This window comes from Liquorilactobacillus uvarum DSM 19971 (assembly GCF_001434935.1).
GTDB lineage: Bacteria > Bacillota > Bacilli > Lactobacillales > Lactobacillaceae > Liquorilactobacillus > Liquorilactobacillus uvarum.
In genome coordinates this window covers 57,672-162,476 of record NZ_AZEG01000003.1, presented here as the reverse complement: position 1 = coordinate 162,476, position 104,805 = coordinate 57,672, and the positions used below count along the sequence as shown (strand labels likewise).

At 36.8% G+C, this 104,805-nt stretch carries 101 protein-coding genes and 1 tRNA gene; 14 read left to right on the top strand and 88 right to left on the bottom strand.

The window, feature by feature from the left end; genetic code table 11:
- The 6 genes from FD20_RS13760 to FD20_RS02670 all read right to left on the bottom strand — a co-directional run.
- Positions 1 to 2,144, bottom strand: a 2,144-nt coding sequence (locus tag FD20_RS13760; RefSeq protein ID WP_235807695.1) for a pyruvate carboxylase, incomplete at its 3' end; no start/stop codon positions are given.
- A gap of 78 nt (positions 2,145 to 2,222) precedes the next feature.
- Positions 2,223 to 3,398: an FtsW/RodA/SpoVE family cell cycle protein gene (locus FD20_RS02690; protein ID WP_164478839.1), complete on the bottom strand. Its 1,176-nt coding sequence runs from the start codon at positions 3,396 to 3,398 to the stop codon at positions 2,223 to 2,225.
- Positions 3,399 to 3,407: 9 nt separating this feature from the next.
- Positions 3,408 to 3,773: a DUF1507 family protein gene (locus tag FD20_RS02685; RefSeq protein ID WP_235807694.1), complete on the bottom strand. Its 366-nt coding sequence runs from the start codon at positions 3,771 to 3,773 to the stop codon at positions 3,408 to 3,410.
- Positions 3,774 to 3,992: 219 nt separating this feature from the next.
- A complete protein-coding gene (gene typA, locus FD20_RS02680) occupies positions 3,993 to 5,843 on the bottom strand; it encodes a translational GTPase TypA (protein WP_057736044.1) in 1,851 nt (616 codons plus the stop codon).
- Positions 5,844 to 5,999: 156 nt separating this feature from the next.
- Positions 6,000 to 6,785 (bottom strand): inositol monophosphatase family protein, encoded by a 786-nt coding sequence (locus FD20_RS02675; RefSeq protein ID WP_057736043.1) that lies wholly within the window; start codon positions 6,783 to 6,785, stop codon positions 6,000 to 6,002.
- A gap of 11 nt (positions 6,786 to 6,796) precedes the next feature.
- Positions 6,797 to 7,084, bottom strand: coding sequence for a UPF0223 family protein (locus FD20_RS02670; protein ID WP_057736042.1), 288 nt, complete (start codon positions 7,082 to 7,084; stop codon positions 6,797 to 6,799).
- Positions 7,085 to 7,262: 178 nt separating this feature from the next.
- Between FD20_RS02670 and def the strand changes: the two genes are divergently transcribed.
- Positions 7,263 to 7,817: a peptide deformylase gene (gene def, locus FD20_RS02665; protein WP_057736061.1), complete on the top strand. Its 555-nt coding sequence runs from the start codon at positions 7,263 to 7,265 to the stop codon at positions 7,815 to 7,817.
- 116 nt (positions 7,818 to 7,933) lie between these two features.
- Here def and FD20_RS02660 read toward each other — a convergent pair whose 3' ends face one another.
- Positions 7,934 to 8,413: a hypothetical protein gene (locus tag FD20_RS02660; RefSeq protein ID WP_057736041.1), complete on the bottom strand. Its 480-nt coding sequence runs from the start codon at positions 8,411 to 8,413 to the stop codon at positions 7,934 to 7,936.
- 255 nt (positions 8,414 to 8,668) lie between these two features.
- Between FD20_RS02660 and FD20_RS02655 the strand changes: the two genes are divergently transcribed.
- The 3 genes from FD20_RS02655 (at position 8,669) to FD20_RS02645 (ending at position 12,127) form a co-directional block, all read left to right on the top strand.
- Complete coding sequence (locus FD20_RS02655) at positions 8,669 to 8,887, top strand: DNA-directed RNA polymerase subunit epsilon (protein WP_057736040.1); 219 nt, start codon at positions 8,669 to 8,671, stop codon at positions 8,885 to 8,887.
- Positions 8,884 to 10,560, top strand: coding sequence for a ribonuclease J1 (gene rnjA / locus FD20_RS02650; protein WP_057736039.1), 1,677 nt, complete (start codon positions 8,884 to 8,886; stop codon positions 10,558 to 10,560). The genes FD20_RS02655 and rnjA overlap by 4 nt, the downstream gene beginning before the upstream one ends.
- Positions 10,561 to 11,119: 559 nt before the next feature.
- The gene (locus tag FD20_RS02645) at positions 11,120 to 12,127 is read left to right on the top strand and encodes a diacylglycerol kinase family protein (protein ID WP_057736038.1); all 1,008 of its coding nucleotides are present in this window, start codon (positions 11,120 to 11,122) and stop codon (positions 12,125 to 12,127) included.
- A gap of 344 nt (positions 12,128 to 12,471) precedes the next feature.
- On the opposite strand, the gene recD2 is transcribed toward FD20_RS02645, so the two are convergent.
- The 29 genes from recD2 to asnB all read right to left on the bottom strand — a co-directional run bounded on the left by recD2 (position 12,472) and on the right by asnB (position 43,671).
- Complete coding sequence (recD2, locus tag FD20_RS02640) at positions 12,472 to 14,955, bottom strand: SF1B family DNA helicase RecD2 (RefSeq protein ID WP_057736037.1); 2,484 nt, start codon at positions 14,953 to 14,955, stop codon at positions 12,472 to 12,474.
- Positions 14,955 to 15,626, bottom strand: a complete 672-nt coding sequence (locus FD20_RS02635; protein WP_057736036.1) for a tetratricopeptide repeat protein — start codon at positions 15,624 to 15,626, stop codon at positions 14,955 to 14,957. Before FD20_RS02635 ends, recD2 begins: the two co-directional genes overlap by 1 nt.
- Before the next feature lie 17 nt (positions 15,627 to 15,643).
- Positions 15,644 to 16,303 carry a histidine phosphatase family protein gene (locus FD20_RS02630; RefSeq protein ID WP_057736035.1) on the bottom strand — a complete coding sequence of 220 codons (660 nt, stop codon included), beginning with the start codon at positions 16,301 to 16,303 and terminating at the stop codon, positions 15,644 to 15,646.
- 169 nt (positions 16,304 to 16,472) lie between these two features.
- Positions 16,473 to 17,594, bottom strand: coding sequence for a tRNA 2-thiouridine(34) synthase MnmA (mnmA, locus tag FD20_RS02625; protein ID WP_057736034.1), 1,122 nt, complete (start codon positions 17,592 to 17,594; stop codon positions 16,473 to 16,475).
- A gap of 95 nt (positions 17,595 to 17,689) precedes the next feature.
- Complete coding sequence (locus tag FD20_RS02620; protein ID WP_057736033.1) at positions 17,690 to 18,061, bottom strand: DUF1831 domain-containing protein; 372 nt, start codon at positions 18,059 to 18,061, stop codon at positions 17,690 to 17,692.
- The gene (locus FD20_RS02615; protein WP_057736032.1) at positions 18,048 to 19,220 is read right to left on the bottom strand and encodes a cysteine desulfurase family protein; all 1,173 of its coding nucleotides are present in this window, start codon (positions 19,218 to 19,220) and stop codon (positions 18,048 to 18,050) included. The genes FD20_RS02620 and FD20_RS02615 overlap by 14 nt, the downstream gene beginning before the upstream one ends.
- Before the next feature lie 14 nt (positions 19,221 to 19,234).
- The gene (locus tag FD20_RS02610; protein WP_057736031.1) at positions 19,235 to 19,921 is read right to left on the bottom strand and encodes a 5'-methylthioadenosine/adenosylhomocysteine nucleosidase; all 687 of its coding nucleotides are present in this window, start codon (positions 19,919 to 19,921) and stop codon (positions 19,235 to 19,237) included.
- Positions 19,922 to 19,933: 12 nt separating this feature from the next.
- Positions 19,934 to 20,224 (bottom strand): hypothetical protein, encoded by a 291-nt coding sequence (locus FD20_RS02605; RefSeq protein ID WP_057736030.1) that lies wholly within the window; start codon positions 20,222 to 20,224, stop codon positions 19,934 to 19,936.
- Between the two features lie 4 nt (positions 20,225 to 20,228).
- Complete coding sequence (locus tag FD20_RS02600; protein WP_057736029.1) at positions 20,229 to 20,777, bottom strand: NUDIX hydrolase; 549 nt, start codon at positions 20,775 to 20,777, stop codon at positions 20,229 to 20,231.
- Entirely contained in the window at positions 20,777 to 21,766 is a 990-nt protein-coding gene (gene dapF, locus FD20_RS02595; RefSeq protein WP_057736028.1) for a diaminopimelate epimerase, read from the bottom strand. Before dapF ends, FD20_RS02600 begins: the two co-directional genes overlap by 1 nt.
- Before the next feature lie 216 nt (positions 21,767 to 21,982).
- Positions 21,983 to 24,781 (bottom strand): isoleucine--tRNA ligase, encoded by a 2,799-nt coding sequence (gene ileS, locus FD20_RS02590; RefSeq protein ID WP_057736027.1) that lies wholly within the window; start codon positions 24,779 to 24,781, stop codon positions 21,983 to 21,985.
- A 260-nt stretch (positions 24,782 to 25,041) separates the two neighbouring features.
- Positions 25,042 to 25,761, bottom strand: coding sequence for a DivIVA domain-containing protein (locus FD20_RS02585; RefSeq protein WP_057736026.1), 720 nt, complete (start codon positions 25,759 to 25,761; stop codon positions 25,042 to 25,044).
- 24 nt (positions 25,762 to 25,785) lie between these two features.
- A complete protein-coding gene (locus tag FD20_RS02580) occupies positions 25,786 to 26,571 on the bottom strand; it encodes a YlmH family RNA-binding protein (protein ID WP_057736025.1) in 786 nt (261 codons plus the stop codon).
- A gap of 12 nt (positions 26,572 to 26,583) precedes the next feature.
- Positions 26,584 to 26,862, bottom strand: a complete 279-nt coding sequence (locus tag FD20_RS02575; RefSeq protein ID WP_057736024.1) for a YggT family protein — start codon at positions 26,860 to 26,862, stop codon at positions 26,584 to 26,586.
- Positions 26,863 to 26,882: 20 nt separating this feature from the next.
- Positions 26,883 to 27,308: a cell division protein SepF gene (locus FD20_RS02570; protein ID WP_057736023.1), complete on the bottom strand. Its 426-nt coding sequence runs from the start codon at positions 27,306 to 27,308 to the stop codon at positions 26,883 to 26,885.
- 34 nt (positions 27,309 to 27,342) lie between these two features.
- A complete protein-coding gene (gene ftsZ, locus FD20_RS02565) occupies positions 27,343 to 28,599 on the bottom strand; it encodes a cell division protein FtsZ (RefSeq protein WP_057736022.1) in 1,257 nt (418 codons plus the stop codon).
- 24 nt (positions 28,600 to 28,623) lie between these two features.
- Entirely contained in the window at positions 28,624 to 29,946 is a 1,323-nt protein-coding gene (gene ftsA, locus FD20_RS02560) for a cell division protein FtsA (RefSeq protein ID WP_057736021.1), read from the bottom strand.
- A 150-nt stretch (positions 29,947 to 30,096) separates the two neighbouring features.
- Positions 30,097 to 30,945 (bottom strand): cell division protein FtsQ/DivIB, encoded by an 849-nt coding sequence (locus tag FD20_RS02555; protein WP_157060825.1) that lies wholly within the window; start codon positions 30,943 to 30,945, stop codon positions 30,097 to 30,099.
- 33 nt (positions 30,946 to 30,978) lie between these two features.
- The gene (gene murG, locus FD20_RS02550; protein WP_057736019.1) at positions 30,979 to 32,079 is read right to left on the bottom strand and encodes an undecaprenyldiphospho-muramoylpentapeptide beta-N-acetylglucosaminyltransferase; all 1,101 of its coding nucleotides are present in this window, start codon (positions 32,077 to 32,079) and stop codon (positions 30,979 to 30,981) included.
- Positions 32,076 to 33,452 (bottom strand): UDP-N-acetylmuramoyl-L-alanine--D-glutamate ligase, encoded by a 1,377-nt coding sequence (murD, locus tag FD20_RS02545; protein ID WP_057736018.1) that lies wholly within the window; start codon positions 33,450 to 33,452, stop codon positions 32,076 to 32,078. Before murD ends, murG begins: the two co-directional genes overlap by 4 nt.
- A 44-nt stretch (positions 33,453 to 33,496) precedes the next feature.
- Positions 33,497 to 34,459, bottom strand: coding sequence for a phospho-N-acetylmuramoyl-pentapeptide-transferase (gene mraY / locus FD20_RS02540; protein ID WP_057736017.1), 963 nt, complete (start codon positions 34,457 to 34,459; stop codon positions 33,497 to 33,499).
- Positions 34,460 to 34,462: 3 nt separating this feature from the next.
- Positions 34,463 to 35,947 carry a UDP-N-acetylmuramoyl-L-alanyl-D-glutamate--2,6-diaminopimelate ligase gene (locus tag FD20_RS02535; RefSeq protein ID WP_057736016.1) on the bottom strand — a complete coding sequence of 495 codons (1,485 nt, stop codon included), beginning with the start codon at positions 35,945 to 35,947 and terminating at the stop codon, positions 34,463 to 34,465.
- Positions 35,948 to 35,964: 17 nt separating this feature from the next.
- Positions 35,965 to 38,115 carry a penicillin-binding transpeptidase domain-containing protein gene (locus FD20_RS02530; protein ID WP_057736015.1) on the bottom strand — a complete coding sequence of 717 codons (2,151 nt, stop codon included), beginning with the start codon at positions 38,113 to 38,115 and terminating at the stop codon, positions 35,965 to 35,967.
- Entirely contained in the window at positions 38,112 to 38,477 is a 366-nt protein-coding gene (gene ftsL, locus FD20_RS02525; RefSeq protein WP_057736014.1) for a cell division protein FtsL, read from the bottom strand. The genes FD20_RS02530 and ftsL overlap by 4 nt, the downstream gene beginning before the upstream one ends.
- A gap of 18 nt (positions 38,478 to 38,495) precedes the next feature.
- Positions 38,496 to 39,449, bottom strand: coding sequence for a 16S rRNA (cytosine(1402)-N(4))-methyltransferase RsmH (gene rsmH / locus FD20_RS02520; RefSeq protein WP_057736013.1), 954 nt, complete (start codon positions 39,447 to 39,449; stop codon positions 38,496 to 38,498).
- Positions 39,450 to 39,459: 10 nt separating this feature from the next.
- Positions 39,460 to 39,891 carry a division/cell wall cluster transcriptional repressor MraZ gene (gene mraZ, locus FD20_RS02515; protein WP_057736012.1) on the bottom strand — a complete coding sequence of 144 codons (432 nt, stop codon included), beginning with the start codon at positions 39,889 to 39,891 and terminating at the stop codon, positions 39,460 to 39,462.
- Positions 39,892 to 40,176: 285 nt separating this feature from the next.
- Positions 40,177 to 40,548: a DUF3397 family protein gene (locus FD20_RS02510; protein ID WP_057736011.1), complete on the bottom strand. Its 372-nt coding sequence runs from the start codon at positions 40,546 to 40,548 to the stop codon at positions 40,177 to 40,179.
- 1 nt (position 40,549) lies between these two features.
- Positions 40,550 to 41,752: an aspartate kinase gene (dapG, locus tag FD20_RS02505; RefSeq protein ID WP_057736010.1), complete on the bottom strand. Its 1,203-nt coding sequence runs from the start codon at positions 41,750 to 41,752 to the stop codon at positions 40,550 to 40,552.
- Between the two features lie 32 nt (positions 41,753 to 41,784).
- Positions 41,785 to 43,671, bottom strand: coding sequence for an asparagine synthase (glutamine-hydrolyzing) (asnB, locus tag FD20_RS02500; RefSeq protein WP_057736009.1), 1,887 nt, complete (start codon positions 43,669 to 43,671; stop codon positions 41,785 to 41,787).
- 185 nt (positions 43,672 to 43,856) lie between these two features.
- On the opposite strand from asnB, the gene FD20_RS12940 reads away from it, so the two are divergent.
- Positions 43,857 to 43,994 (top strand): DUF4044 domain-containing protein, encoded by a 138-nt coding sequence (locus FD20_RS12940; protein WP_420864732.1) that lies wholly within the window; start codon positions 43,857 to 43,859, stop codon positions 43,992 to 43,994.
- A gap of 547 nt (positions 43,995 to 44,541) precedes the next feature.
- Here FD20_RS12940 and FD20_RS02495 read toward each other — a convergent pair.
- On the bottom strand, positions 44,542 to 44,751 hold the full coding sequence (locus FD20_RS02495) for a hypothetical protein (RefSeq protein WP_057736008.1): 210 nt from the start codon (positions 44,749 to 44,751) through the stop codon (positions 44,542 to 44,544).
- A 261-nt stretch (positions 44,752 to 45,012) separates the two neighbouring features.
- On the opposite strand from FD20_RS02495, the gene FD20_RS02490 reads away from it, so the two are divergent.
- The 3 genes from FD20_RS02490 (at position 45,013) to FD20_RS02480 (ending at position 46,502) form a co-directional block, all read left to right on the top strand.
- Positions 45,013 to 45,330 carry a helix-turn-helix domain-containing protein gene (locus FD20_RS02490; RefSeq protein ID WP_057736007.1) on the top strand — a complete coding sequence of 106 codons (318 nt, stop codon included), beginning with the start codon at positions 45,013 to 45,015 and terminating at the stop codon, positions 45,328 to 45,330.
- Positions 45,331 to 45,370: 40 nt separating this feature from the next.
- A complete protein-coding gene (locus FD20_RS02485) occupies positions 45,371 to 45,808 on the top strand; it encodes an ImmA/IrrE family metallo-endopeptidase (protein WP_057736006.1) in 438 nt (145 codons plus the stop codon).
- A 385-nt stretch (positions 45,809 to 46,193) separates the two neighbouring features.
- Positions 46,194 to 46,502: a hypothetical protein gene (locus FD20_RS02480; protein ID WP_057736005.1), complete on the top strand. Its 309-nt coding sequence runs from the start codon at positions 46,194 to 46,196 to the stop codon at positions 46,500 to 46,502.
- A gap of 125 nt (positions 46,503 to 46,627) precedes the next feature.
- Here FD20_RS02480 and FD20_RS02475 read toward each other — a convergent pair.
- The 18 genes from FD20_RS02475 to FD20_RS02395 form a co-directional block, all read right to left on the bottom strand.
- A tRNA-Asn gene (locus tag FD20_RS02475) sits at positions 46,628 to 46,699 on the bottom strand.
- A 98-nt stretch (positions 46,700 to 46,797) separates the two neighbouring features.
- Positions 46,798 to 47,100 carry a hypothetical protein gene (locus FD20_RS02470; RefSeq protein ID WP_057736004.1) on the bottom strand — a complete coding sequence of 101 codons (303 nt, stop codon included), beginning with the start codon at positions 47,098 to 47,100 and terminating at the stop codon, positions 46,798 to 46,800.
- A gap of 407 nt (positions 47,101 to 47,507) precedes the next feature.
- On the bottom strand, positions 47,508 to 47,858 hold the full coding sequence (rplS, locus tag FD20_RS02465; RefSeq protein ID WP_057736003.1) for a 50S ribosomal protein L19: 351 nt from the start codon (positions 47,856 to 47,858) through the stop codon (positions 47,508 to 47,510).
- Positions 47,815 to 47,961, bottom strand: coding sequence for a hypothetical protein (locus FD20_RS13515; protein ID WP_162255609.1), 147 nt, complete (start codon positions 47,959 to 47,961; stop codon positions 47,815 to 47,817). Before FD20_RS13515 ends, rplS begins: the two co-directional genes overlap by 44 nt.
- A gap of 6 nt (positions 47,962 to 47,967) precedes the next feature.
- Positions 47,968 to 48,696 (bottom strand): tRNA (guanosine(37)-N1)-methyltransferase TrmD, encoded by a 729-nt coding sequence (gene trmD, locus FD20_RS02460; RefSeq protein ID WP_057736002.1) that lies wholly within the window; start codon positions 48,694 to 48,696, stop codon positions 47,968 to 47,970.
- On the bottom strand, positions 48,696 to 49,211 hold the full coding sequence (gene rimM / locus FD20_RS02455) for a ribosome maturation factor RimM (protein WP_057736001.1): 516 nt from the start codon (positions 49,209 to 49,211) through the stop codon (positions 48,696 to 48,698). Before rimM ends, trmD begins: the two co-directional genes overlap by 1 nt.
- Positions 49,212 to 49,278: 67 nt before the next feature.
- A complete protein-coding gene (locus FD20_RS02450) occupies positions 49,279 to 49,527 on the bottom strand; it encodes a KH domain-containing protein (protein ID WP_057736000.1) in 249 nt (82 codons plus the stop codon).
- A gap of 11 nt (positions 49,528 to 49,538) precedes the next feature.
- On the bottom strand, positions 49,539 to 49,814 hold the full coding sequence (rpsP, locus tag FD20_RS02445; protein ID WP_057735999.1) for a 30S ribosomal protein S16: 276 nt from the start codon (positions 49,812 to 49,814) through the stop codon (positions 49,539 to 49,541).
- A 119-nt stretch (positions 49,815 to 49,933) separates the two neighbouring features.
- Positions 49,934 to 51,367: a signal recognition particle protein gene (gene ffh, locus FD20_RS02440; protein ID WP_057735998.1), complete on the bottom strand. Its 1,434-nt coding sequence runs from the start codon at positions 51,365 to 51,367 to the stop codon at positions 49,934 to 49,936.
- Between the two features lie 16 nt (positions 51,368 to 51,383).
- The gene (locus tag FD20_RS02435) at positions 51,384 to 51,722 is read right to left on the bottom strand and encodes a putative DNA-binding protein (protein ID WP_057735997.1); all 339 of its coding nucleotides are present in this window, start codon (positions 51,720 to 51,722) and stop codon (positions 51,384 to 51,386) included.
- 23 nt (positions 51,723 to 51,745) lie between these two features.
- Entirely contained in the window at positions 51,746 to 52,753 is a 1,008-nt protein-coding gene (gene ftsY / locus FD20_RS02430) for a signal recognition particle-docking protein FtsY (RefSeq protein ID WP_057735996.1), read from the bottom strand.
- Between the two features lie 53 nt (positions 52,754 to 52,806).
- Positions 52,807 to 56,352, bottom strand: a complete 3,546-nt coding sequence (gene smc, locus FD20_RS02425) for a chromosome segregation protein SMC (protein ID WP_057735995.1) — start codon at positions 56,350 to 56,352, stop codon at positions 52,807 to 52,809.
- A 33-nt stretch (positions 56,353 to 56,385) separates the two neighbouring features.
- Entirely contained in the window at positions 56,386 to 57,081 is a 696-nt protein-coding gene (gene rnc, locus FD20_RS02420) for a ribonuclease III (protein WP_057735994.1), read from the bottom strand.
- A 224-nt stretch (positions 57,082 to 57,305) separates the two neighbouring features.
- Positions 57,306 to 57,548: an acyl carrier protein gene (gene acpP, locus FD20_RS02415; protein ID WP_057735993.1), complete on the bottom strand. Its 243-nt coding sequence runs from the start codon at positions 57,546 to 57,548 to the stop codon at positions 57,306 to 57,308.
- A 33-nt stretch (positions 57,549 to 57,581) separates the two neighbouring features.
- Entirely contained in the window at positions 57,582 to 58,613 is a 1,032-nt protein-coding gene (gene plsX, locus FD20_RS02410; protein WP_338040483.1) for a phosphate acyltransferase PlsX, read from the bottom strand.
- 10 nt (positions 58,614 to 58,623) lie between these two features.
- On the bottom strand, positions 58,624 to 60,663 hold the full coding sequence (recG, locus tag FD20_RS02405) for an ATP-dependent DNA helicase RecG (RefSeq protein WP_057735992.1): 2,040 nt from the start codon (positions 60,661 to 60,663) through the stop codon (positions 58,624 to 58,626).
- A 97-nt stretch (positions 60,664 to 60,760) separates the two neighbouring features.
- Entirely contained in the window at positions 60,761 to 62,452 is a 1,692-nt protein-coding gene (locus FD20_RS02400) for a DAK2 domain-containing protein (RefSeq protein WP_057735991.1), read from the bottom strand.
- Positions 62,453 to 62,496: 44 nt separating this feature from the next.
- Positions 62,497 to 62,859 (bottom strand): Asp23/Gls24 family envelope stress response protein, encoded by a 363-nt coding sequence (locus tag FD20_RS02395; RefSeq protein ID WP_057735990.1) that lies wholly within the window; start codon positions 62,857 to 62,859, stop codon positions 62,497 to 62,499.
- Between the two features lie 244 nt (positions 62,860 to 63,103).
- Between FD20_RS02395 and rpmB the strand changes: the two genes are divergently transcribed.
- Positions 63,104 to 63,289, top strand: coding sequence for a 50S ribosomal protein L28 (gene rpmB, locus FD20_RS02390; RefSeq protein WP_057735989.1), 186 nt, complete (start codon positions 63,104 to 63,106; stop codon positions 63,287 to 63,289).
- Positions 63,290 to 63,661: 372 nt separating this feature from the next.
- Here rpmB and FD20_RS02385 read toward each other — a convergent pair whose 3' ends face one another.
- The 11 genes from FD20_RS02385 to gmk form a co-directional block, all read right to left on the bottom strand.
- The gene (locus tag FD20_RS02385) at positions 63,662 to 64,318 is read right to left on the bottom strand and encodes a thiamine diphosphokinase (RefSeq protein WP_057735988.1); all 657 of its coding nucleotides are present in this window, start codon (positions 64,316 to 64,318) and stop codon (positions 63,662 to 63,664) included.
- A complete protein-coding gene (rpe, locus tag FD20_RS02380; RefSeq protein WP_057735987.1) occupies positions 64,311 to 64,967 on the bottom strand; it encodes a ribulose-phosphate 3-epimerase in 657 nt (218 codons plus the stop codon). The genes FD20_RS02385 and rpe overlap by 8 nt, the downstream gene beginning before the upstream one ends.
- Before the next feature lie 11 nt (positions 64,968 to 64,978).
- Entirely contained in the window at positions 64,979 to 65,854 is an 876-nt protein-coding gene (gene rsgA / locus FD20_RS02375; protein WP_057735986.1) for a ribosome small subunit-dependent GTPase A, read from the bottom strand.
- 90 nt (positions 65,855 to 65,944) lie between these two features.
- Entirely contained in the window at positions 65,945 to 67,942 is a 1,998-nt protein-coding gene (gene pknB / locus FD20_RS02370; RefSeq protein WP_057735985.1) for a Stk1 family PASTA domain-containing Ser/Thr kinase, read from the bottom strand.
- Entirely contained in the window at positions 67,939 to 68,691 is a 753-nt protein-coding gene (locus FD20_RS02365; protein WP_057735984.1) for a Stp1/IreP family PP2C-type Ser/Thr phosphatase, read from the bottom strand. Before FD20_RS02365 ends, pknB begins: the two co-directional genes overlap by 4 nt.
- A gap of 17 nt (positions 68,692 to 68,708) precedes the next feature.
- A complete protein-coding gene (gene rsmB, locus FD20_RS02360; RefSeq protein WP_057735983.1) occupies positions 68,709 to 70,052 on the bottom strand; it encodes a 16S rRNA (cytosine(967)-C(5))-methyltransferase RsmB in 1,344 nt (447 codons plus the stop codon).
- Positions 70,042 to 70,998, bottom strand: a complete 957-nt coding sequence (fmt, locus tag FD20_RS02355; protein ID WP_057735982.1) for a methionyl-tRNA formyltransferase — start codon at positions 70,996 to 70,998, stop codon at positions 70,042 to 70,044. Before fmt ends, rsmB begins: the two co-directional genes overlap by 11 nt.
- Positions 70,999 to 71,020: 22 nt before the next feature.
- Complete coding sequence (priA, locus tag FD20_RS02350; protein WP_083489013.1) at positions 71,021 to 73,438, bottom strand: primosomal protein N'; 2,418 nt, start codon at positions 73,436 to 73,438, stop codon at positions 71,021 to 71,023.
- A 16-nt stretch (positions 73,439 to 73,454) separates the two neighbouring features.
- Complete coding sequence (coaBC, locus tag FD20_RS02345) at positions 73,455 to 74,642, bottom strand: bifunctional phosphopantothenoylcysteine decarboxylase/phosphopantothenate--cysteine ligase CoaBC (RefSeq protein ID WP_057735980.1); 1,188 nt, start codon at positions 74,640 to 74,642, stop codon at positions 73,455 to 73,457.
- A gap of 270 nt (positions 74,643 to 74,912) precedes the next feature.
- Positions 74,913 to 75,125 (bottom strand): DNA-directed RNA polymerase subunit omega, encoded by a 213-nt coding sequence (gene rpoZ / locus FD20_RS02340; protein WP_057735979.1) that lies wholly within the window; start codon positions 75,123 to 75,125, stop codon positions 74,913 to 74,915.
- On the bottom strand, positions 75,122 to 75,742 hold the full coding sequence (gmk, locus tag FD20_RS02335) for a guanylate kinase (protein ID WP_057735978.1): 621 nt from the start codon (positions 75,740 to 75,742) through the stop codon (positions 75,122 to 75,124). Before gmk ends, rpoZ begins: the two co-directional genes overlap by 4 nt.
- Before the next feature lie 182 nt (positions 75,743 to 75,924).
- Here gmk and FD20_RS02330 point away from each other — a divergent pair, with 182 nt between their 5' ends.
- Positions 75,925 to 76,242, top strand: a complete 318-nt coding sequence (locus FD20_RS02330) for a hypothetical protein (protein ID WP_057735977.1) — start codon at positions 75,925 to 75,927, stop codon at positions 76,240 to 76,242.
- Between the two features lie 120 nt (positions 76,243 to 76,362).
- Here the strand turns inward: FD20_RS02330 and glnA are convergent, their stop codons facing one another.
- The 4 genes from glnA to miaA form a co-directional block, all read right to left on the bottom strand.
- Positions 76,363 to 77,706: a type I glutamate--ammonia ligase gene (gene glnA / locus FD20_RS02325; protein ID WP_057735976.1), complete on the bottom strand. Its 1,344-nt coding sequence runs from the start codon at positions 77,704 to 77,706 to the stop codon at positions 76,363 to 76,365.
- A gap of 23 nt (positions 77,707 to 77,729) precedes the next feature.
- Positions 77,730 to 78,119 carry a MerR family transcriptional regulator gene (locus FD20_RS02320; protein WP_057735975.1) on the bottom strand — a complete coding sequence of 130 codons (390 nt, stop codon included), beginning with the start codon at positions 78,117 to 78,119 and terminating at the stop codon, positions 77,730 to 77,732.
- Positions 78,120 to 78,194: 75 nt separating this feature from the next.
- Positions 78,195 to 79,472, bottom strand: coding sequence for a methionine gamma-lyase family protein (locus tag FD20_RS02315; RefSeq protein WP_057735974.1), 1,278 nt, complete (start codon positions 79,470 to 79,472; stop codon positions 78,195 to 78,197).
- A 6-nt stretch (positions 79,473 to 79,478) separates the two neighbouring features.
- Positions 79,479 to 80,408, bottom strand: a complete 930-nt coding sequence (gene miaA / locus FD20_RS02310; protein ID WP_057735973.1) for a tRNA (adenosine(37)-N6)-dimethylallyltransferase MiaA — start codon at positions 80,406 to 80,408, stop codon at positions 79,479 to 79,481.
- Between the two features lie 124 nt (positions 80,409 to 80,532).
- Here miaA and FD20_RS12935 point away from each other — a divergent pair, with 124 nt between their 5' ends.
- Complete coding sequence (locus tag FD20_RS12935; RefSeq protein ID WP_083489012.1) at positions 80,533 to 80,709, top strand: DUF3042 family protein; 177 nt, start codon at positions 80,533 to 80,535, stop codon at positions 80,707 to 80,709.
- Positions 80,710 to 80,788: 79 nt separating this feature from the next.
- Here FD20_RS12935 and FD20_RS02305 read toward each other — a convergent pair whose 3' ends face one another.
- The 7 genes from FD20_RS02305 to FD20_RS02275 form a co-directional block, all read right to left on the bottom strand.
- Positions 80,789 to 81,199: a rhodanese-like domain-containing protein gene (locus FD20_RS02305; RefSeq protein WP_057735972.1), complete on the bottom strand. Its 411-nt coding sequence runs from the start codon at positions 81,197 to 81,199 to the stop codon at positions 80,789 to 80,791.
- 61 nt (positions 81,200 to 81,260) lie between these two features.
- Complete coding sequence (locus FD20_RS02300) at positions 81,261 to 82,220, bottom strand: ROK family glucokinase (RefSeq protein WP_057735971.1); 960 nt, start codon at positions 82,218 to 82,220, stop codon at positions 81,261 to 81,263.
- Between the two features lie 20 nt (positions 82,221 to 82,240).
- Positions 82,241 to 82,453 (bottom strand): YqgQ family protein, encoded by a 213-nt coding sequence (locus FD20_RS02295; RefSeq protein ID WP_057735970.1) that lies wholly within the window; start codon positions 82,451 to 82,453, stop codon positions 82,241 to 82,243.
- A 33-nt stretch (positions 82,454 to 82,486) separates the two neighbouring features.
- Positions 82,487 to 83,146 carry a rhomboid family intramembrane serine protease gene (locus FD20_RS02290; RefSeq protein WP_057735969.1) on the bottom strand — a complete coding sequence of 220 codons (660 nt, stop codon included), beginning with the start codon at positions 83,144 to 83,146 and terminating at the stop codon, positions 82,487 to 82,489.
- A gap of 6 nt (positions 83,147 to 83,152) precedes the next feature.
- Positions 83,153 to 83,707, bottom strand: coding sequence for a 5-formyltetrahydrofolate cyclo-ligase (locus tag FD20_RS02285; protein ID WP_057735968.1), 555 nt, complete (start codon positions 83,705 to 83,707; stop codon positions 83,153 to 83,155).
- Between the two features lie 52 nt (positions 83,708 to 83,759).
- Entirely contained in the window at positions 83,760 to 83,909 is a 150-nt protein-coding gene (gene rpmG / locus FD20_RS02280; RefSeq protein WP_057735967.1) for a 50S ribosomal protein L33, read from the bottom strand.
- 142 nt (positions 83,910 to 84,051) lie between these two features.
- Positions 84,052 to 86,115 carry a peptidoglycan D,D-transpeptidase FtsI family protein gene (locus FD20_RS02275; protein WP_057735966.1) on the bottom strand — a complete coding sequence of 688 codons (2,064 nt, stop codon included), beginning with the start codon at positions 86,113 to 86,115 and terminating at the stop codon, positions 84,052 to 84,054.
- Positions 86,116 to 86,371: 256 nt separating this feature from the next.
- Here FD20_RS02275 and FD20_RS02270 point away from each other — a divergent pair, with 256 nt between their 5' ends.
- Complete coding sequence (locus tag FD20_RS02270) at positions 86,372 to 89,032, top strand: YfhO family protein (RefSeq protein WP_057735965.1); 2,661 nt, start codon at positions 86,372 to 86,374, stop codon at positions 89,030 to 89,032.
- Here FD20_RS02270 and FD20_RS02265 read toward each other — a convergent pair whose 3' ends face one another.
- The 6 genes from FD20_RS02265 to rnz all read right to left on the bottom strand — a co-directional run bounded on the left by FD20_RS02265 (position 89,033) and on the right by rnz (position 94,842).
- Positions 89,033 to 89,698 (bottom strand): potassium channel family protein, encoded by a 666-nt coding sequence (locus FD20_RS02265; protein WP_057735964.1) that lies wholly within the window; start codon positions 89,696 to 89,698, stop codon positions 89,033 to 89,035.
- 138 nt (positions 89,699 to 89,836) lie between these two features.
- Positions 89,837 to 90,355, bottom strand: coding sequence for an adenine phosphoribosyltransferase (locus tag FD20_RS02260; protein ID WP_057735963.1), 519 nt, complete (start codon positions 90,353 to 90,355; stop codon positions 89,837 to 89,839).
- 13 nt (positions 90,356 to 90,368) lie between these two features.
- Positions 90,369 to 92,681 (bottom strand): single-stranded-DNA-specific exonuclease RecJ, encoded by a 2,313-nt coding sequence (gene recJ, locus FD20_RS02255; RefSeq protein WP_057735962.1) that lies wholly within the window; start codon positions 92,679 to 92,681, stop codon positions 90,369 to 90,371.
- 26 nt (positions 92,682 to 92,707) lie between these two features.
- The gene (locus tag FD20_RS02250; protein ID WP_057735961.1) at positions 92,708 to 93,055 is read right to left on the bottom strand and encodes a lipopolysaccharide assembly protein LapA domain-containing protein; all 348 of its coding nucleotides are present in this window, start codon (positions 93,053 to 93,055) and stop codon (positions 92,708 to 92,710) included.
- 25 nt (positions 93,056 to 93,080) lie between these two features.
- Positions 93,081 to 93,890 carry an SDR family NAD(P)-dependent oxidoreductase gene (locus tag FD20_RS02245; RefSeq protein WP_057735960.1) on the bottom strand — a complete coding sequence of 270 codons (810 nt, stop codon included), beginning with the start codon at positions 93,888 to 93,890 and terminating at the stop codon, positions 93,081 to 93,083.
- Between the two features lie 13 nt (positions 93,891 to 93,903).
- Complete coding sequence (gene rnz / locus FD20_RS02240) at positions 93,904 to 94,842, bottom strand: ribonuclease Z (RefSeq protein WP_057736059.1); 939 nt, start codon at positions 94,840 to 94,842, stop codon at positions 93,904 to 93,906.
- A gap of 237 nt (positions 94,843 to 95,079) precedes the next feature.
- Here rnz and FD20_RS02235 point away from each other — a divergent pair, with 237 nt between their 5' ends.
- A complete protein-coding gene (locus FD20_RS02235; RefSeq protein WP_057735959.1) occupies positions 95,080 to 95,364 on the top strand; it encodes a hypothetical protein in 285 nt (94 codons plus the stop codon).
- A gap of 529 nt (positions 95,365 to 95,893) precedes the next feature.
- Here FD20_RS02235 and FD20_RS02230 read toward each other — a convergent pair.
- Together FD20_RS02230 and obgE are read right to left on the bottom strand one after the other, a co-directional pair.
- Positions 95,894 to 97,804: an acyltransferase family protein gene (locus FD20_RS02230; RefSeq protein WP_057735958.1), complete on the bottom strand. Its 1,911-nt coding sequence runs from the start codon at positions 97,802 to 97,804 to the stop codon at positions 95,894 to 95,896.
- Between the two features lie 49 nt (positions 97,805 to 97,853).
- Positions 97,854 to 99,164, bottom strand: a complete 1,311-nt coding sequence (gene obgE, locus FD20_RS02225; RefSeq protein WP_057735957.1) for a GTPase ObgE — start codon at positions 99,162 to 99,164, stop codon at positions 97,854 to 97,856.
- A 348-nt stretch (positions 99,165 to 99,512) separates the two neighbouring features.
- On the opposite strand from obgE, the gene FD20_RS02220 reads away from it, so the two are divergent.
- On the top strand, positions 99,513 to 100,424 hold the full coding sequence (locus tag FD20_RS02220) for a cation diffusion facilitator family transporter (RefSeq protein WP_057735956.1): 912 nt from the start codon (positions 99,513 to 99,515) through the stop codon (positions 100,422 to 100,424).
- A 9-nt stretch (positions 100,425 to 100,433) separates the two neighbouring features.
- On the opposite strand, the gene uvrC is transcribed toward FD20_RS02220, so the two are convergent.
- The 3 genes from uvrC to FD20_RS02205 all read right to left on the bottom strand — a co-directional run bounded on the left by uvrC (position 100,434) and on the right by FD20_RS02205 (position 104,582).
- Positions 100,434 to 102,212 carry an excinuclease ABC subunit UvrC gene (uvrC, locus tag FD20_RS02215; protein WP_057735955.1) on the bottom strand — a complete coding sequence of 593 codons (1,779 nt, stop codon included), beginning with the start codon at positions 102,210 to 102,212 and terminating at the stop codon, positions 100,434 to 100,436.
- A gap of 179 nt (positions 102,213 to 102,391) precedes the next feature.
- Complete coding sequence (locus tag FD20_RS02210; protein WP_057735954.1) at positions 102,392 to 103,129, bottom strand: amino acid ABC transporter ATP-binding protein; 738 nt, start codon at positions 103,127 to 103,129, stop codon at positions 102,392 to 102,394.
- The gene (locus FD20_RS02205; RefSeq protein WP_057735953.1) at positions 103,122 to 104,582 is read right to left on the bottom strand and encodes an ABC transporter substrate-binding protein/permease; all 1,461 of its coding nucleotides are present in this window, start codon (positions 104,580 to 104,582) and stop codon (positions 103,122 to 103,124) included. Before FD20_RS02205 ends, FD20_RS02210 begins: the two co-directional genes overlap by 8 nt.
- Positions 104,583 to 104,805 lie beyond the last annotated feature (223 nt).

Below are 104,805 nucleotides of genomic sequence, written 5' to 3'. Positions count from 1 at the left end.
TTAGGCTTCAACAACCCTGCCATGTCTTTAATTCCAATAATTTGCGCCCCCGCCGCAACAAGGTCTTTGGCTAATTGTTTGTAATACCCTAAATCATATTTGTGTTCATCTGGATTTAAGACATCACCTGTGTAACACATCGTTCCTTCTGCTATCTTTCCAGTATCACGCACAAACTGAATGCTCTTTTCCATCTGTGTTACCCAATTTAAGCTATCAAAAATACGAAAAACATCCACACCATCTGTGGCACTTTGATTAATAAAGCGCTGCAAAACATTGTCCGGATAGTTCTTATATCCAACAGCGTTCGATCCCCTAAACAGCATTTGCAAAAGAGTATGCGGCATCTTTTTACGAATTAACTTTAATCTCTCCCATGGATCCTCATCTAAAAATCGATAAGCCACGTCAAAGGTCGCACCGCCCCATACCTCAGCTGAAAAAATATGTGGCATTGCTTTGTCATAGACATTCACCACTGGAATCATATCTTTTGTTCTCATTCTTGTGGCAAACAGGCTTTGATGCGCATCACGCATTGTAGTGTCTGTGAGAAGGACTCTATCTTGCTTTTTGAGCCAATCAATCATTGCATCCGCACCCGAACGGTCCAAAACCTTTTTAGCATTTTCTACATTCGGCTGAAAAGTAAAATCACTTCCGACACTAATTTTAGGTGCAAAAACTTTTTTGTGTTTTTCCGTACCTGGAAAACCATTGACTGTGACATTACCAATATATTTCAGTAATTGGTTGATTGTATTCTTTTTACGCTTAAAATTAAATAACTCAGGTGTACTGTCAATAAAAGTTGTGCTTGCCTTGCCTGCTAAAAACACAGGGTGATTAATAACATTACGCATAAATGAAATATTTGTCTTGACTCCACGAATTCTAAATTCATCCAAGACACGATCCATTTTTAAAACAGCATTAATAAAACTCCGTGCTTGCACACAAGCCTTTACTAGCAATGAATCAAAATACGGGGTTATAATAGCTCCAGCATAAGCATTTCCACCATCTAAACGCACTCCAAAGCCACCTGGTGAACGGTATGTTTCAATCTTACCTGTATCCGGCATGAAGTTATTTTCTGGATCCTCTGTCGTTACACGACACTGAATCGCAAAACCATGATGTTTCAGATCAGCTTGATGCGGAAGCTTCAAATCTTTATAGAGATCTTTTCCTGCAGCGATAAGAATCTGAGATTGAACAATGTCAACATCAGTAATCATTTCTGAAATGGTATGCTCAACTTGTACGCGGGGATTAACTTCGATGAAATAAAAATCTTCGTCCGTGACTAAAAATTCAACTGTCCCTGCATTTTGGTAAGATACACTTTTCATCAATCGAACAGCAGCTTCACAAATCTCATGTCTTCTTTCAGTACTGAGTGAAATGCTTGGAGCAACTTCAATAACTTTCTGATGTCTCCTCTGAACAGAACAATCACGCTCAAACAAATGAACAATGTTTCCATGCTTATCTGCTAAAACTTGTACTTCAATATGCTTAGGTTTCTTCAAATACTTTTCTACATAGAGTTCATCATCACCAAACGATTGTTTAGCCTCACTCCGTGCACGATTGTAACTTTCCTCGATCTCGCTTTCATTCTCTATGATCCGCATACCGCGGCCTCCGCCACCAAGTGCAGCCTTGACCATAATTGGATATCCGTGTTTTGCAGCAAAAGTTTTAACTTCTTCCAACGAATTTGCAGGACCATTACTGCCTGGAATAATATGTAAACCTGCTTTTTTTGCAGCCACCTTAGCTTTAACTTTATCTCCAAAGATCTCAAGTTGCTTGACAGTTGGGCCTATAAAATTAATTCCAGCGTTGAAACACTTTTGTGCGAAAATTTCATTTTCTGCTAAAAAACCGTATCCAGGATGAATTGCATCAGCACCGGTCAATTTTGCAATTCGAATAATATCGTCCATATCAAGATAAGCCTCAATTGGCTTTTTGCCTGCTCCCACTTGATAAGCCTCATCTGCCTTAAAACGATGAACCGAAAATTCATCTTCTTTAGCAAAAATAGCAACTGTTTTCAATTTTAATTCCTGACACGCACGAATGATTCGAATAGCAATTTCTCCACGATTAGCAATCAATATCTTTTCCATTGAACTCCCACTTTCTGTGAAAATCTTGAATGACAACCTAACAAAAAACTAAACAACCAATTATGGTAGTATGTTTCTTTAACTGTTAATCCTATCTTTCAATCCTCGACGTTGGTTGATTGAAATGTTCATAACAACACCTAAAGCTAACGATAGTACAATCATACTTGACCCACCATATGATACGAACGGCAAAGTCACACCAGTTATAGGGAGCAAACCATTAACTGCTCCAATATTGAATAAGGCTTCAACACCAACAAATGTTCCTATACCATAGCAAACCAAGGTGTCATATGTGTTGTTAGAACGCACACCTATCAAATATATTCGCAAGACAAGCCAAGTAAGCAACAAAAGAACAAACGTAACGCCTATAACACCAAGTTCTTCACTAATAACCGCTAAAATAAAATCGGTATGTGCTTCAGGCAGATAGCCCCTTTTCTGAATACTATTACCTAAACCTAGACCAAACAAACCGCCATTACTGATAGCATAATATGAGTTTATCAATTGTTGTCCGCTTGTACTTGCAACTTTGAAAGGATTATAAAAAGCCACCAGTCTGTTGTACATGTATGCATAGTCTGTACCCTTTAAAGGATTCCAAAGGCGCATCAATTGAACACCTGCTCCTACTGCCAAAAGCAGCGCTGCTAATTGAAACAATGTTTTACGATAATTTATTCCTCGAGCAAGTACCATAACAATTACAATCATTGCATTAATTGAAAAACCGCCTAAATCAGGCTCGATGAAAACTAAAAGTAACAATGTAATTATTAAAAACCACGGTTTCCAGTTTTTCTCTCTACTCAAATCAGCAACAGCTCTGTTTTCTCTTCTGGTTAATAACTGAGCCACAAAGAAAACCAAGTACAACTTGCAAAGTTCTGCAGGTTGCAAACTAAAAACTTTCAAATCAATCCAGCCATTCGCACCATTAATCGGATCTGTCATAAACTTAGCATATAATAACAATAACGCTATCACTATAAAACCATATATAATAAATTTCCGACTCATAAGTTTCTTAAAACGATACATATAAGCCATTGTAAAACAAAACAAACCTAAAAAAACATAAAGAAGCTGTTTAATCATATAAGTATTAGTTGCACTGCTTGTATAGGATAAACTGATTGAACTTGCCGAGTAAACCATTACGACTCCTATTCCGCATAAAATAATATATGGTATGAACAGGTAAAAGTCGAAATAATGTAATTTATTTCGTAATTTTTTCATAATGATTTTCCACTACTTGTCCTCTCCTGCTGTAACATAGATATCCGACAAAATATGTTCAAGATTTTTAATTATTTCCTGTCCTTCTTTTCCAGATATCAACCCACAGCTCTGAGCCAAATGAACCTCCTTTGAGAAACCGTACAGCTGAGTGTCGGCTACCTCCTCAAACGCAGGACATTGTGACAAGCATAATAAATTTCGTTGTTTATCCAGTAAAGCTTGAATTTTTTCAGCATCCTTAGCCAAAGCGTTCAAAACTTCTTCTCTGGAAACAGATTCGCGCATAATTTCTGCTCCTTTCTTAACTAGAGCAATTATATCATACAAATATTTCAGTTCCAGTGTCTCTAAAACCAACAACACATATCGTTTCAAAAGAGAATTTTCCTTCAGCATCTCTTGCTAATATTATGTCTCTAAAATTCGCATTTTTCAACAAAAAAATACTTTTATGGGCTTTTTTTAGTCATTTCACGAACATATCGTCGATTTTTCTTTAAAAAACAAGTTTTTTATAACCATCAAAAAAGGACAAGAAATTAAGACACATCATATGTCTTATTTCTTGCCCTTATTAATAATCATCAGTAATAATTATTTATTTTTATTGGCAGCGGTCTTTTTCTGTTTAGCTGCTTTTTCGCGCGCATTTGTTTCCAGAATTCGTTTGCGTAGGCGAATATTTTTTGGAGTGATTTCCAACAATTCGTCTTCATTCAAGAATTCCAATGATTCTTCCAAAGTATAATGTGTTGGCTTCTTTATTGTTGCCGTCTGATCTTTGTTCGATGAACGGACATTAGTCATATTTTTACCCTTAGTAACATTGACTGAAATGTCACGTTCACGTGAACTTTCACCAACAACCATTCCTTCATAAACCTCAGTTGCGGGATCTACAAAAATTGTTCCGCGATCTTCGACACCCATAATTGCATATGTCGTTGCTTTGCCGCGATTGATCGAAACCAATGCACCATTACGACGACCGGGTTCCCAATTATGAATAACCGGTTTGTATTCTGCGAATGTGTGGTTAAAAATCCCGTAACCTCTAGTCATTGAAAGAAATTGTGAATCGTATCCAATCAGTCCCCTAGTAGGTGCTGAGAAAGTCAAACGAGTCTGACCATTCGAGCCAGTTTCCATGTTAACCATTTCGCCTTTGCGTTGTGAAAGAGAATCAATTACACTACCAGAATATTCATCAGGAGTATCAATAATCACGTTCTCAAATGGTTCACACATCTTACCTTCAACTTCTCGGTAAATAACCTGTGGACGCGAAACTGCAAGTTCAAAACCTTCACGACGTAAAGTCTCGATAAGGATTGACAAATGAAGTTCTCCACGACCAGATACGACCCAAGCATCTGGAGATTCAGTATCTTCAACACGCAAGGAAACATCTGTGTGTAATTGGACCTTCAAACGATCTTCCAGCTTACGTGCAGTTACGTTGTCGCCTTCTTGGCCAACAAATGGTGAATCATTCGTTCTAAAAGTCATTTGCAGTGTAGGCGGATCAATTCGCAAGACAGGCAAAGCTTCAGGATGGTCGGACGGGCAAACCGTTTCACCGACAAAAATATCTTCCATACCTGAAATTGCAATCAAGTCTCCAGCTTTAGCTTCATCGATCTCCAGCCTCTTCAAACCAAAGAATCCGAATAACTTAGTAACACGGAAGTTCTTCTTTGTTCCGTCAAGCTTCATAACTGTAACTTGATCTCCCACTTTAATTTTTCCACGGAAAACACGACCAATACCTATACGTCCAACAAACTCATTGTAATCAAGCATTGAAACTTGAAATTGAAGTGGTTCGTCAGAATTATCAATAGGTGCTGGTATTGTCTTCAAAATGGCATTAAAGATCGGATCCATTGTATGTTCCTGTGTACTGATGTCTGATTCTAGAGATGACGTCCCATTTACAGCTGAAGCATAAATAACTGGGAATTCAAGCTGAGACTCTTCTGCACCTAATTCAATAAAGAGATCCAGCACTTCGTCCACTACTTCTTCAGGGCGTGCACCAGGACGGTCAATTTTATTGATAATAACAATTGGTGTTAAATGTTGTTCTAAGGCTTTCTTCAGAACAAAACGAGTCTGTGGCATAGTTCCTTCAAAAGCATCAACAATTAACAACACACCATCAACCATTTTCATGATACGTTCAACTTCGCCACCGAAGTCAGCATGGCCTGGTGTATCTAAAATATTAATCTGCTTGCCCTTGTACTCAACTGCAGTATTTTTAGAAAGGATCGTGATTCCACGTTCCTTTTCAATTGCATTTGAATCAAGTGCGCGGTCATCAATCTCTGTATGTTCGTCTAAAGTATCCGATTGCTTGAGTAATTCATTAACTAATGTTGTTTTGCCATGATCAACATGGGCAATAATAGCAACATTACGGATATCGTCACGTGTTTTCAAATTTATTTTCTTCCTTTCGCGATATGAATCTATCCACAAGAAAAATGCTGTTCAAGATACAATAAAGACTCCACATTTCAGTTACTGAAAACCCGCAAAAACGGTTTTCATTACTCGGCATAAAAAAACTGTGACTCATTCGTCACAGCTCAAGACCTAGTAAGTCGACTGCACGATTCTAGTTATGTCTTTTTGAGCATTTTTCGTTGCAACTAATACATCACTAGATGATAACATATCGATAGGTCTTCCGTCAATCGTTTTCACAACCAAGTCTAAGGTTTCTGCCAAGACTTTTCCTGCTGCATAATCCCACGGACGCAAATACGAAATATACGCGACACATTGTCCATTCAGAACATGAATAAATTGAATGCCAGAACACCCATATATTCTTGTTCCACAACTTTCTAACGCAGCCTTTTGTAAATTATGGTAGTTATCAATCAACAATGGGGCCCCTACTCCGAAAAGCCCCTTGTTCAGCTTCTTATCACTAGGTGGTTCTATCTTATCCTGATTACAATAAACACCAATCTCGGGCCCGCCCCAATACAGCTTATCTTGCATTACATCATAAATATAGCCTCGCATAGCAGTACCTTTTCGATAAATAGCAATCATACTAGCAAAATGATTCTTTTGCTTAACAAAATTCATGGTCCCATCTATCGGATCAATAACCCACAATAACCCTTCATTTTTAGGTTCCCTGACTTCGTGCGCACTTTCTTCGCCTATTATTTCTGACCCAGGATAATACTTTTTTATTTTGTCTTTGTAAAATTCCTCAACTTCCCGATCAATATTAGTTACTAGATCATTTGGTCCTGACTTTGTTTTAACATCTAAATCATCATTAAAACTCGCAATTACTTTAACGCGTACTTCTTTCATCCATTTTTTAACGTTGTCATCTATTGTTCGCAATGATTCCAACATCCACATCTCCTTTATTGAATTTTAAGATGCAAATAATCCTTTTCTGTTTTTCGGGCAAATTGTACTGCCTGATAGATACTGAGCCCTGACAGTTGATAGAACTCTCTATCCAGCTGCTTTTGTGTCATTTTCATCGGTGCTACTTTGACAAAATCAGCATATTTATTAAAAAAAATCTTTCTTTCAATTTTTGTAGTGTTAAGTTTTTCAACTGCATAATAAAATTCAGTTGCCTTGACAATATCCTCTGTTGACCATTCATCTTTCAATGGATAACTGATATTTTGAGGTAATTTCATAGATGTTCATCTCCTATAACGACTTGCAGCAAAAAGTAATAATCATCCTTGCAGCAAAATAACTCTTTAACCGTATTATACATAAATAAGTACTGTCAGCATCAAAATAATTTTAAAAATATTCACTAATAGTCTATAATTAGGGGGATTTAGATTATAAATAATGGAGGAACTAGTTTTGATTACTATGGATAATATAATTCGTGAAGGCAACCCTACTTTACGAGCACGTGCAAAAGCAGTCAGTTTTCCAATGAGTGCTGGTCAAAAACAACTTGCACATGAAATGATGGAATTTTTAGAAAATAGTCAGAATTCTGAATTAGCTGAAAAATATAAACTCAGAGCAGGTGTTGGGCTGGCTGCTCCTCAAGTAGATGTTTCAATCAGAATGACCGCAGTCTTGGTCCCTGATGAAAATGATAAACCGCTCTTCAAGCACATTTTAGTTAATCCAACTATTTTAAGCGAGTCTGTTAAGATGGCTGCTCTCTCTGAAGGAGAGGGATGTCTCTCAGTTGACCGTGATATCCCTGGCTATGTTCCGCGGCACGATCGTATCACTTTGCGCTGGTACGATTTAGATGGCAACAAACATGTCGATAAACTAAGAGATTATCCAGCTATTGTGTGTCAACATGAAATTGACCATTTAAATGGAGTTCTTTTCTTCGATCACATCAATAAGAAAAATCCATTCAATGTGGATGAGAACACTGTTATCCTCGGATAAGCAGATAAAAGAAAGATGTATTGCACCTAAAGGCCAGCATAACCATCTTGAATCTATTACAATTAGGTTGTGGCAAAAAATTTATTTTGCTACAGCCTTTTTGATCTTTTTAAAAATTATTTTTCAAGCTTGTCAATATCCCTTAAATAATCTAAAGTCTGTTTATTAGAAATATACGCTACTTCTATGTGGAGCGATGGTGCCAAAAACCACAGATCTGAAATCAAAAAAGTTGGATTATTTTCAAAATGAGAAATTTCATTATCTTCTGCATATTTTGAAAGACGATGGTTCAGTTCTTTTTTAAACTGTTTCAATTCTTTTTTTGACACTTTTTGAACGGGTAAGATATATTCAAAAACCATGACACCCTTACCCCAAATGTTTGCCAACAATTTTGAATTTTCAATGTGACCTTCATACTCTATAAGCCATTCTATCTGTAAATGTGAAAGACATGCAGCTATAGCTTTATCTGCTACTTTCTTGTTTTCAGACTGTAAGATTTTTAACGCTTTTCGTCGCAATATTCGTTTGCTTAAAAAAAAGAACAGCAATATTACTACCAATATGAATATCCAAATAAAGAAATGCATTAAACCACTCCTTTTCACTGTACCAATTATAACATGCTTCATTCTTCTAACAGCATTTGATAAGCAAATGCATCTCAATCCCAACACCTTTATATACTTATCGTAATATCTATGCTAAAATAGTAACAATTATTGTGAAGACAATCCACGTTCGGAAAATTTACTTTCGTTTTTTACTTTACGCTATCGTTTGCTGTAGGCAGGCATAGTCGTAGAAGCTTATTTTAATTTTAATATATTAAGGAGTTTTTATTAATGATTTTTAAAGTATTTTATCAACCTTCCAAAAAAATTAACCCACGTCGTGAGAACACTCAATCACTTTATGTAGAAGCACAATCACAAGTTGATGCTCGCATTATGGTTGAGGAAGAGACTGCTTACAACATTGAACATATTGAGGGACTAGACCCCAAAGCTCTTGAGTATGAACAATCAAGTCCCGATTATAAATTGACGGAGTTTAATAAATGAGAAAGCTCAGCGTCAAAAATAATGAAACAGCTGTTTTCGCGGTTGGTGGTCTAGGAGAAATTGGAAAGAATACTTATGGGGTCCAATTTCAAGATGAAATAATTGTTGTTGATGCGGGGATTAAGTTTCCAGAGGATGATCTTTTAGGCATTGACTATGTTATTCCTGATTATCAATATTTAGTCGCCAATCAACAAAAAATTAAAGCTTTGGTTATCACTCACGGTCACGAAGATCATATTGGTGGTATTCCATACTTGTTGAAAAAAATTAATGTCCCGATTTATGCAGGTCCTCTTGCTCTTGCTTTAATTAAGAGCAAACTTGAAGAACATGGATTGTTAAGAACAACAGAACTGCACGAAATAAATGAGGACTCTGTCTTGAAGTTTCGCAAAACAAGCGTCTCATTTTTTAGGACTACTCATTCAATTCCAGACACCTTGGGTGTTGCTGTTAAAACCCCAAGTGGCACAATCGTTGCAACAGGAGATTATAAATTTGACTTAACTCCAGTTACTAATCAGCCACCTAACCTACAGCGTATGGCTAAATTAGGCAGTGATGGTGTTTTATGTCTACTATCTGACAGTACAAATGCTGAAATTCCTAACTTCACAAAATCCGAACGTTGGGTTGGAAAATCAATTAAGCGCATTTTCGAAAAAGTCGAAGGACGTATTATATTTGCAACTTTCGCTTCAAATATCTCACGTATCCAACAAGCTGCCGAGGTTGCTGTCGCAAAAGGAAGAAAAATTGCTGTATTTGGTCGAAGCATGGAAGCAGCGATTGTGAATGGTCGTGAATTAGGTTATCTTGACATTCCTGATGATGCTCTTGTCGATTCCAGACAGATTAATAGTTTACCTGCAAATAAAATCATGATTCTTTGTACCGGCTCACAAGGTGAACCGATGGCAGCCTTAAGTCGAATAGCGAACGGCACCCATCGTCAAGTGGCGATTCAACCTGGCGATACTGTAGTTTTCTCAAGTTCCCCTATTCCTGGTAACACAATTAGTGTTAACCACGTTATCAATGAACTTGAAGAAGCCGGTGCCGAAGTTATTCATGGTAAAGTTAACAATATCCACGCTTCCGGACATGGTGGACAGGAAGAACAGAAGTTGATGTTGCGCTTAATCAAGCCTAAATTCTTTGTACCTGTTCATGGTGAGTATCGTATGTTGAAAATTCATACTGAATTAGCAGAACGTTGTGATGTTCCTAAATCAAATTCTTTCATCATGGGCAACGGTGATGTCTTAGCTCTTACTAAAGACTCTGCACGTATGGCTGGTCATTTTAATGCCGGTGATGTTTACGTCGACGGTTCCGGTGTCGGTGATATTGGAAATGTTGTTCTGCGGGATCGCCGTGTATTATCTGAAGAAGGTTTGGTTATTGTTGTTGCTACCATCGATTTAAAGAAACATGAAATTTTAGCTGGTCCAGATTTGCTTTCACGCGGTTTTATTTATATGCGTGAATCTGGCGAACTAATCGATCGTGGACGGCGACGTTTATTTAGAGTTATGCGTCGCACTTTAAGCAAGCAAAATGTTAGTGAAGTTATGTTAAAAGATGCTATTATAGATGATCTTCGACGTTTTTTGTACGATCAGACAGAACGGCATCCAATGATTATTCCAATGCTTGTAATGATTTAAAAATTAATTTAAAGGAAAAACCTGACATAATATGCTTAGTCAGGTTTTTTTATATCAATCTGTAGCAATTCAAATTATTCAAACTTTTTCCCAGAATCGTTTTGAAAAACTTTAATTTATAATATTAAAAATAAGCATGGTACCCAGTCGGTAAAATTTGGATGTTAACGTGAAATCAAAAAATAGCATGTTTGTCCGCTATGAGTAATACGAGTTTAAACAAATAATTTTAACTTATCAAACACTATTATATGAGACAATAAAGGAACTACATCGAACTTTAACTTTTCGTCCAGCTTTACTCTGCTGTTTTTGCAAAAATTAACAATACACTTTACAATTAGTTCTGAAGTACATCAAAAATGTACCAACTTATTAAAAAGAGCTAAGTAAAAAATATTTTTTTAATTTTAATCTTATTATCTTTCAATGGAATAACTAATACATTTTTTTAATTATCAAAAAAATACTAAATTTTTATTTTGCCCTGTTCAAGGTCTTGTAAATCAGTTGAATTATTATATAATGAGCGGGGATTGTTAGAACGGAGGCAATTAGTGTGAGAAAATTTTTTATTATTGTAGACAAATATACTGATGGCAAAAAAGCAGTGAATATTTGGAATAAACTCCAGAATTACTTGGATGATCAAAAAGTTAACTATGAAGTTTCAAGCACACAGCCGGATCTTGCTACCAACATTGCTGAAAAATTTGTGAGGACACATTCATTGCAAGATTTAGACAGCTTTGTCATTCTGGCAGTCGGTGGACACAATTTAATGCTTGACACTATCAAGGGTGTTAGAAATGCTGGTAAAAGAGAAGTACCAGTAGCTTTTATTACAACTAAGAAAAAAGATCCCTTTCTGCAAAAAATTGGGATCTCACCAAATCCCATATCTGCTTTAAAACAGATTTTGAATGCAGTTCAACCGACTTATTTCAACCTCGGACAAGTTGATGAGACAACACATGATTCACGCAGACTATTTACTGATAAGTTAGACATAGGTTTCACTGCCTACGTTTCAAACTCGATGATGAACTCTCACATTCATCAAATCTTTTCAAAATTTCATCTCAATTACCTGCTTAGAATCTGGCATTCTCTTACATCCTATATCAATCAAGAAACATTCGATGTTACAATGCGTGTCGACAAAAAATATAATTTTTACAAACATACTTTTAATGTAACTATCAAAAATAACCCAGTTATTTCTAAACAAGGAACATATCATTTAAAAAATCTTGAAATTAATGCTAACAATTTAAATATTGAACTTGTAAATAATATAAATTTTTTGTTTTATCTTGTGTTTTTGATCGCCAGAAAATTTAATTTTCATCACAAACTCCCCTTTGTCCATCGTTTCGAAAGTGATCAGATCCATTTGGTTATAAAATCGCTTGAATTTGGCCAAATTGATGGACATCAAATGAATAACAAATTTTATGATGTTTTTTTTAAATCTTTTAGTTATCCTTTCTGGTATGATATTGATAGTATCCCTTTGTCTGACTTGCCTAAAAAAGATAACGACAAAACTTCCAAGCTAAACTAAAAAAGCATCTTAACAATCATTAGAATTTGAAAACATCAGCTGCTAATGTTCCTCAAGTTCAAAAACCAACTATGATCAAATTCACGGTCAAGCACAAAAAAACTCGAAAAACGCTAATTAATATAATATCAAGCTAAAAAACAAGGAACTGGATTAAATTTTAAAATTTGATCCAGTTCCTTTATTAATTTTGTATAACCATGCTCCATAAGTCAAAACTCTCTGTCTAATTCAGATCACTCATAGCAAAAGAATTCCATGTCTGTAGTTTCATATTAGACCTAAATTTTGTCACCTCATGCTACATCTCTCTTGTTTTAATTCTGCCATTGTTTAACGTATTATTATTGTTGCAAAGTATACGGTGTTTCCCCATTCAGCCCAATCAATGGATCAATTTTGTTAGTTTTTATCAGTTCCATAGTAAGTACTGCATTCTCAACATCTTGCTTCTGGTAATTAGCAGATACGACACCTGCTTTTTCTGTTGTCTCTTCATCAATTGAATCTTTCTTCTGATTGATTTTTTCTTTTCTTAGTTTTTTATCTTCTTTTTTATTCAGAACACTGCCAAGCCGTTCCGCTATCATAGTATTACGATTAATTGAAACCTTCTCGATACAAGCCTTATAAGCACTTTGTTCACCCAAAAGAATCAGCAGATTTTGAGCTCGTGTAACTGCAGTATAGAGGAGATTACGTTTTAGCATTCTTGAATATTGACGAACCATAGGCAAAATAACCAGCTTAAACTCACTCCCCTGCGCCTTATGAATAGACATACAATATGCAAGTTTTAGTTTGTTCCAGTCTTTGCTGGTATACGATATTTCATTACCATCAAATGAAATAATCAATTTTTCCTTTTTGTCTTTGCTTTCTTTGGAAGTTTCTATTCCAACTATTTCACCGATATCGCCATTGAAAACATTATTTTCAGGACTATTAACAAGATGCAAAACCTTATCACCTATCCTAAAACACTGTTGTTTGAAACTAACTTCTTTCCCGCCTGCTTTTTTAGGATTGAGTACATCCTGCAATAATGTATTCAAATTATCTATCCCAGCTGATCCGCGATAGATAGGAGCAAGTACTTGGATATCACGCTTGGAAAAACCACGTTGCTGTGCTTTGGAAACAACTTGCTTGATGACTCCTGATATCTGTGAAACATGACAACCAATAAATGAGCGATCACTTTGATTAACGCTAAAATCCTCAGGCAGGTTTCCCTCTTTGATACTATGTGCCAGTGGAATAATCGAAGATTGGTTTTCTTGACGATAAATCATTTTTAATTCTTTGCTAGGTATTAGTTTACTTTCAAGAAGATCAGCAAAAACTTGACCAGGCCCTACTGAAGGTAACTGATCTTTATCTCCAACTAATATCAACTGCATATGATTAGGTATTGATTCCAATAACAAATCAAAAAGGTTGACATCGACCATTGACATTTCATCAACAATTAATAACTTACCATCTAATTGCTGCGGTTCACCCATATCATCATCATTTCCATTTAAACCTAGCAAACGATGGATTGTGCATGCTGGTAGTCCAGTCGATTCATTCATTTTTTTTGCAGCACGACCAGTCGGTGCTGCAAGCAAAACAGGAAATTCATCGCTTTTGTATTCATTTATGTCTAAAGAAACATCATTCAATAAAGCAAACGTCGCTACTATACCATTTATAATAGTAGTTTTGCCGGTCCCTGGCCCCCCAGTTAGTAAAAAAAGGCGTGCATTCAAAGCTTTCTGAATTGCACTAATTTGATCTTCTCCATAAGAAATCCCAAGTTGCTCCTCAACTTTTGTCATCAAATTTTTAAAAGTTTTTTCACTAACTTTTTCCTTAACTTTCAAATTCAGCAGGCGCTTAACATTTTCTGCAATTCTCCACTCAGCTTCAAAATAAGAGCGTAAATAGATTTTGTTTTCTTCGCCTACAATTTTGCCGTCATTTGCCATCTGCAGTAATTGATCAGCAAGCAATTCCGGATTTAAAGAAACATGTCGACTACTCATCAGCAAACCTAGTGTCTGCTGCAAAAGGGGTTCTGCTGTCGTATATGTATCTCCTCTTTCATGACATAAATCATGCATGCTTTGCAAAATTGCGGCTTGGATACGTCCAGATGAATCGGCTGCAAAGCCAAGCTTTTCGGCAATTGCATCAGCCTTTTTAAACCCGATACCATTAATTTCAAGAGCTAAACGATAAGGATTTTCATGAATAACTTCAACCGTTTTTTCACGATATCTATTAAATATCGCAGTGGACATTCTGCTCCCAAAACCATAACTGTTCAATTCAATAATAATCTGCTGTGTTCCATTATCAGAACGGAGAGTCTCTATTAATGCTTTTTTTTGAGCACTCTTTAAGTTTAAACCTGCCAAATTTCGCTCATCTTCAAGTATTTTTTGAATCGTGTCCGTACCCAAATGCTCGACAATTTTAGTAGCCGTTTTCAAGCCTATTCCATGAAAACTATTTCCTGATAAATATGCTATAATACCGGCACGAGTTGTTGGCGTTTCATTCTGATAATTAAAAGCTTGAAATTGCTGACCATATTTGGGATGTTTAACAAGTTGCCCCTCAAAGCGATAGTTATTGCCTTCAATTAAATCAGCAAAATTCCCTGTAATAACAATATCATCGTTTTTCCATTCGAAGTTAGCCTCACTTACTTTAACTTGAATAACCTTATAAAAAGTTTCACTGCTCTCAAAAAAGATCGCCTCAACCTTGCCGATAATGTCCTCATTTTTTTTATTTTCGGCACTAAATAAATCAAGACTCCCGTTTGCAGTCATTATTTGCCTCCTTGAACACCCTTTTTTCTGGTTGCAACAAACTTTTCAACGTCGACCAGCCTTGATTTCATTTTTTTGAAATACTCAGGATTGTTTTTTTTCACCTTTTCAAAAAAGGCCTCACTTTTTTCCCCTTCAACTATTCCTACAATACCGCGTTGAAAATTAGCTTTTTTATCATCTGGCCACTCAGCCAAAACCTTGTCAAAATACTTTTCAGCCTGCACAAAATTTCCAAGTGCAAGAAAATTTTCTCCAACAAGCATCAGTGAATCATGATCATTTTTTTCTTCAGCAACTGTTAATGCGTAGGCCAATGAAAACTGATAATTATCTTGCGCATATTCAGCTTGTGCAATCATTAAAAGTGCTTCTAGTTTCAATTTATTTTGCTTTATTTGTTGAAACTCACCAATTGCCTCTTTATAAAGACCGCTAGCGTAGAAGACATTCCCCAGCCCATAGTGCAGTATTGCTTTTTGATCATCATTTTTAAAAAAATGCAACGCTTTTTTAAATAGCTCTTCTGCTTGCTGGTAATTTTTTAACTCAGTTAACATGGCACCCAGATTGTAGTACACTTGCGGATTGTTCGGGGCCTTATCAACAGCTGCTACCATTTTTCTGACAGACTGAGCAGCTTCTTCAATTGCCTCTTTTTGCTTTTTCAATGTCGTTTCACTCCTTCCTACACAATGTCAGAAGCATCCATTTTTCGTTTAAGGTAATCTGTTTTATTCCATGCCAAACACTTATAGTGTTCACCGTTACTGGTCTCTAGTATAGTCGCACTTGTATTTGCCAAACCGCCCTTTGCTCGCAATTCTTTCAATGAATAACCTAATAAATGTCTGATTTCAGCACATAAGGCCGCCCCATGGCTCACTATCAAAACATTTTCATTCTTACTTTTATGCAGCTCAACAATTTCCTTAATTGTAGGCGTCATTCTTTCGAATAACTCATCAAAAGACTCTCCATCAATTTTTGAAGGATTATATTTTTCTGCATGATGCCTAAAAGCATCTAATTCCTGAGGATAACGTTTTTCAACCTCAGTAAATTTCATTCCTTCCATTTTTCCAAGATTAAACTCACGCAAATTAGCAACACATTTCACATCAATCGATTGCTGAAGCTCCTCAGCAATTTTTTCAGCCGTCGTTTTGGCTCTTAAAATTGGGCTGCAATAAATACTGGAAAAATGATAATTTTTTAAAAATAGACACAATTGCTGAATTTCTTGATAACTTTCACTAAGCAATGGGGAATCACCATGTGCTCCTTGATAACGTCCTTCTAGGTTCCACTTAGTTTTTCCATGGCGAATAAAAAATAATTTTGTCACCTTCGACACCCTTCTCTTTAATTACTATTAGTTAATTATGACATAGAAATCTTCTTCTGGGAGATATATAACGTTAATTTTGCACTTTTTTTGAAATTTAATCGTTGGATAAAAATAAAACTCTCAAGCCTATATTTGAGTTAACTTGAGAGCTTAAATAACTATTTAATTAAACATACTGCAAAACACGTGTTTTCTGGTACGCATGGTCAATTGTTGCACTGCCCAAACATACTTCACCATCATAAAAAACAACTTCCTGACCTGGTGTTATTGCTCTAACTGGTTGATCAAACTCAACTCTGACTTTATCAGCATCAAGAGAAACATGCACACCAGTATCCTTTTGGCGGTATCTGAATTTAGCAGTACAATGAAATTCAGTTCCTTTATCATCAATCGGCGCAATAAAATTTGCATTGCTGCCATCTAAACTATCTGCATAAAGGTGCTCATTGTGATAGCCTTGACCAACATACAAGATATTTTTCTCCAAATCTTTGCCAATTACAAACCATGGATCATTGCTCTGACCATTACCACCGATTCCTAAACCCCTGCGCTGCCCGATCGTATAATTCATTAAGCCATAATGATCACCTTTGATCTTACCGTCAATTGTCATCATTTTCCCAGATTTTGCAGGTAAAAATTCATTTAAAAATTTACTGAAGTTGCGTTCACCAATAAAACAAACACCCGTTGAATCTTTTTTCTTGGCAGTTGCTAAGCCTGCTTCTTCAGCAATTCTGCGCACATCTTTCTTTTGCATATTTCCAATTGGAAACATAGCTTTTTTCAATTGTCGCTGTGACAATTGACTTAAAAAGTATGTCTGATCTTTATTGCTGTCTGCTCCGCGCAGCAAATGGACCGTTCCATCTTGATCACGCCTTAATTGCGCATAATGCCCCATAGCGATATAATCAGCATCTAATTGCATTGCATAGTCCAAGAAAGCTTTGAACTTGACTTCCTTATTGCACATTACATCTGGGTTTGGGGTACGCCCTCTCTTATACTCATCTAAAAAGTACGTAAAGACATTGTCCCAGTATTCTTTTTCAAAATTAACGGAATAATAAGGAATACCAATTTTGTTGGCAACCTTGGCAACATCTTCATAATCTTCAGTTGCTGTGCAAACACCACTGTCTTTCTTATCATCCCAATTTTTCATGAAAACACCAACTACATCATACCCCTGCTGTTTTAATAAATATGCAACAACAGATGAGTCCACGCCACCACTCATGCCGACAACGACACGTGTCTGGCTTCTATCTTTCATAATAATTTCACCATCATTTCACTCTAGATTCTGAATCTACGATTTGAAGGTCGTATTATTTCAGTAACACTCATTATATCTAGTTGACAGTTTTTTTACAAGTTTTCATTCTCAGACAGTTTCTGCCCAATTTTTTCAAGCACGTGACGTTTCTCTAGCTCTTCTAAAATATAATTCAGTTGTTCGATATGAACATCTGCATCTGTGCTTTTGTAGATATTAACTTCATTCAATCCATTTGCACTTGTTGCTAACATTTTAAATGTTTTTAAATTAGACGTGATAGCCATCTTAAATTTAAGCCCCTTATTGAAGGGTGAATTTGGGTCTAACGATCTTTCAAGTTGAAACTTGCCGTTTTTACTTTCAACAAAACCGACGTCACGCAGCGTATATTTTTTTATGTCACTGCTTAACTTGTAAGTTCGCGTATCACCCTTTATTTTAAGCTTTTTAACGTATGCCATCAGTTTCACTTCTTTTCAATTTATTAATAATACTGGTCAAAACATCAATCAGGTATTCAATATCAGTTGTTGTGTTTTGATAACCAAAACTAAATCGCAATGATTCAACAATTCGAGGACTGTCTTCTCCATACATAGCCATCAACACATGCGATGGCTCCAAACTACCAGCAGTGCATGCTGAACCTGCTGAAGCTGCTATTCCATTTAAATCAAGGTTTGTTAATAATACTTCTCGTGAACATCCCTTAAACCAAAGATTCAACACATGTTGAAGATTGTCAGAAGCTAATTCCCCATTTACTTCAACTTCAATTTTATTTTTTTGTAAACCGCTGATCAGCTGCTGCTTAAAACCTGCATATTTTTTCTGACGAGCTTCTTTTTCCTCATTATCAACTATTTTAACTGCTTCTGCAAAACCAGCAATTGCCGGAATATTTTCAGTACCTGCACGTCTTTTTAATTCCTGATCTCCACCCTTTAGAAGCGATGCAAAGTTTAGTCCGTCTCTTCGGTAAAGGAAACCCAAGAACTTTGGCCCATTCAGCTTATGTGCTGAAGTTGACAATAGATCAATCTTGTCTTTTTGGACATCAATATCAACCAATCCATAAGCTTGTACTGCGTCCGTATGGAACCATGCGTTGGTAGCAGCAACTATTTGGCCAATTTCGTGAATCGGCATTCGACTGCCAACTTCATTATTTCCTGACATAATGGAAACAAGTATAGTGTCTTCTCTAAGTGCGTTCTTTAAATCATCTAAAGAGATACGTCCTTTTTCATTAACAGGCAAATAAGTAACTTCATAACCAAGCGTTTCCAAATACTCCATAGATTTAAGAACAGCTTCATGTTCAACAGCAGTGGTAATCACATGTCGCCCGACACTTTTGCGTGCTAAAGCAGTCTCGATAATGGCTGTATTGTCACTTTCCGTTCCACCACTTGTAAAAACAATTTCGTCATCTTTACGGGCATTGACCGATTGCGCAATGACATGTCGACTATCATCTAGCACTGAACGTGCTTTACGTCCAAAATAATGCGTACTAGACGCATTTCCATATACATCCAGCATCATTTTATTCATTGTATCAACAACCGGTCTTGCCATAGGTGTAGTTGCCGCATTGTCTAAGTAGATATGTTTCACTTCAAAGTCTCCTCTTATTCTTCTAACATAGTTAAAATCATTTTAGCCGATCGTTTGCCAGCTTCAAGAATAAATTGATCAAAAGTTTGCCCAGCATCTTCATCGCCGACATCTGACATCGCACGTACAATTACGAAAGGCACTTTAAATTGGTACGCTGCTTGGGCAACTGCCGCGCCCTCCATTTCACAACATAAAGCCGCAGGATACATTTTTTTTATCTTGTTAATTTTAGAAGCAGATGCAATAAATTGATCTCCTGTTACGATCAATCCTTGTTTAACACTCAATTCAGCAGATTTTGCAGCTCGTATTAATTTCTGAAGCAGTTTTTGATCTGCTTCAAACAGCTGCGGTTGTTGTGGTAACTGACCTGGCAAATAATCAAAAGCAGTCGCATCAACATCATAATAGGCAGCGCCAGTCGAGAAAACAACATCTCCGACATGCAGACCGTCACCAATTCCGCCCGCAGATCCCGAATTTATGACAGCTGTTGCACCATACTTAGCAATCAGCAATGCAGTTGTCATGCCGGCCTGAACTTTACCGATTCCTGAACGAACCAGCACAACCTCTTTTTTCTCAATAGTTCCTTCATAAAAAACTATTCCACCGTGTTCACTTTCATGCGCATTAATCAACCTTGCTCTTAAGGCCTTGATTTCTTCTTCCATCGCACACAATATTCCATATTTCATCAAAAAATCCTCCTAAAAATTAACAAAAATCATAAAAAGATACGCTAAAACAATTGCTAACACTAATCCCAAAATTACCCAGTTCAATTTACGTCCTAGATTTTTTCTTTTTTCTTCCATCTCGATTTGAAACTGTGCTTTCCGATAACCAGTCCTGCTCCCTTGAGCTGACTGATTATCACTCAAATTATCATCCTCAGATTGACTACGTTTTCTTCTACTCCTAGTCTCATTGCTAACGAAATCATCTTTTTCTTCTTCCTGCTGGTTCGTCCGATTGAATAAGTTTCTCTTGAATCTCACTATATTATTGCTCCTTTATTCGATTCATTTTCCAATACCAGATGGCCATAAGCGTCTTGCTGTCACAAATCATACCTTTTTTTAATTCTTCGTCAACTTCTTCCATTGACAATTCAAAAATATTTAAAAATTCACCGTCATCTCGTGCTAATTTTTTTTCTACAGTGGTCATTCCCTGAGCATGATATAAAAACATTTTTTCATCCGCAAAACCAGGAGAAGTATAAAAACTTGCTACGTACTTAAAATTTTGTGCACTCAGGCGCACTTCTTCATTTAGCTCTCGTGCAGCCGTAGTCAGAGGATCTTCGCCCGGATCAATTTTCCCTGCGGGAATCTCAAATACCGCTTTTTTTAGGGGCTGTCGCCATTGTTTAACCAAGATCATTTTTTCATCCGCAGTTATACAAATTATGCCTACTGCACCATGATGACGCACAATCTCTCTTGTAGCTTTCTTTCCATCTGGTAAGATAACAGTTTCAACATCCAAATCAATGACTTTACCCTTAAAAATATGTTCCGTTCTCACTGTTTTCTCTTCTAGTTTCATTAACGACTGCCTCCTTGAACTTGAGCTGCAAACTCTTCATAGGCATCTTGTTCGTTAGTTTCATTCCAAACAGCTTCTTTAAAATCACCTTTGAATGCTGCACTCTGGTCGACTGTAACTTCTGCAACAAAGGTCGCGTTTCCTATCAAGGACATCCAATAAGAGCCATCTTCGCGCTGGTGTACACAAGTCTTGACCATTCCACCAGGATTGAAAACAGAGATTAACTGTCCTGTCTCAGCCTGCTCTGGATGCAGCAAAACATATATTAGACTGGAAGCAGACATCGCTGTCCCACAAGCATTTGTGTATCCAACTCCTCGTTCATATGTTCTAACAAAAATTTGTTTTGGTTTTTGAATCTGTACAAAACTGACATTTACTCCGTCAGGGAAAATAGGATTCTTACCATTGTTTAAGTAAGAAGCAATTCTTCCCAATTCAGAACCAACTAAAACATCATGTGAAACAAAAGCAATCAAATGTGGATTAGGAACTGCAACCGCTGAAAATTTTATTGTTTTTGACAATTGTGGAATGTAGTCATCAATAAGCTTCGTTTTATTTTCGACATTCATTTTTAAATCAGTTGCTGAAAAACTAACAGGCGAAATTTCTGCATCATAAGCTGGTACACTTGGTGCAAAATTTTCTGACTTTTTCACTTCTAGATCCGCATACATTGTTTCAACTTTAAATTCATTTAGTCCATTTTTCTCATTCAAGTATCGTGCAACAGTTCTAATTCCATTGCCACACATACTTGCTTCACTGCCATCTGCATTAATAACACGCATTCTTCCGGCTACCCCAGAATGTCCCGCGGTAACAAACAAAATGCCATCAGCCCCGCCATGCAGTCCATTCTGACGATCACAAACAACTCTAGCCAACGCGCTCAGCTCATTTTCTGTAATACTGTTTTCTAAATTTTTTTCATCAAGAATAAAAAAATCATTATTTGATCCATGCACTTTTAACATTTGCATTTTTTCGACCCCCATTTATTTACTCGGATATATCATATACTATATAATAACAAATTTCGAACAAATTTTCCTACTAGTAAATTTTTGCAATTGACTTTCCACTTTATTTTCTTATCAGCAAAAATACACAAATAAGAGGAACGGAGAAAAATCCATCTCCATCCCTCTTATTTTTCTTTTTTCAATTCCATATATTCGAAAAACTAATTCAAGGTTTTAATCTTCTAAACCTTCGCTCAATGCCTCTGGATATGCTTCCTTTATCAAGGCTGCACAGCTCACACAAAGCTGTGGCAAATCTTTGTCTTGACCAACATCTTTCTTAACCATACGGCAACGAGGACACACAGTACCTTCAGCATGTTCAACCACAACACAGAGATCGTTGTAATGATCCGCATCACTAGGAGCCTCTGCCAAGTCTTTGACATCTAGAGCTGAAACAATCAAGTTTTGGCGAACATCTGTGTTCAAATTCTCTAATTCTTGCTTGAGATCTTTTTCAACATAGAGCGTAACATGTGCTTCGAATGACTTCCCAATCAATTTCTTATTACGTGCATTTTCAAGTGACTTGAAAACATCTGAACGTACATCCATGAATTTATCCCATTCTTCAAGCAACTTAGCTTCATTATTAAAGTGAGTTACTTCCGGCATTTCAGCCAATTGAACATAATCTTCCTGTTCTTTCAAATATTTCCAGATTTCTTCTGTTGTATGCGGAAGTACAGGTGTTAATAATTTAGTTAAGCGTAGAGCAACATCGTACAACACAGTTTGCATAGATCTACGTTTGTGACTATCTTCTTTTTCAATATAAACAACATCTTTTGCAACGTCTAGATAAAATGCAGATAAATCAGCAGTTACAAAGTTCAATAGTTTTTTATAGATTCCCATAAAGTCATAGTTTGCATAAGCATCAAGAATTTCTTTAGTGAATTTGTTAATCAAAACTTCCATATACTTATCGACTGATTCCATGTCATTAAACGCAACAGCATCTTTTCTAGGATCAAAATCAGTTGTGTTGGCAAGTAAGAAACGAACTGTATTACGAATCTTGCGGTATGCTTCAGAAATCTGTTTGAAACTATCCATTGAAACCCTGACATCCGCTGAAGAATCAACGCTAAGAACCCAAAGACGAATAATTTCTGCTCCCATTTGCTTAATAACTTTGGCTGGAACAATTGTGTTGCCAAGCGATTTACTCATTTTTCTTCCTTGACCATCGAGCGTAAATCCTTGAGAAAGAATTTGTTTGTAAGGCGCCTCACCTGAAACAGCAACACTTGTAATCAAGCTTGAATTAAACCAGCCACGATATTGATCAGAACCTTCAAGGTACATATCACTTGGGTAAGTCAGATAATCCCGTTGAGCCAGTACACCTTGATGAGATGAACCAGAATCAAACCAGACATCCATAATATCAGTTTCTTTAGTAAACTTGCCATTTGGAGAATGTTCGCTTGTGAACCCTTCTGGCAGAAGATCCTTCGCTTCACGTTGGAACCAAATATTTGATCCATGTTTTTCTACTAAATCTGCAACATGTTGAACCGTTTCTGATGTAATAATTGCTTCTCCATCTTCACCGTAGAAAATTGGCAACGGGACACCCCAAACACGCTGACGCGAAATGACCCAATCGCCGCGGTCACGAATCATATTGTGCAGTCTTTTTTGTCCCCAGCTTGGGAAAAATTTAACTTTATCGATTGCATCCAAAATATTTGTGCGAATTTTATCGACAGAAGCAAACCATTGCGGCGTAGCACGAAAAATTATAGGTTTCTTTGTGCGCCAATCGAATGGATAGCTGTGCTCGTAGGGAACATATTTTAGTAGTAAGCCAGCTTCTTTTAACTTGTCCAAAGCAATTTGATTGGCATCCTCATAGAACACCCCAGCAAAATCTTCGCCTGTATCCTCGGTCAAATAACCTTTGTCATCAACAGGAACGTAAATATCAAGACCATACTGTTTTCCGACATTAAAGTCATCTTCACCAAAACCAGGAGCTGTATGGACCAAACCAGTACCTGCATCCAGTGTGACAAAGTCACCCAGCATAGTAACTAATTTACGTTCTGGATAAAACGGATGCACAGTCAGAATGTTTTCAAGATCAGCACCCTTAAGTGTTTTAACTACCTCATATTCATCCCAGCCAAAGCGTTCCGCATTCTCATCCACTAAATCTGTTGCCAAGACGAAGTTCCGTTCATCGTCTTTTGGCTTAACAACTGAATAATCAAAATCCTTATCGACAGTAATTCCTTCAGAAGCAGGTATTGTCCATGGTGTTGTTGTCCAAACAACCATGTAAGTATTGTTTTCATTTAGTACACCTTTACCATCAACAACTTTCTCACCGTAAAAAGCAGATGGTGAAGTAACATCATGATACTCAACTTCTGCTTCTGCAAGAGCTGATTCGGATGACCATGACCAAAAGACAGGTTTTTTACCTTTGTAAATCAATCCAGCTTCTGCCATCTTACCGAACACTCTAATCTCTTGCGCTTCAAAAGTCGGGTCAAGTGTTACATAAGGATTATCCCACTCTCCAGCAACTCCCAACCGTTTAAAATCAGCACGCTGTTTGTCAACTTGTTCTAAGGCATATTCACGACATTTTTCGCGAAAATCAGCAACAGACAGCGCTTTGCGATCAACACCAGCTTTTTTTAATTGCTGCTCTATTGGTAAACCATGTGTGTCCCATCCTGGAACGTATGGTGAACGAAATCCCATCATCGATTTTGAGCGGACAATAATATCTTTAGTAATTTTGTTCAAAGCATGCCCCATATGGATATTTCCATTTGCATATGGAGGTCCATCATGCAAAATAAAACTTGGTTTTCCTTCATTCAATTTTTGGCGGCGTTCATAAACCTTATTTTCTTCCCATTCTTTTTGACGTTCACCTTCACGAACAGGCAAGTTACCGCGCATTGGAAATTTTGTTTTTCCTAGGTTAAGCGTATCTTTAACTCTCATTTTTTTCTCTCCTTTTTTAAATATAAAAAAAGACTTCATCCAAGGGACGAAATCTTCGTGGTACCACCCAAGTTCAGAACCAGTAACACAAACATTACCAGTTCAACTTAAACATTAAATAACGGTCATGAACCGGCTAAACTTACTAAATTCAGTCCAACAATTCAGAAAGATGATATCCAACTAGAATTTAATCATTGACCTTCCACCAAATCGTCAACTCGCTAAGATTTTTTCTACTAGGAACTGTTCTTTCAAATTTACTTATTTTCACTAACATTAGTATTTTCATCAAAATGTTGTCCGTTATCTTCATCTTCCTCTGGGAAAATTACAACGGCCTTCTTTTGATCCATGTTTCCATTATCAGTTGCTTCACTTGAAACATTGTTTGAGACTGATTGTACTTCCTTTGCAGCCTGTTTGTCAAGGTCCTCATTTCGGCGAATCGCGTCTTGAATAGCCTCATAATTACTTGTATCGCCCTGCTTAAGGATCTCATCCCATTCACTGCTCCTAACGACCTCCAATTGTGATTCCATCATAACCTGAAGTTTTTGTCTAAAGATGCGAGCTTGTTTCTTAAGATCATCAGTTTCAACGGTCAGACGTTTAGCCTTTTGAGAAGCATCATCAACAATATGACGTGCCTTATCATTAGCTTGGTCAACTATATCCTGAGCTTGTTTCTGAGCCTCATGGTTAATAATTTCTGCTTCACGTTGTGCATTTGCTTTAACCTTGTCAGCTGCCTCTTGAGCAACAATAATTGACTGGTTCAAAGAATCCTTCAAGTCGTTAAAATACTTAAGTTTTTCTTCACCTTGTTTGAGGCCTTCCGCTAAATGCTCATTTTCTTTCAAGTTAAGTTCGTAATCTTTAATGATTTGATCTAAAAAATCATTAACTTCATCTTGATCATACCCACGCAATTTAACACGAAATTCTTTGTTATGAATATCCAATGGGGTCAATGTCATATCCCCAACACCTCCAATTATGTATTAATTTTCTAAAACAGAAACACTCAACCTTATCTTACCTCTTTTAGAAACACCATGTACATCATCGATCCTAAACCGACCATGACCTCTAACAGAAATAATGTCCTTTACTCCCAGCTCCAAATCCGGTTTTTCAACCAACATCCAATTCAAATGCACCTTCTGTGATTTCAGCAAATCTTTCACATGCTTGCGCGAAAGATTATAAACACCTGCAACCAAAACATCAATTCGCAAAGAACTCACAGAAACTTGCAAGTCTGTCCATTCATCTCGCGATGAAACAAGCTGTTCACTGGAAGCAGGTATCATCTTAACTTTTATGCGACCAATATGATCAACTTGCAGTCGGATGTAATCTACCATTTGAGCATCAGCAACAATCTGCCACTTCTCACCATCAGTTATTATATCACCAATAACATCACGTTTAATCCCAATATTCATCAATGTCCCCAAAACCTGACTGTGTCGTAATTCAGCAAATTTAGTTGGATAGTTTATCTCCATCAATGAAACTTCGAAATCAGATAGTACCGGATCATAATACTCTGGATAAAACAAAATTCTTTTTCTCTCCGCATTTGGTATAAGACCAAAACTTTTCATCTTGATTTGGTCATCGTCTTTCAATAAAGTTGAAGCAATCAACTGCTCACGCGGATTAAAAAAATGAGTTAAAATCGGACGGTACTCATTTCTAACCCTTTCAAGCGTATCATGAATATCATCGATAACAACAGCTTCATCTTTTCTAAAATGTTGATAAATGCTATTTTCACTCATTATACATCCCACTTAAAAAAACATTGTAAAAAGATTTAACAGCAAAACCAGAACGACATCAAAACCATACTTGATAAATTGTAATGCGATCAGGGCAACGATCGGTGAAAAGCTTATTCCTCCAAATGGTGGAATAAATCTCTCGAAAAAGCCCAAGTAAGGTTGACATATCCGACCAAGAAACTGTCCCAACTTTGTCTGATAAGCGCCTGGAAACCACGACATCAGCACAAAAGCCACAATCGCTAGCGAATATAGTTCGAATAAACGATCAAAAATAGTTATAATCAATTAATTAACCCCTTAACCAGTTAAAAGTCATTATCGGAAAACTCAGCAGCAACATTTCCCTCAACAACAAATCCGTGCGGTGTGCATAAGAAAATCTGTTCTCCGATGCGTTGAACTTCTCCTCCAATTGCGAAAACCGTCCCCGTCAAAAAGTCTACAACTCGATGTGCTTGCTGCTCATCCATTCTTTGGAAATTAACAACTGCTGCTTGGTCATTTAATAAACGAGTAGCAATAACTTTAACATCAGAATATATTCTTGGTTCAAATAACGCAATCTTTTTCTCCACTTTTTCTTGTCCTCTTGCATGCATCGAAACGACTTTTGAATTTTTGGGAGTTTCAACAAATTCTTCATCATTTTTGTCATAAAAATCATCTGAATGATACATTTCGTCCTCATCCGTCATTCCAAAAAAACGTCCAATCTTCTCACCAAGAGCCATCTCCACTCCTCCTATCACGCAATTTTATTTTTTGCTATTTACGACGGTGGCGGAAAAATGGTGGTGTACTCAAACCATCGTCATCACTTTCGTTTTTTTCTTTTGCAGTATCCATCTTAAAAATGTCAAATTTTTTCTTTTCAACATCTTGAAACTCATCTTGACGTTCGTTCTGATTAACTTTTCGTTCACCTGAAATTTCGCGTCTCAAATCCCAATCTCTCAACGGATCCGCTCCCTCATTAGATTTCGTTTCTTGTTCACTACCTGAAGGGCGAGTATCCTTGTCTGCCAAAGGATTCAAGCGACCGCGTCTTTGAGCCTGCTCTCTTTTCTTCTTATCAATTCCCGTTGCAATGACAGTTACAACAACTGTATCTTCCAAATCCTCATTAATAGAAGTTCCAAAAATAATATTAACATCACTCGTTGCGGCCTGTGCAACTATATCAGAGGCATCTTGCGCTTCAAAAAGGCTCAAATCAGGCCCACCAGTGATATTCAAAAGAACTTGTTCAGCACCATCTATTGAAACTTCAAGTAAAGGTGAAGAAATAGCTTTTTTCGTTGCTTCAGCAGTTCTGTTTTCACCATTTGCTGAACCGATTCCCATCAAAGCAGAACCTTGATTTTCCATCACTGTTTTAACATCAGCAAAATCAAGATTGACATATCCTGGTGAGGTAATTAAATCAGATATACCTTGGACACCTTGACGTAAAACATTATCTGCTTCTTTAAATGCTTCTAACATTGGTGTTTTTTTGTCAACAATTTCAAGCAGGCGATTATTTGCAATAATAACCAAGGTGTCAACATGTTCTTTCATTTGTGCAACACCTTCAGCAGCATAGCGTGCACGCTTTGGACCTTCAAAGCTGAATGGACGCGTAACTACTCCAACAGTTAAAGCACCTTGTTCTTTTGCCACTTTCGCAATAATTGGTGCTGCACCTGTTCCTGTTCCGCCTCCCATACCGGCAGTAACAAAAATCATATCAGCACCCTTCAACGATTCAGCAATTGATTCTTCGCTCTCTTGAGCAGCCTTATTTCCAATTTCGGGATTCGACCCTGCACCCAAACCTCGCGTAAGTTTCGGTCCAAGCTGAATTTTGGTTTCAGCATTAGAACTCTTTAAAGCTTGCACATCCGTGTTGGCAACTATGAACTCAACACCTTTGACATCATCCGCAATCATTCGATTTACTGCATTTCCGCCAGCACCGCCTACTCCGATCACTTTAATTGTTGCACCAGTATTCTCATTTGCATCTAGTGAAAATTCCATTACGCTTTCCCTCCAATTTATAAATCAATCAAAAAATGTGTTGAAGAAATTTTTGACACCGTCAAAAGCATTATTCTTTTTACCAGCATTACGTTTCTTTTTGGTGTTTTTTTCTTCAACCTGTGGATTAAGTGCTACGACTTTTTTATTTTCTTTCAGAGCATCTAGTTCGTCTCCACTAGCAATGGTGCTTTTTACAATTTTTTCAATTTCACCTTGATGCATAACATATTTAATCAAGCCAATTGCCTGTGAAAATGATGGATGTCTCAGCCCCATCTGCTGAGGTATAAATACTTTAACATTCACACCAAAAACATCTTCAGCCAGCTCTTTCATACCAGGAAGTGCAGCAAGTCCACCAGTAAGTACGATACCTCCTGGAAGCTGCAAAGCTCTAATATCTTCAAGCGCATCTCTTAACTTTTCAAAAATCTGAGTCATTCTTGCTTCAATAATTTCACTCAGATATTCACCACTTATTTGAACTGGATCCACTTGCCCGACAACTTCAACAGGAAATACATCATCCTTTGAGGCCAAATTGCTTGCAGCATAACCATAATTACGCTTGATCTTTTCTGCATTTTCAAGTGAGGTGTTTAAAACAACAGAAATATCCTTTGTGACAAACATTCCACCCTCTTGGTCAACGTATGTATACTTTAATTTATGATCGTGAACAACTGCTGCTGTTGTCTGACCGCCACCGATATCAATTATCACAGCTCCGAAATCTTGCTCACCATCGCTTAAGACAATGGTTGAAAGTGCCAAGGCCGAAACAACTGTTCCTTCTACCTTCAGTCCAGCTTTTTCCACACATTTCATCGTATTATGCAAAACAGTCTTGGGACCTGTATACACGACCCCATTCATTTCTAAACGTACACCTATCATTCCACGAGGATCTTTTATACCATCAAAACCATCAACAATAAATTCATCTGGTATGATATCAATTACATCGCGTTCAGGGGGAAGCTTTTGTACTAATGCCGCCTCAGTTACGCGATAAACATCATTCTCATCTATTTCTTTTGAACTTCCAGCTTCATCACTGACAGCAATCATTCCATTACAAGGGACGATCTCGAGAAGATTTGCCGGAATTCCGACTGTTACTTTTGATATCTGGATGTTCGCCTTTTGTTCAGCTTGCTGAATCGCCTTTTTGATTGCACTGACAGCACGATCAATATCCACGATCACTCCGCGACTCAGTCCGTCTGAACGTTCACTCCCCACCCCGATGATGTTCATCTGACCTTTTATATGTTCGGCGACTATAACCTTAATCGATGTCGTACCAATATCGAGTCCAACATATATTCCAGAATTTTCCATCAATAGAGCCCCCCTTTTCTTAAATTTAATTAAACATTATTATAGTAAGAAATTACTCAATTTGATTATTTAAATTTTACCACACTGTTTCCTATTAATACACTTCTCGCGTCTGAAATACCTAAATTAATCATATTCAACATTTATTTTTTATTTTAGCGGATATGAATAAGCTCCGACTTCAAAGTCAACAAGTATTTTGTTGTTGTTTTTCGATTTAATATCAGGATAATAAGCCATTTTTTTAGCAAAAGTCGAAATTGTGGCAACTACCTCATTTCCATCATTCATATAAACTTTAATTTTCTCTTCATTGACGTCAGTTGGTGTATAATGAATTTCGGACATTGCACTTCGCAAATTAGGTGACAGACGAGCTACTTGCTTCGCTAGAGAAGATAATTTTTTCTGGTCTTTGAACTGATAATAAAGCGGAGAATTTCCCTGTGCTTGATCACGTGCAATCTTAGATACCCTTCCTAAGCTATTCAGAGAGTAATATTTACCTTTTTTTGCCACATATCCAACAATAGAAGATTCACTCACTTTATAATTAACTGTTGTCCCACTAATTACTAGCTTAAGATTTTTTACATCGGAGACTTGTTTTCGAACCTCATCTTTTATGCTTTTTTCGTTCAACATAACTCTTATAAGCAAATTACCCTTCCGCACCCCGCTGGCCTTAATAACTGCAGCATCTGTCAAACTATCAGTACCAGAAACTTTGAGTTGCTGAACCTTACTAATTGGGAGAACTAAATATAAAGATACTAATCCTAACAGGAAAAAAATAAGGAGATTACAGACTAAATGCCTTTTAAGAATACTCTTTCGCTGTTTGACTAAATCAGGCAGTTTATTTCCGATTCTTTTCTTTTTAAAAAATTTATATTTACCCCATTTTAACTTTTTTTTTCGCTCCTGCTGAGCCTTTTCCCAGGGAGTAAGAGGGTCGTTATCTTGAGATTTAAACTTAGAACGTTTTAATTTTTTCATCTCAGTCCACACACTCCCCTCTTCAACTGCTTGTTATCTATTAGAATCAGCAATCAATTGTGACAGAATTTTGGTTATTCTATCTGCCGCATCAGTGGTTCCTGCTTTCCTTGCATTTTCACTCATTACTTTTTGAAGTCTGTCGTTCAACATCAATTTATTAATGATTTCCGCCAAACTTTTTCCATTTAAGTCAGCTTCTTTGATCATCTCAGCAGCTTGAGCATTTACCAAGCTTTGGGCATTATGTGTTTGATGATCGTTAGTCACATAAGGACTTGGAACCAAAATAGATGGTATACCTAATGCAGTTATTTCAGCTAAACTCGTCGCCCCAGCTCGTCCGACAATACAGCTGATTTCAGGAAGAATTGAAGGCATATCCGGTATATACGGCTCAACAACAACATTTTCAGGCAATTTATTACCAATCATTTTTTGAATTTTGTCAAAATGAACACTGCCTGTAACAAACAAAATTTGATAATTTTTGTCTTTCAAAAAAGGGAAAGATTCAATTGTTGCCTCATTTATTCTTCTAGCTCCACGTGAACCTCCAAATATCAAAACTGTTTTTTTATTTGATGATAAACCGTAATCTTTTAGCCGATTGCTGGGTTTCATTCCAACTACTTGTTGAGCACGCGGATTCCCTGTAAAAACAACTTTTGAAGCTGGAAAATTTTTAACAGCCTCTGTGAATGAAATCCCAATTTTATCAACAAAATGGCTCAAAAATTTATTTGTAACGCCAGCTATACTGTTTTGCTCATGAATAAAAGTTGGGATTCCCATTCTTGCAGCTGCATAAACCACTGCACCGCACACGAATCCACCTGTTCCCACTACAACATCAGGTTTAAACTCTTTCAATATTTTTTTAGCCGTATGCACGCTCTTCAAAAATAAATACACCGTTTTAAAATTTTCAAATGACAACGATCGTTTGAAACCCTGAATTTTAACAGTTTTAAATGGTATTCCGGCATCTGGAACTATTTTGTTTTCCAGCCCTTTATGTGTCCCAACGTATAAAACTTCAGAAGAAGGTTCACTCTTCTTCACAGCATCAATCAAAGCCAGTGCAGGGTAAATATGTCCTCCTGTACCCCCGCCTGAAACTAATAATCTCATTTTTCTTCCTCCACTTTTTTAACCAGCTTTTCGATTGCATCAATGTACATATCTCCACGAACTTCGAAGGTCGGATACTGATCCCAGCTCGCACATGCGGGTGATAAAAGAATAATATCGCCTTTGTGACTCATTTCGTAAGCTAGCGGAACCGCACTGACAACATTTTTAGAATGTTTAATTTCACTTATTCCAGCCTTTTTCCCTGCCTCTGCCATCAAATCTGCAGTCTCACCAAAAACTATCATTTTGCTTACATTTTTAAAATATGGAATTAAACGTTCAAAAGTAAAACCACGATCAAGCCCACCTGCCAACAACACAATTGGAGACTTAAATCCAGATAATGCTTTTTCTGTTGCTTCCATGTTTGTTGCTTTTGAATCATTGTAAAATTTACGGTTATTTACCGTTGTCACATATTGTGTGCGATGGCGAACTCCAGAAAAGGTCTTTAAAACCTCAACAATACTCTCGGTAGTTTGGCCCATTAATTTAGCGACTGTTAAAGCTGCTAATGCATTTTCAACATTATGCGACCCAGGCACTTTGATATCTTCAGCTGCCATTATTTTTTCGTCACGGTAATAAAGAAAGCCATTTTTTTCGTATGCACCAGTTTCTATCTTGTCTTGACGTGAAAAAGGAATGACTTTTGCATGTGATTGTTTGCTTAAATTCTGCCATTCTTCTGAATCCCAGTTAACAACGAAGAAATCATTTTCATCTTGATTCATCGTAATTCGCATTTTAGCTTTAATATAATTTTCACGTGAACCATGGTAATCCGTATGTGCTTCGTAAATATTAGTTAGCACAGCAATATGAGGATGTAATTTTGTAATCCCCAACAACTGAAAACTTGATAATTCACTGACCATAACATCGTCCGAGGTAGCCTTTTGGGCGACCTTAGAAGCGGGAACGCCAATATTGCCTGCAACATAAGCATGCCCCTTTTGACGATCTTGATTAAGCATTAGAGAAATCATTGTTGTCGTAGTCGTCTTGCCATTTGTGCCAGTAATACCAATCATCTGAGCCTCAAGGATTTCATAAGCTAATTCTGGTTCGGTAATAATTTGTATTTTTTGTTTTATTGCAGCACTAACTAATACATTCGAATACGGAATTCCAGGATTCTTAACAATCAATTCAGTCTTATCCAAAAGACTTAGCGGATGGCTTCCTGTAATAACTTGTATTCCTTTATCCTCAAGATCAGTAACAATTTTGTCATCTTTCGGAGTTTTCAAATCATTAACTGTTACCTGTGCACCTAATTTATGTAAAAGTTTAGCTGCATTAAATCCACTTTTTCCTAAACCAATTACGAGTATACGCATATTTTTGTAATTTGTGATTTCTTTCATTTTCAAAGACTTCCTTATAAATTATCGTAACTAAGACTAATATTCTACACACTTGTTATCAAAAAAATTGCTCCAGCGATGATCCCGATAGCCCAAAAAGTTAAATCAATCCGCCACTCACTCCATCCACACAGTTCGAAGTGATGATGTATAGGGCTCATCTTGAAAATACGTTTCCCAGTTAATTTGAAAGAACCAACCTGTAACATAACACTGGCAGTCTCAACTACAAAGATAATACCAACAATCAGCAGGGACAATTCATGATGAAGCAAAATCGATACTGCCGCTAACGCCCCACCAAGTGCCAACGATCCCATGTCACCCATAAAAATTTTGGCAGGCTTATGGTTAAATATCAAAAATCCAAGTAAAGCTCCAATAACAGTTAAACAAAAAATTAAAATATCAACCTCTTTTTGAACATACGCAGTAATTGCATATGTTCCAAAAGCGATGATCGCCTGTCCAGCAACCAAACCATCAATTCCATCGGTCAAATTAACTGCATTTGAAAAACCAACTAACCAAAAGATAACAAAAAGAACATATAAAAAGCCAAGCGGAATTTCATATCCAAAAAAACTAAGTGAAAGCGGTAATCCTTCATGTAAATATACTCCCATAAATACTATTCCGCCTATAATTTGCCCTAGAAGCTTCTGCCAAGCTTTCAAGCCCTCATTTTGCTTCTTCCAAAGTTTAATGGAATCATCCCAAAAGCCTAACAAACCATACAATATCAAGATGAATTCCAAAACAAGTACCCTGGCTGTCAATTCCTTCATTAAAAACGGAATTAAAATTCCGATAAACACAATTGTACCATTAAAAACCAGTCCACCCATTGTAGGTGTTCCAGACTTTTTTTTATGCCACTTAGGACCATCTTCCCGAATCATCTGACCTTGATTTTTTTTATGTGCATAATTAATGAATATTGGCAAAAATATCACCGTAATAACGAAACTGCTGATAATTGGCATTACTACTTCTAATCCTGTCATTGCCTAAAACGCTCCTCTTTTCTTGAATGCTTGCTCGGCTTCTTCAACATCATCGAAATGATTTTTCTTTCCGTTTATGATTTGATAATCCTCATGGCCTTTCCCAGCAATTAAAACAATGTCACTAGGCTGAGCTTTTTCGATAGCATACTCAATAGCTGCTCGACGATCAACTATAACCTTTACATCACTATTTTGAGGAATACCTTGAAGCATATCCTCAATAATTTTTTGTGGATCTTCCGAACGTGGATTATCTGAGGTAAAAATCGGATAGTCACTATACTGCAGTGCTATTTGAGCCATTTTAGGCCTTTTCCCATGGTCACGATCTCCTCCGCAACCAATAACACAGAAAACTTTTCTTTTTGCAAAATCATTGATTGTCTCTAAAGCATTAAGCAGACCGTCAGGTGTGTGTGAGTAATCAACAATTGCACTAATTCCTAAAGGTGTCGGAATCAGCTGTAACCTACCTTTGACACCCTTGAAAGACGTTAAAGTAGATATAATTTCCTTCGAATCTAAACCGGCAGTATATGCTGCTGCATATGAGGCCAAAATATTGTAAACATTAAATAAACCAACCATCTTGACTTTTAAGTGCTGCTTTTTCCCAAAAACGCTCAAATCAAAATCGGTTCCCTGACTGTGAATAACAATATTCGTTGCCCTGATCATTGCTTCATGCTTAACCCCATAAGTTAAAACATGAGCGGCAGTATCTTCTTCCAATTTTCTCCCTACAGGATCATCAACATTCAAAATTGCAACTTTGCAATCTTTTTTAGCTCCATATCCGTTACCCAATTGTGAAAATAGCAAACTTTTAGCATGGGCGTAATTAGCCATTGTTTTATGATAATCTAAATGATCACGCGTTAAGTTAGTAAAGACTGCAATATCAAAATCAATACCCCAAACTCGACCTTGAACAAGTGCAATAGAAGAAACCTCCATTGCAACGGAAGAAACATCTTGTTTAACCATTTCGTTCAAAGTACGTTGCAACGTGATGATGTCAGGTGTTGTATTTTTCGTAGGATAAATTTTTTTACCAATTCGCCGATACATCGTTCCAATTAACCCAGTTTTTTCACCGTGTTCGCGAAAAATTTCTTCAATAATATGCGTCACAGTTGTTTTCCCATTTGTGCCTGTCACACCAATCATTCGCATTGCTTCACTTGGAGATCCATAAAACTTGTCGCTCAAAATTGCCATCGCTCTGTTTGTGTTTTCAACATACACAACAGGACGATCTCCGCAAGCCACCTTTTTTTGCGCAACAATCATAGCCGCACCTTTTTTAACCGCTTCATTCACAAGTGTATGTCCATCAATACGGGAACCTGAAATTGCGATAAAAATACTATTTTGAGTAATCTCGCGTGTGTCTTGTGTAACTGCTGAAACTAAAAAATCATCGTATTTTTCAGGTACCACTTGTTTAAATTTCAAACTTTTAATTAATCTACTTGCTAACATTTTTTACCTCATCATTCCTACTTTAACTGTACATTTACCGATTCAACATCGCTAAGTGATTTATTTGTTGCAACACTTTGTGAATTCACATATCCTGTTCCCGAGATATTAAATTTTATTCCCAATAGACTAGATAATTTTAACACATCACTTCGCGACCAACCACTGATATCCGGCATTGTCTTTTCACCATTCGTCAAAATGATTACTCGTTCACCTGACAACAAGACACTATTTTTAGAAACGGATTGTGCAATAACTTTGTTGCCATTTCCAATAGTAGTTACAAAAAGTCCCGCCCCGCTTAATTTCATTTTAGCTACCGTTGTACTTTTCCCAACGACATCTGCAACTTTTATCTGCGGGGTAGACGTTGTCGTTTCTTTATCTTCTTCCAACGCCCTTTTCATGACAGGATTAAAAACAGATGCTAGCATTTGGCTAGATGTCCCATTTCCCATTGTTGAAGGTTGTTTCATTGTGATATATAAAATGTATTTAGGATTGGTTGCAGGTGCCATTCCGACAACTGAAAAAATATAATTTGTATCGCCTGTCAGATAGCCAGTCCCTGAGGAATTTCCAATCTGTGCTGTTCCTGTTTTAACACCTATGCGGTATCCGTCAATCTTATATGCTGAGCCAGTACCATTTTTATCATAAACAACATCTTGCATCATCTCTAGCACTTTATTAGCCGTTTCTTTTTTGATAGGTTGTCCAACGATATCTGTCTTGTTCTTTAAAATAACCTTACCATTGTTCGGGTTCACAATTTTTTTAACAATTTGAGGTTTAACCATTTTACCACCATTTGCAATTGCAGAAAAAGCCTGCATCATTTGTAGACCTGTAACTGTAACACCTTGCCCATAAGCGGTATTTGCCTGATCGATTGGATACTTATATTCAATGCTTCCACTAGCTTCGTTAGGAATAACAGAACCTGTAGATTTCAACAATCCAAAACGTTTGATATATTTTAACCAAACTTTACTTCCCATTGTCTGTTCAAGATGAGCCATTCCAACGTTGGAAGAACGGACAAAAGCATCCTGATATGTAATATAACCCCAGCCGTTTGTATCCCAATCGTCAATCGTTTTTCCATCAATTTTATATGTTCCTGATTTGAAGGTGCTGCTGCTATTATATATACCACTGTCAATAGCCGCAGACATCGTTAGAACTTTCATCGTCGACCCCGGCTCATAGCTGTCTTCTGCCAATGTGTTTCTCCAAACCTGATCGATGCCCTCTTTTGTTTGTGCATTGAACGTTGGCCGCTGACTGGCAGCAACAATTTCGCCAGTGTGCGCATTCATCAAAATTGCATTTGTAGAAGCGGGATGATATTTATTTTGTGCTTGCGTCAATAATGTTTCCAAATATGTTTGCAGTCTGGAGTCAATTGTCGTATAAACATTGTCGCCGTCTTTTGCCTTTTGTGTTTTTATTTTTTTGCCTGGAATAGGAGTACCGTGGACGTCTTTTTCGAAACTTCTGACTCCATTTACACCAGTCAAATCACTGTTAAAGGCCTTCTCAAGACCCATGACCCCCACCATTTTTCCAGATTCATTTTCCGCTATTCCAACAATGTGGGAAGCAAAAACTCCGTTCGGATAAAGACGAGCCTGTGATTCTTTAAAATTAATACCTGTTATCCCTGCAGATGCTATTTTTTTCTTAGTTTCAAGTGAAATATTTTTGCCAGCATTACTAAGTTCAACTTGGTAGGTATCCTTATCTACCGGGTTCAGAATTTTCTTCACCCTTTCATAACTTATTGGTAAATTTTTACTTAAGACACGAGCTGCTTTATTTTTGTCTTTATCAGACAAATATTCTCTTTTTCCGAAAGCAACTGCTTTTTTAGAAAGAATAATATAAATCGAGTAAGTCGATGTATCCTCAGCGATCGGTTGATTATCAGCATCATAAATTGTTCCACGCTGTGCCTTTACTTCTGTTTTACTTGCGTAAAGCTGTGCAACCCTTTTAGGAAGATTTACCCCATCAACGCGCTTATAAATGCCGACATAAAAAAAACGACTGATAAATATCACAAATATCAATCCTACAATAAAAAATACCCCTATGCCAAAGTGTTTTCTATTATATTGCCACTCGCGTTTATTTACCTGTCGTTTATTTTTTAGACTCATTTGTTAACATTCCTTATATTTTGTTCATTCATCGTCAAACCAGCATTTTTAGCAACTTCCATTAAGCGACTGCGACTCGACAATTCACTAACTTCTTGTTTCTTATCAACATTTTTGTTTTGAGTGTTTGCAATTTTTTGATTAACATTCTGCAGATTATACTGTGCTTTTGATAAAGCAATTTTTGAAGAAACCACGCTTATCATCAAAACCATCGTTACTAAACTTGCGACTATAAGCACAGTTACTTCAAGGTGTGACATCGAAACATGACTAGTTTGTCTCTCTATTTCAGTGTTATGTATTGGAGCTGTTCTCTTTTTTGGTTGAACCGCTAATTTTCTTACCGCATTTTGTGGCATCATATCACACCCTTTCGTTTATTTGATTGCGATTCGTTCAATAATCCGCAGCTTAGCAGAATGAGCTCTGTGATTGACTGTCAGTTCTTCCAGCTGAGGTTTAATAGGTTTTTTGTTAACAAGACGATATGAAGGCAGCTGATCCTTAGGAATAACAGGCAAACCTGGTGGAAGATCAGATATCTGACTCTTTTCCTTAAACATTGATTTCACGAGACGATCTTCAAGTGACTGAAATGTAATCACACTTATCCGCCCTCCAACATTGAGCATGTCTAGCGCCTGTGACAATGATTCTTCTAACGCACCCAATTCATCGTTTACTGCAATTCGAACTGCTTGAAAAACACGCTTAGCTGGATGTCCGCCTTTGCGGCGAGCACGTGCTGGAATTGCTTCTTTAATAATTTCGACAAGCTGATCAGTTGTTTCAATTTTCGCAAGTTCCCGTTTTTTTTCAATATGGCGTGCAATTGATTTAGCATATTTTTCTTCACCATATCGAAAAAAGATACGTACTAATTCAGCATAACTCCACTCATTGACGATCTGTTTGGCATCCAAGCTTTGAGCTTGATTCATACGCATATCTAACGGTGCATCATAACGATAGCTAAAACCACGCTGTGCATTGTCAAACTGTGGAGACGAAACGCCTAAATCATAAAGAACCCCATCCAGACGGTCAATTCCATGATGAGAAAGCTGCTTTTTTAACTCGCGGAAATTAGCTTGTATGAAAGTTAATTTTTTTTCCTTCAAAGCAAAAGCCAGCTCGCCTTGATTAAAATCAATCGCAGTTTGATCTTGATCAAAAGCATACAAATGTCCATTAGCTGAAAGTGCATTTAAAATCTGTTTACTGTGTCCGCCACCACCTAAAGTACAGTCCACATAAACTCCATTTTTCTTCACAGCCAATCCCGAGACAGCTTCATGAAGAAGGACCGTTGTATGTTCAAATTTATCCACTCGTTCTTCCTCACAATCCAAAATCAATCATTTTCTCTGCAATATCGTCAAAATCTACTTCTACTTCCTTTGAGAATTCATCCCAACGATCTTCTGCCCAAATCTCAAATCTATTTGAAACACCAACAACCACACATTTTTTATCTAACGCCGCATGTCCGCGCAGTGACTTAGGTATGCTGACTCTGCCTTGTTTGTCAAAATCACATTCAGTAGCAGCAGAGTAAAAGAATCTAACAAAAGCCCGTGCATCTTTTTTAGTTAATGGGAGTTTCTGCAATTTTTCCTGGAGAAGTTCCCACTCTTTTTGGGGGTAACCAAATAGACAACCATCCATCCCTCTTGTCATTACAAAATTATTTCCGAGATCATCACGGAATTTTGCAGGAATAATTAGACGTCCCTTGATATCAATCGTATGTCGATATTCCCCCATAAACATGAAGATGCACCTCCTCCGACAGTACTACACCTTGATATTACCACAATCCCCCACTTTAAGCCACATTTTCACACATCATTACCACCTTTGTTATTTACTTGTAAATTTTGACATCAATAATCATAAATTATGTTTTACCAGCGTTGTCTTTTATCTAAAATTTAGAGTTAATAAATTGTCGAAAAATAATCATCAAGTACCATAGATAAACAAAAAAGCCCAATTAAAAAGTAGTTCAACACCACTTTCTAACTGGACCTGCTTAAAAACTGTATCACTAAATCCTTAATAAATCTGACCCGTTATTTTGAAGATAATCAATCCACAATAAATAATAATGATCGCAAGGTCAACAAAACGCCAATAACGTAAAAAGAAAGCACTATAAATTAACTCTCCTTTTACAAAACCATGGACCAATGTCATAAAAATCCCCCAAACTGCCATTCCCAACAAAATATAGGGAACAATAGAATTTCCGCTTTTATTAAGCGTTAAAAAATGAGCACCTACAAACATAAAAAAAATCACTATATCTATTGGCAGGAGTTTTTGAGGTAGAATCTTTGGGACTTTCTTTTTTACAAGAGAAACTAATATCCATATAACCGCTAAAATCAACAACTGATAGTACCAAACACTTAAGATTGACACCATTTTAATTATCATCCAACAAGAATTTATCGTGCAAAACATTTACCGCTTCTTCTAAATCTTTTTGATGGACCAATACCCAAATAGTAGTATAACTGTCAGTTGTTTGAAGTATTTTTATGTTTTTTCGAGAAAGTGCTGAGACAATTCGAGCAGTTATTCCAGGAGTTCCCATAATTCCAGCTCCTACAATCGAAACTTTAACACAATCATCGATAATTTTAGCAGGTATTTTTTTTTCAGCTAGAATTCTTTTAGCTGCTTCTGCCTCTTCATGTTTTAAATTAAAAACAATTTTTTCAGGCAAAATATTAATGAAATCAACACTTAAATGATTAGAAGCCAACAAATCAAATATCTTCTCGGATGAATAATCTGCTGTAGACACACTAAACTGTGTTAAACCTATTTGATGTGCAATTCCAGTCACACTTCTGTAATGTTGAATCGAAAGATTGCGATCAGAGACAAGTGTACCCAACTCATCAAGTCCATCCCAAGTTGACCTAATTCTCAATGGAACATGCGCTTGCTGTGCAACTTCGACAGCGCGCGGATGAATAACCTTAGCTCCTTCATGCGCCATATTTGCGACTTCTTCGTAGCTAACATTTTTTAGAAAGCGTGCTTTCTTGACCAATCTTGGATCAGCAGTCATCATTCCAGCTACATCAGTAAAAATATCAACTCTTTCTGCACCTAGAGCAGCCCCTAACAGAGCTGCTGAAGTATCACTTCCACCTCGACCAAGCGTTGTCACATGCCCTTCTTTCGACAATCCTTGAAAACCGGCAACGACTACAACATCATTTTGCATAAAAGCATTTAAAATTCCATCAGTTTTTACATCGATCACCTTAGCATTTTGATATTCATTATTAGTTCTAAAACCTGCATCCGGACCGTTCATCGCAGTTGCTAAGAAACCCTTTTTTTTCAATAGTTCCGTGAAAACTGCAGTAGAAATAACTTCACCGACCGAAACAATCATGTCAAGTTCACGCGCATCAAGCTTTGTCCTCTCCCCATCAATAAGACTCAATAAAGAGTCAGTTGCATAAGGCGCCCCTTTGCGACCAATAGCAGAAACAACAACAGCAACTTTGTATCCCTCAGAAACAGTGTAACGAACGTGTTCAGCAGCCTTACACCTTGCCGCATAATCTCTTACAGATGTTCCACCAAACTTTTGGACCATTATCTTCATTGCCTTTTCTCCTCTGATTCAACATTAAAAATTTAAAAATCTAACTGCTGCACAGTTTGAGAATCCATTAGCTCTGGACTCTCAACATAAATTTTATACCATGTCATGAAAGTTAAAATCGTCCAAAGTTTTCGCGAATTATCTCTTTTTTGTTCACGGTGATCTTCCAGCAATTTCAAGAAATAGTTTTTATTAAAGTATTGATCAGTTTGTGATTCCTCTATGATGTTTCTAGCCCAATCATACATTTCGTCGCGTAACCAGAAACGAATCGGTACTGGAAAACCTAGTTTTTTGCGATTAAGCACATGATCCGGTACTACACCCTCGGCAGCCTTACGCAAAATATACTTAGTTGTGCCATGTGCTATTCGCAAATCTGCAGGTATTTCGCTAGCAACAGCGAACACCTCTTTGTCTAAAAACGGTGTCCTAAGCTCTAAACTATGTGCCATTGTGGTGCGGTCTGCATTATGCAGTAAATCACCATTAAGCCATGCATGCATATCAATAAACTGCATCTTGCTTATTGGATCATATGCAAGCGCATCATGATAAAAAGGCTTGGTTATGGACTGCAATGGATGTGCATCATTATAGTTTTTAATAAATTTGTGCTTTTCACCTTCGTTAAAGATAAATGCATTCCCAACGTAACGATCTTCAAGCGGTGTCGTTCCGCGCAAAATGAAGCTGCGCCCCTTAACTCCCTCTGGCATCATGTGTGCTATCTTGTTTAAAACACCATTAAGTGGCTTAGTATAGCGGAAAGGTTTAAGTGATTCGGGTTCATGATAAATCGTATATCCCCCAAACAACTCATCAGCCCCCTCACCTGTTAATGCCACCTTAACACGTTTACGAGCATCCCTAGCGACAAAATATTGCGGAACAGCAGCTGGATCAGCCAAGGGATCATCCATACTCCAAACAAAATGTGGAAATACTTTCATAAATTCTTCCGGTGTAATAATTGAGCTGTAATTCTTAACTCCCAATTTCTCTGCTGTTTCTTTTGCTACATCTATTTCACTGTACCCCTCACGCTGAAAACCAACGGAGATCGTCTCCAACTGAGCATTAAAATGTTTAGCGATAGCAACAATAATTGAAGAATCAATTCCACCAGAAAGGAAAGAGCCAACTGGAACATCTGCACGCATATGCTTCTCAACCGAATCAAATAAAACATCACGAACCTTTTTGATATATTCATTCTCAGGCCTAATTACAGGTTTGAATTGCGCATAGTAATAACGCTTTTTCTTTGGTTCCTCACCTAATTTTTTGATCAAATAATATCCTGGCTCTAACATCCTTATTTCTTTCGTCAATGTTTCTGGTTCAGGCACGAACTGAAAAGTCATGTAGTCCTGTAGTGCACTTCGATCAAAAGTTTTTTGTTGCATAACTTTGTAAATTGCTTTGCTTTCTGATCCATAATAAAAATTATCATCTATTATCGCGTAATAGAAAGGTTTTATACCAAAATGGTCGCGCGCCGCAAAAAAAGTTTTTTCTTGGCGATCCCAAATAACAAAAGCATACATACCTCTGAAAAATTTCACACAATCTTCCTTGTGCTTAGCATACATTGCTAAAATAACTTCAGAATCAGAATCAGTTTTAAACTCATAACCTTCTTTTTTCAATTCCGTCCGCAATTCTAAATAATTATATATTTCACCATTGAAAGTCATCCAATAACGTTCATTATCATAAGAGAGCGGTTGATGTCCGCCCTCCAAATCAATGATACTCAAACGTCTAAAACCCATTGTAATATTTTTGTCTTCAAAATACCCATCATCATCAGGGCCTCTATGAACAATCATTTTATTCATTTTCTTGATCATTTCATTATATTTTTTACCAGTATCTTTTTCAATATCAGATAAACACCCTACGAAACCGCACATAATTTGCACCTCTTCTGGTTATTTTTCTACTCGCTATATTATAATTGTTTATCTCACTGATTTCAATTTGTTTCATATTTCGTAAACTTTTTTTCATCTTTTTTCCTAAGAAATAGAATCTACTTGCTCAATCCAATCCATTTGACATAAACAAGCTGATAACTGTATAGTAAATTGTAAAATAATTGAAAGGTGAATATATTTTGGCGAAAAAAAAGAAAAGTCTCTTCAACAAAATAACGATGATCGTTGTATGGATTATGATTATTGCAACCTTAGGAACTGTAGTTTTATCTGCTATCTTCTCAGTAATGGGCTACTAACCTGACAGCTAATTCGGCTTAAAATTTAAAACAGTTAACGATTAACTCCAGCTAAAAATCGATGTTTATTCGATTTTTAGCTGGAGTTTTTCCATTGCCTTAAAAACAAATTTAAAATCAACCACTGCTTGCACTAACACAAATAAGATGATTTGTTAAAGCTATACTATATATCTGTTCGAAATGACTTGGCGGTTTTAAAAAAAATGGCAACTAATAATTTGCTTAATTGCATAAAAAGGTATGCCAATAGCCGTTTGTAATGCTCGCATCTGACTGTTTAAATATACTAATTCGCATAAAACAAGGCACTGAGTCAAAATGAAGAATATTTTGATTCAGTGCCTTTCTAATCTAACACAATCTATTATTTTCACATTAAAGTGTTGCGGAACTGATCCTCATAACTTTGGAAAAGGTTTGTTTAGAACAACTTTTATTCTATTTCCCAAATTTATCAAGATGCACCTATTACTTCTGGAATACGTATTTTCTCTTTGAACAGGATTCCGATCATCATTAACAAAAAATGCCCTATTCTCTTTTTTTAGTCATCCATTCCGACATATCTTTTTATTTCGTTTAACCTTTCTTTAGTATTCACTGAGTTAGCAACACGACCATTTATTAATTGATTAACATACGGTTTGGAAAGCCCAAAATGATTTGCAATATCTGTTTGTGAACTCGGTTTAATTCCCATTCGCTTGTTACGTTTTAAACATATCAAAATAGCATCAGCAAATTCATATGACATAATTTCCACCTCTCATTGTCTATTTATCTTGTTATCTAAAAAATTAGTTAATAAATTTGACGGTACTTAAACGTTATTATAGAATCAACGATAAGCATTGTTTTAGAACACTGGAACCGACTTATGAGGACTAGTTCAATTTAATTAGATTAAATAAATTGAAAATCTTTTTCTTTATCAACAATTATACTAACTTATATGTTAGATTTCAATGCTTTTTCTAACTTTTTAGTTATAAACATTATATTTAGGAGACTTGAGATGACTGCTGTTGACCGTATTAAAAAATTAGCTAAAGATCATGACGTATCTGTCTATGAGTTAGAAGCAGAACTAGGATTTGGCCGCAATACTATCTATCAGTGGAACAAAAGGACACCCTCAGCCGAACGTGTCAAAAAAGTGGCTGATTATTTTGGGGTCTCATTGGACTACATTATGGGCCGTTCACAAAATAATAATCCTCATCCAGAAATCGATCTAGCGGATACAAAAGATGTCATACTAACTTTTGAAGGAAAAACAATTCCTGATGAAGACATAGAATTGATTCAAAAACTTTTACGCAAAAAAGAATAAGCATAGCATTTCAAATCTCCCCTTCGACAGGAGGCATAATATGCAAAGTTGGATTCTAGAGTCGCTGTTATGTAAAGCAAAATTTCTTAGTATCCGGGTTATTTGGTCAAATGAATTAAAACATGATACACCCCCTACTGCTTCCTTTAAACACCGAAGCATCGTTATGAATGAAAATTGGTACAACACTGATGAAATTATTTTTCAATTAGCTCATGAGTTAGGTCATATTCTTACTGGTGATCGTTACGATTCTGCCTTATACCAACAAACTTTCAACCATCATGCTTTGATTGAATACAAAGCAAATTTGGGTGCCATAGAACTTCTCTTGCCTTATTACTGCGAAAATGTAAGCGCAAACTCTGCTAATTCATCTGATTTTATTAATTTATTCTGTATTCCCTCACATCTAACAGAAGATGTAACCAAACTAATGTTGCTCTATTATAAAAAAAGCCAACAGACACCTCACTAATGGATAGTTGCGCTTCTTAATCATGGAATAAAAAACTAAATTGTACATGAAAATGTTATAAACTCATTTTAAATAAGCCAATCCACCTTTTTATAAAACAGAAGCTTATTTATAAGTGAGTTTTTGTTATCTAGTCTGTTTTTACTTTTTATATCATTTACCCTATACGATAAAATTTAAAATAATATTTTTTTATATATTCATTAAAAATAACTTAATTTAAGAATTTTAAAAAACCTATCTTTCTTTTTTTATACATCTCAATATAAGATAAAACTATTACCATTCATTATTTTAAGTTAAATGAAATTACTATACTGTCGATTATTAGAGTAATATTGTTTTTGGGAAAACAACTATTAATTAATAATCGGAGGTAAATTTCATGCACATCAAAGTAAAATTTTTTACATTAAAAGGAATAAGAATATACAAATATCAAGGTGAAAATATCAGAATGCTATTGGAGTATAACGCTGATGGTACATTTAAACAGATCGTTCTATTAACAAAACAGTGTACAATCAACCACTATTTCTTTGATTTTTCACTCAAAGGTGGATTATTAAAAATCACTGCTCCAAATTCTGAATCGAAAAAATATCTAAACAAAAATGAAGAAGAGTTTCAAGTTGCTCTTAACAATATCAATTGTGATATTATTAAAAAACTCACTGACAATATTCTATTCTAACAAATAATTAATTTTTCCCTAAACAATAAAAACCCACCTTCTGTTGAAGAAGATGGGTTCTTAAAAACTCATTTACATAATTACTCCTAACTCAAAAAAAGTTAAGATACTGGTCACACTAATCACTGCTCAGGTAGGGTTCGAACCTACGACCTCTTGATTAACAGTCAATTATTCTACCACTGAACTACTGAGCAATTTAACAACAATATAATTTATACCATAATATTCATTCTATGTAAATAGCAAAAACCAATTTGTTGTTAAAAATAGCAATCCACAAAAAACAATCTAATTACTGAATAATGTTGTCCTTTATACTATCAAAAAGAACATTATCAATTTTAAAAGCGTTTCTAACATCAATCTTGCTCAGCGTGAATTTGCTTGGTTCTTTGAGCAAAGTACTACCATCCATATTTTTTATGCTATCCATTTCTAGATGATTTTCATTAGAAATGATGATTAATGACCCTTCTCCACTGTAATATGAACCATTGGGTGACTCATCTATCATTTCGTTGTCAGTTCCTCTATACACACCTTGCACCTGTTTTCCATTAACTAAAAGTGTAATTGGTTTTATGACTTTAGCCATTCCTATATCCCCCTTTTAAATAAGTTTATCTAAATTAAACACGCGATGCAATAATGGACAAAGGCACTATACAGCGTGTGTACAGTGCCCTCTAATCAAGTTAGTTACATCAAATTTCTTTAAAACTTTATTACAAGAACCGAATCTAAACTCTAGCTTCCACCGATTCCGCCCCAACCTCTACGGAATCATTACAGTTCCCAGACTGCGCCTCTATCATGAAAGATCCATACAAATTAAAAACCCGATCTATAAATTAAATAACGCTTAATATATTATAAGTATACCATAGTTTTCCTAATATTTCGAACATTATCCTTTTGAACAAAGGACCCGCAACTTTTCATATCCACAACATGCAATAAAAAAACCTCGCTTCAGCAAGGTTTTTCGATATTCTCAAACTCTTATTTACGACGTTTTTCAGGAATACGAGCAGCTTTACCATGCAATGCACGTAAGTAGTACAACTTAGCACGACGAACACGCCCCTGATGAATAACTTCAATTTTTTCAACACGTGGTGTATGAACTGGAAATGTACGTTCAACCCCAACACCATTACTGATTTTACGAACAGTATATGTCTCGCTGACGCCTTGACCACGACGCTTTATAACAACACCCTCAAAAAGCTGGATACGTTCACGTGTACCTTCAATAATTCGCGCATACACACGTACAGTATCTCCTGCTCTAAAATCAGGAATGTCGTTACGCAATTGAGATTCTGTAATCTTCTGGATCAATGGATTCATTTTTTTTCTTCCTTTCACCGACATTCATAGCAGATCGCAGCGGAATATCGTTACTGTGGCATAAGCCAGTTTTAAGTTTACCATAGGCTTTGATTTGGTTCAAGGTTTGTCACATCTTTTTCAAATCTTGCAACCATTTTTTCTGCTTATCGCTTAATTCAATTTTTTTCACAAGATCCGGTCGTCTTTCAAGTGTTCGTTTTAAAGATTCTCGCTGACGCCATTCATCAATTTTTTGATGATTACCGCTTAATAGAATATCCGGCACCTTAAGCCCACGATACTCGGAAGGACGTGTATATTGTGGATACTCCAATAAACCATCCGAAAATGAGTCTCCAGGCGCTGATTCATTATTGCCCAGTGTCCCTGGTAGTAATCTAACTGCTGCATCGATGATAACCATTGCGGCCAATTCTCCACCAGTCAAGATATAGTCACCTAAAGAGATCTCATCAGTCACCCTCGTCCTAATGCGGTCATCATACCCTTCATAATGACCGCAAATAAAAGTAAGATGTTTTTTCATCGAAAGCTCTTTAGCAATTTTTTGATTAAATTTGCGTCCAGCTGGATCAACTAAAATAACACTTCCCAATCCTTGATTTTTCTCCTCAATCGCATCCAGAGCATCGAACAGCGGCTGAACTTGCAGAAGCATCCCTGCTCCGCCGCCATATGGATAATCATCAACATGATGCTGTCTATTCTGAGTATAATCACGATAATTAGTGATATCTACATCTACTATTTTATTCTCAATTGCTTTGCCTACAATTGATTGATTGAGTGGGCCTGTGAACATTTCTGGAAATAAACTTAAAATATCAATTTTCATCAGTCATCCAACCCATCCAAAAGCTTGACGCGGACTGTACCTGCCTCAACATTTACTTCTTTAATAACATCTTTAATAGCTGGTAAAAGGAGGTCCTTATTATTTTCTCGCTCTACTACCCAAACATCATTTGCACCCAAACTTAGAATTTCTTTTATCGTTCCAAGTGGTTTCTCAGTTTCATCAATGACATGCAATCCAACTATCTGATGATGATAATAACTTCCATCTGAAAGAGGTTCTTGATCTTGTTCAGATATCATCAATTTACTATTTTTATATTTTTCCATTAAATTGATGTCTTCCATTCCTTCAAAAACTAAAAGTTGAAATTGCTTGAATTTTCGAACTTTTTTTATTGTTAAATTGACTACTTTTTTCCCCTCGTCTTGAAGAATATAAAGTGTTTTTCCTTTTTGGAATCTTTCATCTGCAAAATCTGTTGTGACAGCAACTTTGACTTCGCCTTGAATACCATGGGTATTCACAATACGTCCGACTTCATAGTACTCCATCTTTTCTCCTTCCTATTAAAAAGAAAACCTCTAAACAAAACATTACTGCTTCATCAGGAGGTTTTCATTAATCATTTATGATATTCAGACGAATTCGATATGAATCGTCTCTACATACACTATACACAACAGTTCGAATCGCTTGCACTATCCGACCATGTTTTCCAATCACACGTCCAGTATCACTGGGAGCGACTTTTAAATTAAAATTAACAAAATGACCTTCCTTGACAAGCTGCAAATCAATCTTGTCAGGCTCAGCAACTAGTGGTTTAACAATCGTTACGATTAATTGTTTCGCATCTGCTTCTGTCATTTTACTCAACCTTATTTCTTAGAGAACTTAGCCTCATGAAATTTCTTCATGATTCCTTCTTTTGCAAGAATATTGCGCACAGTATCTGAAGGTTGAGCACCATTTCCCAACCAGTTTAAAATACTTTCTTCTTCAAGAGTTACTTTCTCAGGTTCTGTTAATGGGTTGTATGTGCCGACATTTTCAATAAATCGACCATCACGTGGTGAACGTGAATCTGCAACAACGATTCGGTAGAACGGACGTTTCTTAGAACCCATGCGTTTCAAACGGATTTTAACTGACATTGAATACACCTCCTAATATCTTCTTAACGATAAATAATATACCAGTAATTCGAGCTGGTGTAAAGCATTATTTCTTGACAGATACAAAAAAAAGCTTTTTCAACCCATATTCGGCGCTATTATTTACGCTTTCGTTTACTTCTTAATCTTTTTAGTTTTCTCTTTTTGCTTTTACGCGCCATTGAATTCATTGACATTTTGGCCAATTTTCCAGAAACACCCTTTCCAAACATTCCTTCCATTCCTGAAAAATTTCCCTTTGAGACTTTACTCATCATTTTTTTCATTTGATTAAATTGTTTGATCATCCGGTTAACTTCCTGAATCGGGCGCCCCGAACCAGCCGCTATCCTTCTGCGTCGGCTAGGATTCAACAAATCAGGGTCTTCACGCTCTTTTGATGTCATTGAGTACACAACAGCCTTGGTGTGCTCAATATCTTTGGGATCCACTTTAACGTTCTTCAGAGCCGGATTGTTAGCCATACCCGGAATCATCTTGATAACATCTTCCATTGGCCCCATTTTTTGCAGTTGTTCCATCTGATCAATAAAATCATTGAAATCAAAGCTATTTTCACGCATTTTTGACTGCACTTCAAGGGCTTTCTGCTCATCGAAGTCCTGCTGAGCTTTTTCAATGAGGGTCAACATGTCTCCCATCCCAAGAATACGTGAAGCCATACGATCTGGATAAAAAAGATCCAAATCCGTCATTTTTTCGCCTTGTCCAATAAACTTAATTGGTTTTCCAGTCACTGCGCGAATAGACAATGCTGCACCGCCACGCGTATCACCATCAAGTTTCGTCAAAACGACCCCAGTGACGTCAAGCTGCTCATTAAATCCTCTAGCCACATCAACTGCATTTTGACCTGTCATTGCATCAACGGTCAATAAAATTTCGTTCGGTCCTGCGAGCTCCTTTATTTCTGCCAACTCATTCATCAGTTTTTCATCGATTTGTAAACGACCAGCTGTATCGATGATTACATAATCATTCTTCTTTTCCTTCGCAAGCTCAAGACCTTGACGTACAATCTCAACCGGTGAAACATCTGTTCCTAACGAAAAAACCGGAACCTCGATATTTTCTCCAAGTATTTTCAACTGATCAATAGCAGCTGGTCGATATATATCTCCAGCTATTAACAAAGGACGTGCATTCTGCTCTTTTCTTAATTTTAGAGCAAGTTTTCCTGCAGTCGTCGTCTTTCCGGCTCCTTGGAGTCCAACCATCATAATAATGGTTGGGATCTTAGGTGCTTGATTAAGTGTCGAAACTTCTGACCCCATGACCTTAGTTAATTCATCATTAACAATTTTGACGATCTGTTGTGCAGGAGTCAAGCTCTCTAGAACTTCTGAACCAACAGCTCTCTTTCTGACTTTCTTAACAAAGTCTTTAACAACTTGGAAATTAACATCAGCTTCAAGTAACGCTAATCGTATCTCCCGCATAACCTCTTTTACATCAGATTCACTAACTTTTCCCTTACGTTTTAATTTGCTAATTGCATTTTGTAATCGCTCGGTTAAACCTTCAAATGCCAACTTTAGCCACCAACTTTCATTCTTCTAAGTCTTCTAACTGTTTCGTTAAATTCAGCAATGCCTTGTCACTAGGATATTTTTTCTGAGCATAGCTTATAAGTTCATCAATTTTGCTGTTTTGTAACTGAAAGCGCCGCAACAATTGCAACTTTGTCTCATAAGTCTCAAGAATCTTCTCGGTCCTCTTTATATTATCATAAACAGCTTGTCTTGAAACATGATAGTTTTCAGCAATTTCGCCCAAAGAATAATCATCTCGGTAATAAAGTGCGATATATAGTACTTGTTTTTCCGTTAATAATGGTTCGTAAAACTCAAAAAGTGCATTTATTCGATTCGTTTTCTCGATCGCCATTTTTATTCACACCCATTTATTGATCAATCTTCCTTTTTTTCATCAAGTAGTCCTTCAAATAAACCTAAGACAAACTCTTCAGGTTTAAAATCACGCAGGTCATCCATTTGTTCACCCAGACCAACCAATTTGACTGGTAAATGCAATTCGTTACGGATGGCTAACACAATCCCCCCACGAGCTGTTCCATCCAGCTTTGTTAAAACTATTCCAGTGACCTGTGTCACATCTCTAAACTGTTTAGCTTGTGTCAATGCATTTTGTCCTGTCGTCGCATCAAGGGTCAAAAGAATCTCTTGGGGTGCATCTGGAATTTCACGTGTAATAATACGCGATATTTTAGCTAATTCATTCATTAAATTTACTTTGTTCTGTAACCGACCAGCTGTATCAACAAGTAAGACATCATAACTGTCTTCCTTAGCTTTTTTTATTGCATCAAACACTACAGAAGCTGGATCACTTTTCTCAGGTCCTCGAACAACTGTAACATCAACACGTCGACCCCACTCAACAAGCTGCTCTGTCGCACCTGCGCGAAAAGTATCACCGGCAGCTAGCATCACTTTTTTGCCTTCTTGCCTGTATCGATGCGCTAATTTACCTATTGTGGTCGTTTTTCCAACTCCATTAACACCAACAAAAAGAAATACCGTTAATCCTTTTTCAGAAAAATGAAGCTCTTTATCTTCATTTTCACCCTCTACTTCATATAAGTTGACCAGCTTCTCAATAATTGTTTGTGAAACCTCAGATTTTGATTTTACGTTTTTTAATTTAACTTCTTGCTTTAGTTCATCGCTGATTTTAACAGCTGTATCGAATCCAACATCAGCTTCGATCAAGGTCTCCTCTAGATCATCAAAAAAATCTTCGTCAACCGTTCTAAAGTTTGCAAAAAGCTCATTAAGTTTTTCACCAAAAGTCTTACGAGATTTTTCAAGTCCTTTATTATACTTTTCCGAATCTTCACTCTGCTGCTCTTTTTTTTCACCATTAAAAGCACGTTTTAATTTATCAAAAAAGCCCATCTTTGGTCCTCCTTAAAGTAAGTTGTTCTATGACTTGTTTTGAGCATGTATTACTAAACATTCTCTAAAGATACTGAAACTGTGTTCGAAACACCAGATTCTTGCATTGTAATACCATAAAGAACATCAGAATGTTCCATCGTTCCCTTACGATGTGTGATAACAATAAATTGTGTCTGCTCATGAAAATTGTGTAAATAACGAGAATAACGTTCAACATTGGCATCGTCCAAAGCAGCTTCAGCTTCGTCAAGAATCGCAAAGGGAACAGGTTTTACCCTTAAAATCGCAAATAAAAGTGTTATTGCAGTCAGAGCCCGTTCACCACCTGAGAGCAATGAAAGTTGTTGCAAGCTTTTTCCTTGCGGCTGAGCCATTATTTCAATTCCTGTTGTTAATAAATCATCGGGAACTGTTAATTTTAGGGTTGCTCTGCCTCCACCAAAAATCTGCGGAAAAATATGACTAAATTCAGCTGCAACTTCTTTAAATGTCTTATCAAATCGTTTTTTAACTTCATTATCTAATTCAAACATACTCTTTTGTAACTGTTCTTTTGCAAGCATTAAATCTTCCTGTTGCGTCGATAAGAATTCATAACGTTTATTTACACGTTCATATTCGTCAATTGAACCAAGATTGACGTTCCCTAACTCAGATATACCCAATTTAAGTAACTTTAACTTATGCTGTACTTGCTCTAAGTTTCCATCAACATCCCCAACTGCAGCCTTTTCATAGGTTAAATGATAGTTGTCAGATAGTGCAGATAAACTATGGTCTAATAACGTATTCAAGCGGCTCAATTTTACACTCTGTCTTCTCTTTTCATCAAAAACAACTTCTTGCAGTTCATTTAAGCGTTCCAAATCACTTTCAGCTGTCACCGCTTGTTTATGCATTTCTTCCCTCTGCCGCTGTTTCTTTTCAAGTTCATGCTTTGCACTATCACGTTCTACTGCATAAGCTTCAACCTTAGAAATAATATCAGAACTTTTTAATTGTCGAATTGATTGTTCTTTTTTTATTTCAGACAACATCTTTTGAGCTTTAGCATTTAACTGTTGCAATTGCTCTATCTGTGTATCGATTTCATCCAGTTGCACCTCTTTAGCATGCGCTCTTTCCTTAATAACGGCATACTTTTGCTGGGCTTCACGCAAATACGCTTCATTCTGCTTATGCAGCTGTGTAAGATCAGTTAAGCCCTTTTTTTGCTCATCGTAATCTTGACGCATTTTTTTTAGCTCTTGTGAAACCTTATCCAAATCTTTTTTTAGAGTATTTTGATCTGTTGTAAAATTTTGACTCTCAAACTTTGAATTTTCAAATTCAGTTTGATGCAATTCGAGTTGCTCTTTTTGATACTTTAAATCATTCTGTATAATCGTTAGTTCGTTTTTTAAACTCTGAAATTGTTTTTGCTTTTCTTTTATTTCCTTATTCTCAGTTATCAGTAATGCTTCATTATCTTCTCTTTGTTTTTGCAGATTTGCACCTTTGACTTCTAACGTGGACATTTTTTCTTGCATCGTTGCAATATTTTCCGCTAGCTGAGTCACTCTTTGTTTTTGTTCAAGCAGTCCCGTACGCTGTTGTTTCGAGCTGCCTCCTGTCATTGACCCGCCAAGATTGATAATATTACCAGCTAGTGTAACAATCCTTACACTGTGACCTAATGCACGCTGAACTTGAATAGCATCATCCATTTTCTCAACAATAACTGTTATTCCTAAAAGATAATCCAAAATTGGCAAGTCTTCCTCATTATTGCATTTAACTATTTGACTAGCTATTCCTATGACACCTGCAATACTTGTTAAGGTTTTTCTTTGTGAAGCGCCTATGAAATGACGTCGAACCGTAGTACGCGGCAGAAAAGTTACTCGTCCTAATTTGTTTTTAGTCAAAAAAGAAATTGCCCTTTTAGCAGCTTGCTCATCAGTCACCACCACGTTTTGCAGTTGTCCTCCTAAGACGGTTTCGATTGCATGTGCAAATTCAGCAGGTACATCGAATATCTCTACCACAGGGCCAACAATTCCACTAAGCCGATCACGCGCTTTCAAAACTTCTTTAACGCCTAGATAGTAGCCGGCATAGTTTGCAGTAATGTTTTTCAGACTTTCATACTGTGCTCGAGCCTTCTGAAGTATTTCAAGTGCTTTATACCATTGCTGTTTTTGTATATCAATTTTTTTTCTATCTTCATCTAACTGATCTTGGTGCTGCTCTATCTTTTTGCTAACATTCGAAATATCATCTTGAAGTTGCTTAAGATCAGTATTTGTCTTTCGATAGTTATCCTCTAATTTCGAAATTTTTTGCTGAATTATCGTAATTTTTTGATTAACGAGCTTCTTAGTTGATGTTCGCTTTTTTTCTTCTTTTTCTAAATAAACAGTTTTATTTCTGAGCGTTGTTTGTACTTGCATCTTTTCGATAATTGTCGCTCGTAGATCTTCAATGCTTTTCTCAAATTCTGTTTCATCAGCTGTCGTCTTTTTAGTCAAATCTGCAATTTTCATTTGCCAAAGCTTCAAATTTTTCTTAATGTCTTCAATTTCAGTTATCAATTCATTTTTTTTATTTTTAATTGAAGCTAAGGTTGCTTGGTTCTCAGCTTTTTGCTGTACAAGTTCTTTATACCTAGTTTCCTGAAAATGATGCTCTTGTTGAGACATATTTTTTTGACCGCTAAGCCGTTCACTTTCTTTAGTTATCTCAACTAATTTCCCCTGAATTTGGTCTATTTTTTTATTTAAATGCTGTTCTTGTGTGTGCAGATTATTAACTACTCGTTGCTGCTTTTGAACTTTAGTTTTCCTCATATTGATTTCTTCATTAAGCTTTTCTAGTTCATTTTCTGACTTTGAACAGTCACTCTTGCTGCTTTTAATCTCCAGCACTAAACGGTTAATATCATAGCGATCAAATTCCTTTTTCTGGGCAAGATAGTCCCTAGCTATACTGCTTTGTTCTTTCAGAGGCTCTCGCTGTTTTTTAAGCTCAGCTATAATATCAGCTACTCGCTCCAAATGATCTTTTGTTTCAGCTAATTCGAATTCAGCTTTTTGTTTTTCTTTTTTGTATTTTGAAACACCTGCAACTTCCTCAATAATCAATCGTCTTTCTTGTGGTTTACTATTAAAAATAGTTTCTACACGGCCTTGAGAGATAATCGAAAAAGATTCACGTCCCAAACCAGTGTCCATGAATAAATTAACTACATCTTTCAGACGTACCTGCTGCCCGTTAATCAAAAATTCACTATTTCCATCACGATAAATCTTGCGTCCAATAGTTACTTCATCACTTTGCATGTTCAAATAATGATCATGATTATCAAAGGTAATTAAAACTTCGGCCCTGTTCAATGCAGCTCTATCGTTCGAACCTGCAAAAATAACATCGGGCATCTTCTCCCCGCGCAAACTTTTGACTGATTGTTCTCCTAAAGCCCAACGAATAGCTTCAATAATGTTACTCTTTCCACTACCATTAGGTCCGACGATTGCTGTCATTCCAGGTTGAAAAACAATTTCAGTTCTATCTGCAAAGGACTTAAAGCCATTAATGACTAGCGACTTGAGTTTCATAAAACGACACTCCTTCTTACACTAAAATGATAGTCATCTGCCACTGAACTTTTTCAAAGCATCGTTTGCCGCCGCCTGTTCTGCAGCTTTTTTGGAATGCCCCATGCCTGTACCAATTGTTTTACCACCAACACTCACAGCCATTGTATACTGCTTATCGTGTTCTGGTCCCTTATCCATAACTTCACTATATTCAATGTTTACATTACCGTTTTTTTGCAAATACTCCTGCAATTCTGTTTTATGATCCAAAAGATGATCAAACCATCCCATATCCAACTTGGGAAATACAACACGCGCAATAAACTTGTCAACTGCTTTTTTCCCTTGATCCTGGTAAAGTGCACCTATAAAAGATTCAAAAATATCGCAAAGAAGAGATGGTCGCTGACGTGCATCTGCCTTTTCTTCCCCTTTTCCAAGACGAATATATTCATCAAAATTACATTCTTTGGCAAATTTACTGAAACTATCTTCACATACCATCGCCGCACGCAAGCGTGACAACTTTCCTTCTGGAAGCATCGGATAACGTACAAAAAGATATTCTGAGACGCAAAGTTGCATTACTGCATCGCCTAAAAATTCAATGCGTTCATAGTATTTCAGATGTTCTTTAGGGTGTTCATTTGCATATGAAGCATGCGTAAACGCCTCGTCTAATAAATACTGGTTCTTAAAATCAATTTCAAAATCCTTCTTTAATTTTTCTGCTAGTCCGATTATCACTTTTTCTTCTCCTTTAACTTATTTCAGTATTTATATTATACCCTTTCACAGGCTATGAAACAAAGTTTCCTCCAACTGAAAGTATTCATAATACAGTGACTTTTACTAATATGCATTTTCTAAAATAAAGCTTGCTTCTTGAATTCAATACTAAAAAAAGCTGGGACAAAAAATATCTGTCCTAGCTTATATCACCATTCTTTACTCCTGCTTTACAACCAGCTTTATGCCTGACGTTTTTCAATATATTTAACGACATCACCAACGGTTAGAAGCTTTTCAGCGTCTTCATCAGGGATTTCTGCACCAAAAGTATCTTCAAGCTCAAGAACAAATTCAACTATATCAATCGAATCAGCATCTAAATCAGATGAAAAAGTAAGTTCTGGGGTGATCTTACTTTGGTCCAATTCGAAACGATCATGGATAATCTTAGCAATCTTATTAAAAATTTCTTTCTCAGTCATTTTTTCCTCCAAAAATTTTCATTATACAATAAGCTATTTTTCTATTTTAGCAGAAATACGCTGCTGACTAAAATAATCTACGAAGTCGGGAATCATTTTTCCTTCGATCATTGTATGAATTTGTTTCAGTGTATAGTAAACTGCCAGTTCATCACTAGAACCATGCGCTTTAACCACTGGAGCTTTGACACCTAAGAGAACAGCCCCGCCGTATTGAGACTGATTCATTTTCTCCTTCAGTTCCATTAAACTGGATTTCAAAAGCAAAGCACTTATCTTCCCTTTGACACCACTATTTAAAAACATAGCTTTCATAAGATGCATAATGGAGGAAGCCGTTCCTTCAATCGCTTTTAAAACTGCATTGCCTGTGAATCCATCAGCAACAACGACATCTGCGACATTATTTAAGATCGAGCTTGATTCAACATTGCCCACAAAATTAATATTAGGATCATCACTTAATAATTTATAAGCTTCCTGAGTCACTTTGCTGCCCTTGTGCGGTTCAGTTCCATTGTTTAGCAGACCTATTCTTGGATTATTAATTTTTCTGACTTTTTGCGCATAATATTTACCTAAAATAGCATATTGATATAAATGCTCCGGCTTGTTTTCTGCATTAGCACCACTGTCAAGAAGATTAAACCCACCATCATTAGATTCCCCGATTACTGGCAACGTCGAGAGTAATCCGGGACGCGAAATTCCCTTTATTCTCCCTACAATCAACAAGCCAGCTGCTAAAAGTGCCCCTGTGTTTCCGCAAGAAAAAATAGCGTCTGCTTCATGCTCTTTAACTGCCTTTGCTGCCAAAACCATTGAAGAGTTTTTCTTTTGTCTAATGGCTTTTACTGGTTCATCATTCATTACAATCATCTCATTCGTATGTACAATTGTAATTCTTGTTTCATTCTTCAAAAATTTACGAATCTCATCTTCGATCCCAAAAAGTAAAAAATCAATGTCCTTAAACTCATCACGTGCGCGTTCCACACCAGCAACTATTGATTGTGGAGCATTGTCCCCACCCATAGCATCAACCGCAATTTTCAAATCAATCATCCTCTCTTAATCAGTCAAAACTGATCCCCTTATCTAACTCATGACGCAAGTAATTAATTAATCCTTTGTTAGTACTTTTATGCGTAAACTCTGGGTCATTTATAATTTGGGCTGCCTCTTGCTGTGCAGCTTGTAAAATACGCAGATCCGTCACTGGATCGCCAACCTTGAAATCAGGGACACCAGATTGCTTATTGCCTAAAATATCTCCTTGTCCTCGCAATTCAAGATCCTTTTGCGCAATTATAAAACCATCGTTTGTTTCAGACATCACTTTCATTCTCGCGACCCCATACTCATTTTTAGGATCCGCTATCAGAAAACAATACGATTGCTTTTTCCCTCGGCCGACTCGACCACGTAACTGATGTAATTGTGCCAACCCAAAGCGATCAGCATCCAAAATCAGCATCATGGTTGCATTAGGAATGTCCACTCCAACCTCAATCACAGTCGTTGATACAAGAATGTCAAACTTCTTATTTTTAAAAGCTGCCATTACTTCATTTTTTTCTGAGCCTTTCATTCGACCGTGCAGCAATCCTACGTGATACTCAGGTTCCAGCTGCTTTTTTAATTTAGCAAAAATTTCCTCAGCATTTTTCAAGTCCATCATCTCTGACTCTTCAATCAAGGGACTAATCACATATGCCTGTGCTCCAAAGCTAAGTTGCTTTTTTAAAAAAATAATGGCCTCACCTAATTGTTTTTCTCTCAACCAAACAGTTTCAATGGGCAAGCGTCCCTTAGGTAGTTCAGTAATAGTAGAAACGTCCATCTCACCATACATCGTAATAGCTAATGTACGTGGAATTGGAGTTGCCGTCATGGCCAAAACGTCCGGCATAATTCCCTTTTTTTTGAATTTTTGCCTTTGATTAACTCCGAAGCGATGCTGCTCATCCGTAATGACTAATCCTAAATTTTTAAAAACAACATCATTTTGGATTAAAGCATGGGTACCGACAACAATGTCAATTTGACCATCCTTCAAATGTTTCAATAATTCTCTTCTTATTTTTACTCTGCTAGCCGTTGATCCAGTCAGTAAGGCAACATTCACATTAAACTTTGCGAATAAATGATCTAGCTTTTCCGCATGCTGTTGTGCAAGAATTTCCGTTGGCACCATCAAGGCCGCTTGAAACCCAGCGGTAACTGCTGCATATAAAGCAATCGCTGCCACAACCGTTTTACCAGAGCCAACATCACCTTGAAGCAGACGATTCATATGAACAGTATGATGCAAATCGCTGCAGATTTCATTCACAACTTTTTTTTGCGCAGCAGTCAGCTCAAAAGGCAACGTTGCAATAAACATTTTTACTTGGTCATTATCATAGGAAATTTTTATGCCATGTTTCTTATGTTGAATTTTTTTGATAAATTGCATTTTCACCTGAAAGCAGAAAAACTCATCGAATACCGCAGACCGTCGAGCCAAACTCGCTGCCTGCTGATTTTCAGGAAAATGCATGTCGTGAATCATTGTTTTTCGCGGCAATAATTTGAACTTGCGACGTGTTTCTTCTGGAATAATCTCTGTAAGAACATCCCCGTAAAGCTCATAGGCTTGTTTAACAAGCTTTTTAACAGTTGCCTGCTGCACATCCTTTGATGAGCGATAAACGCCGGCTATATCATTAGCACCTGCATTAAATAATATTTTCATCCCTGCTAAACGTTGGTGTCTTCCATCCCATTTGCCATAAATAGCCATTTCCTTACCCGTTTCAACTTTTTGTGCTAAATAAGGCTGGTTGAAAAAAGTTACCATGATTACATCATGCTCGACCAATAGTCGAAAATTAAGGCGACTTTTCTTTCGACCAAATCGCGTAAGAACAGCCTCAGATGCCACAGTCCCCTTTAAAGTGACCTTTTCTTGGTCCGTTATATCGCTTAATCTTCTAACCGCAAAATCATCATAACGAAAGGGATACTCCAACAACAAGTTACCTACAGTATTTATTCCTAGTTTATTCAAAGCAACCGCACTTTTAGGTCCAACACCCTTTAGCACGGAAACAGGATCAGCAAGGCTCTTCAAGTCATCAGCACCTCCTAGGCATTAAACAAATAGCTTATAAATACCAAAAGTCTGACTGATTCTACTCGAATCAACCAGACTGTACAAGTATTAATCATTACTCTACCGAAATTAAATATGGATATACCGGTTGATCGCCTTCGTGAATCTCAACTTCAAGATCTTCATCTATCTCAAGTACAGCTGTCTTGATTTCCTCAGCTTCCTGCTTTGTACCGTCTTGACCATAAATAATTGTCACAATTTCTTTATCATCGTCCACCATTTCTTTTAACATCTTAATAGCTGTTTCTTTTCTGTCAGAATCTATAACTTTGATCTTGCCGTCAACAATCCCTATATAATCATCTTTTTTAATATTTTTACCGTCAATAGTCGTATCACGAACCGAAATAGTAATTTGACCTGAAACAACTGATGTCAAATCACCTGTCATATTTTTTTTGTTCTCTTCGATCGAAGCTTCAGGATCAAAAGCCAGCATTGCTGTCATTCCTTGCGCGATGGTTTTACTTTTAATGACCGCGACGGGTACATCTGCAACCTCGGCTGCTTGCTGCGCAGCTAAAAAGATGTTTTTGTTATTGGGTAAAAGAATAATTTTCTTTGTCCCTGTTTGTTTAATTGCATCTATAATATCCTGTGTACTTGGATTCATTGTCTGACCGCCATTCAAAATATGTGTAACACCTAGTCCTTTAAAAAGCCGACCAATACCGTTTCCAGCTGCAATCGCTACAATACCGTAGCCATTAGTACTTGTCTCTGTTTCTGATTCTTGTAAAGCTTCTTCTTGATCATGTTCCAAAATTGTTTCATGTTGAAGTCTCATATTATCAACTTTAACTTTTATCAAAGATCCAAAATGTTGCCCATATGCTAATACTTTGCCTGGATGTTCAGTATGAACATGAACTTTAATGACTTCATCATCAGCTACTACTAACAAAGAATCTCCAAATTCATTTAAATATTCCCTGAATTCATCATAATCAAATTTACGGTCGACCAAACGCCCTGCACCCAATCGGATCATAATTTCAGTACAATAGCCGTAATGGATATCTGCTGTATTTAATTGACTCTGAACACTTTTATGATGAGCAGCATTAACCATCTCATCCATTTCTACGACATTCGGTTGATGCATTTCCTCAGTCTCTGCGTCCTTATTGCCGCTGAGTGCATCAAAAAAGCCTTCATAGACAAAAGTTAACCCTTGACCCCCTGAATCGACAACACCGACTTCTTTCAAAACTGGCAATAAGTCTGGCGTTTCAGCCAAAGCTGTCTTTGAAGCTTCATATGCAGCTTCCATAACCTCAACAGTATTATCTGTTTCTGCAGCCTTCTTATTAGCAGCACTTGCGGCTTTACGCGATACGGTAAGTATCGTTCCCTCTGTCGGCTTCATAACAGCTTTATAAGCATACTCGACTCCACTCGTTAAGGCATCCGCTAAATCTTTCGCAGTCAAAGCCTTTTTCTTTTCCGTACTTTTATAAAAGCCTCGGAAAATCTGCGATAATATAACGCCAGAATTGCCTCTTGCTCCCATTAACAACCCCTTCGCAAGGCTCGCTGTTAGATCACCGACTTGAGAAGAGGATGATTCACCTACATATTTCGCGCCGCTAGCAAATGAAAGACTCATATTTGTTCCTGTATCTCCATCAGGTACAGGAAAAACATTTAATGAATTAATAAATTCAGCATTTTTATTTAACTTTTTTGAGCCTATCAGAACCATCTTTCTAAATTCTGACTCGGTAATTTCAGTGACTTTCAAATTCTGTCTTCCTCCTTGGTAATCCATTTATCTATAACGCTCGACTAATCTTCAATTACACGCACACCTTGTACGAAGACATTAACAGAATTAGCAGTTACACCTAACATGGATTCCAAGTTATATTTAACTTTGTCTTGAACATTGCGACATACTTCAGATATTTTTGTTCCGTAACCTACTATAATGTAAACATCTACTGCCACTTCAGCATCTTCTTGACGAACAACTACGCCTTTTGAATAATTATCACGTTTTAAAATTTCATTCAAATTGTCTTTAATCTGATTTTTGCTAGCCATACCGACTATCCCAAAAATTTCAGTTGCTGCTCCACCAACAACTGTGGCAATTACATCATTACTGATGTCAATATTTCCGAATTGCGTTTTTATTTTTACAGCCATAAAATACAGCCTCCTTAATTTTTCACACAATCATTAACGATATTTTATCATAAAGCACTAGTCAATACCATGTCAATAAATTGGTGTTTCAAAATGACATATCCTTAATTTAATAACTTATATCTCTGCCAAGCTATTTTACTTTACAGAAAAATCTTGCATTCACGAACTATCTATGATAACTTTATCTAGTAAGTAAGCAGGAGTCTGCTTCGAAATCCTAGCAACAAGGGAGGAACGAATAATGGCAAAAGATTTTATTACAGGTCAAAAAACGACATTCGGTAAAAAACGTTCGCATGCGTTAAACCAATCAAATCGTAGCTGGAAACCAAATCTGCAAAAAGTTAGAATCTTAGTTGATGGTAAACCAAAAAAGGTTTGGATTTCTGCACGCACATTGAAATCTGGTAAAGTTACACGTGTTTAACCAAACTTGGGCTCGTTAATGGCGAGTCTTTTTTTATACTCTAAATCATCGTCTTTTACAAAACGTAACATTCTTGAAACGGGAGAACTAAAATCTAAAGGGAAGTGTGCAATAAGCCGGTAAATTTGAGTACTAAAAAGAAATTACGAATATAACCTATTCTTTGCTATGAGTAATTCAAAGTTAGATGGAAAATTTTAACTTATGAAACACTTTCACGGGATCAATAAAGGGGCTGGTTCAAAAGTTTAATTTTGAGCCAGTCCCTTCGTCCTTCGTTTTAAATTAGTTAACACATAATATTTATAATGTTATTTCAGACTGACAAGAGCAGCTTTACAGGATAGATGACACTCAATCAATATTTTAAATTCAATCTTTACTTTGAATCACACAAACTACGCCTGCTTTAAAACTAAATTCAGCGGTTTTACCCTCAAATTCATTACTAGCTAGAGAAATAGGAGCCGAAAAATCCCGTTGGTTCAACCGATACTTTTCATCCTTAAGTGTTAATTTCTTAACTGCAGTTAAAGGAACAAATGCTAGGTACTTTTTATCTACTTCTTTTTTTATTCGATATGTCCCTGGTTTAAAAAAACTAACCGTGTTGTATCTATCATATAGATTTATGTCTTGCAGATGTTCATAAAAAGGTGGACGCAAAACAAAAAAAAGATTCGCCAGCAAATGATCTAATCTTCCACCGGTTGCCCCAAATATTTTAATTTTACAAGACCCGTACCGTTCAATAATTTTTTTTAACGCAAGTTCTGTATCTGTGTCATCTTTTTCTGGCTTAGCAGTTATCACTTCGGGAACAGCATCCTTTATCAATTGTTTTTCTGCTGATGTAGAGGAATCGAAATCCCCAATAACCAATTCCGGCCTGATTCCATTTTTTACAAGATGAAGTGCCCCTCGGTCTGCACCGATCCATATACTTTCTCTCTGTTCGCTTTCAAACAAATCTTCAGGCCACTCGGAAGTTGGGCCCCCAACCATTAGACTCACATTCAAATTATTCATCTCTTATCAGATCCTTAAGAAGCGAGACCCTTTTACTTGGATTTTCGCTATTGAATACATAAGATCCAGCAACGGCTACTGTCGCGCCTGCTATAGCGCATTGTTTTATTGTTTGGTCGTTTATTCCACCATCAACTTCAATTTCTAGATCTAGCCCCTGATCCTTTTTTAATTGAGCTATTTTTTTAATTTTGTTAATCATTTCAGGGATGAACCTTTGTCCGCCAAATCCCGGATCAACAGTCATTATCAATACAGCATCAACAAACGGTAACAATTCTTGAATTGAACTCAAGGGTGTTCCAGGATTAACTACTACCTCAGCCTTGCATCCATTTTCCCTGATCATTGCCAGTGCTCGATGAATATGAGGAGTCGCTTCAACATGTACACCAATCACATCAGCGCCTGCTATTGCAAATTGTTGAATATATTTTTCTGGCTGTTCAACCATCAAATGACAATCCAATACCATATCTGTCATCGGTCGAATAGCTTTAACAGCAGCCGCCCCGAATGACAAATTAGGTACAAAATGACCATCCATAACATCAATGTGCAAATATTCCGCACCGGCTCGATCAACAACACCGATATCTTTTTGCAAATCTAAAAAATTAGCACTCAAAATCGAAGGAGCAATTTTCATTTTCCCACACCTCATTTTTTATATTTAGGCTTTTGCCGTTTTAATTCATTTTGAAACTGAAGATAGTTATCATATCTGCTTTTTAAGATTTCACCTTTTTGTACCATATCCTTAATTACACATTGTGGTTCATTTAAATGAAGGCAGCCACGAAATCTGCAATTTTGCTGTTTTTCCGCAAAATCAACAAAAAGCAGTGGCAATTGTTCTTTGGTAACATCTAACAATTCAAAAGATGAAAAACCAGGCGTATCAGCAATCAAGTTCCCCTCAATTGGCAGTAATGCTGTTTTTCGTGTAGTATGCCGACCGCGACTGAGTGCTTTAGAAACTTCCCCTGTCTCAAGCTTTAAATGCGGTGCCAATACATTAAGAAATGTCGACTTTCCGGCACCGGTCTGTCCCATAACAACTACAACATCATCCTTTAACTCCGCCAAAATTTCTCTAGGGGTATCACTTTGCGAATAAAAACATTGATAAAACTTTTGATAGTAAGAAATTATTGTGCTCATTTCTTTATACTCAGCAGCAGTGAGCAAATCCCGCTTTGAAAAATAAAGAATTGGTTTGATATTATTTTTTTCCAACATCACAAGTTGTCGGTCTAGCAGGTTACTTGAAAATGAGGGCTCTTTACACGCTGTCACAACTATCGCTGCATCAATATTAGCAACTGGCGGACGTATCATTAAATTATTGCGTGGATATATTTTTAAAATATACCCCTCTTCAGGTTTTTTTGCTTTAAACTCAACCCAGTCTCCAACCAGTGGTGTCTGCCCTTTCTTCCTAAAATTTCCCCGGGCACGTGTTCGATACTCCACGCCCCCAACCTCAATATCGTAATATCCACTAAGTGATTGTCTAATTCGTCCTTTTACCAAATTTCTAACCTGCCCCCTTGATTCCCTAAAAACCGTACTTCCGTTTATTAAAAAAATTTTAAGTCTATACTGCTTCCACAAATTGTAGACTTAATTTCCACTATGGGTAATATTATCACGCTCTGCAATAACATTACCATCCCGAACTATTTTATATTTACCCGATGAACCATTGTTCAACACAAACGGCAATGTTACGTTAGTATCCTTCGCTATTGTGAGTGTTTCATAAACATCATCAAACTGATGATCTTTATCTTGAAGATAAATCTCAATTTTATTTGTTTTATTCTCATCAGAACCTGATTCTTGAGCAGAACCATCATACGGAATTGCCACACTGACGTTAAAAGAATTTAATTTACTACTTGAAGATGAATCTTGACTTGAACTGCTGGAAGAGCTGGTTTGTGTTTCTTCTGCAAGTGTGATTTCCAATGTTTGCCCACTTTGAACAACTGTCCCCGCAGTCGGATACTGAGAAACAGTTAAACCAGAGCTATCGGTACTTGAACTTGCAGATTCATTTCTGACTTTGAGGGTCAAGCCAAGTTCATCCGCATAATCTTGAGCGCTTTTTTTAGTATAACCTGTAAGATCACGCAGAATCATCTCTTTCGCTCCAGAACTAACTGTAAAGGTTACTGTTGTATCATCCCAAATAACTTTTCTTTTTTTTGAAATACTTTGTCCTAAAATTTCTCCCTTAGCCGCTGTGTTAGAATATGTTTTTTCCTTCAAAACAGTTACACCTTTGGCTTCTAGTTTATTTTTAACTGTCGTATATGATTGCCCTTTATAATCACCAAATTTAAATTTCTCCTGACCTTCTGAAAGAACAAGCGCAACTTTAGAATTCTGCCGCACGTTAGTCCCTTCTCTAGGCTGACTTGCAACTATTTGACCATAGTAATACTTGCTACTATAGCGATGCTTGACACTACCAACTTTCAATTTCAAATCCTTTAAGGTACTCTTCGCCTCAACCTCTGTCATACCACGCAAATCAGGGATTTCAACATTTTTAGGAAGCATTAGGCCAACCGCTGTCGCCGTTGACAGCAAAATAAAAATTAGAAAACTTATTCCAAAAATGAGCCACTTTTTCTTCCGACTCCATTTTGTCTTTTTTTCTTTTTTAGTATTATCGGCATTATCTTCTGGAACTTTTCTATTACTTTTTAAATCTTTTTCTCTTAATGGAGTCAGTATCTTAGTCTCTTCATCGTTATTTCTTTCAGGCAGCCATTTTTTTTCACTCGACCGTACTAGTGACAACGCTGTACTTAAATCATTAGCCATCTCATTAACAGAGGCATACCGATCTGTCAGCCCTTTAGCTGTCGCATGCAAGACAACATTTTCAAGGGCCTGCGGTATATGCTCATCAAAATCCCGAACTGAAGGCATTTCATTTTGAAAATGTTTAAGTGCTATCGAGACCGCCGTTTCGCCTTGGTAAGGAACCCTGCCTGTTAACATTTCAAAGAGGATAATTCCCAATGAATAAATATCCGACTGTTTAGTAATTGCACTTCCGCGTGCCTGTTCTGGTGAAAGATAATGCACAGAGCCCATCAAAGTATTTGTTTGTGTTAATGAATATTCGGATGTAACAAGTGCAATTCCAAAATCAGTAATTTTAACTTGACCGTTAACATTAATGAGAATATTTTGCGGTTTTAAATCACGATGAATAATATCATGTGCATGTGCTTCCCCGACCGCCGAAAGAATTTGTTCCATAATACTTATAATGCGCTCATACTTAAACGGAAAATTTTTAGCAATATAACTTTTGAGATCCATTCCCTGCACATATTCCATCACAAGGTATTGCATTCCGTTCTCTTCACCAACATCATAAATGCTAACAATGTTTGGATGTGCAAGCTCAGTAAGTGAGATTGCTTCACGCTTAAACCGTCGAACTGCTCCTGGATCATCACGCAAGTCTAATCTCAGTAATTTAACAGCTACTTCACGCTTTAAAATTAGATCATATGCGAGATATACGTTTGCCATTCCGCCCTCGCCAAGGGTATTTTTGATTTTATAACGACCATTCAAAATATATCCCGTTTTCATTCTTTTTTCACCTCGGTCTCATTGTTTGACTGGGCAATTAAAAGCGTTATATTGTCATTCCCCCCCGCTTCATTGGCAAACCTGATCAAAAGGCGACATTTTTCCTGTAAATTCATCTGTTTCCGCAAAACCTCTGCAATTTTTTCATCTTCTACCATATTGGTCAAACCGTCAGAACAAAGTAAAAGTATATCATCATTCTCTAGCTCTAATATTTTTTCATCCAAATTAGCTTTATCAGAAACTCCCAAAGTTCGTGTAATTATATTTTTTTGTGGGTGATGTTTAGCCTCTTCAGAACTGATTTGACCTCTTTTAACCAACTCATTTACAAATGAATGATCCTCGGTCAATTGTGTGAGTTCGCCTTTGCGATACAAATACCCCCTGCTGTCCCCGATATTTGCTAACAAATATTCATCTCCAAAGAACATAGCACAGACTAAGGTAGTTCCCATCCCATTCAAATCTTCATATTGCTGGGCTCGTTCCAAAATCATTTGATTTTCCTTGCTAACCTCGAGAGTCAGCCACTCTTTTCCTTTGTCTGGTTCATCAAAACTTGTTGTTTCAAAATGGTATCCTAAGTGTGAAACGGCCATTTCTGAAGCAACATCTCCGCCTTTATGTCCTCCTAAGCCATCTGCAACAACCGCAAACTTAATTCCCACTTTATTCTGAAACAATCCTACATAATCTTCATTTTTAGTTCGTATGTGCCCTATATCGCTTTCATAAGCAAATTCCATTGACCTACCACCTCAATCTACTGTAGCTTCGTTAATGTTGCAATAAAAAAGCCGTCTGAACCGTAATCATCTGGATAAATAGATAACGTTTTTGTGTCTCTGTCGTGCTTTATATCATTGATTGTCATTGTTTTGCCACATGCAAATTCAGTGTGTTCTTTTAAAAATTTTTGGATAACATCTTGGTTTTCTTCATCCATTATCGAGCATGTACTGTACGTTATTTTTCCTCCATTTTTCACTAAGCCGGCAACTTTATTTAAAATTCCTAACTGTACTTGTTGCAGGTTCATTAAATCCTCTTTTTTCTTCTGATATCTGATTTCAGGTTTGCGCCTCATCAACCCCAGACCTGAACAAGGTGCATCCACCAGTATCTTATCAAACATTTGCGGAGCAAATAGATTCGCAGCTTTTCGCGCATCCATTTCCAATGCCGCAACTTTATTTGCTGAACCACATCTGTGTGCATTATCCATAATCAATTTGACCTTATGCTTATGTATGTCTAATGCTACTACTAATCCATTAACTAATTTATCAGCAATATGTGTCGTTTTTCCTCCTGGAGCTGCACAAGCATCCAAAACAACATCTTGTGGTTGAACATCCATTGATTCAACCACAAGCGTTGCGCTTTCATCCTGAATTACAAGATCCCCTCTTTTGTAGCTTCTGCTTTCAGGAACAAAACCTTTTGTAACAATTAAACTGGACGGGCTTACTAAGCTCTCTTCAAATTCCAGCTTTTCTTCTTTCAAATCAGCTAGGATTTTTTCTTTGGAACTAATTGACGTATTAACTCGCACTGCTTGATGCGGATGCTTATTAATTGAATCCAAAATACTTTTCGCCTTGGCTACACCATTTTGTTCAAATAATTTCTTGACTAGCCATTCAGGAACACTAACTTCTAATGAAATTTTTTTGACATTATTAGAAACTTGCTTCAAATCACGGACTCCGTTACGCAAAACCGCATGCAGAACGCCAGTCGTAAATTTACGAATTCCATCATGTCCCTTATACTTTGCAATTTCAATTGATTCATTCAAAATAGCATGATTAGGAATCTTATCGAGAAACTGCATTTGATAAAGTGCACTTAATAATAATTGTTTGACCCAAGGAATAATTTTTTTCTCTTTTTTTATAAACGGTTCAAGCCAATATTCAAGGGTAAGTCGATGCTGCAAAACACCATATGTTATATTAGTTAGCAGATTAGCATCCCTTTTCGTTAGTGAATTTTTCTTAATTGCTTGATCCAATGCAATATTGGAGTAAGCACCTTCCTGCTCAATTTTTGTTAGCAATTCAACCGCTAAAAAACGAACAGAAGCTTGAATCCTATTTGTCATTTTCAATCACCTTTTGTCCAAGTTGGATATTCTGGCCTACACCATTCAAATAATCAGTTACTTTCATCCGGGGTTTTCCCGCTGGCTGTATAACATCAACTTGATAAACAGTTCCTTCAGCAGCGGCAATTTTTAGTTGATGCTTGTCAACTGCTACAACGCACCCAGCTTCCAACGCAGTTTTTTCTTCAAGTGGTGTAATCTGCCACAACTTAGTCCTTTTTCCGTTGAACATTTTAAAATACGCACCAGGTGCTGGCCTTAGTGCTCTGATTTTCCAATCTAATTCCTGAGCTTTTTGATTTAAATGAAGTTCTTCTTGCTCAGGTGTTATGATAGGCGAAAAGGTCACATCCGCATCATTTTGCGGTTTTGCCTGTATTTTATCAGCTATTAAGTTAGGGATTGTTTTCAGAAGTAAATCCCGTCCAAGAATGCTCATTTTTTCAAAAATAGTTCCTGTGTCATCGGTTTTCGTTATTGGCAATTCTGCCTGCGCCAACATATCCCCAGCATCCATTTTCTTTATCATAAAAATAATTGTTACACCTGTTTTTTTCTCACCATTCATAATAGCATACTGGACAGGTGCTCCGCCGCGATATTTAGGCAGCAGTGACCCATGAACATTTATTGCACCAACTTTGGCTGCTTCAATCAATTTATTTGGCAAAAATTGACCAAATGCAGCTGTCACTATCAAATCAGGTGCAAGGGCAACTACTTGTTCTAGCTCTGTACTACCAGCTATTTTTTCTGGCTGTAAAACTTTGATTTTATTTTCCAAAGCCACTTGTTTAACTGGTGATGCCGTCAACTTATGCTTTCTTCCTGTATAGCGATCTGGCTGTGTGACGACAGCCTTAATGTGATAATTGCTTTTGATTAAACCTTTCAGAATTACTGCTGCAAATTCGGGTGTTCCCATAAATACAACTGATGTCATTTTATATTCCCCATTCTTTTTATTAGACGAAACTCAGTGGTTCCCTATCAATCATTATTTTAATCCCATTTCGTTCATCTTTTTGACTCTTATGCAACACATCATCTAAATATGCAAACATTTCATTCTCGCGCTTATATTTCACTATTATTTGATAAAAATATCTGTTGTTGATTCTGGCAACAGCTTGTGGCGTAGGCCCCAAAATCACAGCTTTTGAACTGAGATGCTTTTTTATTTCACCATAAATTTGATACATTTTCTTGGCAGCCTGCCCTTCATCACGTGAACTAGCAGTGATTTGAACCGTGTAATAATAAGGTGGGTATACACCTTGATGTCGAATTGACATTTCTTTTCTGAAGAAAAATTCGTAGTTTTGCTCTTTTGCCAAGCGAATAGCATAATGATCAGGATTATATGTTTGGATAATCACTTCACCTTTTTTGTCCGCTCGTCCTGCCCTTCCGCTAACTTGCGTTAACAGTTGAAATGTTTTTTCACTTGCACGAAAATCGGCCATTCCTAGAGCTGTATCAGCATTTAAAACACCCACAAGTGTAACATTGGGATAATCTAAACCTTTGGCAATCATCTGAGTTCCTAACAAAATATCAGCTTCATGCCGTCCAAATTTGTTCAGAATTTGCGTATGTGCACCCTTTCGGCGAGTCGTATCAACGTCCATTCTTAAAATTCGTGCTTTATTAAATATTTTTTGCAGTTCAGCCTCTACCTGCTGAGTACCTGTTCCATAATATCTGATTCTCTTACCATTACAACTAGGACAAACATGCGGTATCGGCTCCTCATGGCCGCAGTAATGGCATTTCATAGAATGAGTATCCATATGCAAGGTCAACGAGATATCACAATTGGGACATTTTAAAACAAAACCGCAGTCACGACACATCATAAAAGAGGAATATCCCCGTCGATTCAGCATTAAAATAATTTGTTCATTGCGCTGAAGTGTTTGCTGAATACTTGCAATCATTGTTTTTGAAAAAATCATATTATTAGAAAAATGTGCTTCTTGCCGCATATCAATGACTGTAACTTGTGGAAGAGGCTGCTTATTAATACGTGTATCCATATGCAGCCAACGATATACTCCCTTTTGAGCCCGCGCCCTTGACTCTAACGAAGGAGTAGCGCTACCTAACAGCACAGGGCAATGATGATATACTGCCCGCCATTTAGCCACGTCTCGTGCATGATAACGTGGCATATTGTCCTGCTTGTAACTTGTCTCATGTTCTTCATCTATAATAATAATTCCAATATTTTTCAATGGTGCAAAAATTGCTGAACGTGCTCCAACGACAACCTGGGCCTCATTTTTCTCTATTCGTCGCCACTCATCAAATCTTTCCCCATTTGATAGACCACTATGAAGCAATGCTACTTTTTTGCCAAAACGCGACGTTACACGTTCAACCATTTGTGGAGTCAATGCTATTTCTGGAACAAGCATCAAAGCCGTCTTCTTATTCATTAATACATTAGCTATAACCTGAAGATATACCTCAGTTTTTCCACTTCCAGTAACTCCTTGCAAAAGAAATACCGTCGCATTTTCGTTTTTTGCCTCTTTAACTACCGCTTCAACGGCATGATTTTGCTGAAAAGTAAGTTTTTTTGGCACAGTCCGTTTAACAGCGAGATGTTCTCTTGGATCTCGATATTGTTCAATTTTTTTACGGACTAACCATCCTTTTTTTTCGGCAGTTTGAAATACACCGGAAGCCAAACCAGTTTCTTTTTCCACCTGAAGCTGAGATATCATTTTTTGAGAATGGGATTCCAAGAAATTTAACAACCTTTTTAAATTATCTGCATTCGCTCTCAACGCTGCTCTTTCTCTTTCGATCCCTGCACTCGTTAAGACTGATTTTATCACATTTACTTTTTTCACTCGTGCCCTATCTTTAACCAAATAACGAATTTCAACTTTATTCTGTTGACGTGCTTTAATCAGCTGACCCAATATTTTAGTTGGGATTTTTTGTTCATCAAAATCTTTTTCATTCTCTCCTGAAAAAAAAGTTTTTACATCTCCATTTACGTCTTTTGATAATAAAACCAGTTTTTTTTGATACTGCGCCCGCATTGCGCTAGGAAGCATTGCCTGCATGCAGCTTATTCGAAAAGAAAAAGTATCTCTCGCCATCCATTCAGCCATCTTCAAACATTCTTCATTCAATACAGGAGCTAAATCGATAACTGAAATAATTTTTTTCAACTCACCTTGATACTTTGCATTATCAAAAATCCGAACGACAAACCCTTGAATCAGACGATTGCCTTTTCCAAAAGGAACAACAACTCGCATTCCAACGGTGATTCGATCTTTTAAATGTTCATCCACTTTGTACGTGAAAGGTTTATCTGTTTGCATAGTCGGTACGTCTACAATTATTTCTGCATACTGTGTAATGTTAAACGACCTTCTTTCAAAAATCCATTATGCAATCAAACACTCTTTGCGCTATCTTTTTCTTGTCATTTTTACCGATTAAAAGTGGTTCATGACCCGGACGTAGAAAAAGCACTTCATTTTGATCGCTTCCAAAGCCTATGTCTCTGCGTGAAACATCATTTGCAATTAATAAGTCTAAATTTTTTTCTTGCATTTTCCGTGCAGCATTCTCTCTGAGATTTTGTGTTTCAGCCGCAAAACCAACTAGTATCTGCTTTTTCTTTTTCCGACCTAAATCTTTTAAAATATCAACATTTTTAATTAATTTCATTTCCAGTGTGTCACTCTTCTTTTTTATCTTTTGAGTTGCAGGTTTTTCAACCCGATAATCAGAGACAGCTGCAGCCATAACTACGATGTCAATCTGTTCAAAACAGCGATTAACTTCTCTTGCCATTTCGGAAGTTGTGTTAATTGGTATAAACTTAACTTTGGGAACTTTTGGAAGATCAGTTGGTCCGGAAATTAACGTTACTTCTGCTCCTCTTTCTACAGCTTCTTGAGCTAATGCATAACCCATTTTGCCCGTCGAATGGTTTGTGATATATCTTACTGGATCAATTGCTTCAACTGTTTTACCAGCTGTGATAAGAACTCTTTTCCCTCTCATATCGTCCAGTACCGCATGTTTACTTTTTTGATTTATCCATTCTAAAATAACTGTTGTTGCAGGTAAACGTCCTTTTCCTTCATAGCCCTCTGCCAAAAAACCAACATCCGGCTCCAGCACGTTGATACCATCTGCTTTTAAACACTTAATGTTCCGAACAGTAGCTTCATTGTTAAGCATTTTTTCATTCATGGCTGGAATAACAAACTTAGGGCAATTCGAGGCTAACAACGCACTTGTAACAAAATCATCTGCCAATCCATGAGCCATTTTAGCGATAACATTAGCTGTTGCAGGAATAATAACTGCCTCATCGGACCAATCAGCTATTTCAATATGTGGCACAATTTCATCGTAAGCTAACATATCATCGGTATAAACACGATTTCTGCTCAGTGTTTTTAACGTCATCGGTGTAATAAAATCAGTTGCAGCCTTAGTCATTGCAACTTTAACTTGCGCACCTTCCTTAACTAAAGCCCTCACAAAATAAGCTGCTTTATAAGCTGCTATTCCTCCTGTTATATACACCGCTACGTGTTTATTTTTCACGTTGTTTCCCCCTTTAAGATCGTCCTCTTCATTGTATCAATTTTAAATTTCTTTTTTAAGACTTTCATCTGTAAAATTACCCTTTACTACAAAAATGCATGAATAAACATTGAAAAACAAGTTCCCAGATAGCAAAAATAAGAGAATCATGACAAATCACACCAATGCCCACTGTACTGAAATAAATAGCATTCAGTACACAACACACATGTCGATTTTATCTCGATTCTCTTATCTGCTGCAATTAAGCTTTAACTCGCCTGTCTAAAATCACACTTTTTCACGTTCATCAGGATCAATAATTAAATCACCACTTACAACTTCCTCCAACGCCTTACCAACGTTTTTTACTGACTTATATTCACTCAACATTGGCAAAGCACCGGCATCAAGTTCATGCGCTCTTTTGCTAGCCAACATAATCAGTGAATAACGTGAATCAACCTTTTCTAACAAGTCATCAACAGATGGATATAAAATCATTTTAAAACATCTCCTAGTTGTTTTTTATAGTCTGGTAAAAAGCGTTTTACGCGCCAGCGCTCTGCGCGAATAATTGTTTTGATCTTCTCGACAGCAGCTGGAACTTCATCATTAACAACGGCGTAATCATAATTCTGCATCATCTCAATTTCATCGACCGCTTTTTCCATGCGTTTATCGATCGTTGCCAGATCATCTGTTCCTCTTTCAATAATCCGATGGCGTAATTCCATTAAATCCGGCGGTGTTAAGAAGATGAATAGGCCATCGGGAGACTTTTCCCTAACTTGCATGGCACCGTTGACCTCGATTTCCAGAAAAACATCTTTCCCACTGTCAAGCATTTCATTAACATATTTTAATGGTGTACCATAATAATTGTCAACATATCGTGCGTATTCCAACATACCACCTGAGGAAATTTCATTTTCAAACTGCTCCTTTGAAACAAAAAAGTAATCGCGGCCATTAACTTCACCAGGCCTCATAGCCCTCGTAGTCATCGAAATAGAATAATGAAACTTATTGCCATCTTGCTCAAAAATAGCTTTTCTCACCGTTCCCTTTCCTACTCCCGAAGGACCAGATAGTACAATCAGCATTCCCCTTTTAGACATGTCTTTAATTTCCCCTCTAAAATAATGTATTAATTTTATAATGTGCTATTTTACACTTTTTTTCAAGCATATCTTAGCAAATTTCAATTATTATTTCATTTAAGCTTAAATACCTCTTGCAAATTCGAACGTTTGTTCTTATAATAGCATTATCGAACATTTGTTCTGAAAGGAGTTATATCATGCTTGAACTTAAAAAGACAACTTTTCAGCAATTAACCCACACACTCCAAAATCAATTCACTCTTGCAGAAGTGAAGAAACATAGTTCTTTAAGACAAATGCCTGAATTTCAATTAAATTTTTTCATTGACCAGGCTATCAAAAAACATAAAATGGTTAAGCTTTGTTTACTTGACCCAAAAAATGATGAATTTTTGGTGACAGGCTATATTACTCACAATAGAGACAAAAAAAATTACTTCAAATTGGATACTTCTTCAACTAGTATTTCTTATTTGGTAAATTTAAAACAGATAAAGTATGTTGCTTTAGCGTAAAATGATCTATCTAAAATTAAAAGAACACCAGCACATTCACAATTCACGAATACGCTGGTGTTCTTTTAATTCTCTCAAATATTTTTATTTTAAGTAATCAGGAACACTTAGATAGCGAGCTTAATATAATTCTAAGTATTGATCTCTTTCCCATTGTGACACTTCTTGACGATATGCACCCCATTCAAGACGTTTACCTTCAAGAAAACTCTGATACAAATGCGGCCCCATTGATTTTGCAATAACTTCATCTTTTTCAAGTGCCTTTAAAGCATTATGCAATGTTGATGGTAAATCTGTAATGCCATTTGCTTCGCGTTCTTCTTTATCCATAACATAGATATTGCGATCAACTGGTTTAGGCGGTTCGATCTTATTACGCAGTCCATCAAGACCAGCTTCAAGAATTGATGCAATTGCTAAATACGGATTTGCTGAAGGATCAACACTACGCAATTCAAGACGAGTAGACAATCCACGAGCAATTGGAACACGAACAAGCGGTGAACGGTTACGTCCGGACCATGCAACATAAACAGGTGCTTCATAGCCAGGAACCAATCTCTTATATGAGTTAACCGTTGGATTCGTGACAGCTGTAAAGCTACGTGCATGCTTCAAAAGCCCACCAAGGAAGTGACGTGCATTTTCAGACAACTGCATCTCGCCATTTTCATCAAAGAATGCATTGCCTTCCTTGTTAAACAGTGACATGTTGATATGCATACCTGAACCATTGATTCGATCTAATGGTTTAGGCATGAAAGTTGCATGCAAACCATGTTTCCTTGCAACTGTTTTAACAACCAACTTGAATGTCTGGATGTTATCACATGCATGCAACGCATCCGCGTACTTAAAGTCGATTTCATGTTGTCCTGGTGCAACTTCATGATGAGAAGCTTCAACATCAAAGCCCATACTTTCAAGTTCAAGTACAATATCGCGTCGGCAATTTTCACCAAGATCTATTGGAGCTAAATCAAAATAACTTCCCTTATCATTTAAATCCGTTGTTGGTTTTCCAGTTTGAGGATCAAGCTTGAACAAGAAAAATTCTGGTTCGGGCCCAATATTAAATTCAGTAAAACCTAATTTTTTCATTTCAGAAAGAACGCGAATTAAATTGTTACGGGGATCGCCAATAAAAGGTGTACGGTCGGCGTTATAAACTTCACAAATAATTCGAGCAACTTTGCCATGCTCGTTCCCCCACGGAAAAATCATCCATGTTGAAAGATCAGGATACAACCACATATCACTCTCTTCAATGCGGACAAAACCATCGATTGAAGAACCATCAAACATCAATTTGTCATCTAAAAGCTTATCTAGTTGACTGATTGGAACCTCAACATTTTTAATAACACCATATAAATCCGTAAACATCAAGCGCAGGAATTTAACATTTTCATCTTTCGCGATTTTTCGAATGTCATCCTTCGTATAACTAGGTTTTACCATTGTGAATCACTCCTTATCTGGAATTAGAAGTTCTTGTTATGTTTGAAAGAAAACTCATCGTCCCGTGCCAAACCACTGACAGACATGAATTCATCATGCAATATCTTGCGAACATCAGTGTCAGTTAGCGGTTTTTCCAACTGTGCTTTCTTCTGTGCTTTCTTCCGTGCTTCGTCATCATAAATATGTTTGATACCTGCCATATTGATACCCTCATCAAGGAAATCCCTAATTTCTAGCAATCGATCAATATCGTTCAAAGAATACATTCGTCGATTTCCTTCATTCCTCTTAGGCGTTACCAACTGCTGCTCTTCATAATATCTAATCTGTCTGGCCGAAAGATTTGTAAGCTTCATAACAGTCCCAATTGGCAAGACAGCCAGCGAGCGTCTGAGTTCCTTTTCTTTCATAACAACCCTCCTCTAAGCTACGACCCTATCATAGCAAGTCACAAATTGATTGTCAACATCCAATGTTACTTTTTCTTACATGATTTTCTTCTGAAAGAAAGTTTCTTTAACCGCATTACTGATTGCAATCTTTACATGAGCATAAGTAAGCCCTCCCTGAATATATAATGTATAAGGTGCTCGCATCGGACCATCGGACGATAACTCAATTGTTGAACCCTCTGTGAAGCTTCCAGAAGCCATTATTTCCTTATCTTCATAACCGTCCATATCACTAGGAATAGGATCTACAAATGAATTCACAGGTGAGTAATGTTGAATAGCACTGCAAAAGTCAATCATAGCTTGGGCTTTACCAAGATTAACTGTTTGCACTAGGTCAGTTCTTGGCTCATCCCATTTAGGGGAAACATCCAAATTCATTTTTTCTAACAAAGCACTTGTAAAAATAGCTCCCTTTATCGCGTCACCAGTTACACTGGGAGCGATAAAAAATCCATGATACATGTCGCGAATATGTCCGATTGTAGCACCTTCATTTTTACCAGCACCAGGGACATTGAGCCTATTTCCCACCTGTTTTATTAACTTTTTCTTTCCAACAATGTAAGCACCGGTTTTCGCTATTCCCGCTCCAGCATTTTTATAGAGTGATCCGGCCATTAAATCAGCGCCGAATTCTGTTGGTTCTTGTATTTCCGAAAATTCACCGTAGCAATTATCAATAAAAATAACTACTTCAGGTAGTATTTCGCGGACAAAAGAAATCATTTTTCTGATCTTTGCAACAGTAAAACTTTTTCGTAGCGCATACCCGCGCGATCTTTGAATGGCTACAACTTTTATCTTTTTATTTCCGCGTAATTTTTTTCCCGCTGTTTCAAAATCAACTTCTCCATTATCGAGCAATGGTGAATAATCAAAATCTATCTTATAGTCTTTCATGTTACCTGGCTCATTTCCAACAACACCTATGACCTGCTGAATTGTATCATACGGCATACCAGTCAAATAAAAGAGCGTGTCTTCAGGACGCAAAATTCCAAATAAACTTGTCGTTATTGCATGTGTTCCTGAAATTAGTTGGGGACGCACAATTGCATCTTCGGTATGAAAATAGTCGGCATAAATAGCATCAAGTTTGTCACGACCCAAATCATCGTATCCATAGCCTGTCGAGCCCGCAAAATCTTCTTCTGCAACATGATGCTTTCTAAAACATTCTAAAACGCGCATTTGATTATATGCAACCTGTTCATCTATGTCACTCAACCTTTCTGAAATTTGTTTTTCAACGTCTGTTATTTTTTGCTGTAATTTTTCTGGTAGTTTCTCTTTCCAAGAAAATGTCATTATTATTTACTCCCTGACTAGCCATTCATTTATTTTTTTATCTATCTTTTGTTTTGCTTGCTTATCACTTAAAACATCAAACCATTTCACATCCATTTTATTTCGAAACCATGTCAATTGACGTTTAGCATAGTGTCTGGAATTTTTCTTGATTTCCTCAACAGCCTCTGAAAATTCTTTTTTACCGTCAAAGTACGCATAAAATTCTTTATAACCTATGCCTCGACCGGCAGGGAGTTGTTCCCCTCCTTTTTCATAAATCCAATGTGCTTCCTCAACCAATCCCGCATTAAGCATCAAATCAACACGAATATTGATTCTTTCGTACAATGCTTTTCGCTCAGTATTTAACCCTATGATTAAAGGATCGAACTCGGTACTTGCCTGATCTTTCTGATCTGAAAATAATTTGCCTGTTTTCTCAAAAACTTCTAAAGCCCGAACCACCCTTCTTTCATTATTGGAAGGAATTTTAATAGCTGCTTCTGGATCGATTTCCTCTAATTTTTCCCAAAGTTTTATTTTCCCGTATTCATGGGCATATTTATGCCATTTAGAACGTACAACCATCGAGCCTTCATAGGAATCGTCTCCTAAATGAAAATTGTCCAGTAATGCTTGCAGATAGAAGCCTGTACCTCCGACAATTATCGGGAGATGACCCGCATCCAATATATCATTGATTCTTTCGCGACATTCTTTAACAAATTCAGCAACAGAAAAGCGCTCAGCGACATTCCTGATATCAATCATATAGTGTTTAACATTCTTCATTTCATCTTTTGTAACCTTTGCGGTGCCAATATCTAAATCACGATAAACCTGCATTGAGTCACCAGAGATGATTTCTCCGTTTAATTTTTTAGCTAATTCAATTGATAGATCAGTTTTTCCAACTGCTGTCGGACCGACAATAAGAAGTATTTTCTTTTTCACTGTACCCAGCCCCTTTATACATTTAATTTTTTAATAAATCAATTTGAATTAGTACATAAAACTGGATATTTGTTCTCAAATCATTCATAATACACCGTGTAGTGCTATTTTAGGAGGGTAATATATGAAAAACTTTGCTAAGGGAATTTTTGTAGGCGTTGCAGCTACTGTTGGTGTTACAGCAGGCTGCTTTTATGCTTTTAAAAAAGCTGTTGTGGATCCTGTTGAAGAAAAAGAAGCCATGATTGATGAACATCGACGCCGTGCGATCCGTAAACGTCATTCAGCACATCAATATTAATTTTCATACTTTAATTAGTATCGAACAAAAATGCGAACTATTTGCCTTTGCAAATAACTCGCATTTTTTTCAAATTAAATTACTTGCTTTTTTTTACGCGGCCATTCCATCGTTCAAAGCCTGACTTCAAAATGTAGATATCTTTGTAGCCATCTTTATGTAATTTAATTGCTATTCTCGTACTCAAAGATTTGCCTTGATCATACAGATAAACAGGCATATCTTTTCGAATTGAGTTTTTCATAATCCGAAACTGACCAAACGGAACGTTTCTGGCACCCATTATATGACCGGCATTGAAACTGTCCTTCTCGCGTAGATCTATTAATTGGCCTCGATGCATTCCTTGTTGAAATTCATCACTTTCAACTATTTTAGCGACTTGACGCCCTTTTAGCCACAAATATAATTGATTACCAACGATAACCAGCAAGACCACTAATAATACAACATCGATAATTCCCCAGACTGATATTTTTTGTAACACCATTGTCTATATCTTCCCCTCAAATAAAATAATCAAGCCATTTAAATCACTTTTTACAAATTCATTATTCTAAAGATAAAGCTAACGAAGCAGCACCGACCACTCCTGCTTCATTTCCAAGCTGAGCCAACCGCAGATGTGTTGTCTTACGAACTGATGGAAATGCGTATTTTTCAAAATGATTCGCAACATTATTCAATAAGAAATCACCAGCAGCTGAAACACCGCCCCCAATCACGACAAATGAGGGATTCAGAAGGTTGCTGATGTTAGCACAGGCTACGCCCAAGTAGTGACACACACGATCAATAACCATTTTGGCCAAAATATCATTCTTTTTGGCTAAATCAAAAACAATTTTAGCTGTAATTTCCTGACCATCGTCCAACTGTTTCTTTAATTGTGAGTCACCTGCAAATTCTTCTGCCATATCACGTGCAACTCTGACAACTCCAGTAGCAGAAGCATATGTTTCAAGGCAACCACGGTTCCCGCAAGTACATAAATAACCATTTGGTTCAACATTCATATGTCCGACCTCACCAGCTGCACCGGTTCCGTGAACTAAGGCCCCATTTGAGACAATTCCTCCACCAACACCGGTTCCCAATGTGATAAAGGCAACATCAGGATCGTTTTCACCAGCACCTTTCCATCGCTCACCTAAGGCGGCTACATTTGCATCATTATCGATCGTAAATCTGATTCCTGTCTCATTTTCGATAACTTGTTTTACATTCTGAACAGTCTTCCAATTTAAATTATATGCGCCGGTAACTGTTCCATTTTTGCGATCAACTGTACCCGGTGACCCCATACCAATTCCAATAAATTGTTTAGGTTCCATTTCGTACAACTTTAAATGATGCTTAATTGAACCCACAATATCAGGAACAATGTTCGCTCCTTCATCCAGAGTGTTTGTTTCGATACTCCATTTTTGTTGAACTTCTCCATCTTTAGTCAAAATAGCAAATTTAATCGTTGTTCCACCAAGATCAACACCAATTATTTTTTTATCCATAACGTAATGTCCCTCCATCGTCAATTGCGATTTTTTTCCTTTGTTTCTTCGAACTTATGTTCACGCGACAAAACCAACTTAGCAGCAATAAACGTGTGGTTATCAATCACATCTGCTTCGTGCAAATGATCTATTTCAAGTGCCATTAATTCAATATCCCACAAACGTTTGCCAACATAAACAAATATTCCAAACTTTTTTAGCAGTTGTTGCACATCATAAAGTTCTTTCACAGAAACATCTCCCATCAATTATAATGGATATTTCTACATTTTAAAACCCATCATTAACAATAATCCACTGACAAAAATAAGCGTCAATAAACTTACGATTCGTTTTGTAACAGGTACTTTGCCGATCATAGGCACGCCAACAATGTAAGCTGTTAAAAAGCCTGCACAAAGCCCGCCAAGATGTCCTGCCAAATCAACATTACTGGAAAAGCCAAAAATAACATTCAAAATTACAAGCAATAAAAACTGTCTCGACATCGCACGAATATAAGGATTTTCTCTAAAAGACTCACCTAGCATTAAAAAAGCCCCAAAAAGTCCAAAAAGAGCCGTACTCGCTCCCGCTGAAAGTGCTGTCGGATTGAACGTAAAACTTGCAATATTCCCACATATGCCACTAATTAAATAAATTATCAAAAAACGTCCGCTACCAAAAAAACTTTCAATTTGAATTCCGATAAAATATAAAGTTATCATATTGAGTAGTATATGTTCAAACCCGATATGAATAAACATCGGTGTGATAAAGCGCCACCATTGTCCTTCAAGAATCAAATTATTCACTTTAGCTCCAAAAGCTACCAGAACAGATACATTTTCACTACCGCCCAAAAGTGTCATTAGAAAAAAAACGATTACATTAATAAAAATTAAACCATACGTTATATATGGTTTTCGCATCCATGATCCCATTCACTCTCACCCTTCTACTGTCACGATTTTATCTATTTGCCGGTCTGTTTCATCTAATATCCATACTCGATCCTTGTATAATCTCAAAGGATCAGCTAAAGAAACTGTCGCTCCCTTAAAGTTCGACAAATAACGATCGTAATAGCCGCCACCAAAGCCTATCCTGTCTCCCTCTGAAGAAAAAGCTATGCCGGGAACAATCATCAAATCAATATCTTCTTTCAAGATCAGGCCATTTCTTCCTTGAGGTTCATAGATTCCAAAACCGTTTTTTTTGATAACAGTATCATTTCTCAATTGAAAAAAATCCATTTGATGTCTTACACGAATACGCGGAACAAAAACTTTTTTAGCTTGCATACGCGCTTGTAAAATAATCGGTTTCGTGTCGATTTCATTATTAGAACTAATGGTCAAACCTATAGTTCTAGCTTTTTCCCAAATTGAAGTTGCAAAAAGCGCTTCGTATAACTTTATTTCATTAATTGATTTTATCCATTTTTCATTGCTTTTTGTGATTTTTTCTAATTGTGAACGCCTAATTACTTCTTTAGTCTTCACTCCATTAAAACTCCTTTATCTATAACAAAAAACAACAGGAAGAATCCTGTTGTTACTTTGTTTCACGATGCAATGTTACTTTATTATCACGAGGACAGAACTTTTTGAGTTCTAAGCGATCTGGATCATTACGCTTATTCTTGCTTGATAGATATGTCCGTTCATGACATTCAGTACATTCTAATGTAATGTGTACACGCATTTTTCTCAAACCTCCAAACTACACTCATTCAATAAAGCATTTAAGCCTTTAACGGTAATATCATATCATTTTTTCGTACGTGATGCTAGAGTTTTTTTAGAATTCGTTAAGGAAAAAGCCTTGACAGCCCATTCAAGCTGCCTTAATCTAAACCATCACTCGATTGAACGTATTTCCAAAATGCAGAATAGATTGATGATACTGCCTGTGTATTAACATGACTGGTAGTACTGTCTGCCATTCCAGGAAAGACCAGTGCAACTACAACTTGCGGATTCTTAGTTGGTGCATAAGAAACAGCACTTAATGTTTCCGTTGGTGTTTCTCCATGATAAGTTTGAGCTGTACCGGTTTTGGCAGCAACAGCAGGTTTTACACTTGACATCGTTCCACCGGTTCTATATGTGCTGGACCCATGGACTACACGCCATAAACCTGTTTTAACAACATCCCATTGACTTTGATTTGCACCAACAACATTCAACACATTAGGCGAAAATTCAGCTTTCGTTTGTCCAAGCGTTCCATCCTTGTTGGTTCCATGAATAGATTGAAGCACATGTGGCTGAAGTCTGTACCCTCCGTTAGCAATCGTAGAGATATATTGTGCAAGTTGAATGGTCGTATAAGAATCATAGTTACCGAAAGACAAATCAAGTGCTTTACCTATGTTAGCCTGTGTAGAAGGTCCTTCATATCCTGTCGACTCACCTGGAATATCAATTCCCGTTTTTACACCTAAACCAAACTGATTAAAGAAACCACGTAGCTTGCTAAAAATCGAAGTTGACATGCTTAATGCTGAACCAGAGCTATAATTGAAGCCCCCCTCTTTCATTGCCAACTGCATCATATACGAGTTAGAAGAGACCATTAAAGCATTGGAAGCAGTCAGAGACATATTATTTGAACCAGAACTGTTAAACCAAGAAGACTTTGTAGCCGTTCCTTGTAATTTAATTGGTTCATCAACCAGCGTATTATTTTCAGTTGAAATAGCCCCAGACATTAAACCGCCCATGACTGTTGCACCTTTGACAACAGACCCCATAACAAATGATTGATTAATTGCTCCAAGTGCATTCTCAGAGACCTTTCCAGTCTCCAAATTGCGGCTGACACCTGCTAAAGCGTAAATTCCTCCCGTATTAGGGTTCATGACAACAGCATAAGCTCCTGGTAGATCCGGATTGGAACTACCAACACTTTCGACAGCACTTTTCATTATATCTTGGACCTTTTGCTGAAATTCAGCATTGATAGTCAAAACTACGTTGTCGCCTTTTTTCCCGCCGTAAGTTTTAATTTCACGCGTAATTTTATTATTCTGGGTTTCAAGTGTTGTGACTGATTTAGTTCCCTTTAAAACATTTTCATACTGCGATTCGATGTAACTCGAGCCTACACTATCATCACGTGAATAACCTTGCGCAAGCAAACTGTTAATCTGGTCACTTGGTAATCCTTGCTTTTCACTGGTAACTGTCCCAATAACACTTTTAACTGATTCACCATTTGGATAATTGCGCGACCAGCTAGTACCAACTTTTATACCAGGCATAGAAGCAAGATTTTCCCCCACTCGTGACATTTCAGTATCAGTCACCCCACTATATTTGATATACACCGTTGACAAAGAATATGCTCCACTCATCTTAGAAAACACGACTGCAGCTTCTTCTTCTTTCAGAGTCATATTCTTAGTCAATTTATTTTTCTTAACATAAGCAACCGCGGCACTGTAGAGTGCGCTGTCTCCCATTTTTTTATATCCAGCAATTTGTTTCTCAACATCTTTTAGATGCTGAGGAACAACAAGATAATAATCTGCTTTGTTAGATGCAGTCAAAGTACCAGTGTCAATGCTGGTATACTTAACCAAATCATTTGCAATATTATACATTTGCAGTGAAGTTACACTTAATGGTTTAGTATAAGTAATAGCACGAGACGCATTGTTGGAAACCAGCACCTTACCGGTAGAGTCATAAATCATGCCGCGCTGCACATTTTTAGTCTCCGTTTGAGTATCTGTGCTACTTACTTCTGATTCAAACTTTGTTCCATTAATAATCTGCAAATATGCTAACTGTGCAATCAACGCAGCAAAAAGAAGGAAGACCACAAAAAAAAGAAAATTCAATCGAAATGGAATTTGCGACTTGCCTTGTTTATTTTTTCTAGTTGTTTTTTTTAAAAACTTCACCGTTCGTACCCCTTACTGTGACTATGAATTCATTAACAAATTCTAACTTGTATATACAAGCCAGAACACCCTGCTTAATTTATAACAGGAACCAGCCCTCAACAGCTCAAGTTATATCCTACCATAAACGATTATAAATTGAAGGTTTAATCCCGTAAAATTTAATAAAACTTATGCGCTTGTGCTAAACTTTAAGTGGAATCTATATTAAAGTTAGATATGCAAGTTAAAAATTTTTTTACTAGGAGCTATATTTATGAGAACAAAACCAGATAATTTTTTAAAAAAAAATCGCGCTTTGATAATCAGCTTCTTCCTACCCGTTATTATCATGTTAGGATACTTTATTTTTCGTCAAATGTATCCTTTTGGAAAAAGCAGCCTTCTCACCGTTGATTTAGGTCAACAATACGTTGACTTTTTTGCTTTTTTTCGCAGAACTCTCCTACATGATCCTAGCAACTTTTTCTACTCTTTTTCCAAGGCACTAGGTGGTGGAATGCTGGGTGAATGGGCTTACTACTTAATGAGCCCTTTCAACTTGCTGCTTCTTTTCTTTCCAGGTAAAACACTTACCGCCGGTATTATGCTCCTGACACTGACGAAATACGGTTGTGCCGGACTAGCTTTTGCATTTCTTTTAAAAAAAACAAAAATGCAGCATGGAATCGCTCTGCCGCTTTTTTCAACTAGCTATGCACTTATGGGCTGGTTTATTGCAAATCAGCTTAATCTTCTTTGGTTGGATGCTGCCATTTTTCTTCCCCTTATCATCTACAGCTTAATACAACTCAACACACAAGGAAAAAGTGTCGCATACATTTTATTGCTTGGCCTGATGTTAATCGATAATTATTATATGGGCTATATGATTTGTCTCTTTTTGGTTCTTTTCTTTTGCTGGTATGAGACAGTTAACTATCAAAACATGCGGGACTTATTCAAACATCTATGGCTTTTTGTATCACGTTCCTTATCTGCAATCTGTCTTGCTGCAGTTATCTTAATACCAACTTTTTTTTCTCTTTTAGATAGCAAAGGTCAGTATACCCAAGAATCAATCAGTTTCAAATTCGAATATCAGCCATTAAAAATGCTGTCTAAATTTATTATCGGTTCATTTAACTTCGAACAAATGCCGTCGGGCTATCCTAACCTTTTCATTGGTTCACTGGCACTAGTTGGTTTCTTGACATACTTTGTGAATAGTCGCTTTAAACTAAGAGAAAGATTGATGGCTTTTATTATAACAATCTTCTTATTCTTATCCTTGTGCTTTGAGCCGCTTGACTTACTCTGGCATGGATTTCAATTTCCGGTTTGGTACCCTTACCGATTCTCTTTTATTGTAAGTTTCTGGATGATTTACCTAGCTGCGAGAGCTCTTAAACAAAATGAATTCCCCCAAACCTGGCAAATTGGATTGGCGGCTCTTATTTATGGTGGATTAATCTGGTATGTCCTAGCCAACATAAAAAGATTCTCTTTTATTTCAAAAGAAACTCTTTCTTTCACAGCCCTTTTTGCAGCTCTTATCTTAATTATCTTAGGTGCATTTTCTTACTCAAAAACAAATGCCAAATATTCAAAATTAGTTTCTTACATGCTTTTGTTTTTATCAATAATCGAAGTTAGTGCAAACGCCATTTATTCATTAAACAATCTTAGCTATTTGTCACAAGCAGAATACAGTGAACCATCCACCGCCTTAAGGAAAAACAGTAAAACATTGAGTACAAAAGATCAATCATTGTACCGCACTGGTCAAGTATATAGCCGAACTAAAAACGACGGTTTAGCAAATGGTTTGAATAGCGGATCCTATTTCAGCTCAGCACTTGAAAAATCAATTCCTGACTTTTTTGGTATGATAGGTAATCCAGACGGGGACAATTATGTTACTTATTCTAACGGAACACTTATTTCTGATGCTCTCTTAAACATGAAATATTTTATATCCGCTAAAGACGGAAGTGAAGTTTCTGGTAAGCAGCCACTTACATCACTAACAGAAAAACCTGATTTAAAAACTTATACTCCTATATCAAGTAACCAGCTAACTAAAACCTATCGTAATCCTAATGCCATTAGTTTAGGTTATGTTGCTAACAAAAAATTAAAAGCAATGAAAAGCTTCTATGATAATCCAATCAATTATCAAACACAATGGCTGTCAGACATCACTAATACATCTGATACAGTAAAATATTTTAATGCCGTTAACTTCAATGAAGTTGTTTTTCAAAATGTCAATCAGCAAGTAAATCTAACTGATGCGACGTTACGTCGAAATGATCTTTCAAAAGATGCTCAAGTTATTTTCAAATTTACACCTAAAACTAATGACTCTTACTATTTGACGCTAGGTTCTTCTTTGGATTCAGACAATGTTACCCTCTTTCTTAACAATGAACCTCTTAAACAATATAGTACTTTCAGACATACCGTTATTGTAAACATTGCAAACAATTCCAAAAATAACGAAATTGTTTTAACTGCCAAATTCAAGAAACCTTCTCTTTGGCTCAATAACTTTGTTCTATATCGTTTAAACAACAAACTGGTCAAAAGTCAATTGGCCCAAGTTAAAAAACAACAAATAAAGATTAAGCATAACTCACAACGGTCACTTTCCGGTGAAGTTAAGGTTTCCGGACACAATCAGATTTTTGCATCCACAATTCCCTATAGCACAGGATGGCATGTTAAACTAAATGGTAAAGAAGTTAAAACCTATAAAATTCAAGGAACTTTTCTTGGGTTTGATCTTCCTCAAGGCAAAAATAAAATTCAATTAAGCTATTGGCCACCCTACTTTGGCTTTGGACTACTAGTGTCTTCATTAACTTTGCTTGTATTACTTTTAGGCGCTATTCGAAAAAGGTTTATTTCGAAAAAAAATAGAATCATACAGTAATTACTGTTCCATTAGTTTATCAAAATTTTCAACATCCTTTTTTCGTCCAACAACCAGTAAACTATCACCTAGCTTAAGTGCCATTGCAGCTTGAGGCGCTATTTCAACTTTCTTTTCGCGTCGAATGGCAATTACATTTAAAGAATACTTATTACGAAAATTAAGTGACTCAAGTGATTTATCTACAAAATTACGGCTTGTTATACGGATTTCAGCTACTTTGATGTCAGACGAAAGATCTAGGTAATCTAACATATTTTTTGAAATCAGGTTTCGTCCAATTCGAATTCCCATATCCCGCTCAGGATGAATAACTTTATCAACCCCTAATTTGGTTAGGACACGCGCATGATACTCATTTTGAGCTTTAGCCGTAACATATTTTACTCCGAGTTCCTTTACCATCAATGTTACTAAAATGCTAGCTTGGATATCCTCTCCAATCGCGATCACCACGTGATCAAAATTGCGGATCCCAAGCTCTTTTAGTGTATTTTCATCTTGAGCATCAGCAATAACAGCTTGTGTCGCAATGTTTTTATAGTCATTGATGCGCGCCTCATCCTTATCGATCACCAAAACCTCTGCTCCTGCTGATGCTAATGTTTCGCAGATACTTCCACCAAATCTGCCCAACCCGATAATTGCAAAATTTTGTTTTGTCATCACTATTAACTCCTTATTTAAAAACACTGGCATTTTAATTTTCAAAAATAAACTTTTCTTTCAAAAGTAATGCATATAACAAAGAAGGGCAAAACAAATTTCTTTGTCTCCACCCTTCTTCGTGTGCACAGAATAATTCTAATAATGCATTAAGGTCAACACATCATAATCTTTTATCTTTTCATGACCTTTTAGTTCATCAAGCTCAATTATAAATGCACATCCGACAACAATTCCACCCAATTGTTCGACCAAATCAATGGTAGCTCCGATAGTACCACCTGTAGCTAGTAAATCATCGGTCACCAAAACATGTTGCCCAGGCTTAACAGCATCTTTATGCATATACAGCTCAGCTGTTCCATATTCCAAGGTATAAGTTGCTTTAACTGTTTCGCGAGGAAGTTTTCCCTTTTTACGTGCCGGTGCAAAGCCCACACCAAGTTCATAGGCCACAGGGCAGCCAACAATAAATCCACGTGCCTCAGGCCCTACGATCATTTGAACACCTTTATCACGTGCAAACTGTACTATTTGTGCTGTCGCCTGCTTATAAGCCTCACCATCGGCCATTAAGGGGGAGATATCCCGGAAAATAATACCCTTTTCTGGATAATCCTGTATGCTGGACACATATTTTGTCAAATCTAATGCCATTAAGAACGCTCCTTTAGTTTTCAACTGTCATGTGCTTGAGAACCCACCGTTTCAACTCATCAGTTTTGCTTGCCAATAATACATCTTCGACTTCAATCAATTGCTGCCTAGAGTGATAGCTGGGCGTCTCCTTCAAATCAACAACTTGATTCTTGCTATATCCTGTCATTAATCCATTATCCATTTTAACAAATCCCACTTCAAAAAACACCTGCAACATGAAAATCAACAAATCCTTTTTTAACTTAAGGTAATTTGCTAATTCAGGCAGTTTCTTTTTTATATCAATTTTCTGATGTGTCATGACAAAACGATAAACTTTTGCAAAATCTTTTCTCGTGGGCATTCCGTCTAAGTATACGGGATGGTATGGATAAAAAATCATTGTTATTTCTGCAGCCGAAACTTTCTTTAGCACTGCTGCAAGTACATCCAATGAAGGCGGACAATCAACAAAAATTAGATTTGTCGCTTCATATCCATCATTTACATTGCCTTCTGCTATTATCTTATCCGCTGATGCAGGAAGATAGTCCTGCAATTGATGATATACTTTTTCACTGAAAAAAACATAGGTTCCAATTCGTTTAAACATTGTTTTTTGCAATTTATTTGTCCGCATATCAATCAATGGGAATCCTTGATATGCAAAATCAGAAATCAAAATCTGTGGTTTTACTTTGCCTCTCCATACATTCTGACTTAACTGACCCACGAATTTTAAAGGGTTACTATCAGAAACAATGCAACTACCTTTTGTGCCTACTGAAAATGCAAGTGCATCTATCTTCTTACCTTTTTGTCCTAATGAAAGTTTTAAATGATTTTTTTTCTTCCCAATTAATTTTGTTTCATATATTTTATAATCAGAAAAAGCAAAAATAGGTTTTGGATTTCCATTACCATAAGGTGCTAGCAATTTTAAATCGTTAATCAATTTTTCATCAATCTCGCTAAATGATAATTTAGCTGCTATTTTCAAGCTTGGTTTTTTAATCTTGTCTAATTCTTGTTTTCTGGCTTCCTGATCAAGAACATTCTGAAATTCATCAAGTTTATTCAAAGAAATGGTTAGGCCACAAGCCATATGGTGACCACCAAAAGTATCCATCAGTTCCCGATGATTATTCAAAGCTTCATACAACTGGAAAGCTTCAACAGATCTTCCCGATCCCTTTGCGTTTTCTCCAGTGACACTTAAGACAATTGAAGGTCTTCCAGTCTTTTCAACTAGATGACTAGCAACGATACCCAAAATACCTTCATGCCAATCTTTTTTATAGACTACATTGACAAGATGTTTTTTTTGGCCTTTTAATACACTAATTGCCTCAGTTGTGGTTTTTTCAACTAAAAGTTGGCGCTTCTGATTCAGTTGTTGTACCTCTTGCGCCAATGTTTGTGCAGTTTCCTCATCCAAAGTTGTTAATAGCTTAACCCCCAATGATGCTGTCTTTAGGCGCCCCAATGAATTGAGTCGTGGCGCTATCGCAAAACCAATGTTTTCTTCGTTTATCATCGATTGTGTTAATCCAGCCGCTTTAAACAAAGCTTCAAGACCAGGACGTTGCGTATTCTGCAGCATTTTTAACCCAAAAGTAACTAATGCCCTGTTTTCAGCAACCAGAGGTACTAAGTCAGCCACTGTCCCGATTGCGACTAAATCTAGCATTTCTTGAGGAACCTCATCAAGTAAAGCACACGCTAATTTAAAAGCAACCCCAACACCAGCTAACTGTCCAAAGGGATATCTCTGTCCAGGATATCTAGGATGAATAATTGCATACGCTTCCGGTAATTTTTGCGGTAACTCATGATGATCAGTAATAATTACATCCACATTTTGATTGTTGGCATATTGCACCGCATCAAAACCTGAGACCCCATTATCAACTGTTAAAATCAGTTTTGTCCCATCTTCGATCAGTTTTTTATAAACACTCTTGTTTGGTCCATAACCATCCTTAAAGCGATCGGGAATATAATATTCAATGTTTGCCCCAAGTTGTTCCAATGTTTCATAAATCAACGTTGTACTCGTAATACCATCTGCATCATAATCACCATAAACAACAATCTTTTGTCCGCTTATAATAGATTTTTGAATTCTTTCGACAGCCCTTTGCATGTCGTGCATTAAAAAGGGATCGTTCAACTCTGTAACTTCTGGATTTAAAAAACTTTTTATCTGTTCTGTAGTATTGAAACCCTTATTTATTAAGAGTTGCACTACTAAAGGCTTTAAATTTGTTTCTTCAGATATTTTTTTTACGTTGCCTTCAAAATCAGTTGACGCAAATTTCCAAGCATAATGTGCCTCAAACAAAGAATCAACTCCCATTTACTGCATTACTAATCTGTTTGCGATTTTTTTGTACTGCGTTCATTCATTTTACGCTGATATTCCGCTGTAACTGTTGCCAATTTTTTTTCGTAGCGTTTTTTCTCGTTATCCTTTATCTCAGCATTCTTTTTCTGACTTTCCTTAAGTTCAGACTTCAAACGCAAAGTCGTTACTGTAGACATCAATACTGTTATAAGGACACCTAATAGGACTGAAACAACAAGCACTAAAACTAAAGGTAAGCTAAATTTCCAAAAGCCAAAACTAATTTCAATTGACTGTGTATTAAGTAAAGCAAAAATAACAATTAATAATGCAACCACTAATGCAGTCAAAAGACGACCCTGATTTTTCATGTTGAACACCCCTTGTATTCAAATTTTATTTTTTATTAAATAAGTTTCCTGCCAAGTAGTCCCCTACCCAAGGACAAAATTGATAAAAGTGATACATAGCTTGGAATACGTACGGTAAATTTAATTCACGACGTGAAGTTCCGATCGCTTTCACTACTTTTTCCGCCGTCTCTTCAGGGTCCAAGACAAACAAACCAACATTTTCTAAATAATGACCACTCTTGTCAGCTATATTGAAAAAATCTGTCTTTATAGGACCCGGATTAACAGTCAAAACGCTTATGCCTAATGGCTTTAATTCCAAGCGCAAAGCATTAGAATATCCTAAAACTGCCGCTTTTGTAGCAGAATAAACAGCCGATTTAGGCGTTGCTATTTTACCAGCGACAGAAGCAATATTGACAATTGCTCCACGTTTTCGAACCGACATTTTCAATGCCGCATATTTTGTCATATACATCAAACCCAAAACATTTACTCTGAACATTTTTTCAGCGATATCCATTTTAAAATCAAGTGCATTTTCCATTAAACCGAATCCCGCATCATTAATTAAAACATCTATTGGACCTAACTCATTTTCAACCTGCTCTATCACTTGTTCAATCTGTTCTGGCCGAGCAACATCTAGTTCCATAGCTGTTGAAAGCCTGCCTGACAACTCTCGACATCTTTGGCTAACAACTTCCAGACGATCCATTCGTCGGGCACACACCACCACGATAGCTCCTCTTTTAGCCAATTGATAAGCAATCTGCTCACCTAAACCTGAGGAAGCACCTGTGACAATTGCTATTCGATTCCGTAAATCTTTCAAATACTTATAATTCTGCATTTTGCCTAACCTCCTATTTTTTCGAAAAGGGAATTTTAAAGACATCAAAATCATTTGCCAATTTAGTATTCTTAAAAATTATTTTTGCATCTTTTTCAAGTAAGCGTGCTTTTTGACCAACATAGCGTGCAGATATATGTGTTAAAATAAGTTTTTTAACATTACATCTGCTTGCAACTTGAGCTGCTTGAACACATGTAGAATGGTAATAATTATAAGCAAGTTGGGCCTCATCTTTAGCAAAAGTACTCTCATGCACTAAAACATCTGCATTCTGAGCCAGTAAAGCAATATTATCAGTCTGGCGTGTATCTCCCAAAATTGCTATGATGCGTCCTTTTTTTGGAGCTCCCAAATAATCTTGACCTTTAATAATACGCCCATCCTGAAGTGTGATAGTTTTCCCAGCTTTCAACTGTCCATATAAAGGGCCGGATGGAACATTATCGGCCCGTAGTTTAGCAACCATTAATTCTCCCGGATAATCTTTTTCTTCGATTCGAAAACCAAAGCATTCAATACGATGATCTAAATGTTTAGCAATTACTCTAAACCGTTCATCTTCGAAAATGTTTTTTTCTTTGTCCAAAACAACAAAGTTTATTTTATAAGATAATTTGGTTTGCGATACGCGCATAGCTGTCTGGACAAAATCCTGCACCCCTTTTGGGGCATATATTGTCAGAGGTTCATTTTTTTGAGCCCCTTGAAAAGATCGACTGCTCAAAAAACCAGGCAATCCAAAAATGTGATCGCCATGCAGATGAGTGATAAAAATTCGGTTTATTTTACGCGGACGAATCGTAGTCCTTAAAATTTGATGCTGAGTTCCTTCACCAACATCGAAAAGCCAAACTTCATTGATCTCTTCGAGTAATTTCAACGCAATTCCGGTTACATTACGTGATTTTGCTGGAGATCCAGCGCCTGTTCCTAAAAATTCTAATTCCATACTATATTCCAATCTATTAGTCATAGCATGCTGCAAAGCCATGATGACTATTTTTTAATTAAATTACCAGATTAGTACAACCAACTTCATAACTCTATCCATAACAAAGATTGTACCCTATCCAAAATTATACGCTAACTTCCAGCTAAAATTCCAATCGGCTTGTTTACATCCCCGCCGAATATTATAATATCATCATAAACTGGCAGTATACAAATATATTAAGGAGATTAATAAATGCGTCTGGTAGATTTTAAACTTTCACTTGCAGATTTAAAAAGTGATTTCAACACTTTCTTTGAGTCAAAAAATAAACTGCTTCCCATTAGTTCAATTAAAAAAACATCACAAAACATTGTACTTATCTCATCTACCACGGACAAGCCTTTAACACTTGGTCAGTTAAAAAAATTGCTTTCTTCATTCTCAGATGAACGTTTGGCAGTCAGTGTCGCTTCTGAAAACCAGACACATTTGATCTTTGGTTACAGACTGACTCAAGCACAAATTATTTTTTCATAAAAAAGCTTGGTAAAGAATTAGAAAAAGAGTGTGTAGAAGTCAAAGCTTTGATAATGCTCATATTATGTAGTATGATGCAAAGCCTTTTAGAAAAGTCTCAGGACATGCGGAACCCTATCCGTGATTCACTTGCAAATAGGACTCTGCTTATTACTTTGACGACTCCTGCTTCTATTATTATTTTTGCTTGGCAGATTGTTAAAAGAAAATCAATCAGATGCAACTTAACATTGCATTTCTTTTTATTCCTTGATAAAAAAACACTAACCAAACAAAGTACTAGTAGTTAATATAACGCTGCATAAACCTATAGCGTAAAAAACAGCATTGTACTTGGAAACTGACCAATAAAAAAGCCATTGCTTGCTCATAACTCTGCCCCTAACAGTTATAACACTTAAAACTAGAGGTAAGAAAGATTAGCTTACAATGACCACCACTGATAATTATCAAAAATTTTCGTAACAATAAATCTATCGACTCTGCTCACGGGAGATTAGTCATACATATACATTGGAAAATGGTGCCCTTATTCCAGTATGCTTTTAGCAATATAAGTACTGTAATAATTCAACCCATATTCGTTTGGGTGTACATTGTCATCATAGAACCAGTCTGAATGATTTTTACTGTACGTATACCAATCAATAACTTTTAAATTATGATACTTCTTTGAGGCCATACTCAGTGAACCGTTAACCTGATCCTGCCAACGACGTGTCGGAACGTGCGTATTAATCCAGTATACTTTTCTTCTACTGCCGACAATGTCCATAATTGACTTCAGCTGATCATCTGAAAAAGGACCATTCGTTCCAATGCTTAACAGGACAGAATCCGCTAACTTTCCACTGTTAGCCAAACTTTGAAGTACCGCGATCGCATCTGGCATCTGACGCCCAACCTTCGCATCAATATACATTTGCGGGAAAAGATCCTGTAATTTTACTGATCCATCAGCCAATACTGAATCACCTACAGCCGTGATATTCAACGATTGAGCTTTCTTTTTCATTGTTTCATTTAAACCGCCCGGAACTGTGGGTTTGCTTTCATCACTAGCTTTATATTCAGTTTTATTTCGGATCTTAGAAGAATTCTCTTCTCCCTGCTTCAAACCCTTTTTCTTACCTGTTTCCGATGCATCTTTCTTATTATTTTCCGCAACTTTCTGCTCGTTTTTTTGAATAGTAGCCTGTAACTTCTGATCACCCTCAACGGCGCTTGCAGCCGGTTGCTGAACTGCACCTAAAAGCGCAAGGAAAACAATCACTAACGCTCCTGTACCCCAAAGCCGCTTCCAGCCGTAATGTGAATTCTTTTTAAAAAATTCCAGTACCGTATCTTTTGTGTATGCATAATTGAAATGTTGTAATGGTCGTTCAATATACGTATACGAAAGATGACTGACAACCACTATGATTATAATTTCAATAAATGCATTTAACCAAGGATGACCCGCAATGTTGGTAACACGTGCTTCATAAAAAACCATTACTGGGTACTGATACAAGTATATCCCATAGCTTCTCTTACCTAACCAAGAAAATAAACGGTTGGTCATCAAACCATCCATATCCGCACCTGGATGAGCAACGGCAGCTATAAAAATTGCTGAAAGTAACGAAAAGAAAAACATTCCTCCATGATAGGTCAACGCACTTTCACCAGGCATATTAAAGAACATCCATATAATCAATATTAGCGAGATAATCCCCGCGATATTCAAGGTATGTTTTGCTACATTAGGAATTTTTTTCTTTAACGACGTGCTTGGCCACAAAATAGATAACGCAGCACCCAATAAAATAGAGAACATTCGAGTATCAGTTCCATAATAAACACGTGATGGATCTTGACCTTCTTTATAAAGCACAGCCATTAGAAGTGCAGAGAGAAACGCTCCGATAAAAACAACATCAAAAATAGGTTGTTTTTTCCGGATAACAACCCATAAAAACGTTAAGAGCAAAGGCCAAAATAAGTAAAATTGGCCTTCAATTGAAAGAGACCATAAATGCGTAAACGGCGATTGCGGACCAAACTTATCAAAATAAGATTCGCGATGAATAACTTGAAACCAATTATAAACATAGACAAAATTTGTTATCATGATTTGACGAATATTTGTCAGTAATGACCTCTGAAACAACGTGATATAAGCAACTGTCACAAAAATCATTGTTACCAATCCTGGATAAAGCCTCTTCACCCGTCGCTTATAAAATGCTAAAATATCTATTCGTCCATTTTGTTGTAATTCTTGATTCAATAAATCTGTAATCAAGTAACCTGACAAAACAAAGAAAATGGGGACACCCAAATAGCCTCCTTGAATATTATAAGGCATTAAATGGTAAAATATTACCCCCATCACAGCTATAGTTCGAATACCATCAAAACCGTTAATATAACGGCGCTTTTTTAATTTCCTATCCATCCTTTAATCAACCTCAAAGTTTAAAAACAATTTGGATATCATCCCATGATTATTCAATAAATTCAAACGTAAATTTATTAATTCTTACAAGATCGCCTGGTTTAGCACCTTTTTGACGCAGAGCATCATCTACACCCATTCCCCGAAGCTGACGTGCAAAACGCATGACACTTTCATCATGATCAAGATTTGTCATCTTGAATAACTTTTCAAGTTTTTCGCCACTTAATACCCATGTTGCATCAGGTTCTCGTGTAATTGTGAAAGGTTCTTCATCACTTCCCTGATAAACATACTCAGCAACTTTATCTTCTTGTTGCTCCCGTTCTGCCAAGGTTGGAAAAGCGGGTGTTTTATCAAGGAGAGACGCCGTTTTAAGAAGTAGTTCTTTCAGGCCCACATGTGTAATAGATGAAATTTCAATTATTTCTGGCGCTTCCTTCAACGTGTGATCATTTTCCATTTCTTTTTTGAATTCTTTCAAATTTTCCTGTGCGTCTGTCAGATCCATCTTACTTGCAACAATTATTTGCGGCCTTTCTAACAGAGTACTATCATAACTGAGTAATTCCTGACTTATTTTAAGAAAGTCAGTATACGGATTCCTGCCATCTGTACCACTCATATCAATTACATGCAAGATAACTCTTGTTCTTTCAACATGACGCAAAAATTGAATTCCCAAACCAACACCTTGAGACGCGCCCTCAATCAATCCTGGCAGGTCGGCCATCACAAAATCACGACCATCCTCTAAGCGTACCATCCCTAAGTTTGGGACTAAAGTTGTGAAATGATACTCCGCAATTTTAGGTCTAGCACTAGTAACAGCTGCAAGCAAAGTCGATTTTCCAACAGAGGGAAAGCCAACTAGGCCAACGTCTGCAAGTACTTTTAATTCAAGTTTTAAAACACGTTCAATCCCAGGTTCACCATTCTCCGCAATTTCTGGAGCCGGATTTCTTGGGCTTGCAAAATGGATATTTCCACGACCACCGCGACCACCACGAGCAACAACTAATTCATCACCGTTGTGCAACAAATCACCTAAGACTTCTCCGGTTTCAGAATCCATCACAGTCGTGCCTTCCGGTACAAAAACGTACAGATTTTCAGCACCTCGTCCGTACATTCCCTTTATCATACCTTTTCCACCACTTTTAGCCTTAAAATGACGATGATATCTGAAATCCATCAAAGTATGCAGGCCTTCATCAACCTTCAGTATAATACTGCCGCCTTTTCCACCATCACCACCGGCGGGTCCGCCATTTGGAACATATTTTTCTCTTCTAAAAGCAACCATTCCGTCGCCACCATCTCCGGCTTTAACATTTATTTTCACCTGATCTACAAACAATTAAACAACTCACCTTTCTTTAGATGGGGGACTTGATAAAAAATTATCATTTTCAATTTCTTTAATTAACATAGTTAAGATTCCATATTTCTAGACAATTAATCATAAACCGCCTTGCATCACTATAACAGTTTTCACCTGCTCGGTCAAAATTCAAACATTTAACAATAAAATACTTTAAGTTATTTTTCACAAACAAACATGCTAGTGTTTGCTTTGATTAAAAAATATTCTATAATTAATTGTGTAGAACTTCATCAGTTCTTATTCAGACATGTTTTATTTTGATTTTAAACAGTTTCATTCTTATCTTCTCTAACAAAAATATTATCAAGGAGCTTTTTGCCTATGCAACAACGCTATCAAAATTTAAAAATTGCTCAAAGAGGTGTAATCATAAGCCTCATTGCTTATATTACATTGTCGCTTCTGAAAATTACAATAGGTCAAATAAGCCACTCAGAAGTATTGCTGGCTGATGGGTCCGGCAATGTCACAGATATTTTTTCGTCATGTGCAATTATGATTGGTTTGCGTTTAGCTCAACGACCTCCTGATGAAGATCATCAATATGGACATTGGCGTGCAGAAACACTAGCAACGTTAATAACTTCCTTTATCATGCTACTAGTCGCGCTTAGCGTGCTTTATTCTTCTGTTACCGATATTGTGTTTGGTAAAAAAGAAGTTCCTGACATTTACGCCTTATTCGTTGGATTGTTTAGTGGCAGTGTTATGTTCGGTGTTTACTTGCATAATTCATACCTCGCAAAAAAAATCAATTCTGCTTCACTGCTTGCAATTGCAAAGGATACTCGTAATGATGCTTTGACTAGTTTTGCAACATCTATTACAATCGTTGGTGCCAATCTTAAAATGCCTTGGTTGGATGGTGTCGTAGCTCTGCTTATTGGTCTTACTATTTTAAAAACTGCTTACAATATTTTTTCTGATAGTGCTTTTTCACTGTCTGATGGTTTTGATGATGATCTTTTACTCAAATACACAGATGCGGTCAGAGAAATTCCCGGAGTTGAATTGGTTCACAATATCCAAGGCCGTTCATATGGTGCAAATATTTTTGTAGATATCATCATCTGGGTTGATCCACAGATGTCTGTCCGTGAAAGCCACCATATTACCGAAAAAATTGAGAGTTTGCTACGCCGAAACTTCGGTGTCCTAGATACAGACGTCCATGTAGAACCTTGGGACGTTGACTATGAACCTATACAGCCCAATGAGCTGAATAGTCATTAACTTAACAAGCTAGTGGCTTTTTTTAAGGCTAATTTTAATAGTTTGTGCCACCTTTTTTGAAATTCCTGCCTCTTGAATATCATTTACGGTTGCCGTCTCTATTTTTTTCATTGATCCGAACTTGCGCAACAATTTGATACGCGATTTTGGTCCAACCCCTGGAATCAGATCTAATCTTGAAGCTAAAGAGTTTTTGGAATGCGTTTTGCGGTGAAATGTAATGACAAACCGGTGAACCTCATCTTGAATCCTTTGCAACAAATAGAAGCCCTCACTTTTTGGATCAAGCTGAACTTTCATAAACTCGTCATTCATCAAATCAGCTGTTTTGTGATGTTCATTTTTGACCATACCAGCTACAGGTATTTTTTGGCCTAATTCATTTTCAAGAACATCTCTTGCAGCTTCAATTTGAATCTCAGCTCCATCCATCAAGATCAAATCTGGAAGCTGAACATGTTCTTTCAGCAAACGTGTATAACGCCTCCTGATAACCTCACGCGTACTTGCAGCTTCATCCGCATGCTCAACCGTCCGCAATTTGTACTTGCGGTACTCACTTTTATCAGGTCGACCATCGATAAAACACACCATTGCAGAAACAATATCTGCTCCTTGAATGTGCGAATGATCAAAAGCCTCAACTCGATGTCCCTTAGGAAGTCCTAAGACATTCATAATTTGATCCATAGCACCAGTTGTTTTTCGATCATCAAGCTCAAGCAACCTGAACTTTTCTTCCAATATTAAACGAGCATTCTTTTCGGCAAGATGCAGAAGCTCTTTTTTTTGACCTCGGTAAGGTGTTCGAACAGGTCTATTTAAAATATCAGCCAAAATATTTTTATTTAAAGTTTCAGGAACCAAAATTTCTTTAGGCATGACATTATTTTTTCTATTATAAAATTGTAGAATAAACGACTCCAATTCTGCTTCCGGAGTATCAATGCAAGGAAATATTCTCTTTTCGCGTTTTATCAGACGTGCTTGTCTTATAAAAAAAACTTGAATAGATATCCAGCCCTTATCCATGTAAAAATTAAACAAATCGCGTGGTGTATTATCATTTGAAATAATTTGTTGTTTTTCAACTGTAATTTCAATGTAATGGATTTGGTCCCTAATCTCAGCTGCCCTTTCAAAATCCAAACTAACAGATGCTTGTTTCATTTTGTTAGTTAACGTCTGTTTGATTCTGCCAACATTTCCGTTTAGAAAAGATTTTATCTTTCTAATTTGATTGCTATATTCCTCAGGTGAAACTTCTTTAAAACATGCTCCTAAGCATTGCCCCATATGATAATACAAACAAGGACGTTTTTGATAACCATTGCAGCGTCGAAGTGGATAAACCTTTTGTAGGAGTTGCATCGTCTCTTCAGCAGCATAAACATTCGGATAAGGTCCAAAATAATAGCCACCATCTTTTTTTACTTGACTGACAATTTTTATCGTTGGATCTTTTTCGTTAGTTATTTTTATATATGGATAACCTGTGCCACGTTTCAATTTGATATTATAATAAGGTTTATGTTTTTGAATAAGTGTTATTTCAAGTAAAAAAGCCTCTTTGTCAGTTGAAGTTATAATTGTTTCAAAATCTCGTATTTCAGCGACCAATTTTGCTGTTTTACCCTCGTGAACACTTTTAAAATAAGAACGTACCCTGTTTTTTAAATTTTTAGCTTTCCCGACATAAATAATTTGACTATTGATATCCTTCATCACATAGCAACCTGGCAGATCGGGTAATAACTTTAATTTCTTTTCAATATGCATCGTTGCCATTTTAGAACATCCCCTCACTGTGTAATTACTCTCATATTATATTACAGCCTTTCTCAACTTTATAGAACGAAAAAGCATTTTGCAATAAAAAACAACACTTTAAAAAATAAAAGCATTGTTTTTTTATGCTATTTGTGTGTTCAACTAGATAATATTTACTAATACGCTAACCTTAAATTCTAATTTAGAATTTTGGATAAGAAATCTTGGGCTCTTGCTGTTTTAGGTGTTTTGAAAAACGTCTCTGGAGTCCCCTTTTCTTGAATACATCCATCTGCCATAAACCAAATTTCATCTGCTACCTTCTTAGCAAATCCCATTTCATGTGTAACAACAACCATTGTCATTCCAGATTCTGCTAGATCCTGCATAACTTTCAAAACTTCACCCACCATTTCTGGATCAAGTGCTGAAGTCGGTTCATCAAAAAGCATAACTTCTGGGTTCATAGCTAGAGCTCTTGCAATCGCGACACGTTGCTGCTGACCACCTGAAAGGCTTTGCGGATACTGCTCGGCTTTATCTGCAAGTCCAACTCTCTCCAAAAGTTTTTCTGCCTGCTGAGTTGCTTCAGCATCAGCCATTTTCTTTACTCTGAGAGGAGCCAATTTAATATTTTCAATAACATTCATATTAGGGAAAAGATTAAAACTCTGAAAAACCATTCCCATTTTTTCGCGAAGATTATTCAGCTCTCTTTCACCAATACCCGTTAAACTATTGCCTTCAAACAAAACTTTTCCTACAGAAGGTTTCTCAAGTACGTTCAAGCATCTCAAAAATGTGCTTTTCCCAGAACCTGAAGGCCCGATCACACAGATTACCTGCCCCTTCTCAACATTCTCGCTAATATTTTTAAGAACCTCATTGTCACCAAAGGATTTTCCTAAATTTTGAACTTCAATTAAATTAGGCATGTTTCATCTTCCCTTCAAAATATCCTAACACTTTAGACAAACTAAATGTCATCAGAAAATATATAACCATTGCAATGAAAATTGGAATGACACCCTTATATGTTGCAGATTGAACTAACTGCATTTGATACATCAAGTCGGTCACACCGATAATCGAAACAATAGAACTTTCTTTAATCAAAGTCACAAATTCATTTCCTAAAGCTGGCCAGATATTTTTCAAAGCTTGTGGAATAATAATGTAACGATATGTTTCTTTTTGAGACATTCCTAGACTTCTTGAAGCTTCTGTTTGTCCAGAAGGAATGGATTCAATACCTGAACGAATAACCTCGGCAACATATGCAGCAGAGTTCAAAGAAACAGCTATAATCCCTGCAACTAAAGCTGGCAATGATTGAATAACCGCTCCAATTCCAAAATAAACAAACATAACTTGGACCATCAAAGGTGTTCCACGAACAAATTCAATGTACGAAACTGCCAAACCATGCACCAATTTATTATGCGATAATCGCATGAGTGCAAACAGTGTTCCAAGCACAAAACCGAAGAAGACTGAAACTACTGTAATTATCAGCGTATATTCGATCCCCTTAGCGAAGTACGTCCAGTAATTCATCATTGAATTTTTTTTGCTATTTGTAGTCATATTTTTAGCAGCAGCCGGAATGTACTCTTTGTTGATTAGATTGTCTTTTTTTATCTCATCAATCGTTTTATTCGCTGCTTCCACGAGGCTGTCCGCACCCTTTGGAAACCCAATCGCTGAACCTGTCTGACTAGCATCAATATCGAATCCTGGATTAATAACTTTCAGAGTTCGATTATTCTCAGCAAACGCCTTAGCAGTCGCCTCTTCCATTGCAACACCGTTTACCTTATGAGATTGAAGAGCTATTACTAAATCATTTAGCTTGGCCAGTCCTTTAACATCATTGCCCTTCATTTGCTGCTTAACTAGTGAATATTGCAGCGAACCTGTCTGTGCACCAATCGTTTTCCCTTTAAAATCTTCAATCTTTTTAAAACGTGCAGCATCGCTTTTGTTGATGAGCATGTATTGATTTCCAGTATAGTAAATTTTAGAAAAATCAACACTTGTTTTCCTTTCAGGTGTAGGATTCATACCTGCAATCACCATATCGACTTTGTGTGTTTCTAATGCAACTAAAAGTGAATCAAAATTCATGTTCCTAATTTTTAATTTGACACCGATATCTTTAGCAAATTTTTCTGCAATTGAGACATCCAATCCAACATATTTTGTTTTACCATTCTCTTTTGAAGTAAACTCGTACGGTGGATAATCGGCACTCGTCCCCACAACCAATGTACCTTTGTCTTTTACTTTCTGTAGATAATTATCACTTGCAGCTTTCACGTGTGTAAAAGGTATAATAAGTGCTAATAAAAAAATAATTATAAATAAAAAAAACTTGTTTTTCTTCATGCAGTCGTTCTCCTTCTTGAATAATGCTAGATATCACCAGGAAAAAGTATACCTCACTGAGAATTATTATGCAATAAAATCCTCAAATAGGTATTTTTTATTCAAAAAAATGATAATACTAACTTTTTATGCATCAATTTAATTTATTGAAATATATTTCAAAAACTGTTAACCTTGAAAGTATCTAAACAGAACTATACATTACCGATAAGGGAGTGATTTA

Bases quoted from the DNA above. Each gene is read 5' to 3' on its own strand.
- asnB (WP_057736009.1), bottom strand. From the start codon at position 43,671: ATGTGCGGTTTCGTAGGGTGTTTATCTGATATTGAAAAAGATACTGGT.
- dapF (WP_057736028.1), bottom strand. From the start codon at position 21,766: ATGCAAATGTTAAAAGTGCATGGATCAAATAATGATTTTTTTATTCTT.
- rpoZ (WP_057735979.1), bottom strand. From the start codon at position 75,125: ATGATTTTATATCCATCTGTTGATGACTTGTTAGAAAAGGTTGATTCA.
- uvrC (WP_057735955.1), bottom strand. From the start codon at position 102,212: ATGGCAACGATGCATATTGAAAAGAAATTAAAGTTATTACCCGATCTG.
- FD20_RS02395 (WP_057735990.1), bottom strand. From the start codon at position 62,859: ATGGCTGTAAAAATAAAAACGCAATTCGGAAATATTGACATCAGTAAT.
- ftsZ (WP_057736022.1), bottom strand. From the start codon at position 28,599: ATGGAATTTTCACTAGATGCAAATGAGAATACTGGTGCAACAATTAAA.
- FD20_RS02660 (WP_057736041.1), bottom strand. From the start codon at position 8,413: ATGCATTTCTTTATTTGGATATTCATATTGGTAGTAATATTGCTGTTC.
- rnz (WP_057736059.1), bottom strand. From the start codon at position 94,842: ATGGAATTAGAATTTTTAGGAACAGGCGCTGGATCTCCAGCAAAATCA.
- FD20_RS02250 (WP_057735961.1), bottom strand. From the start codon at position 93,055: ATGAAAAATCAGGGTCGTCTTTTGACTGCATTAGTGGTTGCATTATTA.
- FD20_RS02600 (WP_057736029.1), bottom strand. From the start codon at position 20,777: ATGAAACTAGAAGAGAAAACAGTGAGAACGGAACATATTTTTAAGGGT.
- FD20_RS02290 (WP_057735969.1), bottom strand. From the start codon at position 83,146: ATGGGATCATGGATGCGAAAACCATATATAACGTATGGTTTAATTTTT.
- FD20_RS02495 (WP_057736008.1), bottom strand. From the start codon at position 44,751: ATGTCATATGAATTTGCTGATGCTATTTTGATATGTTTAAAACGTAAC.
- FD20_RS02530 (WP_057736015.1), bottom strand. From the start codon at position 38,115: ATGAGTCTAAAAAATAAACGACAGGTAAATAAACGCGAGTGGCAATAT.
- trmD (WP_057736002.1), bottom strand. From the start codon at position 48,696: ATGAAAATTGATATTTTAAGTTTATTTCCAGAAATGTTCACAGGCCCA.
- rpe (WP_057735987.1), bottom strand. From the start codon at position 64,967: ATGAAAATTGCTCCTTCGATTTTGAGTGCTAATTTTTTAGATTTGCAA.
- ftsL (WP_057736014.1), bottom strand. From the start codon at position 38,477: ATGCCACAAAATGCGGTAAGAAAATTAGCGGTTCAACCAAAAAAGAGA.
- FD20_RS02235 (WP_057735959.1), top strand. From the start codon at position 95,080: ATGCGTCTGGTAGATTTTAAACTTTCACTTGCAGATTTAAAAAGTGAT.
- rplS (WP_057736003.1), bottom strand. From the start codon at position 47,858: ATGAATCCATTGATCCAGAAGATTACAGAATCTCAATTGCGTAACGAC.
- FD20_RS02435 (WP_057735997.1), bottom strand. From the start codon at position 51,722: ATGGCGATCGAGAAAACGAATCGAATAAATGCACTTTTTGAGTTTTAC.
- plsX (WP_338040483.1), bottom strand. From the start codon at position 58,613: ATGATTGATTTGAAAATTGCGGTTGATGCTATGGGTGGGGACAATGCT.
- FD20_RS02675 (WP_057736043.1), bottom strand. From the start codon at position 6,785: ATGTTGGAATCATTGCGAACAATAGATGACAACGTTAAAAAATGGATG.
- smc (WP_057735995.1), bottom strand. From the start codon at position 56,352: ATGAAACTCAAGTCGCTAGTCATTAATGGCTTTAAGTCCTTTGCAGAT.
- recD2 (WP_057736037.1), bottom strand. From the start codon at position 14,955: ATGACTGCAAACGGGAGTCTTGATTTATTTAGTGCCGAAAATAAAAAA.
- FD20_RS02555 (WP_157060825.1), bottom strand. From the start codon at position 30,945: ATGAAAAAATTAAAACGTTCTAAGTTTAAATCTCAAGATAACGACCCT.
- ftsY (WP_057735996.1), bottom strand. From the start codon at position 52,753: ATGGGCTTTTTTGATAAATTAAAACGTGCTTTTAATGGTGAAAAAAAA.
- FD20_RS02260 (WP_057735963.1), bottom strand. From the start codon at position 90,355: ATGGCATTAGATTTGACAAAATATGTGTCCAGCATACAGGATTATCCA.
- FD20_RS02510 (WP_057736011.1), bottom strand. From the start codon at position 40,548: ATGGTGTCAATCTTAAGTGTTTGGTACTATCAGTTGTTGATTTTAGCG.
- pknB (WP_057735985.1), bottom strand. From the start codon at position 67,942: ATGAAAACGGGATATATTTTGAATGGTCGTTATAAAATCAAAAATACC.
- FD20_RS02490 (WP_057736007.1), top strand. From the start codon at position 45,013: ATGACTGCTGTTGACCGTATTAAAAAATTAGCTAAAGATCATGACGTA.
- FD20_RS02315 (WP_057735974.1), bottom strand. From the start codon at position 79,472: ATGACATTTTCTTGGAAAGAGAAACTACCAGAAAAATTACAGCAAAAA.
- rpmG (WP_057735967.1), bottom strand. From the start codon at position 83,909: ATGCGTGTACACATTACATTAGAATGTACTGAATGTCATGAACGGACA.
- rimM (WP_057736001.1), bottom strand. From the start codon at position 49,211: ATGGAGTACTATGAAGTCGGACGTATTGTGAATACCCATGGTATTCAA.
- FD20_RS02485 (WP_057736006.1), top strand. From the start codon at position 45,371: ATGCAAAGTTGGATTCTAGAGTCGCTGTTATGTAAAGCAAAATTTCTT.
- FD20_RS02480 (WP_057736005.1), top strand. From the start codon at position 46,194: ATGCACATCAAAGTAAAATTTTTTACATTAAAAGGAATAAGAATATAC.
- FD20_RS12935 (WP_083489012.1), top strand. From the start codon at position 80,533: ATGAAAAACTTTGCTAAGGGAATTTTTGTAGGCGTTGCAGCTACTGTT.
- FD20_RS02245 (WP_057735960.1), bottom strand. From the start codon at position 93,890: ATGCAGAATTATAAGTATTTGAAAGATTTACGGAATCGAATAGCAATT.
- FD20_RS02670 (WP_057736042.1), bottom strand. From the start codon at position 7,084: ATGAAATTACCTCAAAATATCAGTTATCCATTGAAAGATGAATGGTCA.
- FD20_RS02450 (WP_057736000.1), bottom strand. From the start codon at position 49,527: ATGACAGAAGCAGATGCGAAACAATTAATCGTAACGATTGTTAAACCA.
- FD20_RS02610 (WP_057736031.1), bottom strand. From the start codon at position 19,921: ATGAAATATGGAATATTGTGTGCGATGGAAGAAGAAATCAAGGCCTTA.
- murD (WP_057736018.1), bottom strand. From the start codon at position 33,452: ATGAAAGAAATCACAAATTACAAAAATATGCGTATACTCGTAATTGGT.
- rsmB (WP_057735983.1), bottom strand. From the start codon at position 70,052: ATGACAAATAGGATTCAAGCTTCTGTTCGTTTTTTAGCGGTTGAATTG.
- FD20_RS02210 (WP_057735954.1), bottom strand. From the start codon at position 103,129: ATGCCTAATTTAATTGAAGTTCAAAATTTAGGAAAATCCTTTGGTGAC.
- mnmA (WP_057736034.1), bottom strand. From the start codon at position 17,594: ATGAAAGATAGAAGCCAGACACGTGTCGTTGTCGGCATGAGTGGTGGC.
- FD20_RS02330 (WP_057735977.1), top strand. From the start codon at position 75,925: ATGCTTGAACTTAAAAAGACAACTTTTCAGCAATTAACCCACACACTC.
- FD20_RS02470 (WP_057736004.1), bottom strand. From the start codon at position 47,100: ATGGCTAAAGTCATAAAACCAATTACACTTTTAGTTAATGGAAAACAG.
- FD20_RS02570 (WP_057736023.1), bottom strand. From the start codon at position 27,308: ATGGCTCTTGGTGAGAAGATTGGACGTTTTTTTGGAATGACGGATGAG.
- ileS (WP_057736027.1), bottom strand. From the start codon at position 24,781: ATGAGAGTTAAAGATACGCTTAACCTAGGAAAAACAAAATTTCCAATG.
- ftsA (WP_057736021.1), bottom strand. From the start codon at position 29,946: ATGGAAAATTCTGGAATATATGTTGGACTCGATATTGGTACGACATCG.
- FD20_RS02305 (WP_057735972.1), bottom strand. From the start codon at position 81,199: ATGGTGTTACAAAAAATATCAGTCTGGGGAATTATCGATGTTGTATTA.
- FD20_RS02230 (WP_057735958.1), bottom strand. From the start codon at position 97,804: ATGGATAGGAAATTAAAAAAGCGCCGTTATATTAACGGTTTTGATGGT.
- FD20_RS02580 (WP_057736025.1), bottom strand. From the start codon at position 26,571: ATGAGTGAAAATAGCATTTATCAACATTTTAGAAAAGATGAAGCTGTT.
- gmk (WP_057735978.1), bottom strand. From the start codon at position 75,742: ATGTCTAAAAGGGGAATGCTGATTGTACTATCTGGTCCTTCGGGAGTA.
- FD20_RS02385 (WP_057735988.1), bottom strand. From the start codon at position 64,318: ATGAATAATTTGAATGTGAGTCTAATGGTTGGGGGCCCAACTTCCGAG.
- acpP (WP_057735993.1), bottom strand. From the start codon at position 57,548: ATGACTGAGAAAGAAATTTTTAATAAGATTGCTAAGATTATCCATGAT.
- FD20_RS02265 (WP_057735964.1), bottom strand. From the start codon at position 89,698: ATGACAAAACAAAATTTTGCAATTATCGGGTTGGGCAGATTTGGTGGA.
- fmt (WP_057735982.1), bottom strand. From the start codon at position 70,998: ATGACATCAGTTGTATTTATGGGAACACCCGAATTTGCAGCAGTAATT.
- rpsP (WP_057735999.1), bottom strand. From the start codon at position 49,814: ATGTCAGTTAAAATCCGTTTGAAACGCATGGGTTCTAAGAAACGTCCG.
- dapG (WP_057736010.1), bottom strand. From the start codon at position 41,752: ATGAAGATAATGGTCCAAAAGTTTGGTGGAACATCTGTAAGAGATTAT.
- FD20_RS02320 (WP_057735975.1), bottom strand. From the start codon at position 78,119: ATGAAAGAAAAGGAACTCAGACGCTCGCTGGCTGTCTTGCCAATTGGG.
- FD20_RS02655 (WP_057736040.1), top strand. From the start codon at position 8,669: ATGATTTTTAAAGTATTTTATCAACCTTCCAAAAAAATTAACCCACGT.
- rpmB (WP_057735989.1), top strand. From the start codon at position 63,104: ATGGCAAAAGATTTTATTACAGGTCAAAAAACGACATTCGGTAAAAAA.
- glnA (WP_057735976.1), bottom strand. From the start codon at position 77,706: ATGGTAAAACCTAGTTATACGAAGGATGACATTCGAAAAATCGCGAAA.
- FD20_RS02585 (WP_057736026.1), bottom strand. From the start codon at position 25,761: ATGACATTGACCCCATTGGATATTCATAACAAAGAATTTCGTGTTAAA.
- rnjA (WP_057736039.1), top strand. From the start codon at position 8,884: ATGAGAAAGCTCAGCGTCAAAAATAATGAAACAGCTGTTTTCGCGGTT.
- murG (WP_057736019.1), bottom strand. From the start codon at position 32,079: ATGAGATTATTAGTTTCAGGCGGGGGTACAGGAGGACATATTTACCCT.
- FD20_RS02365 (WP_057735984.1), bottom strand. From the start codon at position 68,691: ATGGAATTTGCTTATGAAAGCGATATAGGGCACATACGAACTAAAAAT.
- mraZ (WP_057736012.1), bottom strand. From the start codon at position 39,891: ATGTTTATGGGGGAATATCGACATACGATTGATATCAAGGGACGTCTA.
- FD20_RS02205 (WP_057735953.1), bottom strand. From the start codon at position 104,582: ATGAAGAAAAACAAGTTTTTTTTATTTATAATTATTTTTTTATTAGCA.
- FD20_RS02620 (WP_057736033.1), bottom strand. From the start codon at position 18,061: ATGGCATACGTTAAAAAGCTTAAAATAAAGGGTGATACGCGAACTTAC.
- FD20_RS02535 (WP_057736016.1), bottom strand. From the start codon at position 35,947: ATGTTAGCAAGTAGATTAATTAAAAGTTTGAAATTTAAACAAGTGGTA.
- FD20_RS02220 (WP_057735956.1), top strand. From the start codon at position 99,513: ATGCAACAACGCTATCAAAATTTAAAAATTGCTCAAAGAGGTGTAATC.
- FD20_RS02300 (WP_057735971.1), bottom strand. From the start codon at position 82,220: ATGGATAAAAAAATAATTGGTGTTGATCTTGGTGGAACAACGATTAAA.
- FD20_RS02270 (WP_057735965.1), top strand. From the start codon at position 86,372: ATGAGAACAAAACCAGATAATTTTTTAAAAAAAAATCGCGCTTTGATA.
- mraY (WP_057736017.1), bottom strand. From the start codon at position 34,459: ATGACAGGATTAGAAGTAGTAATGCCAATTATCAGCAGTTTCGTTATT.